Source organism: Tetragenococcus solitarius NBRC 100494 (assembly GCF_001544195.1).
Taxonomy (GTDB): domain Bacteria; phylum Bacillota; class Bacilli; order Lactobacillales; family Enterococcaceae; genus Tetragenococcus; species Tetragenococcus solitarius.
The window spans coordinates 1-88768 of sequence record NZ_BCPY01000006.1; the positions used below are offsets into that span (position 1 = coordinate 1).

The 88768-nt window shown below is 36.6% G+C and carries 82 protein-coding genes and 1 pseudogene; 15 read left to right on the plus strand and 68 right to left on the minus strand.

Features of this window, described 5'->3' with window-relative positions:
* Positions 1–32: 32 nt before the first annotated feature.
* Positions 33–1364, minus strand: a complete 1332-nt coding sequence (locus TS1_RS03125; protein WP_068707740.1) for a DUF438 domain-containing protein — start codon at positions 1362–1364, stop codon at positions 33–35.
* A gap of 1 nt (position 1365) precedes the next feature.
* Complete coding sequence (locus TS1_RS03130; RefSeq protein WP_068707742.1) at positions 1366–1596, minus strand: DUF1858 domain-containing protein; 231 nt, start codon at positions 1594–1596, stop codon at positions 1366–1368.
* Between the two features lie 202 nt (positions 1597–1798).
* Between TS1_RS03130 and TS1_RS03135 the strand changes: the two genes are divergently transcribed.
* A complete protein-coding gene (locus tag TS1_RS03135) occupies positions 1799–3328 on the plus strand; it encodes a flavocytochrome c (protein ID WP_068707743.1) in 1530 nt (509 codons plus the stop codon).
* A 195-nt stretch (positions 3329–3523) separates the two neighbouring features.
* Here TS1_RS03135 and TS1_RS03140 read toward each other — a convergent pair whose 3' ends face one another.
* From TS1_RS03140 to TS1_RS03150, 3 genes are all read right to left on the minus strand, one after another.
* Positions 3524–4357 (minus strand): sugar phosphate isomerase/epimerase family protein, encoded by an 834-nt coding sequence (locus tag TS1_RS03140; RefSeq protein WP_068707745.1) that lies wholly within the window; start codon positions 4355–4357, stop codon positions 3524–3526.
* 26 nt (positions 4358–4383) lie between these two features.
* Positions 4384–5700, minus strand: coding sequence for an APC family permease (locus TS1_RS03145; protein ID WP_083498234.1), 1317 nt, complete (start codon positions 5698–5700; stop codon positions 4384–4386).
* A 113-nt stretch (positions 5701–5813) separates the two neighbouring features.
* Positions 5814–6647 (minus strand): aldo/keto reductase, encoded by an 834-nt coding sequence (locus TS1_RS03150; RefSeq protein ID WP_068707747.1) that lies wholly within the window; start codon positions 6645–6647, stop codon positions 5814–5816.
* A 121-nt stretch (positions 6648–6768) separates the two neighbouring features.
* Here TS1_RS03150 and TS1_RS03155 point away from each other — a divergent pair, with 121 nt between their 5' ends.
* The 3 genes from TS1_RS03155 to TS1_RS03165 are packed head-to-tail and all read left to right on the plus strand — an operon-like array spanning position 6769 to position 9261.
* Positions 6769–7629: a fructosamine kinase family protein gene (locus TS1_RS03155; RefSeq protein ID WP_068707749.1), complete on the plus strand. Its 861-nt coding sequence runs from the start codon at positions 6769–6771 to the stop codon at positions 7627–7629.
* Between the two features lie 24 nt (positions 7630–7653).
* On the plus strand, positions 7654–8445 hold the full coding sequence (locus tag TS1_RS03160) for an SDR family NAD(P)-dependent oxidoreductase (protein WP_068707751.1): 792 nt from the start codon (positions 7654–7656) through the stop codon (positions 8443–8445).
* Positions 8446–8478: 33 nt separating this feature from the next.
* On the plus strand, positions 8479–9261 hold the full coding sequence (locus tag TS1_RS03165) for a PHP domain-containing protein (protein ID WP_068707753.1): 783 nt from the start codon (positions 8479–8481) through the stop codon (positions 9259–9261).
* 53 nt (positions 9262–9314) lie between these two features.
* On the opposite strand, the gene TS1_RS12580 is transcribed toward TS1_RS03165, so the two are convergent.
* Positions 9315–9491 (minus strand): hypothetical protein, encoded by a 177-nt coding sequence (locus TS1_RS12580; protein ID WP_169792356.1) that lies wholly within the window; start codon positions 9489–9491, stop codon positions 9315–9317.
* Between the two features lie 132 nt (positions 9492–9623).
* On the opposite strand from TS1_RS12580, the gene TS1_RS03170 reads away from it, so the two are divergent.
* On the plus strand, positions 9624–10667 hold the full coding sequence (locus TS1_RS03170; RefSeq protein WP_068707755.1) for a plasmid pRiA4b ORF-3 family protein: 1044 nt from the start codon (positions 9624–9626) through the stop codon (positions 10665–10667).
* Positions 10668–10907: 240 nt separating this feature from the next.
* On the opposite strand, the gene TS1_RS03175 is transcribed toward TS1_RS03170, so the two are convergent.
* The 12 genes from TS1_RS03175 to TS1_RS03230 form a co-directional block, all read right to left on the minus strand.
* Positions 10908–11858: a DHH family phosphoesterase gene (locus TS1_RS03175; protein WP_068707757.1), complete on the minus strand. Its 951-nt coding sequence runs from the start codon at positions 11856–11858 to the stop codon at positions 10908–10910.
* Positions 11859–11879: 21 nt separating this feature from the next.
* Entirely contained in the window at positions 11880–13214 is a 1335-nt protein-coding gene (locus tag TS1_RS03180; RefSeq protein ID WP_068707759.1) for a DRTGG domain-containing protein, read from the minus strand.
* Between the two features lie 6 nt (positions 13215–13220).
* Positions 13221–13901: a metal-dependent hydrolase gene (locus TS1_RS03185; protein WP_068707761.1), complete on the minus strand. Its 681-nt coding sequence runs from the start codon at positions 13899–13901 to the stop codon at positions 13221–13223.
* Positions 13902–14130: 229 nt separating this feature from the next.
* Positions 14131–14832 (minus strand): glucosamine-6-phosphate deaminase, encoded by a 702-nt coding sequence (gene nagB / locus TS1_RS03190; RefSeq protein ID WP_068707763.1) that lies wholly within the window; start codon positions 14830–14832, stop codon positions 14131–14133.
* A gap of 85 nt (positions 14833–14917) precedes the next feature.
* On the minus strand, positions 14918–16063 hold the full coding sequence (locus tag TS1_RS03195) for a mannitol-1-phosphate 5-dehydrogenase (protein ID WP_068707765.1): 1146 nt from the start codon (positions 16061–16063) through the stop codon (positions 14918–14920).
* Positions 16060–16506, minus strand: coding sequence for a PTS sugar transporter subunit IIA (locus TS1_RS03200; RefSeq protein WP_068707767.1), 447 nt, complete (start codon positions 16504–16506; stop codon positions 16060–16062). The genes TS1_RS03195 and TS1_RS03200 overlap by 4 nt, the downstream gene beginning before the upstream one ends.
* Before the next feature lie 3 nt (positions 16507–16509).
* Complete coding sequence (locus TS1_RS03205) at positions 16510–18588, minus strand: BglG family transcription antiterminator (protein WP_245610103.1); 2079 nt, start codon at positions 18586–18588, stop codon at positions 16510–16512.
* Positions 18589–18772: 184 nt separating this feature from the next.
* Positions 18773–20569, minus strand: a complete 1797-nt coding sequence (locus TS1_RS03210) for a PTS mannitol-specific transporter subunit IIBC (RefSeq protein WP_068707771.1) — start codon at positions 20567–20569, stop codon at positions 18773–18775.
* A 573-nt stretch (positions 20570–21142) separates the two neighbouring features.
* Positions 21143–22828 carry a ribonuclease J gene (locus TS1_RS03215; protein ID WP_068707773.1) on the minus strand — a complete coding sequence of 562 codons (1686 nt, stop codon included), beginning with the start codon at positions 22826–22828 and terminating at the stop codon, positions 21143–21145.
* A gap of 297 nt (positions 22829–23125) precedes the next feature.
* Positions 23126–23395 (minus strand): 30S ribosomal protein S14, encoded by a 270-nt coding sequence (gene rpsN, locus TS1_RS03220; protein ID WP_068707775.1) that lies wholly within the window; start codon positions 23393–23395, stop codon positions 23126–23128.
* A gap of 168 nt (positions 23396–23563) precedes the next feature.
* Entirely contained in the window at positions 23564–24289 is a 726-nt protein-coding gene (locus tag TS1_RS03225) for an alpha/beta hydrolase (protein ID WP_068707777.1), read from the minus strand.
* A gap of 22 nt (positions 24290–24311) precedes the next feature.
* A complete protein-coding gene (locus tag TS1_RS03230; protein WP_068707779.1) occupies positions 24312–24911 on the minus strand; it encodes a short chain dehydrogenase in 600 nt (199 codons plus the stop codon).
* Positions 24912–25235: 324 nt separating this feature from the next.
* Between TS1_RS03230 and TS1_RS03235 the strand changes: the two genes are divergently transcribed.
* Complete coding sequence (locus TS1_RS03235; protein WP_068707781.1) at positions 25236–26342, plus strand: hypothetical protein; 1107 nt, start codon at positions 25236–25238, stop codon at positions 26340–26342.
* 153 nt (positions 26343–26495) lie between these two features.
* Here TS1_RS03235 and TS1_RS03240 read toward each other — a convergent pair whose 3' ends face one another.
* The 7 genes and pseudogenes from TS1_RS03240 to TS1_RS03270 form a co-directional block, all read right to left on the minus strand.
* Complete coding sequence (locus tag TS1_RS03240; protein ID WP_068707783.1) at positions 26496–27755, minus strand: MFS transporter; 1260 nt, start codon at positions 27753–27755, stop codon at positions 26496–26498.
* 527 nt (positions 27756–28282) lie between these two features.
* A complete protein-coding gene (locus tag TS1_RS03245; RefSeq protein WP_068707784.1) occupies positions 28283–29233 on the minus strand; it encodes a hypothetical protein in 951 nt (316 codons plus the stop codon).
* Positions 29234–30535: 1302 nt separating this feature from the next.
* Positions 30536–30907, minus strand: coding sequence for an arsenic metallochaperone ArsD family protein (locus tag TS1_RS03250; protein WP_169792357.1), 372 nt, complete (start codon positions 30905–30907; stop codon positions 30536–30538).
* A gap of 463 nt (positions 30908–31370) precedes the next feature.
* Positions 31371–31990, minus strand: a pseudogene (locus TS1_RS03255) (hypothetical protein).
* 348 nt (positions 31991–32338) lie between these two features.
* Positions 32339–32689, minus strand: a complete 351-nt coding sequence (gene rplS, locus TS1_RS03260) for a 50S ribosomal protein L19 (RefSeq protein WP_068707788.1) — start codon at positions 32687–32689, stop codon at positions 32339–32341.
* 128 nt (positions 32690–32817) lie between these two features.
* Positions 32818–33870: an aspartate-semialdehyde dehydrogenase gene (locus tag TS1_RS03265; RefSeq protein ID WP_068707790.1), complete on the minus strand. Its 1053-nt coding sequence runs from the start codon at positions 33868–33870 to the stop codon at positions 32818–32820.
* A 295-nt stretch (positions 33871–34165) separates the two neighbouring features.
* Complete coding sequence (locus tag TS1_RS03270; RefSeq protein ID WP_068707792.1) at positions 34166–35926, minus strand: glycoside hydrolase family 13 protein; 1761 nt, start codon at positions 35924–35926, stop codon at positions 34166–34168.
* Positions 35927–36165: 239 nt separating this feature from the next.
* On the opposite strand from TS1_RS03270, the gene TS1_RS03275 reads away from it, so the two are divergent.
* On the plus strand, positions 36166–38511 hold the full coding sequence (locus TS1_RS03275) for an ABC transporter ATP-binding protein/permease (RefSeq protein WP_068707794.1): 2346 nt from the start codon (positions 36166–36168) through the stop codon (positions 38509–38511).
* A gap of 208 nt (positions 38512–38719) precedes the next feature.
* On the opposite strand, the gene abc-f is transcribed toward TS1_RS03275, so the two are convergent.
* The 5 genes from abc-f to serC all read right to left on the minus strand — a co-directional run bounded on the left by abc-f (position 38720) and on the right by serC (position 44259).
* Positions 38720–40303 (minus strand): ribosomal protection-like ABC-F family protein, encoded by a 1584-nt coding sequence (abc-f, locus tag TS1_RS03280; RefSeq protein ID WP_068707796.1) that lies wholly within the window; start codon positions 40301–40303, stop codon positions 38720–38722.
* Positions 40304–40419: 116 nt separating this feature from the next.
* Positions 40420–40548: a hypothetical protein gene (locus TS1_RS12775; RefSeq protein ID WP_281177357.1), complete on the minus strand. Its 129-nt coding sequence runs from the start codon at positions 40546–40548 to the stop codon at positions 40420–40422.
* A gap of 211 nt (positions 40549–40759) precedes the next feature.
* Positions 40760–41986, minus strand: a complete 1227-nt coding sequence (locus tag TS1_RS03285; protein ID WP_068707798.1) for a DUF1015 domain-containing protein — start codon at positions 41984–41986, stop codon at positions 40760–40762.
* A gap of 1 nt (position 41987) precedes the next feature.
* The gene (locus TS1_RS03290; RefSeq protein ID WP_068707800.1) at positions 41988–43172 is read right to left on the minus strand and encodes a phosphoglycerate dehydrogenase; all 1185 of its coding nucleotides are present in this window, start codon (positions 43170–43172) and stop codon (positions 41988–41990) included.
* A 1-nt stretch (position 43173) separates the two neighbouring features.
* Positions 43174–44259 (minus strand): 3-phosphoserine/phosphohydroxythreonine transaminase, encoded by a 1086-nt coding sequence (serC, locus tag TS1_RS03295; protein WP_068707802.1) that lies wholly within the window; start codon positions 44257–44259, stop codon positions 43174–43176.
* Positions 44260–44483: 224 nt separating this feature from the next.
* Here serC and TS1_RS03300 point away from each other — a divergent pair, with 224 nt between their 5' ends.
* Positions 44484–44828 (plus strand): PadR family transcriptional regulator, encoded by a 345-nt coding sequence (locus TS1_RS03300; RefSeq protein ID WP_068707804.1) that lies wholly within the window; start codon positions 44484–44486, stop codon positions 44826–44828.
* Complete coding sequence (locus tag TS1_RS03305) at positions 44815–45789, plus strand: permease prefix domain 1-containing protein (RefSeq protein WP_068707806.1); 975 nt, start codon at positions 44815–44817, stop codon at positions 45787–45789. The genes TS1_RS03300 and TS1_RS03305 overlap by 14 nt, the downstream gene beginning before the upstream one ends.
* 30 nt (positions 45790–45819) lie before the next feature.
* Here TS1_RS03305 and scrK read toward each other — a convergent pair whose 3' ends face one another.
* The 19 genes from scrK to TS1_RS03400 all read right to left on the minus strand — a co-directional run bounded on the left by scrK (position 45820) and on the right by TS1_RS03400 (position 63695).
* Positions 45820–46698 carry a fructokinase ScrK gene (gene scrK, locus TS1_RS03310; RefSeq protein WP_068707808.1) on the minus strand — a complete coding sequence of 293 codons (879 nt, stop codon included), beginning with the start codon at positions 46696–46698 and terminating at the stop codon, positions 45820–45822.
* Positions 46699–46917: 219 nt separating this feature from the next.
* Positions 46918–47412 (minus strand): LURP-one-related/scramblase family protein, encoded by a 495-nt coding sequence (locus TS1_RS03315; protein ID WP_068707810.1) that lies wholly within the window; start codon positions 47410–47412, stop codon positions 46918–46920.
* A gap of 10 nt (positions 47413–47422) precedes the next feature.
* Complete coding sequence (locus tag TS1_RS03320) at positions 47423–48298, minus strand: SPFH domain-containing protein (protein ID WP_068707812.1); 876 nt, start codon at positions 48296–48298, stop codon at positions 47423–47425.
* A gap of 125 nt (positions 48299–48423) precedes the next feature.
* Positions 48424–49383, minus strand: a complete 960-nt coding sequence (trhO, locus tag TS1_RS03325; protein ID WP_068707814.1) for an oxygen-dependent tRNA uridine(34) hydroxylase TrhO — start codon at positions 49381–49383, stop codon at positions 48424–48426.
* A 169-nt stretch (positions 49384–49552) separates the two neighbouring features.
* Positions 49553–50287, minus strand: coding sequence for an alpha/beta fold hydrolase (locus TS1_RS03330; RefSeq protein ID WP_068707815.1), 735 nt, complete (start codon positions 50285–50287; stop codon positions 49553–49555).
* 80 nt (positions 50288–50367) lie between these two features.
* Entirely contained in the window at positions 50368–51006 is a 639-nt protein-coding gene (locus tag TS1_RS03335) for a V-type ATP synthase subunit D (RefSeq protein ID WP_068707817.1), read from the minus strand.
* Complete coding sequence (locus TS1_RS03340; protein WP_068707819.1) at positions 50997–52394, minus strand: V-type ATP synthase subunit B; 1398 nt, start codon at positions 52392–52394, stop codon at positions 50997–50999. Before TS1_RS03340 ends, TS1_RS03335 begins: the two co-directional genes overlap by 10 nt.
* Positions 52394–54172 carry a V-type ATP synthase subunit A gene (locus tag TS1_RS03345; protein ID WP_068707821.1) on the minus strand — a complete coding sequence of 593 codons (1779 nt, stop codon included), beginning with the start codon at positions 54170–54172 and terminating at the stop codon, positions 52394–52396. Before TS1_RS03345 ends, TS1_RS03340 begins: the two co-directional genes overlap by 1 nt.
* A 33-nt stretch (positions 54173–54205) precedes the next feature.
* Positions 54206–54520, minus strand: a complete 315-nt coding sequence (locus TS1_RS03350; protein ID WP_068707823.1) for a V-type ATP synthase subunit F — start codon at positions 54518–54520, stop codon at positions 54206–54208.
* Entirely contained in the window at positions 54513–55514 is a 1002-nt protein-coding gene (locus TS1_RS03355; RefSeq protein ID WP_068707825.1) for a V-type ATP synthase subunit C, read from the minus strand. Before TS1_RS03355 ends, TS1_RS03350 begins: the two co-directional genes overlap by 8 nt.
* An 11-nt stretch (positions 55515–55525) precedes the next feature.
* Complete coding sequence (locus tag TS1_RS03360) at positions 55526–56125, minus strand: V-type ATP synthase subunit E (RefSeq protein WP_068707827.1); 600 nt, start codon at positions 56123–56125, stop codon at positions 55526–55528.
* 10 nt (positions 56126–56135) lie between these two features.
* Entirely contained in the window at positions 56136–56609 is a 474-nt protein-coding gene (locus TS1_RS03365; RefSeq protein WP_068707829.1) for a V-type ATP synthase subunit K, read from the minus strand.
* 3 nt (positions 56610–56612) lie between these two features.
* The gene (locus TS1_RS03370; RefSeq protein ID WP_068707831.1) at positions 56613–58586 is read right to left on the minus strand and encodes a V-type ATP synthase subunit I; all 1974 of its coding nucleotides are present in this window, start codon (positions 58584–58586) and stop codon (positions 56613–56615) included.
* Positions 58576–58899, minus strand: a complete 324-nt coding sequence (locus tag TS1_RS03375) for a hypothetical protein (protein ID WP_068707833.1) — start codon at positions 58897–58899, stop codon at positions 58576–58578. The genes TS1_RS03370 and TS1_RS03375 overlap by 11 nt, the downstream gene beginning before the upstream one ends.
* A gap of 85 nt (positions 58900–58984) precedes the next feature.
* Positions 58985–59401, minus strand: coding sequence for an RrF2 family transcriptional regulator (locus tag TS1_RS03380; RefSeq protein ID WP_068707835.1), 417 nt, complete (start codon positions 59399–59401; stop codon positions 58985–58987).
* Positions 59402–59612: 211 nt separating this feature from the next.
* Positions 59613–60317, minus strand: coding sequence for an MgtC/SapB family protein (locus TS1_RS03385; protein WP_068707837.1), 705 nt, complete (start codon positions 60315–60317; stop codon positions 59613–59615).
* A gap of 69 nt (positions 60318–60386) precedes the next feature.
* Positions 60387–60692 (minus strand): rhodanese-like domain-containing protein, encoded by a 306-nt coding sequence (locus TS1_RS03390; RefSeq protein WP_245610104.1) that lies wholly within the window; start codon positions 60690–60692, stop codon positions 60387–60389.
* A gap of 78 nt (positions 60693–60770) precedes the next feature.
* Positions 60771–61466 carry a YwaF family protein gene (locus TS1_RS03395; protein ID WP_068707839.1) on the minus strand — a complete coding sequence of 232 codons (696 nt, stop codon included), beginning with the start codon at positions 61464–61466 and terminating at the stop codon, positions 60771–60773.
* A gap of 273 nt (positions 61467–61739) precedes the next feature.
* Entirely contained in the window at positions 61740–63695 is a 1956-nt protein-coding gene (locus TS1_RS03400) for a heavy metal translocating P-type ATPase (protein WP_157061634.1), read from the minus strand.
* A gap of 292 nt (positions 63696–63987) precedes the next feature.
* Here TS1_RS03400 and TS1_RS12640 point away from each other — a divergent pair, with 292 nt between their 5' ends.
* The gene (locus tag TS1_RS12640; protein ID WP_217994579.1) at positions 63988–64299 is read left to right on the plus strand and encodes a nucleoside deaminase; all 312 of its coding nucleotides are present in this window, start codon (positions 63988–63990) and stop codon (positions 64297–64299) included.
* 184 nt (positions 64300–64483) lie between these two features.
* On the opposite strand, the gene TS1_RS03410 is transcribed toward TS1_RS12640, so the two are convergent.
* Positions 64484–65146, minus strand: coding sequence for an NAD(P)-binding oxidoreductase (locus tag TS1_RS03410; protein ID WP_068707843.1), 663 nt, complete (start codon positions 65144–65146; stop codon positions 64484–64486).
* Between the two features lie 189 nt (positions 65147–65335).
* A complete protein-coding gene (locus TS1_RS03415) occupies positions 65336–65779 on the minus strand; it encodes a hypothetical protein (protein WP_068707845.1) in 444 nt (147 codons plus the stop codon).
* A gap of 149 nt (positions 65780–65928) precedes the next feature.
* Between TS1_RS03415 and TS1_RS03420 the strand changes: the two genes are divergently transcribed.
* On the plus strand, positions 65929–66543 hold the full coding sequence (locus TS1_RS03420) for a LexA family protein (protein WP_068707847.1): 615 nt from the start codon (positions 65929–65931) through the stop codon (positions 66541–66543).
* 103 nt (positions 66544–66646) lie between these two features.
* On the opposite strand, the gene TS1_RS03425 is transcribed toward TS1_RS03420, so the two are convergent.
* From TS1_RS03425 to TS1_RS03455, 7 genes are all read right to left on the minus strand, one after another.
* Complete coding sequence (locus tag TS1_RS03425; protein ID WP_068707849.1) at positions 66647–67651, minus strand: SIS domain-containing protein; 1005 nt, start codon at positions 67649–67651, stop codon at positions 66647–66649.
* A 13-nt stretch (positions 67652–67664) separates the two neighbouring features.
* A complete protein-coding gene (locus TS1_RS03430; protein WP_068707851.1) occupies positions 67665–68714 on the minus strand; it encodes an SIS domain-containing protein in 1050 nt (349 codons plus the stop codon).
* Between the two features lie 12 nt (positions 68715–68726).
* Positions 68727–69548, minus strand: a complete 822-nt coding sequence (locus TS1_RS03435; protein WP_068707892.1) for a PTS system mannose/fructose/sorbose family transporter subunit IID — start codon at positions 69546–69548, stop codon at positions 68727–68729.
* Positions 69532–70317 (minus strand): PTS mannose/fructose/sorbose/N-acetylgalactosamine transporter subunit IIC, encoded by a 786-nt coding sequence (locus TS1_RS03440; protein WP_068707853.1) that lies wholly within the window; start codon positions 70315–70317, stop codon positions 69532–69534. The genes TS1_RS03435 and TS1_RS03440 overlap by 17 nt, the downstream gene beginning before the upstream one ends.
* A gap of 17 nt (positions 70318–70334) precedes the next feature.
* A complete protein-coding gene (locus TS1_RS03445; RefSeq protein ID WP_068707855.1) occupies positions 70335–70805 on the minus strand; it encodes a PTS sugar transporter subunit IIB in 471 nt (156 codons plus the stop codon).
* A 12-nt stretch (positions 70806–70817) separates the two neighbouring features.
* Entirely contained in the window at positions 70818–71237 is a 420-nt protein-coding gene (locus TS1_RS03450; protein WP_068707857.1) for a PTS sugar transporter subunit IIA, read from the minus strand.
* 72 nt (positions 71238–71309) lie between these two features.
* Complete coding sequence (locus TS1_RS03455) at positions 71310–74081, minus strand: sigma 54-interacting transcriptional regulator (RefSeq protein ID WP_068707859.1); 2772 nt, start codon at positions 74079–74081, stop codon at positions 71310–71312.
* 304 nt (positions 74082–74385) lie between these two features.
* On the opposite strand from TS1_RS03455, the gene TS1_RS03460 reads away from it, so the two are divergent.
* Positions 74386–74928 carry a DUF924 family protein gene (locus tag TS1_RS03460; protein WP_068707861.1) on the plus strand — a complete coding sequence of 181 codons (543 nt, stop codon included), beginning with the start codon at positions 74386–74388 and terminating at the stop codon, positions 74926–74928.
* Between the two features lie 80 nt (positions 74929–75008).
* Here the strand turns inward: TS1_RS03460 and lacD are convergent, their stop codons facing one another.
* The 6 genes from lacD to TS1_RS03490 are packed head-to-tail and all read right to left on the minus strand — an operon-like array spanning position 75009 to position 79914.
* Positions 75009–75992, minus strand: coding sequence for a tagatose-bisphosphate aldolase (gene lacD / locus TS1_RS03465; protein ID WP_068707863.1), 984 nt, complete (start codon positions 75990–75992; stop codon positions 75009–75011).
* Positions 75964–77013, minus strand: coding sequence for a galactitol-1-phosphate 5-dehydrogenase (locus TS1_RS03470; protein ID WP_068707865.1), 1050 nt, complete (start codon positions 77011–77013; stop codon positions 75964–75966). The genes lacD and TS1_RS03470 overlap by 29 nt, the downstream gene beginning before the upstream one ends.
* Before the next feature lie 15 nt (positions 77014–77028).
* Positions 77029–78375, minus strand: coding sequence for a PTS galactitol transporter subunit IIC (locus TS1_RS03475; RefSeq protein ID WP_068707867.1), 1347 nt, complete (start codon positions 78373–78375; stop codon positions 77029–77031).
* 22 nt (positions 78376–78397) lie between these two features.
* Complete coding sequence (gene gatB, locus TS1_RS03480) at positions 78398–78682, minus strand: PTS galactitol transporter subunit IIB (protein WP_068707869.1); 285 nt, start codon at positions 78680–78682, stop codon at positions 78398–78400.
* A 13-nt stretch (positions 78683–78695) separates the two neighbouring features.
* Positions 78696–79139, minus strand: a complete 444-nt coding sequence (locus tag TS1_RS03485) for a PTS sugar transporter subunit IIA (RefSeq protein ID WP_068707871.1) — start codon at positions 79137–79139, stop codon at positions 78696–78698.
* Positions 79132–79914 carry a DeoR/GlpR family DNA-binding transcription regulator gene (locus TS1_RS03490; protein ID WP_068707873.1) on the minus strand — a complete coding sequence of 261 codons (783 nt, stop codon included), beginning with the start codon at positions 79912–79914 and terminating at the stop codon, positions 79132–79134. The genes TS1_RS03485 and TS1_RS03490 overlap by 8 nt, the downstream gene beginning before the upstream one ends.
* A gap of 166 nt (positions 79915–80080) precedes the next feature.
* Between TS1_RS03490 and TS1_RS03495 the strand changes: the two genes are divergently transcribed.
* A complete protein-coding gene (locus tag TS1_RS03495; protein WP_068707875.1) occupies positions 80081–81019 on the plus strand; it encodes a 1-phosphofructokinase family hexose kinase in 939 nt (312 codons plus the stop codon).
* 93 nt (positions 81020–81112) lie between these two features.
* Here the strand turns inward: TS1_RS03495 and dhaL are convergent, their stop codons facing one another.
* The 4 genes from dhaL to TS1_RS03515 form a co-directional block, all read right to left on the minus strand.
* Complete coding sequence (gene dhaL / locus TS1_RS03500; RefSeq protein WP_068707877.1) at positions 81113–81712, minus strand: dihydroxyacetone kinase subunit DhaL; 600 nt, start codon at positions 81710–81712, stop codon at positions 81113–81115.
* Positions 81713–81724: 12 nt separating this feature from the next.
* Positions 81725–82708, minus strand: coding sequence for a dihydroxyacetone kinase subunit DhaK (gene dhaK / locus TS1_RS03505; RefSeq protein ID WP_068707879.1), 984 nt, complete (start codon positions 82706–82708; stop codon positions 81725–81727).
* Positions 82709–82726: 18 nt separating this feature from the next.
* The gene (gene dhaM, locus TS1_RS03510) at positions 82727–83128 is read right to left on the minus strand and encodes a dihydroxyacetone kinase phosphoryl donor subunit DhaM (RefSeq protein WP_068707881.1); all 402 of its coding nucleotides are present in this window, start codon (positions 83126–83128) and stop codon (positions 82727–82729) included.
* Between the two features lie 200 nt (positions 83129–83328).
* Positions 83329–84693 (minus strand): FAD-dependent oxidoreductase, encoded by a 1365-nt coding sequence (locus tag TS1_RS03515; protein ID WP_068707883.1) that lies wholly within the window; start codon positions 84691–84693, stop codon positions 83329–83331.
* A gap of 265 nt (positions 84694–84958) precedes the next feature.
* Between TS1_RS03515 and TS1_RS03520 the strand changes: the two genes are divergently transcribed.
* Together TS1_RS03520 and TS1_RS03525 are read left to right on the plus strand one after the other, a co-directional pair.
* Positions 84959–85930, plus strand: coding sequence for a nuclease-related domain-containing protein (locus TS1_RS03520; protein ID WP_068707885.1), 972 nt, complete (start codon positions 84959–84961; stop codon positions 85928–85930).
* Between the two features lie 416 nt (positions 85931–86346).
* On the plus strand, positions 86347–88710 hold the full coding sequence (locus TS1_RS03525; protein WP_068707886.1) for a phosphoketolase family protein: 2364 nt from the start codon (positions 86347–86349) through the stop codon (positions 88708–88710).
* Positions 88711–88768 lie beyond the last annotated feature (58 nt).

Here is an 88768-nt window from a genome sequence, read left to right on the forward strand (position 1 = left end):
GTGCCCATCAAAACTCATACGTACTTTTTCTTTTAGTCTTTAGTGAAGCCTTCTAATAAACGATTTTGTCCACTGATTTTTTGAATATCTGTAATATCTTGCGTGACTTCTAAGCAGCCAAGATACTGATTTTCTTGATTTTTTAAGGCAAAGTATCGGATATAAATCTTGCGTTCATTGATATCAATCCAAAAATCCGCTGTGTCATTGGCTCCGGAATGAAAATCTGCTAATATTTTTTCGACCATATGCATGCTTTTAGGTGGATGACAGTTCACCACTTCTCGTCCGATAATTGATTTTGTACGTGGAAAGATACGATGCTTTCCTTCTGAGAAAAAACGAACGCGATCGGTATGATCCACAAAAGTCAAATCAACGGGCAACACGTCAAAGATCGCTAATAGCTGATCCAACTTTAAGATTCCAGTAGGTAACACCACTGTATCTGCTGTCTCAACATTTTGCCAATCGTATTCTTCTTTTTCTAGCTGTGTTTTGGCATTCGCTAGTTCTTCTGCAATCCCGTCTGTGGTTTCTTTAGCTTGTTGGATGTTCATTTGTCTTTGTTCTTCTTGCTCTTTTTCCTTGGCAAAGTCGCTTGGTCCTGCTTTCCAGAAAGGAGGCTCAGGAATATAGGCAAAGCCAATATCATAGCTATCTTCGGCAATATTTTCCCAATCCTTTAAACTAAAGACATCCAATGTCATAGGAATCATGATTTCTTCTTCTTTAAAAATCATTTCCTCTATTTCATGCTTTGCAGCTTCCCATTTTTCCAAAAGCGGATTAAAAGCTGCTCGTGGATTTTTAACATAGTCTAGCAAATCTTTTATCTGTTTTCGAATCTCATCATCCACTCCCCACATTACTTGTGGCGGAGCTGTAATCCCATATTTTTCCATATAAGAAAAAAACAAAGTCTCTTTACGTACATAGTGTTTATTCACCTGCTTCAGATCTTCAATGGCTGCAACTAACCGATCTTTTTTCTGCCAGTCTCCTTTTTTTATTTTTTCCATCAAATCGTCAATTTCATCAGTAATAAGGGATTGCAATACTTGGTTTTCCAGTTGCAAAGTATGGACTGGGTGTCCTGCTTGTCCGTATGCTTCTTCTGATTTATGGATCTCATTAATTGAACCTTTAAAGACAGAGACATGAATGTTGCACAGCTTTTGAATTTCCTCAGCTTTTAATCCGCCTTGGATGAGAGATTTTTCAGCTGAAGTAATTTCAGTAACATCTACTCCGTCAAATTCTTCATTAAACAACCGTTTTGCTTCTTCAAAGGTTCCTCCTTCATGCAACAACGACAGTATTTCCACAATTCGTTTTTTTCGTTGTTCTTTTGTCCGCTCCATTTTATTCGACTCCTTTTACTTCAAAACCGTGTGCTTCAAATGCTTGCACCACTTTTTCTAAGGGAATCTTTTTCATCTTAGCTCCTTTAGGAATGGTCATATACCGCCCTGCAGTTTGCAGCATACCGGGCTTATTAATATCTGAAAAGCCTAACTCCGACATAATTTCTTTGGTTATAGGATATTCTTTTACTAAGCTGGCTAAATTTTTAGAAAAATCAATTTCCACCAGATTCTCCTCCCCTTATTAAGAATCGTTCTCAATTGTCTTGATTATACATGAATCTGTACAATAATTCACTACTTTAACAAATTATTTTTATGGATAAATTTTTTACAGCGCTAAAAAACAGGAAAAATGCAATTTCATCTATATTTTTTATTTGTGATACTTTATACTTATTGTTGGTTATTATATTAAAAGGAGGAGAACCATGAAAAAGATTGTAAGCAGTTTGATACTATTTTCTTCTGCCATTGTTTTAGGTGCTTGTGGAATAACCACTCCAGATGAATCGGAAAAATCATCCCAAGCTACAAGCCAAACAACTGAAGCTACCACGGATGCCGCTTCAGGTGCTTCAAAACAGGAAGAGTATACTGATCCTAGTGAATTAAAAGACAAGTATGATGTTGTCATCGTTGGAGCTGGCGGCGCCGGAATGTCTGCGGCTATTCAAGCAAAAGAAGACGGCGCAAATCCAGTGATTTTAGAAAAATTACCGGTCGCAGGCGGGAATACAACGAAATCTTCTGGCGGTATGAACGCTTCAGAAACGAAATTTCAAAAAGAAGATGACATTGAAGACAGTAATGATACTTTCTATAAAGACACATTAGAAGGCGGACAAAACACAAACGATAAAAAGCTACTACGCTATTTTGTCGACCATTCAGCGGATGCCATTGATTGGTTGGATAATATGGGAATCACTTTGAATAATATCAGCTACAGTGGCGGTGCAAGTGTGAAACGTATTCACCGTCCGGAAGATGGTTCAGCTGTAGGCGGATATTTAGTTGAAGGATTATTGCGTAATGTTCATGAAAATGATATTCCCATTTTCGTTAATACAGATGTAACCAAAATCAATGAAGAAGACGGCCAAGTAAATGGTGTGGAAATTGATATGGATGGCAACAAGCAAACCATTGACGCAGATGCTGTGGCGGTAACAACGGGAGGCTTTGGGGCCAACGAACAGATGATCGAAGAAAACCGTCCTGATTTGAAAGGTTATGTAAGTACCAACTCTGAAGGCAGCACAGGTGATGGGATTAAAATGATCGAAAAATTAGGCGGTCAAACAGTGGATATGGACCAAATTCAAGTTCATCCAACCGTTATCCAAAAAGATGGCACACTGATTAGTGAAACCGTACGAGGTGAAGGAGCTATTTTAGTCAATCAAGAAGGTAAACGGTTCTTTAACGAAATGGAAACCCGCGACAAAGTATCGGATGCCATTACTAATTTGCCAGAAGAAGAGGCTTATTTAATATTTGATGATGCTTTAGCTAATCGAGCAAAACAAGTTGATTTTTATAAAGAACAAGGCGTCGTTGAGTCTGGTGATACAATCGAAGACTTAGCTCAGGAAATCGACGTCCCTAAAAAACAGTTAAAAGAAACTTTGGCTAATTGGAATGAAGCTGTTGACAATAAAGAGGATTCAGATTTTGAACGAGAAACAGCAATGGATTATGATTTAACATCGGGTCCTTTTTATGCAATCAAAATCGCTCCGGGCATTCATCATACCATGGGCGGCGTCAAAATTAATACAAACACAGAAGTACTTGATAAAGATAACCAAGCAATCCCAGGTCTCTATGCCGCTGGCGAGTTGACAGGTGGTTTACATGGCAACAACCGTATCGGGGGCAATGCTGTAGCAGATATCGTTATTTTTGGGCGACAAGCAGGTACGCAAGCAACAAAATTTGCCCAAGGCAATAACTAAATTCGGAAGATCTCGTTTACTATTTTTGATTGATGGCAGCTTTTATTGAGAAATATTCTTCTGGTTTTTTCTTCGTTATTTCAAAATTGAATAATGGAATGAGTGGTAAACGTTATTCATTTTGAGTTAAAATGACAAAAATCATCAGATAAAAAATAGCAAGTGCAAAAAGGTTGGTTTGCACTTGCTATTTTTTTAAATTATTTCTGGCCAGTATTTTTTTAGCAGGTCTATAGTCTTTTCGTAGGTATACTTAGCCGTCGTTTCGATTCCTTTGCTTAATAGTTTATCGTTAACGACTTCTATTCCGATAATGGAAGGTTTTACGCCCGCTTTTTTGACCATTGCGATAAAAGCAGCTAAATCAATTGCACCATCGCCAGGCGCTAGCCGGTCGTGCATCGCTTCATCGCGTAAAACGGCAGAAGCATATGGCCGTTTATAAGCATCATTTAGCTGTATCGAAACGATATATTGTGCCTCTTCTGCTGTGAGCTCGAAAAAAGTTGGGCTAGCTCGGTGCCAATGCCAAGCATCTAACAAAATGCCCACATTTTGTGCTTGAGTTTGTTGAATCAGCTTTTTAGCTGCAGCAAAATCAGGAATCCCACTATAGGGCATAGGTTCTACAGCAACCAGAAGTTCACCTGCTCTTTGGCACAATTGCGCTAATTTCTTGGCCATAAAATTAAAGGAAACATTTTCCATCAAAGCCACATTCACTTGTTGAACGCCAAACAAGTGACAAATATGAAAACAGATCTGCTCTTTAAACTTTTCTTCATAAGAACGTTTTTTGGCTGCCCATTCTTGAATACATTCTACCTCAGTTACATTCATCCGATATTTTTTCAATATTTGCAAAAGGTCATTATCACTCAATCCTTCTGCTAGCGCATCAACATAAGCTTCAGCTGACAAGCCAATTCCATTATAACCCGCTCTTTGTGCAGCACTCACTCTTTGTTCAAATGAACAATCAGAACCTAGTGACAAAGAACTGATTGTAAGTGGCGTCTCTTTTGACATAAAACGCAAGACTCCTTTTTCCTAGCTTATTTTTTCTTTTGCATATAGTAATAGACTGGAACTCCAATAACGGTGACACCAATACCCGTAAGAGCTAATCCAGGAGTTGTGACTAGAGTCATCACTAAAATAAAACCGCCGCCTAACATCGCAATTAGTGGCACCCATGGATATAAGGGAACTTTATATGGACGAGGCATTTCCGGTGCGCGCTTTCTTAGAATAAAGACTGCGGCAAAAAGCAACATGCTAAATGACCACATGACAAAAATCAACATATCCGTCAGTAGATCAAAAGTCCCTAAAGTCATCATAATGCAAGCAATGACTAATTGAACAATAGCTGCTATATACGGAATTTTTGTTTTGTGAGAAAGCTTTTTAAGATATTTACTAAAAGGAAATTCGTCTTTTAAGGCCAAGGCAAAAGGAACTCGAATGCCCGTCATCGTATAACCATTTAAAGCACCGTAAACAGACACTAAAATGCCAATGGTTACAATTTTGCCGCCGATATCGCCAAATAATTGATTAGCTACCTCAGAAGAAGAATTGAGGTTTCCAGCAATTTGTCCGGCTGGCAGGGTTTTTAGATAGACGAAATTGATGATCCAATAAACAATCGCCACTGAACCTAGTCCTAAGATAATTGCTTTCGGCAAGTCATTTTCCGGCCGCTTCATTTCACCTGCAATATTGCCTACATTTAGCCAACCATCATAAGCAAATAACGTTGCCAATAATGCGGCACTAAACCCGCTTGCCCAAGAATTATTACCACCAATACTTAAATCAGCTACTCCTACTTCTACTTGTCCTGGCTGAATAAGTCCAGCGACTACAATGACTAAAATAGGTAATAGTTTAATAAAAAGAGTAAAAGATTGGACGTTTGCAGCAATCTTTGTTCCTAATAAATTAATCCCGGTTACACTTACGGCAGTAATCATCGCAAGTGGAACTAACATTTGGTTGTTCAACTGAAATAAATGGATAAATTGCGTTGCAAAAATAATACTTAATGCGGCAATATTTGCTGGAAAATAGATGATTGTTTGAGCCCATCCTAATAAGAAGGAAGGCATTTTCCCATAAGTCACTTCTATATAGCGGATAGGCCCCCCTGTCTTAGGGATAGCTGTTGCTAACTCAGCTACGGTCAAGCCGCCACAAATCGTCAAAAATCCAGCAAATAACCAGGCAAACAATGTCAATCCTGCAGATTGCGTGTGGGATACAACTGCAGCTGCTTTGAAAAAGACGCCAGCGCCAATAACAGTACCCATCACAGTAGATAAAGCGCCTGAAAAAGAAATTTCTTTTTTTAATGGATTTGCTGCCAAATGATTACTCCTTTATTTTTTATTTTTTAAAAAAGCATGGCAAAATTGTAAGTATTTATCATGAGGTCTTCCAGCAAAAAAAGAAAGAGAGAATCTCTTTCTTTTAATATTGCTTAAAATTCTTCATGTTCAGCTGGATCTTGATCGTTTAAACGTCCATTTTCCTTTGTCAACGCGTTGATTGTTGCCATGTCTTCATTACTTAATTCAAAATCAAATATAGCAAAATTATTTACTTGCCGCAAGTAATGTGAAGCTTTCGGAATGGGTAAAACATTTAATTGTACTTCCCAACGCAAAATAATTTGTGCAATGCTTTTATTGTATTTATCTGCAATTTTTTGAATCGTTTTATTCTGCAAGATTTTAGAAGCTCGACCTAACGGACTCCATGCTTGCGTAAGAATTCCTTTTGATGCATCAAATTCACGCTGTGCTTGTTGATTAAATTCTGGATGCAACTCAATCTGATTAATGACAGGCAAGACACCCGTTTCTTTTTCTATGCGTTCAATATGCTCTGGTAAGAAATTGCTGACACCGATCGAACGCACCAGTCCTGACTTTTGAGCGTCCACCAATGCTTGCCAAGCCTCCACATATTTACCTTGTTTAGGATTAGGCCAGTGAATCAAATAGAGGTCAATATAATCTAAGTTTAACCGTGCGACTGATTCTTCGATCGTTTCAAATGCTTCTTGGTAAGAATGATGGCGGCCGGGAAGTTTGGATGCAACAGTAATTTGATCCCGAGCAATCCCGCTATTTTTGATTGCACGGCCAACAATTCCTTCATTTTCATAATTAACAGCAGTGTCAAGCAAACGGTAGCCCACTTGTAAGGCTTGTTCAATGACTCGTGTCCCATGGACGCCATTTAGTTTATAAGTACCAAATCCTATTTTGGGAATGCTGAAACCATCTGAGAGTTCATAAAATTCATTCATCTTTCTCGCCTCCTACAAAAAGAATAACACAACTTGCACTGATTAAAAGCAAAACGCTATAATGTTTTTATTCGCATTCCATTGTGTCTCCTTGTTATAATAAAAAGTGGAGGTGGATGAAATGTTAAGTAAACAATGGTCAGAAGAACTACCTATCGCAAACATTCAGAATATTTCTGCCGTGGCTGGCGGCGACGTTAACCAAGCTTATCAAGTAACCACAACAGATGAGACTTATTTTTTATTAAGACAACCAGGGCGTTCTGCTGATTTTTACCAAGGAGAAATTGCTGGATTAAAAGCTTTAGAAAAAGCGGGTATTACTGCTCCACGAGTGATTGCTAGTGGCCAGATTGGTGGAGATGCTTATCTTTTAATGACCTTTTTAGAACAAGGCAGCGGTCAACAAAGTGATCTAGGCCGTCTAGTCGCTGACATGCATCAACATTATAGTCCAAATGGTAAATTCGGTTTTGACAAACCTTCTACGGGCTCAGATTTAATTTTTGACAATCATTGGTGTGACAGCTGGCGTGAATTGTTTGTCGAAAAAAGGATGGACGTATTAGCAGACGAATTATTACGAAAAAAATTATGGCACAAAAAAGAGGAAGAACAATACCAAAAAGTTCGAGAAGTGATGAATGAACAGTTAAATCAACACCAAAGTAAGCCCTCTTTACTGCATGGAGATTTGTGGGGCGGTAACCATATGTTTCTACGCGATGGCACTCCCGCTTTGTTTGATCCTGACGCATTATATGGCGATCGCGAGTTTGATTTAGGGATGAGTTTGGTGTTTAATGCATTTAACGAGGAATTTTATCGCGCTTATCAAAAAGCCTATCCGCTTGCTCCTGGTTATGAAAAACGGTTAAAATTTTACAGTCTGTATCTTTTGTTGGTTCACGTAAATAAATTTGGCTCCATCTACGCTGGTGGTGCAAATCGAACCATGAGCGAAATTTTAAATGATGCCTAATACAGAAAGGAGTCGTGTTACTATATGGATTTAAATTTAGCAGGAAAAACAGCTTTAATCACCGGAGGAGCTTCAGGAATTGGACTGGCCACTGCTAAAGCGCTGAATAAGGAAAAAGTAACCACCGTACTATTCGATAGGAATTTTGATTCATTTGATATTACTGATTTTACAGACTCACAATTGGTTGAAACTGCCACAGGAGATGTTAAAAATCCAGAAGAACTTGAAAATCTGCATCATGATTTAAAAACTCGACAACAGACGGTCGGTATTATCATTAATTGTGCCGGGATTACTGGTGCTCAAGGCGATTTTTCCGAAATTTCACTAGATGACTGGCATGAAGTTTTCGACATTAATTTCTTTGGTTCGGTCAATACCACCAAAGAGTTTCTTAGTGATTTACGCCAAAAAGAATGGGGGCGCGTCCTCTTTTTAGCTTCAGAGGATGCGATACAGCCTTACGATGATGAAATTCCTTATTGTGCAACCAAAGCCGGAATTCTTGCTTTATCTAAAGGGCTAGCTAAAACTCTCGGGCCTAAGGGAATCACTTCTAATGCGGTCTCCCCTGCTTTTATCAATACGCCCATGACAGATAAAATGATGCAAAATCGGGCCGATGAATTAAATGTTTCCTTTGACGAAGCGATTCAGTCTTTCTTAAAAGAAAAAAGACCTTTTATGACCAGTTCACGGCGGGGTTATCCAGAAGAAGTTGCCAATGTCATCACATTCTTATGTTCTGAAAAAGCCAATTTTGTCAATGGCGCAAACTATCGTGTAGACGATAATTCTGTAGGAAGTATTTAAATAAAACCATTTGATGTATTAGGAGGAAACAACGTGAAGTATTATGACCAGCACCTACACACTTTTTTATCTTTTGATTCCCAAGAGATTTTTGAAAACTATTTATTAAATAATCCAGCCTTTTTTGTAGCTACGGACCACTTTGATTTGCATAATCCAGGAAACAAATTTCATGATGACATTCCTGATTATGACAAATTAGCTCAAAAGTTAAGCGAACTAGAAGGAAATTATCCAACCACATTTTTCAAGGGAATTGAAATCGGCGTGGTTCCCGGCCAAGAAAAACAAATCCATGACTATCTTAACGATCACCCTTACGATTTAAAGCTCTTAAGTATTCATCAAAACGGCAAGTTTGATTATATGGATGACGTTGTTTTAACTAAAGATAAATACGCTGTTGCTAAAATGTATTTTGACCAAATGGCAAAAGTATTGGATACTTTTACAGGCGCACAAATTTTAACTCATTTTGACTACGGTTTACGCCGACTTGACTTTACTTCACAAGAACTCGAAGAGCACTTTGAAAAAGATTTAAAATTGATTCTGAAAAAAGTTATCCGAAAAGAAATGGCATTAGAAATCAATGCCAAAAGCTTCGGTTATTATCAAAATGCTAATCTGTATCGCTACATTATCCCACTGTATAAAAGCTTGGGAGGAACATTCTTTACGTTAGGATCAGATGCCCATAAAGCAGACGATTACCAAGCCCTTTTTCCTGAAATGGCCGGTCTTTTAAAAGAATTTGATATTAACTTTTTAGTTGCTTTTCAAAAAAATGAACGCTTTTTTGCTGAATTACCTTAAAATAGACCGCTTCAATAAGAAAAGCAGGAAGCTTGTTGGGCTTCCTGCTTTTCTTATTCTTTATCTTCTTTTAGATCCTTGTCACCTTCTAATTTTTCTGGATCAATTACTTCATTATCAGCTGCTACTTTTTGGGCTTCTTTAAACACTTTTTCTTTTTCGTCCTTATAATCACTTTGACGTTGGGCATATACCTCTTCTTTTGTTTGCTCTTTTTTGTCGTCTGCCATATTAATCACTCCTCTTTTAAATTTAGGGGTAACTCTATTTTAACTATAAAGAAATTTCTTTTATTTGTAAATTCTCACTACTTGAAATCGCTATCTGTTATAATAAAATTAATAAAGAAAGGAAGTGTGTAAATGACTTCTATGGATGAGCTACTTGATGATTTTTTCCAAAATGAAAGTCCTGTTTTCTCCAACTACGTTGAAGTGATTGACGATCCAGGCGAACTTGTTACATCCATCGTTTTTCTGACAGATCAAATGGAAAAAATAGAAAATTTCTCTAAATTAAACAGACTTGAACACTATTATTTAACCTATTTGCCCAAAGAAGCAGTGATTTTTCCCGATGAAGTTCTCGCTATTCATGAAGTATTGCTGGATTTTTATCAATATCTTTACAAAAAAAGCTATCTAACAACCAAAGATTATAAAAATATACTGTTGTTTTTCCAAAAAAACAAACATACTTTTATTGAAAAAATGAGTAACGATCAATATTGGTCAAAAGAAAAGCAGCAACAACTCGATGAAATTGACGAAACTATACTGGATTCTATGCCAAATGAGCTTGAACAGCTTTTTAAAAATTTAGGAAAACAGTTCCAACCAAACCTAAAAACAAAAGATGACAACAAAATCCTGCATTTTCCTACAGGACGACCGCAAAATAGGCGCTCCTATGCTATACAGTTACGAATTGACTTAAAAGGTTTTAAGCCACCCATTTGGCGGCGCGTGCTCGTTTTCCCAGATTCAACGCTAACTGATTTACATGAAATTATCCAAAAGTGCTTTGAATGGGAAAATGAACATTTATATCAATTTATAGCTGACGGTCATTATTATGCTCCTGAAGAAAACACGATGGACGATTTTTGGGGACCTATTTCTGAAGACGCCGCTTCTATAACCATCGGTGAAATTTTTTCTAATACTCAAACTATCAACTATATTTACGATTTTGGAGATTATTGGGAGCATAAAATTAAATTCGAGACCGATGTTTCCTTTGATGAACTATCCAATGCCTCAGGAAAATTATCGAATATCACTGCTGATCAACTGCCTATCTGTCTAACTGGAAGGCAAGACGCACCCTTAGAAGATTCTAGAGGTGAAGAAGAATTTGCCCCTTTTGATTTAGAGAAAATTAATATAAGATTGGCAGATTTATAACAAGAACAGCTGAGTATTGAAGTATTCAGCTGTTTTTTATTCTTATGTTTGATTTTCTGTTTTTTTAGAGTGCAGTTCGATTTGTTTCCGCTAGAATTCCTATTTCTAGAGTTCATCGGCTAAACTTCCTCTAGTTTTCTCTACTTCTAGAGTTTATTTGTTCTATTTGTCTTTAACACTCAGTCAAAAAATCCCTGTGGCCATGAATAAGTGGTCCCACAGAGATTTTTCTTTTATTTCTCATCGCGTATAGTTTTTACATAACTCTTTGACTTCATCATAAAGCTCTTGTGCTTGATCTAAGTCTTTTACATTTGCTCCACTGGCTAGTGCGTGTCCTCCGCCATGATAGCGTTTGGCAATTTCATTAATCGCTGGACCTTTAGAACGCATACGTACACGATAGTAACCTTCAGGCTGTTGAACAAAAATGGCCCACGCTAGCACGCCTTCAATCGTCCCTGGTAATGGAACGACGCCCGAAGTTTGCGCATCAGAAACACCAAATTCTGCTAACATTTCATTATCAAAGGTCACTCGTGCAGCGCCAGATTCATCGACTTGCAAGTTTTGATAAACATAACCAGACAAGCGAGCTACATTTTTCGAAATTTGTTCGATTTGACGATTTAAACCAGCATAGTCAAAACCATAATCGATTAAATCAGCAGCGATACGTAAAGTATGGGAGGAAGTAGATGGATATAAAAAGCGACCAGTATCACCGACAATACCGGCATACAACAAACGTGCCGCTTCTTTTGTCATCCGTAATTCATCTGGGAATAATTGCCAAAAATCTGCAATAATTTCACTACAACTAGAAGCTTCATCTTGTACCCATATGAAATCGCCATAAGGCTCATCATTAGGATGATGATCGATTTTAATCAACTTAGCGCCTAAATTATAACGATCATCGCTAATTCGCGGCGCATTCGCTGTATCAGTCACAATGACTAAAGCCTCTTGATAAGTGGCTTCATCGATTTTTTGCATTTCGGCTAAATAATCTAATCCTTCTGTCGGTCCGCCAACTTGGTAAATCTGCTTGCTGGGAAAACTAGCCCGTAAAAGTTCGGCCAAGCCTACTTGTGAGCCTATAGCATCAGGGTCTGGTCGTTGGTGACGGTGAATAATAATTGTTCCATAGGCCTTTATTTGGGCTAAAATATCTTCTTGTACGCTCATTTTGCTCCTCTTTTCTACTCATTATGGACGACGTTCCATGACTTGGCAAACCACGATCGCCTTAGCAACCAGTGAGTTTTCAATAAAAATATTAATATCTAACTTAGCCGAACGTCTGCCTAATTCTAATATTTGAGGCTGAATCTTTAACTGGCTTTCTAGCTGGATTAAGTGGAAATAATGTAAGTTCACTTGTTCAATCCAAGCGTTCCGACGATTATTTGCCACCATTACACGTTTCGTTACGTTGGCTATGACTTCGTTTAATACGCCAAAGGAAATCGTTCCTAGCTCATCGACCATTTGCGGTGTAACTCCGAAAGTAAATTGCGGAGTAGCATATTTATTTTCTTCTACATCTTGTTCAATCAATTGGATCTCACCAGTAATCTGATCAGAGATGGTATCTGATAATTGTGGTTGTCGTTGAACTAGCTGCATAGCCTTCATCACGTCTTGTCGTGTAACGATACCTAATAAAGAAAGATCATCGGCTACGACTGGCATGACTTCCAGACCGTCCCAAATCATCTGGTGGCTCACTGAAGCCACACTCATTTCTTTTTTTACCCGTCGCGGGTCTTTGGTCATGACTCGTTCAATCAGTTGAGTCTCAGATTTGCCTAGTACATCTTTAGCCGTTACAATCCCTACAACTCTTCTGTTTTTATTCACCACAGGATAGCGTGAATGTTGACTCGCATCAGAAAGTTCCTGATAATCTTTAATCGTATCTGTCGTGGTTAAATACCGCGTTTTTTCAAGGGGCATATAAATATCACTGACTAACAAGATATCTTTTTTTATCAGCTGATCACTCATCGCACGATTGATCATACTGGCTACTGTAAATGTGTCGTAAGTTGTCCGTAAAATAGGTAATTCCAATTGATCGGCTAACTGGCGAATTTCTTGTGATGTATCAAATCCACCGGTAATTAACACTGCAGCCCCGCCTTGTAAGGCCAATTTTTGTGCATCCAAACGGTTTCCTACAATCATTAAAGATTCCGGTGTGATATAACGCTGCATCGCTTCTTCTGTCATGGCCCCGATGACAAATTTATTTAAATCTTTTTCCAAACCATCAGCGCCGCCTAAAACATCGCCTTCGATGATTTGAACCACTTCACCAAAAGTAAGTTTTTCAATATTTTTTTTTAATTTGCGTTCAATTCGTATGGTGCCGACACGTTGAATCGTGGAAACAAGACCAGCATTTTCAGCATCTTTGATGGCTCGGTAAGCTGTTCCTTCGCTGACATCCAACGTTTTCGCAATACCGCGAACTGAAATCCGCTCACCTACTTGTAATCCTTCAATATGTGACAAAATCAAATCATGCTTTGTCGCCATTACTTTTTACACCTCAATTGTCTCTGCGCTATTCATTACTTTTCCATTACCAGGTAATTTATCAACGAATTTTTGTGGATCTTGTTTAATTTGTGGGAACGTATTGTAATGAATGGGTACAACCTTTTTAGCTTTTAAACGGTTAGCTGCACGAACTGCATCATCAGGTCCCATGGTAAAATTATCGCCAATTGGCAAAAAAGCCACATCAATATCGTATTGTTCACCTAGTAAAGATAAATCGCTATAATCAGCTGTATCTCCTGCATGGTAAATTGTTTTTCCATCTGCTTGGAGTAAAATCCCAGCAGGTTCACCCATGTAGATCATTTGTCCATCTTCTTCATAGCCTGAACTATGTTGGGCATACGTAAGCCTTACTCGACCAAATGGAAAGTCAAAACCGCCCCCGATATTCATAGGGTGTATATTTTTAATCCCTTTTTCAGCTGCATATTTACAAATTTCAGCAATCCCTATAATGGTGGCATCATTTTTCTTAGCAATCGGAATCATATCGCTCATATGATCATCATGTCCATGAGTCACTAAAATATAATCTGTGCTTACTTCCTCAACAGATATATCTGCCAAAGGATTTTGTGAAATATATGGATCAAATAACAAACGAGTACCGTCTTCTAATACTACAGACAAAACAGAATGTCCATGATACGTAATTTTCATTCCAATACCCCTTTCTTTTCTTTTATTTCCTGTCTTCATTTGAAAATTATAACAGTATGTTGTTTATATTGTAACAGATAAATGAAGATAAAAAAATAGATAACATAAAGCACCTCTTAGATTGTCACTTCATATTATCTATCATAAAAATTTCATTTATTCATAGCTTGCTGGACAAACATTTTTATCCAAACAAAAAACGCGCAGATATCGCTGCACGTTTTCTGTATTACAATTTACTTGCGGCCTCTTCATCGATAATGACAACAACATCTGGATGATTTTGTAAAACACTTGCTGGCAAATCTTGGGTGACTTCGCCTTCAAGCATGCCTTTTATAGCCTCTGCTTTTGCTTGGCCAAAAGCCATTAAAATAATTTTTTTACTTTGCATAATCGATTTGATTCCCATCGTTAATGCCCGTGTCGGGACATCTTCAACTTTGTCAAAGTAGCGTTTGTTTGCATTCACGGTTGATTCAGTCAATTCTACAACATGAGTCGTTGCGTCAAACGAAGTCCCCGGTTCGTTAAACCCAATATGTCCATTTTGCCCGATCCCTAATACTTGAATGTCAATCGGATGGTCGGCAATGATTTGGTCATAACGTTTGCATTCAGCATCTAAATCATCTGCTTTGCCATTTGGGACATACGTTTTTTTAAATGGTTTTTGGTTAAATAAATGTTGATCCATAAAGTAACGGTAGCTTTGTTCGTTACTGCCATCTAAACCAACATATTCATCTAAGTTTACCGATACTTTGTCAGAAAAATCTAAATCACTAGCGACCATATATTCATACATTGTTTCTGGTGTACTGCCCGTAGCTAAGCCAAAAGTGTCAGCGCCATTGGCAATTCCATCTTTGAGGATTTCAAAAGCTTTTTTGCCGCCCTCATCGGCATTTTTCACGCGAATAACATCCATGAAAAAATCTCCCTTACACTTTTTTTGGTATACACCAATATTAGCATTGCTTTTTATAAAAAGCAAGATTTGTCTTGGGAGTTGGCTATTTACTTTTGCCTGCTTTTTGCACAATTTCATCCACAATTGTTGTATCCTTCAAACCAGTTACCTCTTGCACAACTTCTGCCGTTGTTTTTTCTTTTAACAGTGCTTGTAGACGTACACTTTCTTCATCGTTGGGGTCATTGTATTGTAAAATCATTGCGACAACTTCCACCAAGGCTTGGTAGGAAAGACTCCGCTCCTTAGCTTCTCGAATTGGGCGAATAAAACGCTCGTCATGACCTAGTTTACGAATAGGGGTACGAGCTACTCGTGTGATGTCATCGGAAATATAAGGATTTTTAAAACGTCCGATAATTTTTTGAACGTATTGCTCATGCTCAGAGCGTTCAAATTGCCATTTGTCAATCAATAAATCTCCGGTTTCTTGCAACACCGCTTTTAATTGTTTTAATACCTTTTCATCTGCAACAGCTTGGCCGATCGTCGTATAGCCGTAATAAGCTCCGGTATAAGCTGTAGTAGCATGACCAGTGTTTACCGAAAATAATTTACGCTCGATATAAGGCGCTAAATCTGGTACATAGCCAACCTTGTCCAAACGAATTTGTTTTGCTTTACTTTGTGTATCATCGACTAACCACTCACTAAAGGGCTCGACAGAAACAAATAAAGGATCTTCATGTTCTTGAATCGGTACAATTCGATCCACCGCCGCATTAGGAAAACCTACATAGTCGGTTACGTAATCGAAGTCTTCTTCTGTTAAAAATTCTTGTACTTTTTCTAGTAAGAACTGGCTGCCTCCAATCATGTTTTCACAAGCAATTATGTCAATCGGTGTTTGATTGCCTTTTTGACGTCGTTTTTGAATCCCTTTAGCAATTAACTCAGCGATAAAGGGCAACACCTTAGGACCGATAGCCGTGGTGACAATATCACTTGTTGCAATCGAATCAACAACAGCTGCAGGTTCTTTTTGGTTATTAAGTCCTGTAACTTGATCCACAGTAATATGTTCTTTTTCTTTAGCGGCTAACTCGATTTCGTAGCTTTTTCTTTGCCTTAGGGCATTAATAATTGTTTCGTTAATATCAACAAACTCAATGGAAAAACCATTTTGATGTAAAATTTCTCCAATAAATCCGCGTCCTATATTCCCTGCTCCAAAGTGTGTGGCTTTCATTCTGCAACCTCCTCAAGTAATGCAATGACCTCATCTTTTGAATTCGCATCTGCTAGTTTAACAACGTTTTGTACATCTGAGCAAAATACAGCAATCTTTTGTAAGATGTCTAAATGTTCATTATTCACGCCAGCAATACCAAAAATAACCGTAGCTAATTTTTCTTCCTCTTCATCTGCAGCAGAAAAATCTACCCCTTCAGGAACTTGGACAATGGAGATGCCACTTTTTTTGACATATTCTTTGGCCTCATCTGTTCCATGGGGGATGGCAATAAAGTTGCCCATGTAAGTAGACACCATTTTGTCTCGTTCAATCATCGCATCTACATAATCTTCATCGACACAACCTGCATCCACTAGTAATTGTCCACTTTTTCGAATCACTTCTTCAGGCGTTTTATCTGTCTGATTCAATAAAATCATTTCTTTTTTTAATTCCATTTTCTATTCCTCCTCTGATTCTTTAATCTCAGCAATAAACAAGGAACTAATCCGTTTGTAGATCGCTTCTTCATCACCGCACTGATAGGTCTGTATATCTACGTCACTTTCAATCACCGAAGCACTAATTTTCCCTAAAAGTCGTTCTTGCGTTTCAGTCATATCCGCTGGCGCTAACATCAATAATAAACGAGTCAATTCCATTGGTTTTTTATCCATACCTAAAATAGGAACCGAACGCGTTAAATCAAAAATCGCGAAATACGGTTTTTTTACGTATGTATTGGCACTGTGGAATAAAGCAAAATGGGTATTAGGAATACCAATAGGAGCTAACTTATGTCGATTAATAATCAATTCGCCGACCTTTTTGCGGTCTTCAATGATAACCCCTTCTAGTTCTTCTAAAATAATATCTAATGTTTTTGCTAAAGTTTGCTGAGTTGGAACGCTTTTTACTGAAAACTGAGTTAACAACTCATTAGCAACTTTCATCTGTTCATAAACCTGCTCAAAATCATTTTGTGTATTTTGCACGGTGTCTTTAGCTGCCACTGGCTTATTGCCAAATTGCTTTTCTTTTAGTTCCTGCTTAATTTCATGAATTTCATCGTCTAGCAGTAAGGGCGAAATCACTTTATAAGGCAAGGAAAAATCAGGTAGATAAATCGTCGAAAGAATGATATCAAACTCTTTAAAGTCAATGTGTCCCATCTGAGAAATTTTAGCAACTTCAATGTGTTCAATTTCTGGAATGTATTTGTTTATACGACTTTCTAATATCTTTGCTGTGCCAATACCACTGGAACAAAGCACCAATGCTGACAATTCTTTTCGTACCGGATTTCGTTCTAAAGAAGCAGCAAAGTGGATAACCACATAAGCTAATTCATCTTGTAAGAAAGCTTGATGGTCAGTAAAAATCTGCTTTAAATTCTGTTTGATTACTTCTGTTAATTTTGGATATTCGGTCAAAATTTTCTCGAGTAAAGGATTTCCGCTCAGCTGTGCTTGATTATCAATGCGTTTAAAAGCCGCTGATAAATGGGTTAATAAATCATAAAATAATGTATCATCTTTACGAAAATCCGAGTGCATTTGCTCAGAAACCAAACGAATCAATTCTCTTATTTGATAAGAAATTTCAGCATCAAAATTATCAAAAAAGATGTTTTGTGGTCTTTTGTAATTTACGCCTTCTAATTGTCGGCTAAAAAATAAAATTTCAGAATCCGTGATTTTTAAGTCCGTTTGCTTTTTTATCTCACTCATAATTTGTTGGGCTAAACCTTTCACGCTAGGGGAAATCCCTACATTCGCGTTTTCTTCTACCACGAAATGATCATTACTGATTCTTTCAAGGGATAAAGCCAAACTGGTAATGACTTGTTGCAGTTGATTATCAGTCACTTCGATAAATAAGCGGTTGGTCTTTTCAAGTACAGCTTGTTTCGCAAAGTAAAACCAGCGCGGCGTAATAAATCGTAAAAAGAAATTGGCAGGTTGCTTCTTTTCATCAGGTCCAGACAATCCTGCCAGATAAGTGAAAAATTCATATTCGTTCACATCACTATAGATAATATTACTCAATATCTGACGTCGTTTTTCTTCTGGACCTTCCACTATAATACCGCGAGCTTTTTTTCGCTTTAAAGAAAGACCATATTCAGCTAAGCTTCTTTCAACTTGCTGCAAGTCATGATGAATAGTCGTCGGGCTCACGGAAAAATCAATCGCTAAACTTTCAACAATTACTTCTTCATCAGCCAGTAATAAGCTTGAAACCAGCGCACTTTGTCGCTGCACATTATCAAAAACGTCCTCTTGATTTTCTTGTATTTCTTGGTTTATCGCATTGAGCGTCTCCTTTGCACCAATCAAGCGATAACCCGTTTTACGATCATTGATAATCTGCGCATTTTGTGGCTGAATCGTTTCTTCAATACTTGAAATCTCACGATATAGCGTTCGCTTACTAATTTGTAGTATCTCTTGTAAATCTTGGGCGAAAATCCCGTTTTTATTTTCAAGCAGCAATTTCAGCAATTTATTTTCCCGACTGGAAAAATACAACTTTTTCACCTCCAGTATAAAATCAAAAGAAAAGATAAGGCATCTCTTTGCAAGCACGACAACCACTGTAGCCGCTTATAAAGAAGTTGCCTTATCTTTTTTTACATTAAGGTCTATCTACTTACAACTCCAAGTTCCTCCTTAATGATTATACCATGATCTGACTGTTACTTTACCATTGGAAAAGAAATTTTTATGATTGTTTTTTCATCCGTTCTACAATTTCTTCGTAAACTTCTGTATCCATAAAATTATCAACAGTCATAAATTGAGCAGATGGCGCTTTTTGCTCAGCACGATCATATAATTCTTTTTGCGTGATAATTAAAGCTTTTGCATCATCTTCTAAACGATTAATCGCTAAGTTAGTCACATCTACATCCAAATCCGCTTTTTTCATCATATTTCTTAGAACTGATGCGCCCATTGCACTAGAGCCCATACCGGCATCACAAGCAAAGATGATATGTTCAACCTTAGCTAAAGTTACATCCTCTATTTCTCCTGTATTTTCAGCTTTGTTAGTATCTTCTGGCGTATTTTCTTTGTCTGCTGCTTGATTTGTTTCGTTTTTCATTCGTTCAACAATTTCATCATAGCGTGGACTGTTCATGAAGTTTTCAACGCTGACAAATTCTGCAGACGGTGCTTTTTTAACTGCGCGATCGTGCAGTTCCGTTTGCGTAATCACTAAAGTATTGGCATCATCTTGTAATTTACTAATGGAAGCGTTGCTTACTGGCATATCAATTCCTGCTTCTTGCATTTTCTTTCTTAAGACAGAAGCACCCATCGCACTTGAACCCATGCCCGCATCACAAGCAAAGACGACTTGATCAACTTTTCTTAACTCAGCATTTTCCACATTTGCACTTTCTGTAGTTGCGGTGTCTTGACCCTTGCTTTCTTGTTTGGCAGATTGTACAGCTGCTTGTTGAGCAGCCAAGTCTTCATCACTCGTCTCTGAGCGGTCAGATTTAAGAATCACCATTCCCACCAAGAATGAAACAACAGCAGCGACTACTACACCGGCAATTACCGCAACATACCTATTGGGTGGCGTCATTCCTAAGACTGCAATAATAGAACCTGGAGATGCCGCTGCCCGTAGGCCCGCATCTAAGAGTTGGAAAGTAAAGGTTCCTGACATACCACCTGCGATAACTGCTAAAAACATCAACGGTTTCATCATTACATAAGGGAAATAAATTTCATGAATTCCACCGACAAATTGAATTAGAATTGCACCTGGTGCAGAGGCTTTAGCCGACCCTTTACCAAACAAAGTAAAGGCTAATAAAACACCCAAACCAGGACCAGGATTTGCTTCCAGTAAGAACAAGATTGACTTGCCTGTAGAAATGGATTGTTCTGTTCCCAATGGAGTTAAAATCCCATGGTTAATAGCATTATTTAAGAACAAAATTTTAGCTGGTTCGATAAAGATATTTGCTAGTGGTAATAGACTGGCTTTAATAATTGCAGCAACGCCCAGTCCCAACCATTCTGTCAAAGCTGATACGATAGGTCCGACTGCGAAATAACCAATAATTGCTAATGCAAAACCAATGAGCCCTGAAGAAAAGTTATTTACAAGCATTTCAAATCCAGCACGGATTTTATCACTAAATCTTTCATCAAATTTCTTTACACACCAACCGCCTAAAGGTCCCATCATCATCGCACCGATAAACATGGGAACATCAGAACCAACAATTACACCCATTGTCGCAATTGCACCAACAACGGCCCCGCGTTGTTCATGAATCATACTACCTCCTGTATATCCAATCAATAAAGGCAATAAGTATGTAATCATCGGCTCATTCATTGAAGCCAGTTGTTCGTTGGGCAAAAAGCCATCAGGGATAAATAAAGCTGTAATAACTCCCCAAGCAATAAAAGCACCAATATTAGGCATAACCATACTACTTAGGCTGCTACCTAATTGTTGAACTTTGGCCTTAATTCCTTTGTTTCCTTGTGCCATTTTCACCTTCTCCTCTCAAAATAAATACTTTTTCTACAACTCTAGTGTATGTGAAATTGTGAAGGCTTTCAATTTAAACTAGTTAAAGATTTGGCACAAAAAAGAGTGACAAAACTGTGGCTATGATTTGTTTGAATGAACACTACTTTTACTTTGCCTTATTCGTTCGGCTATTGAATGAACATTACTTTCGCTTTCTCTTACTCATTCAACTATCGAATGAACACCACTTTCGCTTTCTCTTACTCATTCAGCTATCGAATAAACACCACTTTTGTCCAGTGGTAATAATACGGACATAAATACCAGGAACTTTTGCCCGATAAGTAAAAAATCAAAGAAAATATCATAATTTTTGCTAAAACCAGACATAAGTTTGTAAATATTATGTCCGGTTTCTAATTACTGGACATTATCCGGCAAAACTTTTGTCCTATAGACGATAATCGTACAAAATTAGTAAATTTTTATGTCCAACCATTGAGAGTTTAAAACTAATTGACTATGATTTTTCTTTTCTAATAAACACTCAATTGGATGACAAAAAAAGAAGGACTTTAAAGCCCTTCTTTTTTAGGATTTTCTTTTCTTATGTTTTTGGCTTGATTCCATAATTACTGGTAAAATCACCGGTCGTCTTCTTGTTTGCTCAAATAAGAAGCGACTTAATTTTTCACGAATTTCTTGTTTTAACTTACTCCATTCAAAGTCATTGCTGTGTAAGTGCTTATCGACAATTTCTTCTACGATTTCTCCGCCTTCTCTTAAAAGGTCACGACTTGCTTTTACATAGACAAATCCTCGTGAAGTAATCTGTGGTTTGGCGACAATCTGTTTTTTCCGTCGGTTAATCGTAACCACTGCCACAAAAACACCATCTTCTGATAAAACTTTACGATCTTTTAAGACAATGTTCCCAATATCGCCTACACCAATGCCATCTACCATGACATTATCAGAAGGGATCGTGCCGCTAAGGCTCATTTCGCCTTCCTTGTATTCCAAGATATCTCCTGGTGCAGTAATAAATATGTGATCTTTAGGAATACCTACCGCTTCAGCTAAATCAGCATTAGCTACTAAAAGTCGGTATTCTCCTTGCACTGGAACAAAGTATTTTGGTTTAAGTAGATTCATCATCAACTGTAAGTTCTCAGGATTGGCATGGCCAGATACACGTAAATTATCCGAAATATTTTTGACCGTACCTCCTGCTCTATAAATCATATCTTCGGTTTTAGCAACGTAGGTTTCCATTGCAATCGTTGGCGTGGTTGTAATATAAACCAAATCGCCTTCTTTGATACGTAAAGTTCGATGTGCCCCACTAGCCATTTTTTGCAAGGCCTTAATCGGTTCCCCCATACGGCCTGTTTCTAAGATAATCAGCTGATCATCCTTATACTTTTTCATCGCTTTTTGGGTAATTAGAATATCTTCATCCGGCAATTCCAACTTGCCTAATTTCAATGCTGTACGAATAATACGTCCAAAATCTTGCCCTGTTAAAACGATTTTTCGACCTGAACGATAGGCAGCATTAATGACTTGTTGAACTCGCTGTAAATTGCTAGCAACACAGGCCACCACAATCCGCCCGTCCCAAAAACCAATATTATCATATACTTCTTCACCAATTTGTTTTTCAGAAGCAACGGTTGCTGGATTTTCCGCATTGCTTGAAGTACTTAAAAGAGCCAATACTCCTTCATTACCAATTTCAGCTAAACGTCCAAAATCGGTACGATAAGACGAAACTTCTGACTGATCAAATTTAAAATCGCCAGTGTAAACAATGTTTCCTTCTGATGTTTTTAAAGAAACTCCCACAGAATCAGGGATGGTGTGTGTCGTTGGAAAAAAGCTTACAACAGCTGAATTAAAATCAATTTCTGTATTTTCATCAATGACATGAAATCCTTTAAACTTTTTGGTCGGTTCATAGCGGTGAACAGACAATTTTGCCAGCTCAATCGTTAACTTTGTACCAAAAACAGGGGCTTCAATTTTTTCTAAAAAGTAAGGCAGTGCCCCAATGGCATCTGCGTGTCCATGTGTAACAAAGATTCCGGCTACGCGATCAGCGTTTTCTTCTAAATAAGTAAAATCAGGAATCACTGTATCAATTCCCAACAGTTCATTTTCTGGGTAGCGTAAGCCGCAATCCAACACAAAAATTTCTTCTCCTACTTCAGCGATGTACAAGTTTTTTCCATTTTCTCGTACGCCGCTAAGAGGAATAATTCTTATTTGCGTCAAATTTTTCACCTCTTAAATATTTTTGCATAATTTTTTATATAACGTTTTTTTAACTGAAAAATAAACGTTGATTTTCCTGAGCCAAAAACATCCGATAATAGTATAACACAAAATGGTTAGACAATACATTTTTACAATCGTTTCACTTGAAACTTACCTTTGTTTTAACTTTTCCCACGTTATTTTCTTTAATGACTCATAAAAAAAGCCTAAACCAACTTTAGAAAGTTTTGCTTAGGCTTGGCTTGTCATTATTTTTAGAAACTTTGCTTTTGAGCGAGCACATTTACTAGTGATTTACCAACTAGCTTTTTTGACTCCCGGAATCTTTCCTTGGTGGGCTAGCTGACGAAACTTAATGCGAGAAACGTCAAATTTCCGCATGTAGGCACGAGGCCTGCCATCGATCATATCCCGATTTTTATGATGGTTTGGATTAGCATCTTTTGGTAATTTCGCTAGCGCTTGGTAATCTCCAGCTTCTTTAAGTTCCTTACGCAAATCCGCATATTTTTCAATGAGTTCACGTTGTTTATTGGCTTTTGCAATTTTTGATTTTTTAGCCATATAATGTTCCTTTCTATTCTAAGTGTTAAAACGTAATGATTTTGATTTACTAAGACTAACCTATCACCTGCAAACGCTCTTGTCAATCGAAATACACTTACTTATTTGCAAAAAAAGAAGGAATAAAAAAGGCTAGCCTCTCTGTATTCCTTTTAATCAAGCAAAAGTTTATTTGTTCGTCCCCACGACTTTTTGTAACCATTCAATGCCTAATGGAAACCAGCGCGACATATGTTGGTCTGACCGGTCGCCATTTACTACGCTTGTCCATTTATTAGCTAGGGAAATCCCATGATCGCCCGTACCAAACTCATGCACTTCAAAAGCGACATTGTTTTGCGCCAGAGCTTCTACATATCCATGGATATGTTCTAAATAAGGAGTTAATTGGTCGTTAACCGCTCCCCAGATAAATGTCGGTGGCGTCTCTTGGGTAACCAGCTGTGAAACATCCTCACTTTTAACGCCCATTTTTTCATCTAAAGTAGGCTTAATCACCGGGTAGCCGAGCATAGTGAATTTCGCCAGTGTATTCGTTTGATTTGAATAAGCAGCCGCTAATTGTCCACCAGCCGAAAAACCAATAATCCCTAGCTTATTAAGATTTACTTGTAGTTGACTCGCATGCTCAGCAATATAAGAAAATGCTTGTTCGATTGCCTTTTTTGCATCCTCATAGTTTTTATATTCTTCTGTCGGGTAATTAACTACAAAAGATTGGAAAGCTTGTGTAGCAAACTGTAAAGCAACTCGTTCTGTATCTCGTTCTTGAAGTTTTTGATAACTTCCTCCGCCAATAACCACAATTCCTGGTAAATCCACGTTTGTACTACTCTGATAAATGGTTAAAGAAGAATGATTGGTTGAATCTAGCGAAATATTTTTGATATCCATTTATACTCACCTCTATAATGGTTTAATAAATTTCATAACTTTGTCCACTTTGTACCCCTTCCACACTTTTTCTAAAGACCGTCGCCACTTTGCTTAAAGGGACAGGTTCAAAGCCAGGGAAGAAGGCACGTAAGTCTTCAGATGATTCTTGAAATACAGTGGGACTTACACTATTCATACGTATTCCTCTAGGTGCTTCAGCTGCAGCTGATTTTACAAAAGCTTTAACAGCGCCATTGGCCATCGCCGAAGACGCCCCTTGGTAAATAGGTTCGTCCATGATGATACCTGTTGTTAAAGTGAAACTTCCATTGTCATTCACATAGTCCGTCCCAAGTAAGATGAGGTTTACTTGTCCTTTTAATTTACTTTCAATCGTTACTTCATTTAATTCTGGTGTAATTTCTTCTAAAGGACCAAAATGAGCATCTCCAGTTGCACTGATCACAGCATCTACTTTTCCAACTTTTTCAAACATCTGTTTAATACTAGCAGGTTTCGTAATATCAACTTCAACATCAGCATCGTGTCGAGCTGCTTGGATAATTTCATGGTCTGACTCTAACTCTTTTTTAACAGCTGTTCCTAACAGACCTGTCGCTCCGATTAATAAAATTTTCATGTTTTCCCCCCTCTTATTTTTGTCACCTTACTTCAAGTATATAATAAGCTTAGAAAACAGTAAAATAATGCATTTTTACCAAAGCTAATGTCTAAATTTATTGAGATGAAATATAACTAGGGTTTAAACCGCTAGTAAAAACACGTTCATGCAACTTTTGACGTGATAATTATTATAAGGTAACCTATAGTTAAAATAGCTCTATGAAAGGAAGTGTAAAAGATCATAAAAAAACTACTTTCCCTCCTTTTATTAAGTCCACTGCTTTTTTTGATAGCTTGTAACAATGAGATTATGAACAAATCGAGAGCTGACTCAACATCTATGAAAGAAACAAGCACTATTTCTTCTAGCAAAAAAGAAAGCGATATCAAAAACAAGCAAGCACAAAATAACGATACTTCTTCCGAATCTGATGAAAAAACATTTTCTCAGCTGGATGAAATTATCGGCGTTTGGATAAATGAAGAAAAGGAGCAAACCTTTGCCATAACCAGTCATGACTACATTGCAGATGATAAGAAATATCTCATTACTGGTGTAGATGTAAATGAGGAGGAAAAAACCGACAAATATGTAATTTCTTGGGACACGAATTTGTTTATTAAAGAATATGGCAAGCCGAAATCTTTTAACCCGCAACCATTCATATATGATTATAATAGTGAGCAAGATACCCTTAGCAACCTAGTAACCTTTCACCGTAAAATAGATGACAAGCAAGTTAACTATATCAAAGATAAGTTAGCAGGAAATGAGCCTATCAACTTAGAACAGTTATTACAAGTAGATGACCAATATTTACTAGCTTACTGGAACAAAGCCGCTGCTGAAACCGATAATCTAGAAAAACAGCTGGCTACAGTCTATCAAGAAATTTCCATCGATTTCCCTGATTTACAGCTTCTCACGGATAAAGAGTACGAAAAATACCAATCAATAGCTAAAGAAATTGAAGACAACTCTGACTATTCTTTTTCCGATTTAAATACCGCCCTGCCACAAGATATTTATCATTGGTATATAGACCTAGATAAAGATATTAGCCAAAAAGAACGCATCAAACAATTATTACCCAAAATAAAAAAATCACGAGAACAATACTTTAAACGAGAGAAGCGAAGTGACCAGCCTTACTTAGAGAATACAAATGAAACTGAAGATGTTGATAACACAAAAGAAAATAATAAAAGTAAAGAAACAAATGAAAATGATCCTAACGTACCAGATGAAAAAATGCAAAAACATATTCGTAAAAAAATAAAAGAGGACTTTTCAGAGGATATACCTAAAGACCATATTGTCTACGATATGGAATTAAAAGACACTCAGGTTAACATCAGAGTGTATGAAAATCAAGAATCCAAATTACAATATCAAGTAAGTTTTGTTTACAATATAGAAAAAGATGAGTTAAAAAAGCAACAATAGCGGCTATGATATAAGACGTTTTGGTAATAAATTTCTTCGATCAATTCTTATTTAAATCTTATAAAAAAGACAATCTTAGTTCTTTTCTCCAAGAACTAAGATTGTCTTTCTACTTATTACAAAGCATTTTTCCAACCATACCAGTGCTTTCGTTCATTCGTTATTCTTTTCCATTGTTTGATGCAGTTGTTTGTCATATATTCTCGCAGGTTTAATCAACCAATTGACTAGAGCACAGAAAAATATCCCCACTCCTGCAATAATAAATAGTTTTTCTACCCCTATGCTATCTGCAATGGGGCCAGCAAATATTAAACCAAGTGGACCCGGCAAACTTAATAGAGACATAGTAAAACCTACAATTCTGCCTAGTTGATTTACCGGGTAGCTTTGTTGCACCATCGCCATTAATAAAGTATCAAAGAAAGGAACAGCTAAACCTGTTAAGGCACTAAACAATACAAACCAGATAAAACCCTTTTGATTCGGTGGTAAAAAGCCACTAATCGCTAACGTGACCCCTATCACAACATAAGAAAGTAAAAAAGGTTTCATACGATCAGACCATTTCCCAAATAGACTGATAATAGTCCCACCAGCTAACGATCCGACAGAATAGACAACCGAAACTATACCTGCATTTTCTACCGTTTTTTGAAAGTAATCAGTCGTTATTAGCGGGTACATGCTGGCTGCTGGCATGATAAATAATGAAGATATGGCACCAATTAAAACAATGATCCATAATCCTTTATTATTAACTAATTCTGAAAAACCAAGTTTCATATCAGCAAATACTTGACGGTTGTGTGAAGAAGTAATATTTCTTGAAACTGTCACAAAAATTAATAAACTTATCCCTAATATCGCTCCTATCACATCAATAAGTAATAACCAATGTAAAGGCAAAAGTGCGAATAAGAAAGCACCAATAGCTGGTGCTATGATGCGATTGGCGGATTGCACAATTCCTAGTTGACCGTTAATTTTTGTAAGCGCACCACTGGGCGTAATAGAAGGGATAATGGTTTGCACCGTAGGCATCTGAAAGGTTTGCGCAACAGAACGAATAAATAATGAGACAAAAATTAACCAAATCGGAAATGTTCCTAACGTAGCTCCAGTAACCGAAAGAATAATAGCAAAGGCTGCAGCAATGATATCAGGAACAATTAGCAATGATTTTTTATTTAACCGATCCACGTATGGACCGACAAAAGGATTAAGCAAAACCATCGGCAGCATGCCTAATAGTGTTGCAAAACTTAAAATAGTGGCAGATTCAGTTCGTTCAGTAAGATACCAGATAATCGCATATTGAACTGTCGTACTCGTAATTCCTGTTACAAATTGGCTCAATAAAAATAAACGGACATTCGTCTGCCAATTCGATTTAAAAATTTGTTGTGTCAAAGCAAAACGCCTCCTATAAGTCTATAAATTAGCCACTATATCATGTACGTGTCATAACACAGCTTGTCCGCTTATTTGTCAATGTCTAATGCTATAGTCAGTTTAAAATAAATAAAAAAGTTAGGATTTCTCCTAACTCTCAATGATTTTTATTCAACTAACATTACAGAAAAGCAAGTAAGTATGAATTCATTTGAGAATGTAAGAATATCTATAGACACACCAAATAAGCTATGAGCTTTTGGCTATTCAATTTATCTAGTTAGATATTATTACGCTCAAAAACACACCACACTTTTCATTCATACTTGCTTTGTCCCAAATAATTCCTCTAAAACTTTACTATATTTATCTTTCTATTGTCAATAAAAGTCGCTAGTAAATAGACTTAGAGTCATTTGTTTGTTTTAAAAATTAGCAAACAAAAACTTTTTTATCAAGACGTTTCACTCTATTAGTGCTTTACGATAGAACTAGCGACCATTAACTAAAGGTTCTTGTTTTGGTTTTTACTTATGCTAATTATTCTACCATTTATCTTTACGCACCTTTTGAAAACTTTCTTCTATTATTTCAGTATCCTCTGGATTTTCCTTTTTCAATCTCTCTGCTTCCTGACTACCTGCAGCTTCAGAGCTTTGTACCTGTACGTCCGGATCGTCAATGGAGTTAATATAGTCTGACGCTTCCTGCCATGCATCGTTAATGGCGTCATAGTACTCTTTTGCCTTTGCTTCGTCTTCTTCTGATTTATCTTCTGAAGATTCTTTTGTATCTTCGTCTTCATTGACTTCTGCACTATTTGGATACTCTTGCACATACTCTACCATATTTTTACTATCCAAATCTTCATCTCCTGGGTTTTCCTCGAAATTTCTAGTGGCTAGAGATATCGTTCCTTCGTCATTATAGAAAAGATAATAAGTATCTCCCTCTATTTGTAGCGAATCATCGTATTCTTTATACTTTTCAATCTTCACTTCAGTATTTACCTTAACATCTCGTTTTTCTCCATTGTCTCCAAGAAGCGTCACTGTTTTTGTTGGAATTGACGTGATAGAAACCGGATAAAGCGAATGTTCCCCTCCGGTTAAATCAATGCTGATCTCTTTTCCATAATTATTCAAAGCCTTTATATCTACAGTAATATTTGGTGGTAAGTCATCCTGATTTGTTTCAAAAGTTTGGTGATGGATCGTTTTACCAGCAGGGTCTTTTCCTCCAATAAAATCATCAAGGTCTACAGCATAAGGAAATTCTTCTTTATCTTCTTTACTGCTACTTTCTTCTGTTATTGCTTCAGAAGTCGTTTCTTCTGTAGATGTTTCGCTGGCTAATTCAGAGCTAGAACTCTTTGAAGATTGAGCAGATGTTTCAATGGTACTAGAAGTTTCTGTTGCATCATTGGTTGCGGTTTCATTTGTTGAACAAGCAGAGAGAACCAACAGACTAAAGAACAACATATAAACTTTTTTCATAATTTTCACATCCTTTAATTAAGTATAACATAAAGTATTTTTGTTAAAAATAATTAAGTAAGTCTACATACTTTAAATGCATCACGATTATACTCCTAAATTTAACACGCTAAGGAAGGCGTTCTGTCTCCTATTTAGCAAGTCTATCCTCTTCTTGCTAAATTCGGACATCGTTTTGGTATTTTCCAGATCCATAAAGTAGTCAACTGACTATCTTTTTTCGCCCGATTTTGACTACCCAAGTAGTCAAAATGGGACAATCCAGGGTAAAAACGACACCTTTTTGCTTGTTTTTAAAAAAATGACAAACAAAAAAAACCTTGATAGACAAGGGTTCTCGCAATCCTATAAGGATACAGACAAACCAGAAATTTGTTTTCTTCTTTTATTGATATACATTCTTTGTAGCTATAAAGATAAAGTAGATACATAAAACTGCAATAATAAGTAACATTACAAACGAACTAATGGTTGCAATTAAAAAAATAACTTTACTTTTCTTAGTTATACCTATTAGCAGTAAAGCCAAGACGATAATGAAAAAAATCACATAAAAATAATTGAAAAAAAGTAACAACTCTAACCTCCATATTTAAAGCTTCTAAATGATTCCTTATTAATAAGGTGAATAGTTATCAACTCGAGTATGTTTAAAGGGTAACATAATTTTGCAAAATTACCAAAGTTTTATTTTACTTTGGTAGTTTTTTCACTTAGCATTAATGATTTGCCTATTAATTTAGGCCACTCATAGTAGGCGTTAACCTAGCCAGTATTGAATATTGCGTTCGCAATTTTTAAGGGTAAGTGTCTTTATGGTTATGACTATAATTAATGTTGAAAAAATTGTTTACATAAGACTCAGTTTTTTTAAAATAAGAAAAAATAGTTTCTAAATTTTCACATTATATAATTTGTAAAATACGAAACATAATTATTTTCTTAGTTCAAGCAAATAAAAATAGTTTTTTTGTAATTGTATCTGTATATTAACTAAATTCTTTTAACTTCCAAACCTCGAAGTAAAAAATAACGATTTCTATTTAAAAGAATATTGAAAAATGCCCTATTCCTAATTTACAATTAAAAATTCTTCAAAATAGCGGAAATAATAAGTTTTCATAAAAACGTCGCCTAACCTAAAATATCATAGGGTTACAATTTTCAACAAATTACGATGTTTTTTATAACGATTATTATTATATAATATCCAATTATAGAAACGAAAACTCCTGTTGTCCTACTAAAAATGGAATTTACGAAAGTCTTTGTTTTTTATAATACTGTAATGACTAACCTACCTTAGTCATCCCCCTTCCTTTGGATAGTGATACCGATGTCAAGAAGTTCTGATAATTCTTCAATAGTAAATATCGAGCCAGATAGATATAACCTATCGTTTATCATCACTATTGGCAAACATGTAATATCTTTTGTTTCAAGTTCTCTTAACACTACATTATTTTGTAAGAAGGGTACAATGCTGCTATTTAAAATAAAAAGGTTGGTAATAAGTTCCTCTCCCTTAACTCTTTTGTAATGCTCTTTAAAAATGTTATCTTGGTTTAAAGAAGAAAAAGCTTCAAATGCATCCGAATTTTCTGACTTAAGTAAATAATATTCTATCTTCATTGTCCTATAGTCACCACCCCTACTTAGAACTAACTGTGCCATAACCAAACCCATTCAGAACTTGTGCTCTTAAACTAACAACACGGTATTTTCTAGCTCCGTTATAAGAAAAATAGATACCTTCACTGTAAGAATAGGAAGCAGGAATGTTAACACTTTGAGTATAATTACGTATGTTCCTTAAATTTAATTGTACATCAATTTTAGTCATTGGAGAATTAGTACTTGAAATAATATATTCCGTCCCTCCCATATTTCTTTTGTTTGAAAGTCTTTCAGCTGCTTCATTTCGATTCCAATGTCCTATGCACGGGTGTGTAGCTCCAACACACTTAATCCTGATTCTGAAATGACAGTGAAAGAGCTCGGTTTAAAGTTCGGACTCATAGTCCATGGGACTTTGTTCGAGTTTTCTTTCACTTTTCACTATAAACTAAAATAGAGGGTAAAATCACCCGTCGATGATCTTACCCTCTAATTTTAATATGTTTAATTCTCTAGCACCCTAGTTTAAATTTTTTATTAATTTTCCGACCTTTATTTTTCGATAATCAAACCCAATTTCAGTCATTAATTCCTCCCAATTTTTATTTGTTCTCCTCAAGATTGTTATCGGAGAAGGCAAATTAGGATTTTTACTTTGCTTTCGAAATTCTGTCATTGAAAGAGATTCTTTTAAGCCTAAATAATAAATTTCATTTTTCAATTCTTCTAATAACTGAAAATCGCTTATTTGTTTTTTGTCATCCATATTTTTAAATAAAAACCAGACGTCTCCAAATCTTTTTTTTAATGTAGACAAACTCGGTAAATCTTTACCTACAACTCTTTCTCATATTTTCTTTGTGATTTTATATTGTTCTCCTTGATAAATTTTGTAGCCAATTCTTTTAGTTTTACGTCTGATATCTTATTCCAGCGAAATCGATCAAAATAAGGCCTACCTAACCCTTCTAATAATTAATCCCAAGAACCATACTTTTCTGAAATGAACCAAGTACTAGGGGCTTCTTTAGAATGTTTGGTTAAAGCTTCTTGATAATCTCGAGTAGTAACAATATTATATTTTTCTATAAAATCATTAATTAATAAAGCTAATTCCAGATTGTTTTTACCTTTCCAAATATTTTTTTATTTTGTCCCATACAATTGTACTCCTAAGTTTATTTCGTCAAGTAACGCGTTCTAACTTCTTTTTACCATTGAAGTACCTGCAATGGTATTTTTTCGATTTTATCATCCCGGACTCAACTTTTTGATAAATCCGGTCATCGTTTTGGTCTTTTGCAGATCCATAAAGTAGTCAACTGACTATCTTTTTTTCGCCTGATTTTGACTACCCAAGCAGTCAAAATGGGACAATCCAGGGTAAAAACGACACCTTTTTGCTTGTTTTTAAAAAATGACAAACAAAAAAACCCTTGATAGACAAGGGTTTTCGCAATCCTATAAGGATACAGACAATCCAGAAATTTAGCTTCTGCGTCTTTCTGGAATACGTGCTGCTTTTCCGTGAAGGTTACGTAAGTAGTACAATTTCGCACGACGAACAAGACCATGACGGATAACTTCGATTTTATCAACACGTGGTGTATGAAGTGGGAAAGTACGTTCCACGCCTACGCCGGACGAAACTTTGCGTACTGTATAAGTTTCGCTAATGCCAGCGCCGCGACGTTTGATAACGACACCTTCAAAAACTTGGATACGTTCACGTGAACCTTCAACAACTTTAGCGTGAACTCGAACTGTGTCTCCCGGACGAAAGTCTGGAATATCAGTACGTAACTGTTCTTTGGTTAATTCTTGTAACAATGGATCCATTTTACATTCTCCTTATTCCCAAATACTCATAAGAGCCTGCTCTTAGCGGAATATTGTAATAGTTGAGCAATTCACTCACTGGAGTATACTATCATACCTTATTCTTAATGTAAAGAATTTTCTCGTTCTCAAATCTTTACTAAATCCAGCTCGTGCAGGCTTTCTGCGATTTGTACTGAATTCCAAGCTGCCCCTTTTAATAAATTATCTGAAACCACCCACATATGATAACCATTTGTCACATCTAAGTCCTGACGAATGCGTCCTACAAAGGTGTCTTTCTTTCCTACGCTATTCATTGCTTGCGGATAGATTTGCTGGCTAGGATCATCTTCTAACACGACGCCAGGTGCATCCTCTAAACAAGCACGTAGATCAGCAACAGAAACTTCCTTTTCTGTTTCAATATAAATGGACTCTGAGTGACCTGTGATGACAGGAATGCGAACACATGTCGCTGACACTTTTATTTGGTCGTCTTCCATAATTTTTTTGGTTTCATTGACCATTTTCCATTCTTCTTTGGTGTAATCTTTGTCCGCAAATTCATCAATTTGGGCTAGAGCATTAAAAGCTAACGGATAATGTTTTTTATCACTAGCTACAGGCAAAATTCCTGTGGTTAAATCTTCCGGTAATTTTCCATCCAGTATTTCTCTGCTTTGCTGTTTAACCTCTTCTATTGCCTTTGCACCAGCTCCAGAGACAGCTTGGTAAGTCGATACAATCACACGACCAATGCCCGCTAATTTTTTGATTGGTTCGAGTGCAACCATCATTTGAATCGTTGAACAGTTCGGATTGGCAATGATTCCCTGATGTTTTTTTAACGCTTCTTTATTGACTTCAGGTACGACCAAAGGTACATCATCTACCATACGAAATTGACTCGTATTATCCACGACAACAGCGCCCCGTTTAACTGCTTCAGGCGCAAATTTTTGTGAAATACTGCCGCCTGCGCTAAAAATCGCAATATCTATATCATCAAAAGATTCTGGGACAAGTTCTTCAACAAAAAGTCCTTCTCCTTTAAATAAGAGTTTGCGGCCAGCTGAGCGTTTTGAAGCAAGTAATTTTACATTTTTAAGAGGTAAATTGGTTTGTTCTAACATTTCGATTAGTTTGGTTCCAACAGCGCCTGTTGCTCCAACAACTGCTACGTTATATCCATCGTTCATTTAAAACCGCTTCCTTTTTCTCTTTTCGTTATTTTAATTATTTTAACATATAGCATACAAATTACTAGTTTATAATTTAGAAATTTTTTATTTAGCTAACAAAATTCCTTATTTAAAGGAAAAAGTCGATTATTAGTGTTTTTTATTTGTGAAATACCCCTAGTTTCGGCTATAATTATAGAAGAAGAATTTTGGGGAAGATTCTTCGCAATGTGTATTGGATTAACTTCCTTTATTCAAGCAAAAAAGGCAAGGGCGCTCTACATAAAACCTTGTCTTTTTTGCTTTTTTTATACTATTTTTTTAAAATAAGAAATCCTTTTGCAAACACGGTATTTGTTTGCCCTTTTTGTTCACTTAAATTAGACAAAAGGACCTGACCCTCTCTTGGCAAAGGAATGGTTTTTTTGCCGGTATTAAAAATCGCTTGGAGAGTTTTTCCGTTTAATTGACGTTTTAAAATAAGTAAACCTGCTTGCTCATCAACTTCCCGCCAAATCGTCTCTCCTTGACTAAGGATTTCTTGCCAATTTTTACGCAAGGCAATGAGTCTTTTGACAAACTGCAGCAAGTCTTGATCTTGTTCATCCTGCTGCCAAACCATACATTTACGACACTCAGGATCTGCTCCTCCGGTCAGACCTATCTCATCTCCGTAATATAAGCAGGGGACGCCTGGCTGTAGGTAGGTAAACGCCATGACTTGCTTCATTAAATCTTTATCTTCGCCTGCTTCTGTGAGTAAACGCGGTGTATCATGCGAATCCAGGATATTAAACTGGAGCTGATTGGTTTGAGCTCGGTATAACATCAGTTGTTGATTAAGCGCCACAACCATAGAGTTCAAAGAAAGACGTTTTTTAATAAAATAACCTAAGATAGCATCTGTGTAGGCATAGTTCATGACTGCATGAAACTCATCTCCTTCCAGCCAGCTTTGCGCAGAATGCCAGATTTCACCTAAAATGTAAAAATCTTTTTTGGTTTTGTCACAAACCTGACGAAACTTTTTCCAAAAATGATGATCTACCTCGTTTGCAACGTCTAAGCGCCAGGCATCAATATCAAAAGTTTCAATCCAGTATTTCGCTGTCTCTAGTAGATACTCTTGAACTTCTGGATTGGCCGTATTTAGTTTGGGCATATGCGGAGTAAAAGCAAAGGTATCATAGGTGATATCATAAGCTTCTTCAAAATCGTCTGTTTCCTTGAATGTTGCTGGAAACTTATGGATATGAAACCAATCGGCATACTTTGAATTTTTTCCATTGACTAATACATCTTGCCACTGGGGCGACCGGTCTCCCATGTGATTGAAAACCGCATCCAGCATGACTTTTATTCCTCTTTTATGACACTCGTCCACCAATTTTTTAAAGAGGCTTTCATCCCCAAAATCTGGATCAATTTTACGATAATCTATTGTATCGTATTTATGGTTGGAATAAGCTTTAAAAATGGGGCATAAATAGATACCGTTAATGCCTAAATCGACCAAATAATCTAAATGATCGATAATTCCCTGCAAGTCGCCCCCAAAGTAATCTTTGCGCCCTGGCGTTTTTTCATTCCAAGAAAGCGTTCCTTTTGGATCATTGGTCGGATCCCCGTTAGCAAAACGCTCAGGAAAAATCTGATACCAAACCGTCTTTTTTACCCACTCAGGTGCTTTAAAGCGATCGATTTCATGAAAATAAGGAAAACGAAAATATAAGTGAGGAAGTGCTAGTACATCCTCTGATAAAGGATACAGACCTTGGTCGCCATAAAAAAATTGCTGATGATCTTTTCCTGTTATTGCAAAGGCATAAGTCAACCGGTTAAAAGGCGCCCTAACAGAAATAAACCAATAATCATAAATGTCGGTTGATAACTTTTTCCTCATTTCTACGGGTTCTTTTCTTTGCCCTTTTTCTACTAAATAAGGGTCTCCCCAAATAAGCTTTACGCGTGAAACATCTTCTTTAGCGGTCCGCAGACGTAGATGTAAGACGTCTTTTTCATAAAGGTAAGCAAATTCACTTTCCGGACGATGGTAAATTGCTGCTGTATTCATGATTGACTCTCCTTTGAAATTTTGTATAAAAAGATGGCGCTTACACAAACCATTATACCTTAGTTTTTCCTAGAAAAAAATTTTCATTATTTATCCTGCCTCTTCTTTTTTATATTTATTGAAAAAGGCTTAAGAATCCTTGATCCCGCGTCTTAGCGTTGAATTATGCAAAAAGGTGTGCTACGCTTTGAAAATAAATGAAACGTTTTTTCATTATTTCCAATTGAAGGAGAATGAACATGCTTGAACTAAAAGATATAAAAAAGCACTATAAGGTTGGAAACACCGTTACCAAAGCTTTAGATGGTGTATCCGTTGCTTTTCGCCAGCAAGAGTTTGTTGCCATTTTGGGTGAAAGCGGCTCTGGGAAAACAACGCTTCTAAATGTTATCGGCGGACTTGATCAATATGACTCTGGCGACATGGTAATTAACGGTAAATCCACCAAAGATTTTAAGGACAAAGATTGGGATGCTTATCGTAATAACTCCATCGGTTTTGTTTTTCAAAGTTATAACCTTATTGGCCACCAAGGGATTATTGATAATGTCGAATTAGGCATGACCTTAAGTGGCGTCTCTAAAAAAGAGCGGCGGAAAAAAGCCGAAGAAGCATTAGAGCGTGTAGGTTTAAAAGAACACATCCATAAAAAGCCAAGCCAATTATCCGGCGGTCAAATGCAACGTGTGGCTATTGCAAGAGCACTTGCCAATGATCCAGATATTTTACTTTGTGATGAGCCTACGGGAGCTCTGGATTCACAAACCAGTGTGCAGATTATGAACCTCATCCAAGAAGTTGCCAAAGATAAACTAGTTATCATGGTGACACATAATGCGGACTTGGCCCACAAATACGCAGACCGGACCATCCGTTTTGCTGATGGCAAAGTAATCGATGATTCTAACCCGCATATTGAAGGTAAAAAGAAAGAACCCTTTGATTTAAAACATACCAAGATGACCTTTCTTACTGCGCTACGTTTATCTTTTAACAATATCCGCACGAAAAAAGGACGCACTTTTTTGACCGCTTTTGCCTCCAGTATCGGAATTATCAGTATTGCAATTGTTCTATCGTTGTCAACTGGCTTTCAAAAGCAAATTGATCAGACTCAGTCGGAAACGCTCGCGCAATTTCCAATTACCATTTCACGCGAAACGACTGACCAAGATCCAGAAAATTTTGAAGACCAGCGTTCAGATGAAGGCACTTTTCCTGAAGAGAAAGAAGTCACTGCTAAAATTAGCGATGAGGATCGTTCTCAGCGAACGAACCACATTGACCAAGACTTTATTGACTACGTTGACAACATCAATCCGACTTTAAGTAATAACATCGGCTATACTCGTCTAGCCAATATGAATTTACTACGAGAAATCGATGGAAAACCTAAAACAGTTCAGTTTTCCAATGGTTCAGAAGATGAGTCCCAAGCGGAATCGATGATGTCAATGATGGCTGCTCAAACTGGAATCGGCGTCTCTTCTTTTCCTAAACAATTAGATGATTCGCAAGGGAACTTTTTAAAAGATAACTATCGGCTTTTAGAAGGAGATTTTCCTGAAGATACCAACGATGTAGTCCTAGTAGTTGATGAAAACAATGAAACCAACATTAATGCCTTAAATAACCTAGGCTTTGATCTTGAGGATGGGGATAAAATCTCCTTTGACGATATTATAGGGACAAAGATTAAATTAGCTTATAATAATGCCTTTTACGAAGAACTTCCAACGGGAAATTTTGTCCCAAAACAAGATTTAGACGAAGTTTATGATAATGATGACAATGAGGAACTAACAATTGCAGGTGTTATCCGAAATAAAGAATCTTCCACCATGGATCTTTTAGCGCCCGGTATCGCTTATAGCGATGCTCTTGCACAAAAAGTGATTGATAAAAATAAAGATTCCGAGATTGTCAAAGCACAAAAAGATAGTGACAAAAATGTCATGACCAATGAAGAAATCGATGGTACAGCCAAAGATAATCTATTGGATGCCTTAGGTGCCAGCGAAATTCCTTATAGCATAATGATTTATCCTAATAATTTTGATGACAAAGAACAGATTTTGGACTATCTGGATGACTATAACAAAGGAAAAGACAAAGACGATCAAATTATTTATAGTGATTTAGCTGGCACAATGACTGATTTAACCGGTGGAATTATGGATGCTATCACTTATGTTTTAATTGCTTTTGCAGGCATTTCACTGGTTACCAGTATGATTATGATTGGTATCATTACCTATACTTCTGTTTTAGAACGAACCAAAGAAATTGGCGTATTAAAAGCTTTAGGGGCCCGGAAGAAAGATATTACACGAGTCTTCGACGCTGAAACTGCAATTTTAGGCGTCGCTTCAGGAACATTAGGTGTCGTTATTGCTTATCTGGCAACCTTCCCGATTAATGCGGTGTTGCTAAACTTAACTGATTTAGAAAACGTCGCACAATTAAATCCAATGCACGCTCTTATATTGGTGATTGTTAGCACCGTCTTAACTATGATCGGCGGACATATCCCAGCTCGAATGGCAGCTAAAAAAGATGCAGCTATCGCCTTACGCGCGGAATAATTTTCATAAAAATACCGACCCCCAAAAGTTAGATTTTTGGTCTAACTTTTGGGGGTTGGTTCATTTAAATCACAGTCCATGCGTTTTTTATTTATTTTGGTGGCATATTAAAAGACGTACCTCCAATTTGATAAATGATTGGTGGCAAATACGGGGACGTCCCTCCAATCACTACAACTATTGGTGGCAAGTTAATTGATAAGCTATTTTAATCATTTAAAGAGTCAATAGACTCTTTTTTTATTTGCTGATCTTTCACAATGAGCAGCTTATTAAAATTCTTTTTTAAAAAGTAACGATCGTGAGTAACAGCTAGCAGCGTTCCTGTATATTCGCTTAGCAAATTTTCAATTTCTTCGCGAGCATAAATATCTAAGTGATTGGTTGGTTCATCTAAAATCAAAAAATTGGTTTGTTTATGAAAAAGTTTAAGTAAGTAAAGCCGGACACGTTCGCCGCCAGAAAGATCTTTGACACGGCGTTTGGCATCTTCGCTATAAAAACCAAAGTGCGCAAGTGTTTGGCGAGCTTTTTGTTCTTGCGGTAAAAATTCTTTGACAAAGCCCAACACACGCTCGTTAGGATTATCAAAAATAATCGTCTGCGGCAAATACCCGATTTTAACACTTGCGCCTAAAGTGATTACCCCTTCATCGGCTAGCAATCCACCTAAAATCATTTGCAGAAGGGTAGATTTTCCTGATCCATTTTTTCCTAAAATCGCTATTCTTTCTTGACGATAAATTGCAAAACTACTATCGACAAATAACAAACGCTCACTTATCATTTTCCCGATGTTTTTAGCAACAACCACTTCTTTTCCTGAACGACTTGCTTGGTCAATACTTTCTAAGCGTTTTTTAGGTGGTTGAGGGGGTTTAACGATCGTTAACTTGGCTAAGCGATGCTCTAATTCTTTGGCTTTTTTGAAAAAAGCCTCATCGCCCCCTTCATTGCCCCATTGTCGATAGCGACGAATCATCCTTTTGAGGCGTTGTACCTCTTTTTGCTGTAGTTCATAGTCTTTTGTGATTTCTGCAATGCGAGCTTTTTTAAGCTGCACATATCGACTATAGTTTCCCGGATATTCGATCAAAGCTCCTTCTTCAATTTCGGCAATTTTTTCTGTCACCTGGTCTAAAAACATCCGATCATGGGAAATCACCAGATAAGCGACTCTAGTTGTTTTTAAATAACTTTCTAACCAGCGAATTCCTGCCAAATCTAAATGGTTGGTCGGTTCATCAAGTAATAAAAGATCGGTCTCTTGTAAAAGAACTTTCGCTAACTCTACGCGTACTCTTTCTCCCCCGCTGATAGCAGAGATTGCAGTATCTGCTTTTTCTTCTAGTCCCAATCCTTTTAGCATCGTAAGGATCCGATCTTCTAATTCATAGCCTCCTGCGTCTTCAAATTCTTGCTGTAATTTTCCGTAAACATCTATCATATGTTCCAAATCTTCTGTCGAATCAGACATTTTCTGTTCGTAAACATGCAGCTGTTTTTTCAAATTCTGTAACTCGAAAAAGCTTTCTTCTAAGTAATTTGAGACCGTTGAATGACTTTGAGGAAAGGATTGCGGGACATAACCAATTTTCAGTCCTTTTTTACGACTCACTTTTCCAGAATCTATTCCTTCTGCTCCAGTAATTATGCGAAAAAGCGTCGTCTTTCCTGTACCGTTAGCGCCAACAAGTCCAATTTTTTCTTGTTCATTTATCGCAAATGATAAACTTTCAAAAAGTGGTGTCCCACCAAAATTTTTATTGATTTTATTTAATTGTATAAGCATGGTCTTCTCCTTTAAAGACCCTCGTATGCCAAACAAAAAAGGCCATGAAATATCCATGACCTTGTTATTTATTTTCTTATAATAAAAAAAGGAAACATACGAAATGGTCATTGGTTTTATAAAATTCTGCTGTTTTTGGATACACTTCTCCCGCCAACAGCCATTGTAAAACCAATCGCATGACTAAAACTGACATGATACCGTTGGTAATTTTTGCTCGGTGTTATTTTAATCATACGAACCATTTGCTTTTGTTCCCTCCTCTGTCTACTAAGTTATTTAAAAGTGTAACAAATTTTGTTGGCTTGTACAAGCACAAGCCAATCTGTCAGCTTGAGTTTTTGAATAATTCAATTTCGGATTATTGAATAACGAATTCTTTCTTTAACTAATTTTATCGATAACGACTTCCACGCTTTTCAATATCATCTTTCGTTACTTATACGAAATTATAGCTTATGTTGTCTCTAAATCGTGCAAAAAGAGGCCACTTAACAACTTAGGTTCAAACCAAGTGGATTTAGGCGGCATAATTTCTTTAGCATCAGCCACTTGCAAAAGATCTTGCATTTTCGTAGGATACATAGAAAAAGCTACCGTCCATTTTCGGCTATCAACCAGCTCTTCTAACTTCTCTGGTTCCTCAATTCCCCCGACAAAATCAATCCGCTGGTCACTTCTGACATCTTGGATATCAAAAATCGGCGCAATTAATAAATTCTGTAATAACGATACATCTAGTTTTCCGACAGGATCTGTGGGAATGGCCTCTTTTTTTACTTTTAAACAATACCAATTACCTGCCATATACATTCTCATTTGTCCAGCAGTATCTGGTTTTTTTTCTGTTGCTTTTTCTACAGTGAAACTTTCTTTTAACCGTTCAAAAAAATCGTCAGGGATTTCAACATTTAATATTCGGTTATATTCTTTAATCAATAACTCATCTTCTGGAAATAAAATCGATAAAAAATAATCGCTCTCTAAGCTTTGATTTTGTTCTTTTCGTTTTTCCAATCCCACTTTGACAGCTGATTCTGTCCGGTGGTGGCCATCTGCGATATATAAAGCTTCAACTGAAGCAAAAGCTTTCTTTAGCTCTTGAATCACAGTGTCATTATCTAACAGCCATACTTTGTGCTGCACCTTATGATAACTGGTAAAATCATACATCGCTTCATGACTTTCCTGCCATTGTTGAATCAACTGTTGAATCGCTGCATTTTTTCGATAGCTCAAAAAGATAGGACTCGTATTGGCATCACAACTGCGGATATGATTCATACGGTCAATTTCTTTTTCATGACGTGTATATTCGTGTTTTTTGATTTTACCTGAGGTATAGTCATCAATTGAAGTGCAGGCTACTAAGCCTGTTTGGCTTCTACCAGCCATGGTTAATTGATATAAATAATAGTTATCTTTTCGATCTTTTTTCAACCAGCCTTTTTGTAAAAATTCTTTTAGATTAGCGGCTGCTTTTTGATAAACAGCCTTGTCATAAGGAGACATACTCTGCGGCAAATCAATTTCTGCTTTATCAATATGAAAATAACTATAAGGATTTCCTTGTGCTAAATAGCGTGCTTGGTTAGAATCCACCACATCATAGGGCAGTTCTGCAACTTTATCAGCCAAATTAGATGCAGGACGAATCGCTTTAAATGGACGTACGTCAACCATATTAATAAGGAACCTCCTCTTTTTTGATGACCCGGACACGAATAATATCCTTTGTTGCTCTTAACTTTTCTGCTACCTCAGCAATTTTACTTTCATCACTTTCATCAATATCCACTAATGTATAAGCATACTGATCGCGTCCGCGGTTAATCATATTATCAATATTAATCTTAGAGTCAGCGATAACCGCTGAAATTTGTCCCAACATATTAGGCACATTGCGGTTAATCACTGTAATTCGATAAGGTGAATGAAAAGCCATTTCTACTGCAGGAAAATTAACGGAACGTTTGATCGTCCCTGTTTCAATAAAGTTCTTTAAAGTGCGTACTGCAATCTTTGCACTATTGGTTTCTGCCTCTGCAGTCGATGCACCTAAATGAGGCAATACAGTAACCTTATCGTGATGTAATAACTTTTCATCTGCAAAATCAGTGGTAAAACTAGCCAATTCATCTGCTTGAATCGCTGCCATAACGGCTTTGTTATCTACGATTTCAGCACGAGCAAAGTTAAATAAATGGACCGAATTTTTCATCATTGCAATTTCTTTTTGTCCGATGAGATGAAATGTTTTTTCTTGTAAAGGCACATGAACGGTAATAAAATCACAGCTCGTAAAAATTTCGCTGATCTCTTTGGCACGATGCACTCGTCGTGAGATACTCCATGCGGTATCTACTGAAACATAAGGATCATAGCCCATAACTTCCATACCCAGACGATAAGCATCATTAGCTACCATCGCGCCAATTGAGCCTAGACCAATAACCCCTAATTTTTTACCTTCTAACTCTTGACCAGCAAATTGCTTTTTATGCGCTTCTGCTTGTTCGTCTACATCAGAACCTGTTAATTGTTGTACCCAGTTAATTCCTTGGACAACTGGACGTACACTCATGAGTAAACTCATCAAAACTAACTCTTTTACCGCATTTGCGTTAGCACCGGGTGTATTAAAAACCACAATTCCTTTTTCCGTACATGCATCTACTGGAATATTATTCGTTCCTGTTCCCGCCCGAGCAACGCCTAACACTGAAGCAGGCAAATCTGCTTCTTGCAACTTTTTACTACGCAAAATAATGCCTTCTGGTTGATCACTTTCATTAATCGCATATTTTTCTTTTTCTAAACGTGCCATTCCTTCTGGAGCTATGGCGTTGTATGTTTTAATTTGATGCATTCTATTCTCCTCCATGTGCTTTTTCAAATTCTTGCATAAAATCAACTAGAGCCTGCACGCCTTCAAAAGGGAAAGCATTATAAAGGCTTGCTCGCATGCCGCCGACTGAACGATGACCTTTTAGATTTTCGAATCCTTGTTGTTGAGCTAACTGAATGAATTCTTGGTTTAAGGCATCACTATCTGTTAAAAAGGGAATATTGGTCAGTGAACGATCTTCTTTGTTCACAGGGTTTTGAAATAAATCCGAACGATCGATGGTTTCGTATAAAAGCCCCGCTTTTTGTTGATTATATTTTAAAATTTGTGAGACTCCGCCTAAATCTTGCAACCATTCAAAGACTAATTTTGCCATATAAATACTAAAAGTCGGCGGTGTATTGTACATAGAATGACTTTGGGCCTGTAAACGATAATCTAACATAGGAGCAAAAAGCGCCTGCTCATTTAATAAATCCTCGCGTATAATTACAACCGTTAAGCCGGCAGGTCCGATATTTTTTTGCGCACCTGCATAAATCACGCCAAAATCCTTGACTTGATATTCATTGGTTAAAATATTTGAAGACATATCTGCCACAAGTGGCACATTCCCTGTGTCGGGAAGTGTTTGATAGCTAATCCCGCCAATTGTTTCATTGGTCGTAATATGAAGGTAAGCGGCATCTTGATCAATTTGCTCTTTAGAAACTTGCGGGATATAAGTAAAATTTCTATCTTCACTGCTGGCGATAACCTTCGTATGGACATTATCAATCGCTTGAGCTGCCGCAATCGCTTTTTTTGCCCAGGAACCTGTATTTACGTAAAGTGCCTTTTTATTTTGCGCTAAATTAAGCGGCAAAGCGGAAAATTGCAAGCTTGCCCCACCTTGTAAAAATAGTACATGATAATTTTCGGGAACATTCATCAATTTTCGCAATAATTTTTCGGCATCAGCAATAATCTCTTCAAACAAGGAGGAACGATGACTTAGTTCCATTACGGACATTCCACTGCCCTTGTAATCTAAAAGTTCTTCTTGCGCCTTTTTTAATACTGGTTCAGGTAATACTGCAGGACCGGCTGAAAAGTTATAAATCGTCATGCTCTTGCACTCCTTTTTGTTTTTTTAGAAATTATAGTCAAGATGTTTGATTTATTATAGCAAAGTTCTAACGGTTTAAAAAGAATTGTTTGAATAATTCTGAAAAGTCTAATAATGAATGACTTTTTTTAAAGTACTTTTATTATAAATATTTTTTACTTTACCTGTCGTAGTAATTAGTTTATAATTACTTTAACAGATAAAGTAATTTAAGGAGAACTGCGATGATCACAAGTGATAGCATTCGCGGATATAATGATGTTATTATCCTAGCAATTTTGGATAAGAAAGATTCCTATGGTTATGAAATCGCCAAAGAGATCCGCACTCGCACCCATGAATTATATGTTATAAAAGAAACAACTCTTTACTCGGCTTTTACTCGTTTAGAAAAACAAGACCTCATCTGTTCCTATCCGGGAGAATTAACACACGGAAAAAAACGAACCTATTACACCATCACGCATAAGGGAAGAGAAATGCTCGCAACAAAACAGCAAGAATGGCAAGAAGCAAAAATTGTTGTCGATGAATTTCTTGAAGGAGGAAGCGAACATGAAAACGATTAACGACTATTTGGATACTCTTTTTTTAAACGTGCCTAAAACGCCAGCAACACAAAAAGCCAAAGAAGACCTATTGGCGATTATGGAAGACCATTATTATGAATTGTTAGAAGAAGGAAAAAGTGAGAATGAGGCTATTGGTGCGGTCATTAGTGAATTTGGTTCGATTGATGAACTCTTAGCTGAACTTGAAGTCGAAAAAAAGACTGAACCAGATGAAGCTTTCCAGAATGCCGTACAAAGCGATGAAGCTTTAGACTTCTGGGATCATCAGCGAAATTTTGCCTTTACCTTAGCAAGTGGAATTTTGCTCTTTTTTCTGGCACTGTCTGTTGTGGTATTTGCTGACACAGGTCCTGTTATAGCGCCTTTAGCTATTGTTAGCTTCTTTGTACTTATTGCACTAGGAGTTGTACTGATTGCAAATAGCACAATGAAATTTTCTCGCTTAAAAAAACCATTGGTAGATCGACCCTTAACCGAGGAAACGATGCAAGAAGCCAGTAGACAAACCCTTAGTTATGAAAAGAGTTTTCGTGTAGGTCTTACTTTAGGGATTGCTTTTTGTATTTTAACCATTCCTTTGTTACTATTTTTCTCAGAAATTCTACAGCTGACTATCGTAGGTGTGTCTATCTTTTTTGTTTCAGCAGGGATAGGTGTTTTCTTAATTATTTATACCAGTCTTATTTATAATAGTTTTAAAAAAATGAGTCAAAAACCATATTTTTCTTCTGATGACGAAGAATCTGGTCTACATGCTTCAAAAGAAATGTATGGAAAAAATACCCCTTTTGTTCATTTCTTTCGTCGCCCCTATTGGCCTTGTATTGTTGTTTTGTATTTTTTAATTTCTAATCTTACAGAAAGTTGGGGATATAGTTGGCTGATTTTTGTTTTTGCTGGACCGGTTTTTAGTTTGATAATGGAAAAAAACAAATATACAAAAAAAGGGAAGCGATAAAAAATTCGCTTCCTTTTTGAGGTGGTCTATTTATCTTTTTGAATTTAAATTTACTTGTCGAGCTAAAGCTAAACAACCAAAAATCCCTGCATCATCTTCTAAAGCCGGTGTTACAATATAGTCTTTTATGTTCGGTGTTTGTACATAATTATTCAACATTTTTTCAAAAGCTTGATGCACTTTTTCCACCATATGACGTTGCTTCATGACTCCACCGCCAAAAATAATGACATCTGGAGAAAATAATAATGTCGTATTATAGGCACATTGGGCAATATAGTAAGCTTCTTTTTCCCAAAGCGGATCATCTGCTGGAATATCCTGTCCTTTTTTTCCTGTCCTAGCTTCTATTGCAGGGCCAGCTGCCATGCCTTCTAGACAACTGCCATGAAAAGGACAGTTTCCTTTAAATTCATCTTCTGGATGAGGTGTAATTAACATATGCCCCATCTCAGGATGGCTAAATCCTTCAACAAAACGATCTTCTTGAATGGCTCCACCGCCAATACCTGTACCTACTGTATAGTAAATTACGCTTGAAAGACCTTTTCCTTTACCAAAACTGTATTCTCCATAAGCTGCCGCATTCACGTCAGTTGTCCATTCTACCGGAACATCAAAAGATTTTTTTAATGTTCCTACAAAATCAAAATTTTGCCATGCTAATTTTGGCGTTGTCGTAATATAACCATAAGTTGTGGAATCTTTATGTATATCTATAGGGCCAAAGGATCCGATTCCAATAGCACTTAATTCATCTTTATAGGGAGTAAAAAAATCAATTACCTGCTGCATCGTTTCCTCTGGTACAGTTGTTGGGAAACTCACTCGCTCTTTGATGTTTAGCGACTTATCTCCAATGGCACAAACAAACTTTGTTCCCCCTGCTTCAATCGCTCCGTATAACATAAATGTATGCCCTTCCTTTCTTTTCTGTTCATATTTATTCTAAAGAAAAAAAGAATAGAAAGCTAGTGTTTTTTATGAGAATCGTTACTTATTTATTTCCTGCAAATTTTATAAAATAGCCTATTACTAACTACTTTTCCCAATGACTTCCCAATCTCTCCTCCTTTTTGAACAAATAAAAGCATTGATCTTATTGACCAATGCCAAAAATATATTTTTTTATGTCCCTGAGCTACTGGAAGCCGCTTCATCGGCTTTTACGCGATCAATGGCAATCACAAGAGATAAAACCAAACGTTCCATTGTTTCATCAAGGACGGTCACTTCATAGGTATCACCCCAAGAAAGCCATTTTTTTGCAATTTCCGCGACTGTTTTTCCTCTTGCATAAACAACGAAATTCATGTCCCACCAATTGCCTTCAATTTCAATTTGCTGCGCCGAAATGGTGTAACGAGATTTTAAAAACGTGAGCTCTTTTTTTAAAGTAATCATTTCATTCCCATCCACTTCAACGAAAAACTTCGGCAATAAGGCAAGTGTTTTTTTAGTGATTTTACCGATTTCCTGATGATTTTCATCATAAATTAGAAAATGTTTAGGAAGTTTAAGAAAGCTGCCTTCCACAAAATAACGCGGCTGTTCGTACTCGTCAGTCACAGTAAAATTTTCACCTAAGCTAAAAACTTTTTGTTTAATATATAATTTTTTCATCCGCATCCCCTTAAAGCGATTCTTCACCTACATCACCGGTATTGATCACAGGCTGTGTCCCGCTATCTGTGATAATGGAAACCAACAAATTATTGATTAGTTGTACTTTACGATCATCAGTAAAATGGATGTCTTGCCCTGCTTCAATTTGTTCTAAAGCCATCTGCGTCATCGTTACCGCTCCTTCAACAATCGTTTGTCTTGCAGACAAAATTGCTCTAGCTTGCTGTCTTTGCAACATTGCACTAGCAATCTCTGTTGAATAAGCTAAGTGATTTAAGCGTGTTTCAACAACTTCTACGCCGGCAACTTCTAAGCGTTCTTGTAACTCTTTAGTTAGCTCATCTGAAACATGGCTGGTATCGCCTCGTAAGGTAACGTCGTCTTCTTCAAAAGTATCATAAGGATATTGTGAAGCAATATGACGAATGGCTGTTTCGCTTTGAATTTCAACAAAATCCTGGTAATAATCAACGTCAAATAACGCCTTGGCTGTATCAACAACTTTGAAAACAATGACGGCTGAAATCTCAATCGGATTTCCATCTAAATCGTTAACTTTTAAGCGAGCACTGTTGAAATTACGCACTTTTAAGGAAACATTGATTTTTTGTGTCAAAGGCGTAGTAATAAATAATCCATTAGATGTAATAGTTCCTAAATATTTACCAAAAAACAAAATAGCTTTGGCTTGATTCGGCCCAACAATTGTTAATGAACTGATAAACAAAATGGCAATGACCCAAATAAGAATACTAAAGAAAATACTAGCCCCACTGTCGTTAGCCACTCCTAAAAGGAACAATAAGAGCCCAAATAACATTCCAATAACTAAAATAAGCAACCCTAAATAACCATTGACATGAAATGTTTTCTTTTCTTGCATTGACAATCCCTCCCTTGTTTTTCTATCATAGCGTAAAATAATAAAAGAACCAAACGAAAATACAAATTGTATGAATAAAAAAGCTCAAAAAACTTTTACGTCGTTTTTTGAGCAGAATCTCTTTATTATACTTTGGCTTCTTCTTTAAAGTTTTCTAAACGAGCTTGCCAATCTTCATCCGAAATATTATGTTTTTTTACATAAAGATTATCTTTACTTGCCGCACATTCATAAGAGCAACCACCTGCATGCTTGTCTTGGTTTTCTTCAGAAGTTAAGATTTGCCGGTTGCAGGCTGGATTTGCGCAGTTAACGTAACGCTCACAAGGGGTCCCATCAAACCAGTCTTTACCTACCACTTGTTTATCTACATTATTAATGTCTACGCTAATACGTTCATCAAATACGTACATTTTCCCGTCCCACATTTCACCTTGGGTATTAGGATCTTTGCCATAAGTTGCAATACCGCCGTGCAATTGGCCGACATCTTTTACACCTTCGCGCAAAAGCCAACCAGAAAACTTTTCACAGCGAATACCGCCCGTACAATAGGTAACCACTTTTTTATCCATGAATTTTTCTTTATTATCACGGATCCACTTAGGTAACTCACGGAAGGTACGGATATCTGGCCTTACAGCCCCGCGGAAATGACCAAGATCGTATTCATAGTCATTTCTAGCATCCAATACAATTGTATCTTCATCTTGCAGTGCTTCTTTAAATTCTGTAGGTTCTAAATATTGTCCTGTTAGTTCATTAGGATCCACATCTTCGTCTTCATCTAAATGCAAAGCCACAAGCTCTTTGCGAGGACGAACATGTATTTTTTTGAAAGCATGACCAGAAGCTTCATCAATTTTAAATTCAGTATCTTTAAAACGTTCATCCGCATGCAGATGTTCCATGTAAGCATTGGTCGCTTCAACTGTACCTGAAACTGTCCCATTGATTCCTTCATTTGCAACTAAAATACGACCCTTTAAACCAAGTTCTTTACAAAAGGCTAAATGTTTTTTAGCAAAACTTTCCGGGTCTTCTATTGGCGTGTAGTTATAATAAAGTAATACACGATAATCCATTCTTGTATATCCTCCTTCAATTTTCACAGTTATTATTATAGGGAAAAAAGCAATAAAAAACGAAATTTTCGCTTGTGAGATACCAAGCAGCATTGTTTTATAAAAACTTGCTACTTAGTATCAGTATCTGCGCATTTCTTCTATGGATAGTATATCACAAAATTGCTATTTATAAATTAGCCGAAAAAAATTCTGTGATTTGGTCCATCGCGGGCACTTTTATCATATGTCTTTCATTTGCCGCATGAAAGGTAATTTCTGGACCTAAGTTGGCGCGTACAAAACGATCTGTTTGGGCAAAAGGAATCTTTTCATCATGGAGTCCATGCCAGAAAAACAGAGGCCTTTTTCTTATTTTAGAATAGTTGGAAGCTAAATCATAATCAACAAGCCAACTTGTTAAATCCTCATAATCTTTTGGTACCGAGATATTTTTATCTTTAAAGGCCCTTTGTAATTCTTTTCGATAATCAATCAACGAAGGAGAGCCCATTGCACACACAGCTGCGTCAATTTCAGGATGGTGCGTCAATAAAGCACAAGTGGTCATACCGCCCATAGAAACGCCACCCACGCCGATTTTCCCGTTTGTGAGTCCTAATTGAGAAAAATAATCGATCATTGTTTCAAATTCAAACAGATTGGTATGAATGCTTTGAAAAAAAGTCAACGAAGGAATTTTAGAAATGGGGGCCTTTCGTTCTCCGTGATTTTGCGCATCGGGCAGTACCGCGCGAAATCCTTGTTGCGCTAGCTTCCTTCCTTGGGTTAACACCAGCTCTTTTGACGTTTGCCAGCCGTGATAATAAACAACTAATGGTAACGGAGCGTACAAATTCTCCTGATTAACAACTTCTAGTATAGGAATCGCTCCTATTTTACGTTTTCGTATCGCTAATTTCAATTGCATTCACCTAATTTCTTTGCTCATTAAAAAAGCAGTCATTGCTTTTATAATAATATACAAGCAATGGCTGTTTTTTGTTAATCTTCTGCTTCAATCACATCGATGGATTTCATCAAACGTGTCAAAGTAGCTCGTTCACTTTCATCTAACGTCCGTTCGATGTAGTCGATGGTTTCTTCTAATTGAGGAATCATCATATATTCTAACGCGTTTACCCGACGGCGAGTCCGTTCGATTTCGTCGGCCATCATCTGACAAGATTTTTCAATTTCAGCTAGTTTAAGCATTTTTGGCAAAATAGAACTTAAATGATTTAATGCAAGATCTAATTCACTAGTGGTTGCCATAAAGCCATAAGAAAAGCGATCTTCTGATTGCTCATCATCATAAATCTCATTTAACACTGGCATTTCAATATTCATCACTGTTCTACTTTGTACATCCAAGGTGATTTTATCTAGAGGTATTGCAAAAGCCTCTTCTAAAACATAATCAGCCATACTGCTAGAAGCAAGAACATAATCTTGCATTCCTTTTTGCAGAGTTTCTTCCATTTCTTTTCGCAGGTCTTGATTTTGCTTTACTAACTTAGTAAATTGACGGACAAGTTCGTCTTGCTTGTCTTTTAAGAGTTTGTGTCCTCTTGTCGCAGTGGATAACCGTGTTTGTAGTCGGTTCATTTCCATACGAGTCGGGTTTACATTCATTATTGCCATAGTTCATCCAACTCCTCTTGGTTTGGGAGAAATTCTTCGATGTCTTCTTCTTTAATTCGGCTCAACTCTTCTTTTGGCAATGTAGCTAACAGTTTCCAACCTAAATCTAAAGAATCTTCGATGCTACGGTTAGTATTAAACCCTTGGTTCACGTATTTTTCTTCAAATAAATCTGCAAAGCGGGCAAACTTCTTGTCTGAGTCAGATAATGCTGCTTCCCCTAACACCGTTGATAGTTCTTTGGCATCTTTACCATCGGCATAAGCAGAATAGATTTGATTCATTGTAGAAGAATGGTCCCTTCTAGTTTTTCCTTCTCCAGTTCCTTTATCTTTCAAACGGGATAAGCTTGGTAAAATATCGATCGGCGGATCAATATTCCGTTTTTCCAAATCACGAGATAATATAATTTGTCCTTCAGTAATATAACCAGTCAAGTCAGGGATTGGATGTGTCTTATCATTGTTAGGCATGGTCAAAATGGGAATCTGCGTAATGGAACCTTCACGATCCATTAACCGTCCCGCTCTTTCATAAATAGTTGCCAAATTCGTATATAGGTAGCCAGGATAACCACCACGACCGGGAACTTCGCGTCGTGCCGCTGAAACTTCACGTAAAGCTTCACAATAGTTTGTCATATCTGTCATAATTACCAGCACATGCATCCCTTTTTCAAAGGCTAAATATTCAGCCGCAGTCAATGCAACTTTCGGCGTTGCAATCCGTTCAATCGCCGGATCATCTGCCAAGTTCAAAAACATCACTGATCGATCAATGGCGCCTGTTTTGCGAAATTCATTGATGAAAAATTCCGATTCTTCAAAAGGAATACCAATCGCAGCAAAGACGATCGCAAAATTACTCTCTTGTCCCGGAACAGTTGCTTGTCGCGCAATTTGCGCTGCAATTTCTTTGTGAGGTAAACCAGAAGCAGAAAATATTGGTAATTTTTGCCCTCTGACTAACGTATTTAAATGGTCAATCGTTGAGATTCCCGTTTGAATAAACTCGTCTGGATAATCCCGGGCCATTGGATTGATCGCTTCCCCGTTTACATCTAATCTTTTTTCGGGCAGAATTTTAGGTCCATCATCGATCGGTTCTCCTAGACCATCAAAAATACGGCCCATCATATCGGTAGAAACCCCTAATGTCTGGCCTCTTCCTAAAAACCGAACACGACTGTCGGAGGCACCTAAATTGTTAGTTCCTTCAAAAATCTGAACTACAGCTCTATCTCCTGAGATTTCTAAGACTTGACCTTGTCGTATTTCACCTGAGTCTGTACGTATCTCAACGAGCTCATCGTATTTTACACCTTCAACGCCTTCGACCATCATCAAAGGCCCCGAGATTTCTGATATGGAACGATACTCTTTTAACATCAATCCATTCCTCCTTTCTCAACGATTTCTTGAATCGTTTGATCAATATCTTGGTGAATTGTCTCTAGTTTGTCTAATTCTTCTTCTGAAATATATTTACTACGAGCGATCCGTTCTCTTAATTGAGTGGTCCCTTCCATGATTTCATTGTAATAAGCGCCTAACTTAATTGCCTCTTGCATTTTGTCATGCAAAGATAAGATATTGCGCAGTAAACGATATTGTTTTGTTCTTGATGTGTAAGTATCCACATCATCAAAAGCGTTTTGTTGTAAGTAATCCTGACGTAATGAACGTGCAGTGTTCATTGTCACTCGATCTTTTTGCGAAAGAGAATCTACCCCAACTAATTGCACAATTTCGTTTAAGCGGCTTTCTTCTTGCAATAAAGCCATCGCTTTATCCACCATTTTAGACCAGTTGCTATCCAAAACGGAATTCATATAATCTTTTAGCTGGTCATCATACAATGAGTAAGACTCGGTCCAACTAATTGCCGGAAAGTGTCGTTTTTGTGATAAGGAAGCATCCAAGTCCCAAAATACTTTTACAATCCGCAAGGTATTTTGTGTCACTGGTTCAGAAATATCTCCTCCAGCAGGAGAAACAGCTCCAATAGCCGTAATACTACCTTCACGCTCTTCATCATCGCCTAACACAGAAAATTTACCAGCCCGCTCATAATATTCAGCAATCCGGCTCCCTAGATAAGCAGGGTAACCTTCATCGCCTGGAATTTCTTGTAAACGACCACTCATTTCACGCAAGGCTTCGGCCCAACGGGAAGTTGAATCTGCCATAATAGCTACACTATAGCCCATGTCCTTATAATATTCAGCTATCGTAATTCCTGTATAAATCGAAGCCTCACGTGCAGAAACGGGCATATTTGAAGTATTAGCAATCAATACTGTCCGTTGCATAATCGATTCTCCTGTCTGCGGATCGATCAACTCAGGAAATTCATCAATAACATCTTTCATTTCATTCCCGCGTTCACCACAACCAACATAGACCACAATATCCACATCTGCCCATTTAGCAATTTGGTGTTGTACAATTGTTTTTCCAGCACCAAATGGACCTGGGACAGCTGCTGAGCCGCCTTTTGCAACAGGAAAGAATGTATCAATTACGCGTTGACCTGTTACTAAAGGTTCGCCGGGAGTCATTTTTGTTTTATAAGGCCGCGGCGTACGAATCGGCCATTTTTGTGTCATTGTAACCTTGAACTCGCCACTATCTGTTTCTAATACACAGATGGGTTCTGTGATGGTGTAATTACCTGCTTTTATCTCTTTAATAGTTCCTGTGACATTATTAGGAACCATTATACGATGTTCGATTGCTTTGGTTTCTTGTACGACTCCTAATATATCTCCGGCAGCCACTTGCTGACCTTCTGATTTTTTAGGCACAAATGTCCACTCTTTTTCTTTATTAAGCGGATCAATTTCTGTTCCTCTTTCTAAAAAGTCACTATCTGTTTGCTTCATAAATGTATCTAAAGGTCGTTGGATCCCATCAAACATTTGGCTTAAAAGGCCAGGTGCCAGTTCCACTGATAAAGGAGCGCCTGTTGTTTCCACTGGTTCACCAGGACCAATACCAGCCGTTTCTTCGTATACTTGAATGGAAGCTACACCATTGTTTAATTCAATAATTTCTCCGATCAACCCTTTTTCACTTACTTTGCAGATTTCATTGAGTTTCGCTTCTTGTAATCCGCTAGCAGTAACTAAAGGCCCGGAAACTTTTGTAATTTCTCCTATCGCCAAAAAATCTCCTCCTGCCTAACTGCAAATTGCTGTTTAATCATCTAAAATATTCATTCCAATCGCTTTTTCTACGTTTTGCTGAATTCGATCCATCCCAATCCCCAAACTTCCGGTACTACTTGGAATCGGAATAATGGCCGGGGTGGGCTTACTATCATATTGTGCAATTGTATCTTCTAATTGTTCGGCCACACGTTCAGTGATAAAAATGATACCGTAGTCATCCGCCATTGCTTTAATTTGCTGTTTGGCTTCTTCTAAATCAGAAGTAGGAAACACATCAATACCTAAGCCTTTAAAAGGTAAAATTGAATCCTTTCCGCCAAGCATACCAATTTTTTTATACATAACTTTCACGCACCCGACTTTGAAGTATTTCTTCTGGGACCTTATTGATTTTTCCAACTAGAATCATTCTAAGATTCTTAATTTCAGTTTCTTTGGCAAAAAGATAGCCCATAATCGCTTGCGGGCCAAAAGGAACCATTTTCTCTTCTTTTAGCCGCTGCATCAAAAAATTATCCTTATTTAAATCTAATGTGGTTAGTGTCTTTTTTTGGGTGATTTCATCATAACTATCTTCAACCAAATGTTGATAAGGCGTTTGTGCCATATATTCCATGAAGCTTTCTAGCGAGTTGCTGATTTTATCTACCATTTGTTTTGTATCTAAGGTCCCGTCCTTTTGTAAAACAGCACTAACAAAACCTTTTTTTTGCCCCATTAAATAACTTCTAAGTGTAGTGGAAATATTGAATACATCAATATTTCTTTTAACTAACCGCTCGATATTCGAATTATTTACACTTTGGCTAATTTTGACCATTTGATCCCAATAGTAGTTGTCAAAAATAATATCGACTGCTTGAATTTCCTCATAATCTTCCATATATTGGTAAACAGCTTGTATGCATTGGTTCATTATTGGATCTACTTGATCACTCTTTCGAACGTTTACCAAGTTTTTTAATACCGATAAAGGAAGAGTTCCCATCGGTACTAGAAAGTCAGAGAAATCTTCTTGGGTGTATGCCTGTTTAACTAAAATTTTTAAGTTTTGATAATCATACTGCAGCGCCATTAAATCAACGATACTTTTGACAGGCGTCACATTATAAACGAGATCGAATGTCCGTTTTTTCTCAGCTATCAAAACTGACTCAAAATTACGCACTTCATCGTCGTCTTCAATAAAGTCGCCATAAGGAGTCTCTTGTAAAATTGCATAGACCTCTTCTGGTTCTGAGGCAGCCAACATACGGTCAAAAGTATTTTGAGTTAGCAAGCGGCTCTCATAGGTCCGAATTCGAACATTAGCGGTGCTAAATTGAATATCGTTCATTTTGACACCCCTTATTCTTCGTCCTCAAATAATAAGTTTAACAATTCACCGCTTAACTCTTCTTCAGAAGTATTTAAAATTGCCTCAAAAGTAAAATTATACTCGATGTCACCCTGCCGCAACAAAAATCCGCCACGTCTTGGCGCCTTTTTTTCTGACACTGACAGGTTTATTTTCGGAGCAGCTGCTTGTTGCCAAACTTTTTTATTTTCCGGTGTGATATATTTTATACTATCTTGGGCCACAAGCATTTCAACATCGCCTTGTAATTGCACTTGTTTGATATTGGATACTACAAATTGATTAAACTCTTCTTCAGGCAATGCTTTTATTTTCTTTAAACTTTCCGCAAAAAGCTCTTTTAATAACTTCTGTTTAGCAGCTAGCAACTTGCTACGAGCCTTCACATGAATATCTGAAACCTTTAAGCTTAATTCTGAACGAAGCTCTTTTTCATACTGTTTTAAATTGTCTTCTGTTTGCTTTTCAATTTGTTTTTTGCGATATTGTTCATTTTTTTCTATCTCTTGTTTTGCTTGCTTTATATATTGCTCTTTCTTTTTTTGAGCATCTTGGGTAATTTTATCTGTTAAATTTGTGATATCAGACATTTCCTACCTCCTAATTCATCACGAGCAAGAAGGAAATAACAAAGCCTAAAATCCCATACGTTTCCATCATTGCTACATAGACAATTCCTTTTGTCACGTGTTCTGGTTTTTTAGCTAAAATTTGCATTGCTGCAGCAGCTGCACTTCCTTGCCATTTTCCGGCCCAAATTGCTGTAAAGGCGATAGGTAGTGAAGCAACTAACAGATACAAGCCGGTTGCCATTGAGATATCTCCAGACATTTGTAGATAAATCATAAACGAAATAACAAAGCCGTATAACCCTTGAGTCGCCGAAAGTAATTCTAAGATTAACGCCTGACCAAATTTTTCAGGTTGCTCTGCTGTTAGACCTGCCGCAGCTTCTGCTGTCAGGCCAACACCGATTGTTGAACCAATACCGCCGCAAATTGTTGCCACAGCTACTCCTAATGCTGCAAATATCATTCCGCCATTTTCATAAAAGAAACTTATCCAATTCTCCATTTTCTATTTGTCCCCCTGCTGTTGATTTTCTTCTGAGATAACTTGTACATATGATTCATTTGATTTGAACGGCTTAAACGCACGACCGCCGCCGGTATAAAATTTATTGAAAAATTCTAGATATTGTAGACGAATACCATGTACATAGGCACTCAAATAACTTAAGAAAATATTCAATCCATGTAATCCAATAAATAGTACGATACCAATCGTAAATCTGGCGGGCGTTGGCAAATAGCTTAAAATCAGGTTAAATGCTGCACCGATACTACCACCGGCTACGCCTAATGCCATCAAACGTGTATAACTAATCAAATCACTTAAGTAATTTGTTAAATCCATAATCGAATACAAACCAGATCCAATTTTCCCAATCACGGTATTGCCATCAAAACTACCCCCGATAACAATCATGACTAAGCTAATAATTAGGCAAGTGATTCCGACAGACTGTAAAGCTGTTTCTGGAACCAGAACCATTCCTGCCGCAATCATTGCAACGCTTATCAGGAAAAACATCCATGATCCAGCTTGAAATAAGGCTTTAATTTTTGCATTTTCGCGCTGCCACAAAAGATAAAACTTCAATCCTAAACCAACCATAATTTGAATAAAACCAAAAATCATCGACATGACAAGAATCTCTGTAATATCCGAATCTGTCGATAGTAATTGGAAAGAAAATTGCTGTCCAAAAATATTGCCGTAAACGAGTCCCCACATCATGGTCGGAATTGAACCAATTTGGAACATTGTAATGTTTTGTAGCATTCCCGGTTTAAAGTTCAAAAACCGTTTGGCTAAGGCAGCGGCTATAAATAAAAGTAAACCATAACCAAAGTCAGCAACCATTAGCCCGAAGGCTAAAGCATAAAAAGGCATCATAAAAGGCGTAGGGTCTAGTTCCCAATATTTTGGTAAGCTATACATTTCTACTAAGCCTTCAAAAGGTTGAACGAGTTTGTGATTTTTCAGCAAAATCGGTGTATCATCATATTCGTTTTCTTTTACTTCGCTGAATTCTAGAAAATAATCGTCTCCAACTATTTGGCGAATACGCTTATTCAACTGTTCCGTTTGTTTTTCTGGTACCCAGCCGGATAAATTCACTGTATAGTTCGATTCCAATAAATACTGGTTGGAGTTTACTCGCACCAATAAACTATCTAAGTATTCTGCGACTAACCCTAAATTTTCATAATCGTCTTTTTGCGCTTTTAATTGCGCTTTGATTGATTTTTCTTCTTTTGCTAATTTTTGTGATTTTTCCTTGACTTGTTTTAATTCATCGGCTGGTTTATTTTCATAGGGATAATCATATTCTTCAAATCCAGCCGTACGTAGTATGTCTTGTGCCCTCTCATGACTTTCCTTTAGAAAAAGAATCAGAAGATAAGATGTTGTTGATGTTTGGTGTATTGTTTCAAGATAGGAATATTGTAGTTGTCTCATTTTTTCTTTTAGATGGTTAAACTCAGAATTAGGAACTGTGCCTAATAATCCTATCGTTTCACTAAGTGTGTTTAACACAGCAGGATTTTCATCAAAATACTGCCATTTGTTTAACTCATCTTCTTGGGTGGATAGCTCTTGTCTTTCTTGCTCAATCGTACGCAAACGTTTATCTTGTTTCCTTAAATTAGCATAAACGTTTTGCCACTTATAAGTATGAGCATGTTCTGAGAGCTCTTTAAGTGTATAATGACGTAATGGCTGTCGTAGTGCTTGAATCATACCAGGCTTTTCGACATATGTATCCAAAAAGCCACGCGCCCATGATACATTTCCAATTTGGTTTTCAATTTTATCTGCTTCAGGATGCTCTTGCATCTGATTAAAAAAAATATTTGCTTCACGATTATATTTAGCAGCTGAAAACAGTTCTATTTGTTGAAAATCCTGTAGTTGTTCCATTACGGCATCTTGATCACTATGGAAAGTAATCAAATTGAACTTTTGCATTTTTTCAATTGCCATGTTCGTTCACAACCTTATTTATAATAATGCCAAGCGCTTTTTCTCGCATTTCTTGCGAGATTGTCTGCAATTGTTCGACTTTTTTTTGCGTTTGGTCAGATAACGGTCCTTGGATGCTACGAAATTCTTCGTCAAACTTTTCACGAAGTTCTTGTTTGCGTTTTTCTTCGTTGTCATCTTTTTCTTCTTGAAAACGAGCAATTTTTTGATCACTTTTTTCTTGCTCCTTACGCACTTGCTTTTTGGCTTGCTCTAGCATCTCGTCCGCTTGTTCTTCGGTTTTAGCTATTTGTTGGATCGCATCAACGCTCATCTGTCACACTCCTTTTTTTGGTTTTGGGTAGGTAAAGCCCTAAAAAAATCCTCTATTTACACAAAGAGGATATCGAAACGGTCTTTTACTGCATTAACTTAACCAAAGGGTAACCTGCTAATTTATTCAAAAATAATTGCTCGCTTTCATTAAGCAAACCAAACATGTTATCTGCAACTTTTTTTGATTCATCTGAGGATGAAAAAACTTGTTCGGCTAAGTTTCGCAGCTGAATACAAGAATTCTTGCCCTCAATTGCATAATAAACGTCGATCATAAAGATATCTTCAATCGGCTTAGCTAGTCTAAAACCTCCGCCCTTACTTGAGGCTGAAGTAACTACACCGCCTAAAACCAACTTGCGCAATATTTTTTTGAGATACGAATCAGAAACACCTAACTGTTCGCTAATCCGGTAACTTTTCACGGAATTATTCCCTTCTTCTTTTGCTAAAATAAGAAGAATACATACTGCTTCTTCAAGGCTTCTTTTTATTTTCATGACCATTTCTCCTTTTAAGGACAAACAATATCCATTAATAATCTTACCAAAAATAAATAACATCATCAAGGATGACGAATAGTGGTCTAATTTTTTACCTATCCATGAAGACATTGTGAAATAAATATTTAAATATAAAAAAATGAGAAACCATAAAAAAGTGGTTCCTCATTTCTCTAAGAAATCCCTATTTAAAAGACTTTACAACAGATTATACACTGATTAACTGTACACGCACCATATTTTCATGCATAGATAAATCCTCTACCACAGTCTGATAAGATAACGACCGCGGTAGCTCTACAGTATAAATATTGGTGTAAACTCGATTATCTCCTTGTTTTTTTACTTCGAAATCCACATCTTTTACTTCAATATCTTTTTCTTTAAAGTAACCCGCTATAAACTCTTTGGTCGTCGTTTTATGCATAAAGCTAATTTCAATTCTTTTTAAGCTAGGAACATTTATCACTCGTTTAAGCACGGTTAATACCAGCATGATTCCGATAAATCCAACAATTGCAATACGATAATTCCCCATACCAATCGCCAGTCCTAATCCAGCAACTGTCCATAAAGAAGCAGCTGTCGTTAAACCACGGACGACTTGTTTTGTAACAACAATCGTTCCAGCACCTAAAAAGCCAATCCCACTTACGACTTGAGCGATTAGACGGGCTTCATCAGCACGAATGACTCCTGCAAAATCAGGGTTATTTCTAGCGATTTCTAAAGCAGTATGGGTGATCTCTTTTTGAATCATCGCAATAATTGCCGCTCCAATACAAACTAAAATATGTGTACGGATTCCTGCTGGCCGATTTTTAAATTCACGGTCAAATCCAATAAATCCAGAAAATATAACTGCCAACAACATTCGGACACAAATTTCATAGATTGACAAATCGCCTGTCATTCAAACGCCTCCTTCCATTTAAAAAATCCGAATGATTTTCTTAACATTCGGACCTTACTGTTCCCAAAATTATCCATTCATACTTTGCCAAGCATTCATCCCGCCTTGGATGTTAACAACATCATAGCCCAAACTTGCTAAATAGTCACAAGCTCGAAGAGTTCGTACACCAGCTTTGCTGATAACGTAATACGTCTGGTCTTTTTGTAGCTTTTCAGCTTCAGACACAAATTCGCCAATCGGTAAGTTAAGCGCTCCTTCAATATGATTTTTTTCGAAGTCTTCTTTTTCTTGTACGTCTAAGATCGTGATTGCCTCATTTTGTAGTCTGTTTGCTAGTTCTCCTACAGTAATCGACGGATACATAAGATCCATGATAAACGCTCCTTTTATTTCCTTACCCTTTGATAGTAGTCGAAAGCAAATCGTTTGTCAAAAGTTATATGCTTGCAATTAATGACTAGTGACGGTCTTTGCGATAAACTGAAATATTATCCCGATCGTTAAAAATGCCAGACAAACACCAATAAGATTTATAAAAAAATAAGGAAGTTCTGCCATTGTATAGAAAAAGGGACGTTCAACCAAATAAAAATAATTACCTCCGGCCCAGGCATTAAATACTGCGACAGTTGGCAAATAAATTGCAAATGCCACTGAAGCGATTATGGAACCCTTAAACGAAGGAATAAAGCCTACAGTAAAATATCGAACTAGAGGAAATAATAGATTCAAACTATGTAGTAAAACAAAGGTAACTCCCATCACATGTGTAAGCGGCGAGATTTCTATCGGGTAAATAAAAGAGCCGTAAGCAAAAAGTCCCCAAAAGAAAATCAGCTGATCAAGCCAGTCTTTTCGAAGAAAAAATTGAAAGATAATGAGCAGACAGACCAGACGACAGATATGAAGCGGTAATGACTCTGCCAATGTATATTCTCTAATATAAATAAAATAGGTAAAACTTAATCCTCTTTGTAATAAGGCAAGTATTAATGTAGTTAGCATTACAGCTTTTTTGTGGGCCTTTAGCTGATGCCTGAAGCTAACAAGCAAGATAAATAAAATAATAATGATGAAAAGGTACAGAAAATGGTCTTTTCCACCAATAGCTATTTCCGGACGTGCCGCGCTAAAGAACTGTTCCATATGCCCACCTCGCCTGAGTTTTACTTTCCATGAAAATAAGGTCACTTAAAACCTCATTTGCTGTTTTTTTAAACTTATCTAGCACACAATCAATATTTTATACAAAAATAATTTTCACTCTTCATACCGCCGATACTATTTTTATACACCAAATTTACCATTGATACAAGAAAGAAACTTATTTTAAAACCGCTGAAAATGTTGTTTGTTCGACATTTTCAGCGGTTTCTAATATTAAGACAAAACAAGTAACGATACAAAATTAGATACAGATTACGTATTTTTAAAATTTTTAGTTAGGGGAAATAATAAGCGTAAACCATTGAACAATACTAACAGAGTACTTCCTTCATGAGCTAAAACACCAAGGCCAATATTCATCTGACCTATAATATTTAACACGCTCAATAGGACCACAATTCCCATGGCAAAAATAATATTTTCCCAAATAATACGGTTCAGTTTTTTAGCAAGCTTATGTGCATACTCAAATTTTAAAAGGTCATTTTGCATAATAACGGCATCTGCTACATCAATGGCAACGTCTGTCCCATCTCCCATAGCAAATCCAATATCTGCCTTTACTAATGCAGGCGCATCGTTAATGCCATCTCCGATCATTGCTGTTTTTCCAAATCTTGTCTGTAAGGAAGTGATTGCCTCTGCTTTATTTTCCGGCAAAATATTACTGAAAACTTCGTCAATTCCTAAAGCATGGGCAACAGCTTCTCCGGTAGTTTTGGCATCTCCTGTGATCATTATGGTATTTATATCTTGTTCTTTTAAATAAGCAATAGCAGCTGCTGCCTTTTCATCCGCCCGATCCATTAAAGCAATCAAAGCTACAACCTCTTCGTCTTCGCTAAAATAAACGACCGTTTTTCCTGCCGAAGTATATTTTTTGGTTTTCTGCTTGATTTCTTGGCTTACATCGGTAAATAAACTAGGTTTGCCAAGTCTATAATGATGTCCTTTATATTCTCCGATAATCCCTTGCCCAATTTCATTTTTTACAGGCATTTTAAGCCGTTCAACTTTTCCGCAAGCGGTCAATATCGCTGTGGCTAAAGGATGATTTGCACTTTCTTCCATTGTCACGATGATACGTTGCCACTGATTTTGTTTTGTTTCGTCTTTATAAAAAGTATCCGTAACAACAGGTCGCCCTTTTGTCAGGGTCCCCGTTTTATCAAAAGCTACGGCTTTTACATCAGACAAATTGGAAAGGTATGCTCCTCCTTTAAACAAGACCCCTTTTTTCGCTAAATTTGAAACAGCGGATAAGGTAGCTGGCACAGCACTTACTGCAAGTGCACAAGGCGAAGCTGTAATTAATAAAACAATTCCCCGATAAACGCTAACTTGCCAGCTCCACTGAAATAAAATAGGAGCTAATAGGATAAATAAAGGAACGATAAGTAAAACACTTTTAACATAAACCGGCTCAATTTTTTGAATTTTTGTCGCCGCTTTTGGCAGATTATTTTGCGATTGTTCAACTACCTTTAGAATTTTAGCAAATACCGTTTCCGAAGAATCTTTTGTTACTTGCATTGTAAAAGTTCCTTGGCCATTTACTGTACTAGCAAATACGTTTTCTTCTTCAGCTTTTTCTTTTGGCATACTTTCCCCGTTGATAGAAGATTCGTCAATCGTTGTATAGCCTTTTATGATACGACCATCTGCCGCAATTTGATCACCGGGTAAAACTTTCAGCTGATCTCCCACCTTGACTTGTTGCACATCAACTAATTTTGTACTCCCATCTGCTTGTAATAGCCGAGCTTTTGTTGGATTCAATTTTAGCAAACTAGTAATTTCTTTTTTACTTTTTTCTTCAGCAAATTCTTCAAGAAAATGAGCACCGGCAAAAATTAATATAAGTATGGCACTTTCATCAAAACTACCGATCAGCATAGCCCCAACGACAGCTAATGTCATTAATAGATGTACATTTGGTTGAAATGCTTTATTTTTCTTTGTATTAGTTATCGTATCTGCAATACCTTCAACTATAATATGATACCCTGCAAGAACAACTGAAACTACAAAAAGAAGATTAGTAACCGTCACTGAAAAAGGCACTAGAAGGGCAAACAGATAAACGCCGAGGCCGATAAAATACATAGGAATTTCACCATGTAAATGTCCAGCATGTTCATGCTTTTGTGTGTCATGTTCGTTCATTTTATGATGCGTCATTATACTTTTTGTTTTATCCATATTCATGTATCTCCTTTAAACGTACCTTTTTTCAATTCGTAAGCGTTTATATGAATAATTAATCATTTGTTTATATAAAGTTTACATGAATACATGTTCATTTGTCAAGTAAGTTTTTAGATTTTCTTTGTAAGATAAGCTTAAAATAACAAAAATGAGCTTTTTTATAAAACACACTGATTCGTTTTCTTTTATGTTTTATAATAAAGTAAGAGGTAGTTGTTGCTTATTTGTTAATTAGGAGGAAAAACATATGATAGATGAAATAGATAGAAAATATTTAAAGAGATGTGTAGAATTGGCAGAAACCGCTTTAAAAAATGGAGATGCACCCTTCGGCTCAATATTAGTCTCACAAGAAGGAGAAGTTTTATATGAAGGCCATAATGAAATTTCTTCAGGAGATAACACATGCCATCCTGAATTTGCAATCGCCAAATGGGCAGCCAACAACTTAAATGAAACACAACGTCAAAACGCAGTAGTCTACACTTCTGGCGAGCATTGCTCTATGTGCGCTTCAGCTCATGGACTTGTAGGCTTAGGCCGTATCGTCTATGCTAGTTCAACAAAACAGTTAAGTAAGTGGACAAAGGAAATGGGGGGTTGAGAACGGTCGGTTAAAGGGACTTTCGATTCCAGAAGTTATTAATCACACTGAAGTTGATGGTCCTGATGAATTTCTTTCAGAAGAAGTACGCAAATTACAATATAGATACTATAACAAAGAGGTATGAAAAAAGATGGGCGGAGTTTTTGCCGCTCATCTTTCTTATACTTCGTAACGTCACTAATTAAACAGTTTTTACGGCCTCATTAATTGGTTCGTCTCCCGGCAATACTTCAAATTCTTTATGAATTGTTACATCACTTTCCAAAGAAGCCAATATCGTTTGAGCAACATCTTGACGTGGTATTTCGCTATGTTTATTCCCCATGCCCACTTTGATTTTTCCGCTTCCTTTTTCGTCAGTAAGTGTACCGGGATGAATAATTGTCCAATCAAGATCTGTACGATTTTTCAACCATTCATCTGCATAGTTTTTTGCAATTGTATAAATCTTTAAAGGCCAATCATTTTCAATCCCTTTAGCAATTTGTTTACGTCCAGTACGGAAGGTACTTACCATCACAAAACGCTTAACATTGGCTTTTTCAGCTGCTGTCATTACTTTTATCGCACCATCCAAATCAACCATAACCGTCTTATCCAAACCGCTTCCGCCAGCACCTGCGCTAAAAACTACTGCATCTACATCTTGCATTGCTTGAACAAAATCCTCAATTGAATTATATACGATATCCAAAATTTCAGTTTCAATTCCACGTTCTTCAAAGAATGGCTTTTGCTCAGAGTTACGAATGACTGCTTTTTCATCAATAGATGCATGATTTTGGACTAGATCTGCAAAGCATTTAGCTACCTTACCATTTGCGCCAACAACAAGTACTTTCATCTTTCTAGTCTCCTCTCTTTATTTTTTAATCTTATTTAATTATAGCATTGCTTTGACATTCCGTTAAAACGCTTTGCTTTCGTCCTATAAACTTATGGCTTCGTCAAGACTGAAAATCCTACTTGAATCAACTATCCTGACATTTTAATATTTGCCTGAGTTTCTACTATCTTAGTTTGTTGGCTGATTTTATTCAATTCCTTGTTCTTTCATACGTTCATCATAGAAATCCTCATAGTCTTCTTTTAAAATCTTATGCAACGGTTCAATTTGATTAAATTCATAGCCTTCTTGTTTTTTCTTTACATACCAATCAAATAATATGTCTTCTCCCCTTCGCAATATTACCATCAAGCGGTCTTTTTCTGCCATATCAAAGTTTTCAATGGAATAGGAATGCTCTTGTAATGCTTCAACAACTAATTGAGTTTCCAAAAATTGTAAATAAGAATCCAATACATCCCCCTTTTTCTTAAAATCAATAAGCTCTTTTTGTTTTTCAATGGTTTTTTCACATAAATCGGCGACTTCATCTTCTGCTTTTCCCATTTGATCGTATAATTCGTCTCGTCTTTTTTCTAAAGAGTCCATTCTCTGTTTCGTTTCTTCCTTCCTTAGTTCATAGCGTTTCACCGTAACCCCTCCATTTTATTTTATCAAACGTACGTTCGCATCCGAGAACAATCTAAGGATACCATTGTCGTTCTTTATTGTCAACAAATAGTTTAAATTTGTTTCTTATTGAGAACAATGTTATAATTAACGAAACTGGAGGGAAATACATGAAAACAAACGATGAAATTATGGATATCTTCGATCAATTAAAAAAAGAAAAGCATCTTTCCATCAGTGAAATTGCGCGTCGTGTGGGGATGGCAAAATCTGCTGTTTCCAAATACTTCAATCGTACACGTAATTTTCCATTAAATCGAATTGAAGATTTTGCTCGCGCTATGGACGTTAGTCCCGAATACATCTTAGGTTATCACGCAGGTTACATTTATTCTAAAGAAATTACGAATATCCCAATAGTTCAAACTCTTTCTAACAATTCAGATGTTGTAGCTGAGCCAAATGCTCAGTCTTATTACCCTACCGCTTCTTTTAATTTACCTATCGGAGAATTGTTTTATTTTAAGATGAAAGATAATAGTATGACGCCTACTATCCCTGAAGACGCAAATGTTTTACTTAAATTTCAAGAAGATATTGAAGATGGTCAGGTTGCTGCAATAACACTAAATGAGGATCCAACATTACTTTTAAAAAGAGTCAAAAAACAAGACAATTTCTTATTATTGCTTTCCGAAAATCCAGATTATGACCCAATCATTGTGACAAAAGATACTTCTATGCAAATTGTGGGAAAAGCAATTCGTGTAAGCTATGACCTTTGAAAAAAGATTTAATTTTCTACGATTTATATTCTTTTTATATTTTACTATAAAAAAACATCTGGAAGATTATTGCTCATACTTCCAGATGTTTTTAATAAATTGATTAATAATCAAATTGGCGATAGTAACGACGAATATCCATCGGATGCCGATTTAGTTTTTCAACATGGGCATCAATGCGTTGCGTCACACAATGCATCAACAATACCGTAGGAATACGTCCGCGATACTTTTCGCTAATTCCTGGCAATTCATACTCTTTTGTATCAATAAACGTATAATCTCCACAAATTCTTGGTAATAGGTCAGCCACTCTTTGGCTTAACGGACGTTGTTCATCCTCGCCAATAAAAACTGTAACCGGCGTAGTTTCATCAACGATTTCTAAGGTTCCATGTAAAAATTCTGCCGAATGAATCGACTTTGAACGCAGCCAGCTTTGTTCTTCCCAGTAACACATCGCATAAGAATAAGTTGCACCCCACTGATTTCCGGCACCAACAAAGTAATGCATTGCATCGTGACGATGGGCTTGTGCGAACGCCAGGCCAAATTCATCTGCTTGTTTTTCTGCCTCCACTAAGTCCTTAGCTAGGTGCTCGTCTAATTCTTTATAGTAGTCTTCATAATCATCAAATTCTCCATTATTTTTCATCAGACGATCCGCGAACATAAAGAATTTAAGTTGTTCTGTCCCTGGTTCAGGGTAAGTAATCACATAATCACATTTTTTGGCTAAGGGACTATCTTTTTCGTCAATGAAGCCAAAAATGGTTGCTCCTACTTTTTTAATTTCATCTACAGCTGTTATCACTTCTTCTGTTGTTCCAGTTACAGAAGAAATAACAACCAATGAATCTTTAGTTAATCGCTTATTTCCCGTTGTATAATATTCCGCTGCATGCTGTACATATACAGGTAAATTACTTTTTCCATTTATATAGGTAACGGCTTGCATCGAAGAAGCATACGTTCCACCGATCCCTAAGTAATAAATATTGTCAAAGCCCTTGTCATACAGTTCATCAACCATCTTTTCCACTTGCGGGCGCAGTGCTAATGCTCCTTGAATATCATTTATCTGTTTTTGTTCATCAAATTTTAGCATCTATTCATCTCTCCTAAATTTTACTTTTTAATACTGTGTCAAAATCATCAAATATTCGGACGTTCAAATCGATCCCTTTACTTAAGGCCGTTTGAAAGGCAAAAATTTGAAATGGAATAATCAAAACCAAAGGTGCAATCCACTCTGGACAATTGATTTCTAAACCTAGTGTATTATTTGCTTCTGCTTTTTTAGTGGTGATGGTAAAAACATCTCCTACATAGATGAACATATAAGAGCGCAGAGCTTCAGAGCGTTTACTATTGATACTTTCATTTTCAATAAAAAAGAGGATATGTTGTGTATCTGCTTCCAAATAAGGACCATGCATATAGGCTTCCAGTTCAAAACCATGAGAAGGCTTGCGCACCGTCTCTGTAAACTTGGTCTCAAACTCCTTAGCTGTCCCCCAAGCAGGGCCGTATCCGATAGCAATAAAACGCTGACCTAATTTAAAAATAGGTTGATGATTATTAAAGAAATTTTGACTTTTATTAATCACTTCTGGAATTTGTTGTATCACTTGCTTTAACTGCCCTTTTGCTTCATTAACTTCTTTTTCCGATAGTTTTTGCTTACTAAAACCAATGGTTATACCTAATAACATCATCTGTAAAACTGTAGATACAAAACCTTTTGTCACAAATCCTACCTTTTCAATACCCATCTGTAAGTCAATGACTTGATCAACTACTTTGCTGATAGGACTATTCAAATCACTAGTCAAAGCCATATGAAATACATTTTGATCTTTTATTTTTGCAATTGCATCGATGGTTGAAGCACTTTTTCCACTTTGGGATACAGCAACCACAGCGTCTACTGAAGGCACCAATTTACCGTAATGATTAAAATTATAGGGTTCTTCAATTGTTACTACGAGGTCTCCATACTTTTCAAGAAACATCTTCGCAGATAAACAAGCGTTATATGATGATCCGGTAGCTAGAATCATTAGATGCTCAATTTTTGCTAAATTTTCATCTTCTTTTAACGTATGATTTTCCAATATTTTTAATAGTGTGTCTTCTTCTTCATTGATGTAATCTAACATCGTAACCATGAGACTGTCCTCCTAAAAAAGCCCAACTAATGAACCTAAAATTCCTACAACGGCCATTCCTAAAATAATTACCAGTGCATTTACTTCTTTTTTCAGCATGTAATAGACTGCTCCAAAAACACCTAAATTCAATATATTAGGAACAATGTCGTCAAAAATACTTTGTAAAGTGACTGCATTTTCACCAGAACCAATTTTTAGCGGTAGATTAATATCGATTAATGTAGCAGTCATCCCACCAACAACCATTAAACCGATAATTGCAGCTCCAAATGTCAAACTTTGCATCATTCCATTTTCTTGAATTTTTTTCAAAAAGCCGGTTCCCAACTTATAACCCCAGTTGGTCGCAAAGTATCTTAACAAAATATGGGGAACATTAAAGACTAGTAAGAATAAAATGGGACCTAAAATATTCCCTTGTAATGCCAAAGAAGTCCCAATTCCCGTAGCGATCAAGCGTAGTGTACCCCAAAAAAAGGAGTCTCCAATACCAGCTAACGGTCCCATAAGCGAAGTTTTTATGCTATCAATTGTACTCACATCAAAGTTTTCATCTTCTGCATTTTCTTCTTCCATTGCTGCATTAATCCCTAAAATTAAAGTAACAATATGTGGCGTCGTATTAAAAAACTCGAGCGATCGTTTTAACGATTCAGACATTTGCTCTTTGGTTTTATACACTTTTTTTAAAATTGGAATCATAGCATAGGCGTAGGCTAAGTTCATTTGACGTTCATAGTGCCAAGAAAATTCCATTTGAAAAGAGCGCCAAAAAACCTTACGTAAATCTTTTTTTGTAATCTGTGTCGAATTATCAGAAGTCTTCGTCATCATCTACACTCTCCTCAGTATTTGTATTTGCGTTATTTCTTTTTTGGATATTGGTCAAATTAACAACGACAACTGCTATAATGGCTCCAAAGATAGCGATACCTGTCACTGGAATTTCTAAATAAGAAGCTAGTGCAAAACCCAAAAAGAAATAAGGCGCTACTTGCTTATTGATGATTAAGCGAGCTAGCATCGCAAATCCAAGAGCTGGAATTAAACCTGTAGCGACCGTTAATCCGTTTTGGATAAAATCTGGAATTTTATCTAGTAAATCACTCACTGCGCTACTTCCAACCATAAAGGAAATCATTACAACTAGGCCAAGCATTAAAGATAAGCCAAAACCAGCTAAGAGATGCATTCGTTCAACACCTTTATAATTCCCCTCTTCGGCATAATCGTCTGCTTTATGGTTCATTGCAGGGATTAATAACCCTAAATAAATATTTTTCAAAATTAAAGTTAAAGTAGCGATAGGTAGCCCTAATAATAGCGCCGTTTCTGTCCCTGCATTCGCAGTGATTGCAAATGCTACCCCTAAAACACCACCAGTCACTACATCTGGTGGGATGGAAGCTCCTACAGAAAATGAACCAATAAACGCTAATTCTAGTGTCGCGCCCATAATAATCCCTGTTTTTATATCTCCTAGCACAATCCCTGTGAATAACCCTGTAACAATAGGACGTGAGAGCAACGAGGTACCTAAAGCATATTCTGATTGTGCGATAAAGGCGACTAAGCCTAATAAAATAGCTTGTAAGATCATTTTATTCCTACCTTCCTTTACAATACCTCTGTTATGTCAACTTTTTTGTCTGATGGGACTTGACGAATTTCTACTTTAACCCCTTGTTCATTTAATTCTTTTAATAATGTTTCTTCTTCTGATGTTACATTTACTGCTTTACCTATATTTTTGGTGTCTTCTTTTGCTTTTGTTCCCCCCAAATTTATTTCCTTAATTTCAGGGTAGGCTTTTGCTAATTTGTACGCGTCTTCGATCGATTCAACGACAATAAACAACTTATATTTATCTGTTACACCGCTTTTTAATGCCGCAATGGAATCTTCAATATTTTTAATAACCAGTTTTACTCCTTGAGGCTTGGCTAGTTTAATCGTCGTTTTGCGTACATCATTTTGGGGTACATCGTCGTTTGCAATTAAAATACAATCAGCGCCTAGATTTTGAGTCCATGAAAAAGCAACTTGTCCATGTAACAGCCTGTGGTCTACACGAGTTAATAAGATCATAATTTATCCTCCTTAAAATTCTTCTTCCTCTATTTCTTCGTTAAAGCTCTCATTACAAAATTGAATCGTTTCTTTACTACTGTTAAGCGTCTGTATAATGAGTTCAACAATCCTATCTGTATTTGCAAATTGAGTTGAAAATTCAATCAAAAATGGTAAGTTTAATCCTGCAATTAAATAAAAATTAGGCTGCTTTATATAACGTAAAAATTCATTATTTACGCTTCCGCCAAATAAATCAGTGATGACAATCAGTTCTTTTTCTGCATTTTCTGCCATTAACTGATCCACTGTTTGTTTTAAATCAAAGTTTTCAGTTATGTAACAATCTAATGCGCTGATTGCTTCATTTTCCCCACAGATCAACTCCAATGAACTTAAAATTCCTGAAGCAAACTTTCCATGGGAAGCTAATATGATTTTCCTGTCCAACCTCTTCACCTCTCTTACACCTTTATATAAGCAAAACGCATGCCAACTTTAGTGGCATGCGCTCAAAAATATTTAAAATTCTTCATCAGCAGTGGTTTCGTCGAGGTTTTCAAATAATACGTCAAAAATATAGGCAATCTCTGAATCAGGTATTTTGACACTATAATCTTTTTCTATCACACTAAACGCCATTTTAATTTGTTCTAGCGTTTTGCTTTGACACTGATACAACTGTTCATACCCTTCATAAGTATCAATGGGCATATTACGAATCAGACGCTCGATTAAGCAGCTTACATGAACATATAAAGCTACACGTTTGGCATTATTAATCGTAATATCAGCAATCTGCTCTAAATCGCGCATAAACAAATCAACTTCGCGCATCACTTTTTCCGTATCAAGAATCGTTACAGAATCGATCACTTTTTCCAAAGAAAAATTACGAATTAAATTTTCATTGAAACGTTTATTTTCTTCAGCTTCCATAACATCAAGTAACCACTCACTTAACTGATGACTTTCTTTGCCAGAAATTAATTCTTCCAATGAAAGATACGGAACTCCCTCAATATGCGGATTCGCTGTGCCAATAATACCTAAGCAATCATACATGGAAAAGATTGTTTCGTTCTGTTTCTTATCTTTAAGTAATTGATACTCATAAGGAAAAATTTTTAACGGACAACTACTAGGGAGTGATTTTTCTAATAAATGCGAAATTTGAGTTGCTGTGCCAATTCCCGTTAAGCAAGTAGTAATCAGTGCTTTTATTTTATTTGTTTCTGGATAAACGATTTCCCAATCCAAAGGCGTCTGCTGAGCGGATTGATCAACCATTTGTTGTAAAGAAAGATCCTTTTGCAGCTGTTCGCCCATCGAGATAGCTAAAGGTGTGGTCACATTATTCATAATGACAATCGGTGTAGTAATTTGTTTGGGAAAATATTGATAAATTTCTTTTAGTGACCCCATATCAACGAGAATAACTAGCCCATTAGACACATCATTATGTTCTGTATAGTCCAAAATTTCTTCAGCAATTTGTTGAGGGGTAACATCCAACGACATATCAAATGACTCAAAAATATCTTTATTTAAAAATCGATTCGCCACATTAGCAATGCTACTAGCTGTAGCATATCCATGAGCCACAATAATTGCCTTGGGGATGCCAATTTCTTTTGTCCAGTCAGCCCGTTTAAGATAAATCGCCAGGATAATTTTATCCATTGAAGAAATTTCTAAATCAAGTTTAGGCTGACACAATTCTAAAATTCGCTTCACGTAATGAAAACTAGCAGGATAAGCCTGTTCAATCTGCTGTTCTAATTGATAGATTAAATGATTTATTTGCGGATCTTCAGGGAACCAACGGCTGTTTCCTCGTTGAAACAAATAATAACTCATTGCATATACACTGTTACCATCAAAGCGTATTTGATAAGAAGCTTCCATTTGCTTAAACGTATCTCGAATATATTGTGTCAAATAAATTAATGTTTCATGCTTTTGTTGCCGATCGGTTTCAAATAAAAGAAAATCAAAAAGACGATCCACCTCTGTTTTTAACTGTTCTTCACAATTTTCCAAGTGTTCATTATTTTGTTGAAACTCTGTGAGTATTCGTTCAAAAGAAGTAAGCACTCTTTGTTGTTGCGGTTGGTTATTTTTTGTGAGTTGTTCTAAAGTTGTATGTTCATCAAAAAGAACATCTTTTTGTACAAATGATTGAATACTAGCATTGGAAGCATTTAGAATGGCTTCAGGCAAATGATAAATCGTAATTTTTACCGTGTCATTTTTCTTTTGTTCAGAAAAAGCATTGGCAACTGTTACTTTAACACTACTTTTTAACTCCCCAATGTTTCCTTTAAAACTTGCGTTAGTTAATAAGGTAAGAACCTGACCCGTTACTTTTAGTGGACGTCGAATTTTATTATATTCAGCTAACAAAAATGAATAGACTAACTCTAGTCGTTCTGTTCGATTTCTTTCCATTAAGGAAGGTAATTCAATCTGGATCGGTACTCTGCGAATAAAAGTGGTGAGAAAACTACTTTCAAGATTTTCTGTTGTGGCAAAGAAAATCCGAGTGTTAATAGGAATAGACTGATTCGTTTCTCCCATTCGATGAATAACGCCCTGATCTAAAAAAGTAAATAGTTTTTCTTGCCCTTCAGCATTCAAACGATGCACTTCATCTAAGAAGAGGACGCCATTATTAGCTGCTTCAAAGGCACCTTTTCTATCTTCTTGCGCTCCAGTAAATGCGCCTTTAACATAACCAAATAAATTACTGGTTAATAATTCCGGATTATTTGCATATTGCGCACAATTGATTGTCACAAAAGGCGCGTTTTCACCTATTAATTCATTTTCCAAACAGTATTGATAAATGAGTTTCACTAAGAAACTTTTCCCTGTACCACTATCGCCGGTAATTAATGCAGGCAAGCCGCCTTCTGGATAAAATAAAGCGGCTTTTACTTGTTCAATACAACGACTGAGACTTTGATTATAACCAATCAATAACGAAAACAAATCTTTTTCTTGCTCAAATAGCGGCTGCTCCTCTTTTATTTCTTTGATGCTCTGATAATTTGTATATTTTAAATGAAAAAACTGCTGGTCAAAGGCTGCTTTATGAAAATAATAAACCGGTCTTGAATTGATCTTAACTAATTTTTCTTCATCATTTAATTGGTTCAAATAATGACTAATCGTATTTCTTTTTACGCCAAAAATTTCTGCTAATTTTTTTGCAGTGAATAATTCATCCAGAGCATCTAGGTTAAGAAATGCTGTTTGATTTTCTATGTAACTTAATAATCTTTTTTTCAAAAATTCCACCTCAGAATTATCTTCGAAATTATAATAGGAAAAATAATATTACCGCTTGTTAGCGATAACAATTTTATTACTGATAATAACACACTAAAAAGAAAAAAAGCATTCTTTTTTATTACATGCTAAGCGCTATAATTTGAATAAAAACATGAGAAGATACTATATATCTTATTTTATTCATCTTTATAGATAGTTTCAAAACTGTAAAATTATGATAAAATTTTTTATAAATCTAATCTTTATTTTAAAATTAACCATGTTAAACTGCTTAGACTAACAAAACAGAAAGGATCATTCCATGCAAACACCAGAGACGGTTTTATATTTTTGGTTCCATGAGCTTTCACCAGAACAATTATTTAATGGCGGAAGTGAAGTGGATCAATTAATTACTGAACGTTTTAGAGATTTACACCTGCAAGCTACCCGAGGAGAGCTCGACAACTGGCGAACTACAATCCAAGGTCGTTTAGCAGAAATCATCCTACTCGATCAATTTTCGCGCAACATTTATCGCGGCAAACCAGAATCTTTTGCTTTTGATCTTGCTGCCTTAACTTTGTCCCAAGAAGCATTAAAAACCGGTCAAACACATCTGCTAACCGCTGAGGAACTTGGCTTTTTATTAATGCCTTTTATGCATTCAGAATCAAAGAAAATCCATCAAGCTGCCCTACAATTATTTAACCAACCAGGACTTGAAAATTTTCTAGAATATGAACAACAACATAAAAAAATCATTGATCGCTTCGAAAGATACCCTCATCGCAATGCGATCTTAGGGCGAGAGTCGACCAATGAAGAAAAAAAGTTTCTGACCGAACCAGGAAGTTCGTTTTGATGATTTCAAAAAATAAACTACTGAAACATCTTCAATCTAGATGTTTCAGTAGTTTATTTATATAGCACTATATTTAATTTTTATAGTCTAATTGGCGTCGCTGTTTCTTTTAATACCTCATTTAACTCATCAATATTTTGTTTACCTTGAGTTTGCAACCACTCAATAACTGCTTCTTTTCCTTCTTGAACAAACACAGGAACGCCATCTGCCCAGGTTGCTCGACCGCATAAAACGCCATTGAAAGTTGAACCGGATTCTTTGGCAAATCGCAAAGTATCCCGAAAAAGAGAAGCAGAGACACCTGCACTTAGGAAAATAAAAGGAAGTGTTGTCGCTGTAGACTGTTCTTTAAAATAAGCTGCTGCTTCTTTTTTAGAATAAACATCCTTATCTTCTCCATAGCCTTCTACAAAAGACATATTTACTGGTACTTCAACTTTCAATACATCTACATGATATTTCTCTTTTGAAAATTCTTTCATCATTTCATTAACTTTATGTGGTTTTATTTTTGCGTATTCCTCACTCTTCTCGTTTATGCCTGAAGCATCATATGAAACTAATTCAAGGAAAAATGGCATCTCCTCTGCTACGCATTCTGAACCAATCCGTTCAACAAATGCATGCTTCTGATCATTAACTTCTTTATCTTCATCAACATCATAATACAGTAAGAACTTACAAGCATCCGCTCCAGCTTCTTTTAAACGACGAACGGACCATTCATTTATCAGATCTGGCAATCTGCCAGGAACAGTTGCATCATATCCTGTTTTTTCGTATGCTAATAGTAAGCCGCTTGCTGGATCGTTCTGTTTGGTCGCAGGTAATCCGTATTCGGGATCTAGTAAAATAGAAGATGTGTAGGGTGTTAGCTCTTTAGCAACTAACTTTTTAAACTCTATAATATCTTCTGAAGCGGCTTTTTTATATTGATTAATCATCTTTTTCATCGCACCACGTTGGTCAATTGCTAAAGCGGCAATTACGTTTTGCTCATTGAAGGTTCTTTTCAATCTTTCTTGTTTCAATTCACTCAATTTCTTCGCCTCCAATTTCATATAATACTTTCACTTCTTTAGTATCTTTTTCTCGCATTTTTTCAAATGGTAAAGCTTTATCTTCCAGAGAATATATACCCGTAATTAATGGCGAAGTATCAACTTCTCCAGTTGCCAAATAGCGCAGAGCTGCACTCCATTCAAAACCTGGAAAAGGCGCTGAGTAAGACATCCATGAGCCTTTTAATTCCAATTCTCTACGTAAAATCAATTCAAATTGTTCAGGTTCAAACGCTACTGGCTTGGTACATGTTCCAACAAAGACTACGCTTGCTTTACGATCTGCATATTGCACTGCTTGAACTTGTGTTGTATGATTGCCAGCTGTTTCTAAAACTAAACTAGCTAACCCGTTTTCTTTAAAGTACTCATCTAAATTTTCTTTTAGAGGGTTTACAACATTATCTGCACCAATCTTCTTAGCAATTTCTAATTTATGTGAGTTCAAATCAACTACCGTAATTTCTCCTACACCTCTAGCTTTTAACGCTAAAACTGTCATTAATCCAATTGTTCCAGCCCCTAATACTAAAGTTTTTTGGCCGGCGTAAGTTTGTACACGCTCTAAACCATGGATTGCAACAGTTAATGGTTCAATAGTTGCAGCAATTTTTAAATCAAGTTCTTTTGGTACAAGCAAACAATTTTCTTCGGGAGCTGTAACGTATTCTGCCATTGCACCTGGTCTACGTGATCCAATAAAACTATAATTTAGACATAGTTGAGGATGTCCGCTTTTACATTGCTCGCAATGATTACATGGAACTAAAGGAGCAACAGCTACCCGGTCTCCTTTTTTCAGGTTTGTAACTTTTTTGCCTATTTCAGCAACAATTCCAGAAAATTCATGCCCTAAAATTTGTGGGTATTGATGAACACCACCTTCAAAATATCGTGGTAAGTCTGAACCACAAACGCCTACGTAAGAAACTTTTATTAAAACCTCTTCATCTGTAGGTTCGGGAACATCTATGTTTTGTAATTCAAAATTTGCAACATCTGTTACTGCTAAAGCTTTCACTTTTTAATCACCTTTCTAGCCTTCTTCGTTTTCTACATATAAATTACCTTTTTTATATTTTATATATGTGTAGGCCAAACAGAAGAAATAAATTACTAAAATCACTAAGAAACCAATGTTGATATCTAATGTAAACCCTTTGGCCATTAAATAAGTCAATGGCGAACCCGCTTGATCAAGTGAAGAAATTTGCTCGCCCGGACTGCTTAAACCAACATTTTGTCCTAAAGTTTGTTGCAAGCTAGCCATTTGATTAGAAATCCAAAGAGTAAAAGACATAATCAATGTACCAGAAAACAACGTCCTGAAAATGTTTCCTTTATGAACTCCTACCGCAATTGCAATGAAAAACCCAATCGTAGCCAAGTCACCAAAAGGTAAAATTCGATTTCCTGGCATCACGACCGCAATTAAAATTGAAAGGGGAACAAAAAGCATTGAACCTGCCACAACTGCTGGATCTCCCAACATCAAAGCACAATCTAAACCAATACGGAAATCTCCGCCTGAAAAATGTTTATCCAATATTTTTCTTGCTGCTTCAGATATAGGGGTCAAACCTTCCATAATCAATTTTACTACCATTGGCATTAATACCATTACCCCAGCCATTTGAACTGATAATGTTAAAGCATCCCCAATCGAATACTGCGCTAACAAACCTATAATAAAACCTAAAACTGCCCCGATAATCGTTGGTTGTCCAAAGACTCCTAAACGTTGCTCAATTCGATCCGGAGTTAAATTGATTTTATTTACACCGGGAATATGATCTATCAAATCGTCAATGGGAGCGGCAAAAACGCCCATATATGCTGAAGTCCCGTGGGGCATGGCTATGCCTTCTAGACCAAAGTATTCATCTGTAACAGGGATAAAAATATCCCCTAGTTTATAAATGACAGCAGAATGAATGATAATTGCAACAATTCCCCAGATATAACTCCCAGTAGCAATTTGGACAATTGCGCCAGTAAAAGCAATATGCCAAATATTCCAGATGTCCACGTTAACAACCTTTGTCATTTTAGTAATCAACATCAAAATATTTACAGCAATTGCAATCGGAATTGCTATTATTCCCATATCTGACCCCCAAGCCATAGGTGAAGTTCCGGGCCAGCCAATGTCAACCACATCTAACCCAAGATTATAATTTTCCGCCATCGCTTTTGCTGCATCACCTAAATTTTCTGTCATCAAACTAATGACTAAATCGATACCTACAAAACCAATACCTACAGTTAAACCTGCCCTAAGTGATTTACCAATCCCTTGCCCTAACAGAACACCAATAATAAAAATTATCACAGGGAGCATAACTGTTGGACCTAAGTCCACAATATACTGAATTATAGCCATTAATATGTCCTCCTTGGATTAACTAATTCTCTTTTAATACATTTAAAATTTGTTGTTCAGTTTTTTCTAAACCTACTCCTGAGATAAACGCTACTCCGTGAATCAAAGGAACTCCATAGTCTTTTTTTACTTTTCCTGTGGTAACAATTAAATCTGCCCCATTTTTTTCAGCAGGTAATTCTGAAATGCGCGTTTGTTTTACCTCTGCATCGATCCCATTATCTTTTAGTAGTTCTTTAATTTTATTCGCAGCAACTGTTGAAGTCGCAATAGCGCCTCCACATGCTACAACAACTTTTTTCTTCATAATGAATATCCTCCTATAAATAGCTTTCTACTACTTGTTGAAACTCTTCTACATTATTTGTTTGTAAAGATCTAGTAACAAGGTTTCCACTTTGTATCTTTTCTACTAAATTTTGTAATTGTTCCAAATGTTCTTTTCCATCGCTAAGAGCCAACATGAAAAAAACTTGTGGATAAACGAAATCTTCTTCATCACCTCCCATTTCATTAAAAGGAATTTTTACATCATTTCTGATACAAAGTATCGTATCCTTTTTTACATAAGTGCCATCCGTATGTGGTATGGCCACTGAAGGATCAGTAGGCAATCCTGTAGGGAACTCTTTTTCTCGTTCGTTTAAAGCGCCTTCAAATTCGTCAGTTACATACCCCCTTTCTTTTAAATAAAGTGTGGATTTTTTGAATAATTCCTCTTTACTTTTAAAAGAAGTATTGAACATATATCTTTTTTCAATCATCCTGGCTACTCTCCTCTTCTACCCTGATTAATTCAATATTTCGATCTACAAATTCGTACTCTTCTTCTACTACCCCCTTGTCTGCTGTAGTTATAATAATATCTAGATCTTCTAACTCAACAGTTTTATATAAGGCTGACTTGCCAAATTTTGTCTCGTCTGCTAACAAAATCGCAGTACTGCTATGGTGAACCATTTTTTTGGATATTTCGATTTCACCCATATGATAATTTGTTAGACCCGAATTGGGACTCACTCCTGCACAGCCAAAAAAACCAATATCGATAAAAATATTCTTTGCATTATTTAACCCAAATGTACCAAAAAGCGAGTCCTCATTTTTACGTACATTTCCACCTAAAATAATTAATTGGATCCCAGGTGTTCGGATTAATAAGTTGACTATAGGAATACTATTCGTAACAACAGTTAAATCTTCAAAATCAACCAATTTTTGCGCTAAAGCATACGTACTTGTGCCGTAATCTAAATAAATAGTGTCTCCAGGTTCGATAAATTGGAAAGCTCTCTCAGCAATCAATCGCTTTTCTTCTTGGTTTTCTGATTTTCGTCTTTCATAATCTGTTTCCACATTTGCTTCATCAAAGACTGCACCACCGTATGTTTTTTTTAATAGACCTTCTTGTTCCATCTCATTAATATCTTTCCTAACGGTCTCTCTTGAAACTTTTAATTGTTTGCTTAAATCCAAAATACGAACAGATTTTTTCTCTCTGATTATATTTAAAATTTTATCTTTTCTTTTATCTGACATTTCTATCCCCTTCTTTGCAATCGCTAACAGTATTATAACACATCGCTTGCAACTTGCAATATATAAACTTGTAGTTTGCAAAAATATTTTTCTTTTTGCAAAATTAATGCAAAACAAATCTTTTTTATAGTATAATAAACTCAACTTTTTAAAAGGAGTGATACAAATGATCCACTTAATTTGTCCTAACCCAGCAATTGATCGTACCGTGTTGTTAGAGTCAATCCAATTTGGCTCTCCCAATCGTCCTATTCGTATAGAAGAATTTCCGGGTGGAAAAAGTTTTAATGTCGCCTATGCCTTAGCACATACCGTTGATAGTGAGAAAATCATGATTCATACAATGCTTGGTGGTATTTATGGAAAATATGTTACTAAATTAGCAAAAAAATACGGATATTTTATCCAAGCAACTCAAGTTGAAAAAAATACACGCATTTGTACTATTATTGTCGATATTTCTAAAAAAACCGTACTTCCTATTTATGAAAAAGGTTTTGAATTAAGTAATACAACTTTACAAACTTTCACAGATAGCCTTTTAGACTCCATTGTTAAAAATGATATTCTAGTTTTTTCTGGATCTTTAATGAAAGGAATGCCTAGCGACTACATCGCTAAAATCAGTCAACAATTACAGGGTAAAAATATAAGATTATGTATTGATACCAGCGGAGATTCATTGAAAGAAACTTATCGAACAACATCTCCTTACTTAATCAAAATTAACGATGAAGAGGCTCAAGACCTTTTCCCAAATAAAAATCTACACACTCAAAAAGATTTTTTATATTTGCTAGATAAAGATATCAAAACAGAAAATTTCGTTATTACGTTAGGCGCAAAGGGGATCGTGGGAAAAATAAATGGCAGACTTTATGAAGGATATGCACAACCAATCGAAACAAAAAACCCGATTGCTTCTGGTGATTTTTTCTTAGGAAGAATGATAGCAGGCATTGAGAAGCAAACTAAGACAGTAGATATGTTAAAAGATGCTTTATGCTACTCTACTTGTAACGCAATGAACTGGTTTCCCACAGTTGAAAGTAAGCAATTAGCAAAAGTAAGAGCCACTATAACTGTAAACGAAATTACAGTATAATACTTCTAAAACTTTTGTACGTTTATTTAAAAGTCATCAAAAAACCGCCGGATAAATCAATTATGATTTATTCGACGGGATTCATCTTCAAAATTATTGAATTACCTCTACCAATGCATCGAAGAACAATGCACTGGAAGCCGCCCCCGGATCGATATGTCCTTTGGAACGTTCGCCTAAATAAGAGGCACGCCCTTTTTTAGCGATTAAATCTTTCGTGTGTTCTTTTGCTTGAGCAATTTGTTCCTTATCAAGAGAACCTTCTTTTAAAGCTTGTGCTACTGGTTCCCAAACATCGACCATCGTTTTATCTTCAAATAACGTTTTCCCTCTTTTTTTGATTCCAGCTAGACCTTGTTCAATGATATCTCCCAACTGTTCATAAGAATCAATCGTTTCAATCCCTTTAGTTTCTTTGACCATATTCATCAGTGCCGATCCGTACAATGGCCCCGAAGCGCCACCGACTTTAGAAATCATCGCCATAGAAAATATTTGAAACGTATCACTGATTGTTTCAGGTTGTTTTTGTTCAAATGATTCTTCATAGGCATTTACGCCGCGAGCCATATTGTTCCCATGATCGCCGTCGCCAATGGGCGTATCCAAATCACTTAAATAGCTTTTATTTTCTTCAATTTTATCGGTAAATTTTTCCATCCATGTTTGTACATCTTGCGCCGTTAATTGCATTGCCCTTCCTCCTTACCAAGAAATCGTGGTGACTTCGCTTTCTAGTGCTTCTTTGATACTTTCATCCGTTAAATCAATCAAGGTTAAGGAAACCCCTTCCATATCAAGGGAGGTCATATAATTGCCTACTTTGTGGAAAGTCACTTCAATGTCTTGTTCTTTTAAAAGATTTAAAACATCGTTCATAAAAATAAATTGTTCCATTAAAGGAGTCCCCCCCATGCCATTGACCAGCACACCCACTTTTTTAGGGTTTGTTCCATAATCGGCTAAAATTTTGGAGGTCAATTCTTGGGCTAATTCGCGGGAAGGTTTGATTTTTTCTCGGCGATAGCCTGCTTCTCCGTGGATACCGACCCCATATTCAATTTCATCTTCGGCAAGTTCAAAGCCTGGTTTCCCTACTTCGGGTACGGTGGCTGCTCGTAACGCTAATCCGATTGTCTTCATTTTTTTCACAACTTTATCCCCTAGTTGTTTCAATTCATCAAGTGAAGCGCCATTACGAGCCGCATCGCCTAAGATTTTATGCACTAAAATTGTGCCCGCTACACCACGCTTACCTGCTGTAAATTCACTATCTTCTACAGCAATATCATCATCGACTACGACAATTTCCGATTGAATACCATCCATTTCGGCTAAATCTTGTGCCATTTCAAAATTCAAGTTATCCCCTGTATAATTTTTGACAATGAGCAATACCCCTTCGCCTTGGTCAGCCTCGTGCATGGCAATTTGAATCTGATCGGGGGTAGGGGAAGTAAAAACATCACCTGCTACAGCAGCACTTAACATCCCATCGCCGACAAAACCTGCGTGCGAAGGTTCATGTCCGCTGCCTCCCCCAGAAACTAAGGCAACTTGTTTTTTATGGTCATTTTTGGCAATGACGCGGGAATCTTCCACTCGATGAATCAACTGAGGATAGCTAGCTGATAAGCCGCTTAACATTTCTTCGATAATATCGTCTGTTTTATTAATAATTTTTTTCATAGTATATCCTCCAATTTTTTATGCGTTCCAATCTTTATCTCCAGCTTTTTTAGCTTCTGACATAATCTGTTCAAGATCGTCTGACGTTCCAGCAGTAATCGCTGCAGCAAAAGCGCCTTCAACAAGCGGAGCATCGATCAGATAGTACCGTTTTTGTTGTTCTTCTTCTAACATATCTTGAGCCATTTCTGCATTTAAGATCGCACTTCCTATATCGGCAAAAACTAAAAAAATATCTTCTTTATCCGCTTTATTAACAGCGTCAACGATTTTCGTTGGATCCGAGCCTATTTCATTATCTGCAGTGCCACCTAATGAGTAGATCGACACATCGTTTGAAGTCTGCATTTGCTCAACCATCTTTTTTATTCCGTCAGTAATTTCTTTGCTGTGCGAAACAAGTAAAAGGCTAGTTTTCATCTCAATATTCTCCTTTACTTTTAAATGAACCATTCGTTTTTGCTTCACCATTTAAAAGCATTATCTTTTATCAGCCAAAAGAAAACGCTTTATCTGTTTTTAATCATATCATAACTCAAAAAAAGTAACAACGTTTTGAAATCGTTCAAACCCACATAAAAAACCAGCAGATGTGCATCTGCTGGTTTTTATAGGATTCATTATCTATTTTCTACATCACGTAATGCTTGTTGTGCACCTACGTTAATAATACTCCAAGGTCGATCGAAATCTGGTTGGAAGAAGAAGTCTGCATAAGCAAGATCTTCTAATGTCAGTTTTTCTTGAACTGCTAAAGAAATGACATTCATATTTTGTGTCACATCTTCTTTAGACATGATTTGTGCTCCTAGAATTCTTGTTGTTTTTGGATCATAAGTTAATTTGAAGTATACTTTAGCATTGCCATGTTTTTCTGGTACAAATGGTGGGCGATAGCTATCGGTTACTAGCGTGGACATCGTATCTACGTCGTAATCACTAGCCGTTCCTTCTTTAACACCAGTTGATGCAAATTTGTAATCAAATAGCGAAAGTGCACTTGATCCTGATACACTTGGCACTGCTTTTTTGTAACCTAAAGCATTCTTAGCTGCAAAACGACCTTGACGTCTTGCATTGGAAGCTAAAGCAATGCGTGCTGGTGTTCCGTCTGTTGGAGCGAATTTCACTAGGGTTGCATCACCAATTGCGTAAACATCAGATACACTGGTTTGTAAATAATCATCAATTTGGATTAAACCACCAGACGTTAGTTCTAATGTATCTTCTAACCATTTTGTATTTGGTTTAATTCCTGCCGTCACAACAACAAGATCTGCATCATAAGTCGCTTGATCGGTCACTACTTTGTTAACTTTCCCATCTTTTCCTTCAAAACGTTGAATGTTTTGCCCAGGAGCTGCTTTGACATTATTTTTTTCCATTTCTTTTGTTAAAATATCAGTAAATTCTTCATCCAAATAAGTAGCTAACATTCTCGGTAACACATCAATCACTGTGACATGCATACCCGCTTTTGCAAAAACTTCTGCTGCTTCAATACCAATATAGCCGGCACCAACCACAACAACGTTATGCACATCTGGATCCACTGTTTTTTGTTTTAGTTTAATTGCCCAATCACGTCCGCGCATTGCGTAAATATTTTCTAAGTCATTACCTTCAACAGGTAATGTTGCAGGAACGGCACCAGGGCTTAGAATCAATTTATCATAAGTTTCATCGCGTTTTGAACCATCCTGATGGTTCACTACATGAACGGTATGATTATCTGGATCAATCGCTGTAATTTCTTGTTCAACAAATACTGAAACGCCTTTTGCCCGCATTTCATCTTCAGAAGCATAACTAACATCATTCACATTTTTAACATAGCCTTCAAGATATAGTTGCATACCACAAGACAAGAATGAAATAAAGTCACCTTTTTCATACCATTGTATTTCTGTATCTGGTTCATCCATTAACAATTCCCGCACTGCTTCATAACCACCGTGAGAAGAGCCAACAACGATAACTTTCATATGATTCCCTCCAATTAATAAACTGCTAGATGTGAAAACATCCACGTTTACTTTAAAACAGAACGTATTTTATTGCAAACAAATCCTTTCATCATTGAGCAGGGAAGCTTTGCAGTTATTTAAATTTTTGACTACTTTTTCACAATAAAATGGGAGTATACCTTACATGTAGAAACTATTTCACAAAAAAAGAGCGGATCATAAAAAAATTATTAAGTTTTTTTGCGTATTTATTATAAAAGAAGCTATTAAAAGGAGACTATTTATGAATAAAAGGAAAATGAGTCACGAATTACAGCAGCTTTATCTTTTAGACCAACGTATTCCTCTCGTTGAAGAAAAATTTCGCTACCAAAATCTTTATCATGGTTATTTAGGAGAAATTTATCTGGACAAACTCGTTGAGACTTTCGGTGAGAAATTTGAATCTTTAGATGACATTACTTTAACTTTTGAGGGGACCACTGTACAAATTGACAAAATTCTTATCATAAACCATACCGTTTTGCTCATTGATATGAAATATTATCAAGGACACTATATTTTTAAAAATAATAACTGGTATAAAAACGGGAAAATCTTACTCAATAACATTTTTGAACAACTTCGAAAGGCCCAACGAGTGTTACAAAATATTTTTGATAAGCACCATCTTCCTTTAAAAGTAGAAGGTGTTTTAGCTTTTATGAATCCGCAGGAAACGATTGAAATTATAGATGACGTTACTGAAACAGTACTATTTTATCGAGACATCCCTCATTGGTTATACGAATTAAACACGCAGGAAACAAGACCTACTGTTAAAAATTGGAAAGAAACTTTACAACGCTATTGTGTGCCAGCTTTTAAGTCATCAAAAAGCATTCCTATTGAAAATATTAAAGTTTTTAAAAAGGGTATTTGTTGTCGTTCTTGCCACGGATTTGATACAACTGAAAAAGGACATTTCATTGTTTGCGCTTGCGGTCATTGGGAACCTAAAGAAACAGCTTGCACCCGAACAGTTTGTGAGTTTGGCGTCTTATTCCATGATCGTGAATTAAAAAGAAAACAATTACAGCTTTTCTTTGGTGACTCTATCAATCCTCATTACTTGGCTTTTATTTTACGCAAACACTTTCCGGTAGCCAAAAGAGCTGGACATATGTCTACCCGTGAAAATAAAGGAATTATGTTTGAGTATTGGTTTGAAGATGAAATGGCTTACTTTCGTTCGTTAGAAAAAAGGAAAAAGTGAAGTATTTGTTATCCGTTCGGTAGTCGAGCGGATAATTTTTTTATCTATTCGTGAATGAATGAGTAACACCTGTCCATTTCAATGTTCGTTCACTTTCTGAATGAACATTACCTTGCTATTTCGTTACTCGTTCAACCCCTGAATGAACACTAAGTTTACTTTTCAGTATTCATTCACCCTATGAATGAACATCACTTTGCTATTTCAATATTCATTCGGCATTCGAACGAACATTATTTTTCCCTTATAGTGTTCAATCAACGGTTGAATGGACATTATTGACATTCAAATTCGATTGTTTGTTTAAGTTCTCTCTTTTTACCAGTTAAATACCATGAAACTTTACATATTAGAAAATACACGTTAAACTGATCACGGAAGTATTTAAGTAAAAAATACTAAAAGGGAGTATTTATATGACAGTAAATATTGATTCAAAAGAATATTTAGAAAGAATGAATGCCTGGTGGCGAACAGCAAATTACATTTCTGTTGCACAAATTTTCTTAAAAGATAATCCTTTACTACGTCGACCTATCGAAAAAGAAGACATAAAAATCCATCCAATTGGACACTGGGGAACCATCGCTGGGCAAAACTTTATTTACGTCCACTTAAACCGAGTCATTAACAAATTCGGTTTGAACATGTTTTATATCGAAGGGCCCGGACATGGCGGACAAGTAATGGTCTCTAATTCTTATATAGATGGCAGCTATTCGGAAATTTACCCAGAAGTTACGCAAGATGAAGCAGGTTTGAAAAAGTTATTCAAAATGTTCTCCTTTCCTGGTGGAATTGGTTCTCATGCGGCACCTGAAACACCTGGTTCTATTCACGAAGGTGGCGAGTTAGGGTATTCTATCTCTCATGCCGCAGGTGCTGTTTTAGATAATCCAGATGTTATCGCAGCTACAGTGGTGGGAGATGGCGAAGCGGAAACAGGTCCACTTACTGCAAGCTTAATGACCAATAACTTTATTAACCCAGTGAACGATGGCGCAATCTTGCCTATTTTAAATTTAAATGGAGCAAAAATTTCTAATCCAACGATCTTGGCACGTAAAAGTGATGAAGACTTGAAGAAATATTTTGAAGGTATGGGTTGGAAACCTTACTTTGTTGAAGGTGAAGATCCAGAAGAAATGCATCTATTAATGGCTAAAACATTGGATACAGTTATTACGGAAATTCAATCCATTCAGGAAAAAGCACGCCAAGGAAAAGCCGAAGATGCAAAAATGCCGCATTGGCCAATCATTATTTTCCGTACGCCAAAAGGCTGGACAGGGCCAAAAACTTGGGACAATGAACAGGTAGAAGGAACTTTCCGTGCGCATCAAGTACCTATTCCTGTTGATGCACAGCATATGGGATATGCAGATGATTTGGTGAAATGGTTGAAATCTTATCATCCTGAAGAGTTATTTGATAAAAATGGTCGCATTATTGATTCAATCAAAGAACTTTCACCTAAGGGTAATAAACGCATGTCTGTTAATCCAATTACTAACGGCGGGCTTGATCCGAAACCATTGGATATGCCAGATTGGCGCAAACACGCAGTCGATACTGCTAATCATGGAGCTAATACTGCACAGGATATGACTGTTCTTAGTGAATTTATAGCAGATATTATCAAAAACAATCCAACGACTTTCCGTACTTTTGGTCCGGATGAGACAAAATCGAACCGTTTAAATGGAATGTTTGAAGTTACAAATCGTCAATGGATGGAACCGAAAGAAACGTCCGATGAATGGCAATCTTCTGTAGGTCGCGTGATTGACGGACAACTCTCTGAACATCAAGCGGAAGGATTTCTTGAAGGCTATGTGTTAACTGGAAGGCACGGTTTCTTTGCAAGCTATGAATCATTCTTGCGAATTGTCGATTCAATGTTGACACAACATTTCAAATGGATACGAAAAGCAAGCGAGCAAAGTTGGCGTAAAAAATATCCTTCTTTGAATGTGATTTCTTCATCTACTGTCTTCCAACAAGACCATAATGGATATACCCATCAAGATCCAGGCGTAATTACACACTTAGCTGATAAAAAACCTGAATTCATTCGGGAATACTTACCAGCTGATGCAAATACACTGATGGCTGTGATGGATAAATCGCTAAAAGAAGAAGAGGTCATTAACTTGATCGTTTCTAGTAAACATCCAAGACCTCAATTTTATTCTGCTGATGAGGCGCAAGAAATTGTGGTCCAAGGAATTAAAAAGATCGACTGGGCAAGTACTGATAATAATGATGAACCAGATATCGTATTTACAGCGGCTGGTTCAGAACCAAACTTAGAAGCATTAGCCGCTGTTTCAATATTACATGAACAATATCCTGAGATGAAAATACGCTTTGTTAATGTAGTTGATCTTTTGAAACTGCGTCGTCCTAAAGAAGACCCGCGTGGTTTAAGCGATGAGAAATTTGATCAATTATTTACTACAGACAAACCCATCGTGTTTGCTTTCCATGGCTTTGAAGGATTGATTCGTGATATCTTCTTCAATCGTCATAACCACAATCTCCATATTCATGGCTATCGCGAAAATGGCGATATCACAACTCCATTTGATATGCGAGTAAAAAACGAATTAGATCGTTTCCACTTAGCAAAAGAAGCGGCTGGGTTGGTTTATGCTGAAAAAGCGGACGGTTTCATTAAAGAAATGGATGAAAAGTTGCAATATCATCACGATTATATCCGTGAAAACGGTGAAGATATCGTAGATGTACAAAATTGGCAATGGAAAGAGCTAAAATAATTAACCAGCTAGATAACCCTGTACAGTAACCTACGAATAAAAGCACCTTATGTCCAAG

Bases quoted from the DNA above. Each gene is read 5' to 3' on its own strand.
- nagB (WP_068707763.1), bottom strand. From the start codon at position 14,832: ATGGATGTTATTCGCGTGAAAAATGCCGATGAGGGCGGCAAAAAAGCT.
- TS1_RS03250 (WP_169792357.1), bottom strand. From the start codon at position 30,907: ATGGCACAGTTAGTTCTAAGTAGGGGTGGTGACTATAGGACAATGAAG.
- rpsN (WP_068707775.1), bottom strand. From the start codon at position 23,395: ATGGCTAAAAAATCAAAAATTGCAAAAGCCAATAAACAACGTGAACTC.
- scrK (WP_068707808.1), bottom strand. From the start codon at position 46,698: ATGTTATACGGAGCGATTGAAGCAGGGGGAACAAAGTTTGTTTGTGCC.
- TS1_RS03335 (WP_068707817.1), bottom strand. From the start codon at position 51,006: ATGGCAATAATGAATGTAAACCCGACTCGTATGGAAATGAACCGACTA.
- TS1_RS03360 (WP_068707827.1), bottom strand. From the start codon at position 56,125: ATGTCTGATATCACAAATTTAACAGATAAAATTACCCAAGATGCTCAA.
- TS1_RS03170 (WP_068707755.1), top strand. From the start codon at position 9,624: ATGACTTCTATGGATGAGCTACTTGATGATTTTTTCCAAAATGAAAGT.
- TS1_RS03315 (WP_068707810.1), bottom strand. From the start codon at position 47,412: ATGAAAAAATTATATATTAAACAAAAAGTTTTTAGCTTAGGTGAAAAT.
- TS1_RS03305 (WP_068707806.1), top strand. From the start codon at position 44,815: ATGAAAACGATTAACGACTATTTGGATACTCTTTTTTTAAACGTGCCT.
- TS1_RS03490 (WP_068707873.1), bottom strand. From the start codon at position 79,914: ATGTCAGATAAAAGAAAAGATAAAATTTTAAATATAATCAGAGAGAAA.
- TS1_RS03475 (WP_068707867.1), bottom strand. From the start codon at position 78,375: ATGGCTATAATTCAGTATATTGTGGACTTAGGTCCAACAGTTATGCTC.
- TS1_RS03495 (WP_068707875.1), top strand. From the start codon at position 80,081: ATGATCCACTTAATTTGTCCTAACCCAGCAATTGATCGTACCGTGTTG.
- TS1_RS03520 (WP_068707885.1), top strand. From the start codon at position 84,959: ATGAATAAAAGGAAAATGAGTCACGAATTACAGCAGCTTTATCTTTTA.
- TS1_RS03425 (WP_068707849.1), bottom strand. From the start codon at position 67,651: ATGCTAAAATTTGATGAACAAAAACAGATAAATGATATTCAAGGAGCA.
- TS1_RS03395 (WP_068707839.1), bottom strand. From the start codon at position 61,466: ATGGAACAGTTCTTTAGCGCGGCACGTCCGGAAATAGCTATTGGTGGA.
- TS1_RS03140 (WP_068707745.1), bottom strand. From the start codon at position 4,357: ATGTCAAAAGAGACGCCACTTACAATCAGTTCTTTGTCACTAGGTTCT.
- TS1_RS03210 (WP_068707771.1), bottom strand. From the start codon at position 20,569: ATGGCACAAGGAAACAAAGGAATTAAGGCCAAAGTTCAACAATTAGGT.
- TS1_RS03515 (WP_068707883.1), bottom strand. From the start codon at position 84,693: ATGAAAGTTATCGTTGTTGGCTCTTCTCACGGTGGTTATGAAGCAGTG.
- TS1_RS03200 (WP_068707767.1), bottom strand. From the start codon at position 16,506: ATGGAATTAAAAAAAGAAATGATTTTATTGAATCAGACAGATAAAACG.
- gatB (WP_068707869.1), bottom strand. From the start codon at position 78,682: ATGAAGAAAAAAGTTGTTGTAGCATGTGGAGGCGCTATTGCGACTTCA.
- TS1_RS03150 (WP_068707747.1), bottom strand. From the start codon at position 6,647: ATGAATGAATTTTATGAACTCTCAGATGGTTTCAGCATTCCCAAAATA.
- TS1_RS03275 (WP_068707794.1), top strand. From the start codon at position 36,166: ATGCTTGAACTAAAAGATATAAAAAAGCACTATAAGGTTGGAAACACC.
- TS1_RS03270 (WP_068707792.1), bottom strand. From the start codon at position 35,926: ATGAATACAGCAGCAATTTACCATCGTCCGGAAAGTGAATTTGCTTAC.
- TS1_RS03290 (WP_068707800.1), bottom strand. From the start codon at position 43,172: ATGCATCAAATTAAAACATACAACGCCATAGCTCCAGAAGGAATGGCA.
- TS1_RS03350 (WP_068707823.1), bottom strand. From the start codon at position 54,520: ATGTATAAAAAAATTGGTATGCTTGGCGGAAAGGATTCAATTTTACCT.
- TS1_RS03375 (WP_068707833.1), bottom strand. From the start codon at position 58,899: ATGAGCGTTGATGCGATCCAACAAATAGCTAAAACCGAAGAACAAGCG.
- TS1_RS03185 (WP_068707761.1), bottom strand. From the start codon at position 13,901: ATGAAAATTACGTATCATGGACATTCTGTTTTGTCTGTAGTATTAGAA.
- TS1_RS03485 (WP_068707871.1), bottom strand. From the start codon at position 79,139: ATGATTGAAAAAAGATATATGTTCAATACTTCTTTTAAAAGTAAAGAG.
- TS1_RS12580 (WP_169792356.1), bottom strand. From the start codon at position 9,491: ATGGCAGACGACAAAAAAGAGCAAACAAAAGAAGAGGTATATGCCCAA.
- TS1_RS03370 (WP_068707831.1), bottom strand. From the start codon at position 58,586: ATGGCAATTGAAAAAATGCAAAAGTTCAATTTGATTACTTTCCATAGT.
- TS1_RS03435 (WP_068707892.1), bottom strand. From the start codon at position 69,548: ATGACGAAGACTTCTGATAATTCGACACAGATTACAAAAAAAGATTTA.
- TS1_RS03445 (WP_068707855.1), bottom strand. From the start codon at position 70,805: ATGATCTTATTAACTCGTGTAGACCACAGGCTGTTACATGGACAAGTT.
- trhO (WP_068707814.1), bottom strand. From the start codon at position 49,383: ATGGATTATCGTGTATTACTTTATTATAACTACACGCCAATAGAAGAC.
- rplS (WP_068707788.1), bottom strand. From the start codon at position 32,689: ATGGATCCATTGTTACAAGAATTAACCAAAGAACAGTTACGTACTGAT.
- TS1_RS03385 (WP_068707837.1), bottom strand. From the start codon at position 60,317: ATGACAGGCGATTTGTCAATCTATGAAATTTGTGTCCGAATGTTGTTG.
- TS1_RS03285 (WP_068707798.1), bottom strand. From the start codon at position 41,986: ATGGTTGACGTACGTCCATTTAAAGCGATTCGTCCTGCATCTAATTTG.
- TS1_RS03225 (WP_068707777.1), bottom strand. From the start codon at position 24,289: ATGGATATCAAAAATATTTCGCTAGATTCAACCAATCATTCTTCTTTA.
- dhaL (WP_068707877.1), bottom strand. From the start codon at position 81,712: ATGCAATTAACGGCGCAAGATGTACAAACATGGATGGAAAAATTTACC.
- TS1_RS03440 (WP_068707853.1), bottom strand. From the start codon at position 70,317: ATGATCTTACAAGCTATTTTATTAGGCTTAGTCGCCTTTATCGCACAA.
- abc-f (WP_068707796.1), bottom strand. From the start codon at position 40,303: ATGCTTATACAATTAAATAAAATCAATAAAAATTTTGGTGGGACACCA.
- TS1_RS03430 (WP_068707851.1), bottom strand. From the start codon at position 68,714: ATGGTTACGATGTTAGATTACATCAATGAAGAAGAAGACACACTATTA.
- TS1_RS03235 (WP_068707781.1), top strand. From the start codon at position 25,236: ATGAAAGAAACAAGCACTATTTCTTCTAGCAAAAAAGAAAGCGATATC.
- TS1_RS03180 (WP_068707759.1), bottom strand. From the start codon at position 13,214: ATGGCGACAAAGCATGATTTGATTTTGTCACATATTGAAGGATTACAA.
- TS1_RS03265 (WP_068707790.1), bottom strand. From the start codon at position 33,870: ATGAACGATGGATATAACGTAGCAGTTGTTGGAGCAACAGGCGCTGTT.
- serC (WP_068707802.1), bottom strand. From the start codon at position 44,259: ATGACGATTTATAACTTTTCAGCCGGTCCTGCAGTATTACCTGAACCA.
- dhaM (WP_068707881.1), bottom strand. From the start codon at position 83,128: ATGAAAACTAGCCTTTTACTTGTTTCGCACAGCAAAGAAATTACTGAC.
- TS1_RS12775 (WP_281177357.1), bottom strand. From the start codon at position 40,548: ATGGTTCGTATGATTAAAATAACACCGAGCAAAAATTACCAACGGTAT.
- TS1_RS03380 (WP_068707835.1), bottom strand. From the start codon at position 59,401: ATGAAAATAAAAAGAAGCCTTGAAGAAGCAGTATGTATTCTTCTTATT.
- TS1_RS03390 (WP_245610104.1), bottom strand. From the start codon at position 60,692: ATGGATCTTATGTATCCGTCGATTACTGTAGGAGAACTAGCAAACAGA.
- TS1_RS03245 (WP_068707784.1), bottom strand. From the start codon at position 29,233: ATGAAAAAAGTTTATATGTTGTTCTTTAGTCTGTTGGTTCTCTCTGCT.
- TS1_RS03195 (WP_068707765.1), bottom strand. From the start codon at position 16,063: ATGAAAGCCACACACTTTGGAGCAGGGAATATAGGACGCGGATTTATT.
- TS1_RS03355 (WP_068707825.1), bottom strand. From the start codon at position 55,514: ATGAACGATATTCAATTTAGCACCGCTAATGTTCGAATTCGGACCTAT.
- TS1_RS03340 (WP_068707819.1), bottom strand. From the start codon at position 52,394: ATGTTAAAAGAGTATCGTTCCATATCAGAAATCTCGGGGCCTTTGATG.
- TS1_RS03230 (WP_068707779.1), bottom strand. From the start codon at position 24,911: ATGAAAATTTTATTAATCGGAGCGACAGGTCTGTTAGGAACAGCTGTT.
- lacD (WP_068707863.1), bottom strand. From the start codon at position 75,992: ATGAAATTGGAGGCGAAGAAATTGAGTGAATTGAAACAAGAAAGATTG.
- TS1_RS03410 (WP_068707843.1), bottom strand. From the start codon at position 65,146: ATGAAAGTACTTGTTGTTGGCGCAAATGGTAAGGTAGCTAAATGCTTT.
- TS1_RS03135 (WP_068707743.1), top strand. From the start codon at position 1,799: ATGAAAAAGATTGTAAGCAGTTTGATACTATTTTCTTCTGCCATTGTT.
- TS1_RS03160 (WP_068707751.1), top strand. From the start codon at position 7,654: ATGGATTTAAATTTAGCAGGAAAAACAGCTTTAATCACCGGAGGAGCT.
- TS1_RS03125 (WP_068707740.1), bottom strand. From the start codon at position 1,364: ATGGAGCGGACAAAAGAACAACGAAAAAAACGAATTGTGGAAATACTG.
- TS1_RS03400 (WP_157061634.1), bottom strand. From the start codon at position 63,695: ATGAATATGGATAAAACAAAAAGTATAATGACGCATCATAAAATGAAC.
- TS1_RS03525 (WP_068707886.1), top strand. From the start codon at position 86,347: ATGACAGTAAATATTGATTCAAAAGAATATTTAGAAAGAATGAATGCC.
- TS1_RS03320 (WP_068707812.1), bottom strand. From the start codon at position 48,298: ATGCAAGAAAAGAAAACATTTCATGTCAATGGTTATTTAGGGTTGCTT.
- TS1_RS03420 (WP_068707847.1), top strand. From the start codon at position 65,929: ATGAAAACAAACGATGAAATTATGGATATCTTCGATCAATTAAAAAAA.
- TS1_RS03175 (WP_068707757.1), bottom strand. From the start codon at position 11,858: ATGAGCGTACAAGAAGATATTTTAGCCCAAATAAAGGCCTATGGAACA.
- dhaK (WP_068707879.1), bottom strand. From the start codon at position 82,708: ATGAAAAAAATTATTAATAAAACAGACGATATTATCGAAGAAATGTTA.
- TS1_RS03365 (WP_068707829.1), bottom strand. From the start codon at position 56,609: ATGGAGAATTGGATAAGTTTCTTTTATGAAAATGGCGGAATGATATTT.
- TS1_RS03300 (WP_068707804.1), top strand. From the start codon at position 44,484: ATGATCACAAGTGATAGCATTCGCGGATATAATGATGTTATTATCCTA.
- TS1_RS03460 (WP_068707861.1), top strand. From the start codon at position 74,386: ATGCAAACACCAGAGACGGTTTTATATTTTTGGTTCCATGAGCTTTCA.
- TS1_RS03155 (WP_068707749.1), top strand. From the start codon at position 6,769: ATGTTAAGTAAACAATGGTCAGAAGAACTACCTATCGCAAACATTCAG.